At 64.8% G+C, this 115,343-nt stretch carries 97 protein-coding genes and 1 tRNA gene (1 of these 98 cut by a window edge); 25 read left to right on the forward strand and 73 right to left on the reverse strand.

Features of this window, described 5'->3' with window-relative positions; all coding sequences use genetic code 11:
- The 7 genes from ABIC75_RS06980 to ABIC75_RS07010 form a co-directional block, all read right to left on the reverse strand.
- Positions 1-1,425 carry the 5' portion of a methyl-accepting chemotaxis protein gene (locus ABIC75_RS06980; RefSeq protein WP_354013132.1) on the reverse strand. Its footprint begins 288 nt before the window's first position, so the window shows 1,425 of its 1,713 coding nt (coding positions 1-1,425); it begins with the start codon at positions 1,423-1,425; its stop codon lies beyond the left edge, outside the window.
- Between the two features lie 30 nt (positions 1,426-1,455).
- On the reverse strand, positions 1,456-1,962 hold the full coding sequence (locus ABIC75_RS06985) for a chemotaxis protein CheW (protein WP_354013133.1): 507 nt from the start codon (positions 1,960-1,962) through the stop codon (positions 1,456-1,458).
- A gap of 134 nt (positions 1,963-2,096) precedes the next feature.
- Positions 2,097-3,767 carry a methyl-accepting chemotaxis protein gene (locus ABIC75_RS06990; protein ID WP_354013134.1) on the reverse strand — a complete coding sequence of 557 codons (1,671 nt, stop codon included), beginning with the start codon at positions 3,765-3,767 and terminating at the stop codon, positions 2,097-2,099.
- Between the two features lie 204 nt (positions 3,768-3,971).
- A complete protein-coding gene (locus tag ABIC75_RS06995; RefSeq protein WP_354013135.1) occupies positions 3,972-5,645 on the reverse strand; it encodes a methyl-accepting chemotaxis protein in 1,674 nt (557 codons plus the stop codon).
- 244 nt (positions 5,646-5,889) lie between these two features.
- Positions 5,890-7,881 (reverse strand): chemotaxis protein CheA, encoded by a 1,992-nt coding sequence (locus tag ABIC75_RS07000; RefSeq protein WP_354013136.1) that lies wholly within the window; start codon positions 7,879-7,881, stop codon positions 5,890-5,892.
- Between the two features lie 172 nt (positions 7,882-8,053).
- A complete protein-coding gene (locus tag ABIC75_RS07005) occupies positions 8,054-8,416 on the reverse strand; it encodes a response regulator (protein ID WP_354013137.1) in 363 nt (120 codons plus the stop codon).
- Between the two features lie 14 nt (positions 8,417-8,430).
- Complete coding sequence (locus ABIC75_RS07010; RefSeq protein ID WP_354013138.1) at positions 8,431-8,748, reverse strand: STAS domain-containing protein; 318 nt, start codon at positions 8,746-8,748, stop codon at positions 8,431-8,433.
- 192 nt (positions 8,749-8,940) lie between these two features.
- Between ABIC75_RS07010 and ABIC75_RS07015 the strand changes: the two genes are divergently transcribed.
- From ABIC75_RS07015 to ABIC75_RS07025, 3 genes are all read left to right on the forward strand, one after another.
- Positions 8,941-10,083, forward strand: a complete 1,143-nt coding sequence (locus ABIC75_RS07015; RefSeq protein WP_354013139.1) for a flagellar hook-length control protein FliK — start codon at positions 8,941-8,943, stop codon at positions 10,081-10,083.
- Positions 10,080-10,355, forward strand: coding sequence for an EscU/YscU/HrcU family type III secretion system export apparatus switch protein (locus ABIC75_RS07020; RefSeq protein WP_354013140.1), 276 nt, complete (start codon positions 10,080-10,082; stop codon positions 10,353-10,355). The genes ABIC75_RS07015 and ABIC75_RS07020 overlap by 4 nt, the downstream gene beginning before the upstream one ends.
- A 107-nt stretch (positions 10,356-10,462) precedes the next feature.
- Positions 10,463-11,671, forward strand: a complete 1,209-nt coding sequence (locus ABIC75_RS07025) for a DUF2252 family protein (protein ID WP_354013141.1) — start codon at positions 10,463-10,465, stop codon at positions 11,669-11,671.
- Between the two features lie 13 nt (positions 11,672-11,684).
- Here ABIC75_RS07025 and ABIC75_RS07030 read toward each other — a convergent pair whose 3' ends face one another.
- From ABIC75_RS07030 to ABIC75_RS07255, 46 genes are all read right to left on the reverse strand, one after another.
- Entirely contained in the window at positions 11,685-12,722 is a 1,038-nt protein-coding gene (locus tag ABIC75_RS07030; protein WP_354013142.1) for a SphA family protein, read from the reverse strand.
- Between the two features lie 128 nt (positions 12,723-12,850).
- Complete coding sequence (locus tag ABIC75_RS07035; RefSeq protein ID WP_354013143.1) at positions 12,851-14,815, reverse strand: AI-2E family transporter; 1,965 nt, start codon at positions 14,813-14,815, stop codon at positions 12,851-12,853.
- Positions 14,816-14,902: 87 nt separating this feature from the next.
- A complete protein-coding gene (locus ABIC75_RS07040) occupies positions 14,903-15,364 on the reverse strand; it encodes a chemotaxis protein CheW (RefSeq protein ID WP_354013144.1) in 462 nt (153 codons plus the stop codon).
- A 49-nt stretch (positions 15,365-15,413) separates the two neighbouring features.
- A complete protein-coding gene (motD, locus tag ABIC75_RS07045; RefSeq protein ID WP_354013145.1) occupies positions 15,414-16,562 on the reverse strand; it encodes a flagellar motor protein MotD in 1,149 nt (382 codons plus the stop codon).
- 15 nt (positions 16,563-16,577) lie between these two features.
- The gene (locus tag ABIC75_RS07050; RefSeq protein WP_354013146.1) at positions 16,578-17,318 is read right to left on the reverse strand and encodes a flagellar motor protein; all 741 of its coding nucleotides are present in this window, start codon (positions 17,316-17,318) and stop codon (positions 16,578-16,580) included.
- Between the two features lies 1 nt (position 17,319).
- Positions 17,320-19,278, reverse strand: coding sequence for a chemotaxis protein CheA (locus ABIC75_RS07055; protein ID WP_354013147.1), 1,959 nt, complete (start codon positions 19,276-19,278; stop codon positions 17,320-17,322).
- A gap of 270 nt (positions 19,279-19,548) precedes the next feature.
- Positions 19,549-20,190, reverse strand: coding sequence for a protein phosphatase CheZ (locus tag ABIC75_RS07060; RefSeq protein WP_354013148.1), 642 nt, complete (start codon positions 20,188-20,190; stop codon positions 19,549-19,551).
- Positions 20,187-20,594 carry a chemotaxis response regulator CheY gene (gene cheY, locus ABIC75_RS07065; RefSeq protein WP_354013149.1) on the reverse strand — a complete coding sequence of 136 codons (408 nt, stop codon included), beginning with the start codon at positions 20,592-20,594 and terminating at the stop codon, positions 20,187-20,189. The genes ABIC75_RS07060 and cheY overlap by 4 nt, the downstream gene beginning before the upstream one ends.
- Before the next feature lie 128 nt (positions 20,595-20,722).
- Positions 20,723-21,496: an RNA polymerase sigma factor FliA gene (locus ABIC75_RS07070; RefSeq protein ID WP_354013150.1), complete on the reverse strand. Its 774-nt coding sequence runs from the start codon at positions 21,494-21,496 to the stop codon at positions 20,723-20,725.
- 1 nt (position 21,497) lies between these two features.
- Complete coding sequence (locus ABIC75_RS07075) at positions 21,498-22,439, reverse strand: MinD/ParA family protein (protein WP_436407889.1); 942 nt, start codon at positions 22,437-22,439, stop codon at positions 21,498-21,500.
- Positions 22,436-23,872 (reverse strand): flagellar biosynthesis protein FlhF, encoded by a 1,437-nt coding sequence (gene flhF, locus ABIC75_RS07080; RefSeq protein ID WP_354013151.1) that lies wholly within the window; start codon positions 23,870-23,872, stop codon positions 22,436-22,438. Before flhF ends, ABIC75_RS07075 begins: the two co-directional genes overlap by 4 nt.
- Entirely contained in the window at positions 23,869-23,997 is a 129-nt protein-coding gene (locus ABIC75_RS07085) for a hypothetical protein (protein WP_354013152.1), read from the reverse strand. Before ABIC75_RS07085 ends, flhF begins: the two co-directional genes overlap by 4 nt.
- Before the next feature lie 32 nt (positions 23,998-24,029).
- A complete protein-coding gene (flhA, locus tag ABIC75_RS07090; protein ID WP_354013153.1) occupies positions 24,030-26,120 on the reverse strand; it encodes a flagellar biosynthesis protein FlhA in 2,091 nt (696 codons plus the stop codon).
- A 10-nt stretch (positions 26,121-26,130) separates the two neighbouring features.
- Entirely contained in the window at positions 26,131-27,267 is a 1,137-nt protein-coding gene (gene flhB / locus ABIC75_RS07095; protein WP_354013154.1) for a flagellar biosynthesis protein FlhB, read from the reverse strand.
- A 10-nt stretch (positions 27,268-27,277) separates the two neighbouring features.
- The gene (gene fliR, locus ABIC75_RS07100; protein ID WP_354013155.1) at positions 27,278-28,048 is read right to left on the reverse strand and encodes a flagellar biosynthetic protein FliR; all 771 of its coding nucleotides are present in this window, start codon (positions 28,046-28,048) and stop codon (positions 27,278-27,280) included.
- On the reverse strand, positions 28,045-28,314 hold the full coding sequence (gene fliQ / locus ABIC75_RS07105) for a flagellar biosynthesis protein FliQ (protein ID WP_354013156.1): 270 nt from the start codon (positions 28,312-28,314) through the stop codon (positions 28,045-28,047). The genes fliR and fliQ overlap by 4 nt, the downstream gene beginning before the upstream one ends.
- Positions 28,311-29,102 (reverse strand): flagellar type III secretion system pore protein FliP, encoded by a 792-nt coding sequence (gene fliP / locus ABIC75_RS07110; RefSeq protein ID WP_354013157.1) that lies wholly within the window; start codon positions 29,100-29,102, stop codon positions 28,311-28,313. The genes fliQ and fliP overlap by 4 nt, the downstream gene beginning before the upstream one ends.
- Positions 29,102-29,473, reverse strand: a complete 372-nt coding sequence (gene fliO / locus ABIC75_RS07115; RefSeq protein WP_354013158.1) for a flagellar biosynthetic protein FliO — start codon at positions 29,471-29,473, stop codon at positions 29,102-29,104. The genes fliP and fliO overlap by 1 nt, the downstream gene beginning before the upstream one ends.
- Before the next feature lie 5 nt (positions 29,474-29,478).
- Positions 29,479-29,820, reverse strand: a complete 342-nt coding sequence (gene fliN / locus ABIC75_RS07120; protein ID WP_436407890.1) for a flagellar motor switch protein FliN — start codon at positions 29,818-29,820, stop codon at positions 29,479-29,481.
- On the reverse strand, positions 29,817-30,833 hold the full coding sequence (gene fliM, locus ABIC75_RS07125; protein ID WP_354013159.1) for a flagellar motor switch protein FliM: 1,017 nt from the start codon (positions 30,831-30,833) through the stop codon (positions 29,817-29,819). The genes fliN and fliM overlap by 4 nt, the downstream gene beginning before the upstream one ends.
- A 13-nt stretch (positions 30,834-30,846) precedes the next feature.
- A complete protein-coding gene (locus tag ABIC75_RS07130) occupies positions 30,847-31,344 on the reverse strand; it encodes a flagellar basal body-associated FliL family protein (protein ID WP_354013160.1) in 498 nt (165 codons plus the stop codon).
- Between the two features lie 1,264 nt (positions 31,345-32,608).
- Positions 32,609-33,811: a flagellar hook-length control protein FliK gene (locus ABIC75_RS07135; RefSeq protein ID WP_354013161.1), complete on the reverse strand. Its 1,203-nt coding sequence runs from the start codon at positions 33,809-33,811 to the stop codon at positions 32,609-32,611.
- A gap of 34 nt (positions 33,812-33,845) precedes the next feature.
- Complete coding sequence (gene fliJ / locus ABIC75_RS07140; RefSeq protein ID WP_354013162.1) at positions 33,846-34,280, reverse strand: flagellar export protein FliJ; 435 nt, start codon at positions 34,278-34,280, stop codon at positions 33,846-33,848.
- Complete coding sequence (gene fliI, locus ABIC75_RS07145; RefSeq protein WP_354013163.1) at positions 34,277-35,641, reverse strand: flagellar protein export ATPase FliI; 1,365 nt, start codon at positions 35,639-35,641, stop codon at positions 34,277-34,279. Before fliI ends, fliJ begins: the two co-directional genes overlap by 4 nt.
- The gene (locus ABIC75_RS07150; RefSeq protein WP_354013164.1) at positions 35,638-36,285 is read right to left on the reverse strand and encodes a flagellar assembly protein FliH; all 648 of its coding nucleotides are present in this window, start codon (positions 36,283-36,285) and stop codon (positions 35,638-35,640) included. The genes fliI and ABIC75_RS07150 overlap by 4 nt, the downstream gene beginning before the upstream one ends.
- The gene (fliG, locus tag ABIC75_RS07155) at positions 36,282-37,277 is read right to left on the reverse strand and encodes a flagellar motor switch protein FliG (RefSeq protein ID WP_354013717.1); all 996 of its coding nucleotides are present in this window, start codon (positions 37,275-37,277) and stop codon (positions 36,282-36,284) included. Before fliG ends, ABIC75_RS07150 begins: the two co-directional genes overlap by 4 nt.
- A gap of 129 nt (positions 37,278-37,406) precedes the next feature.
- Positions 37,407-39,110, reverse strand: coding sequence for a flagellar basal-body MS-ring/collar protein FliF (fliF, locus tag ABIC75_RS07160; protein WP_354013165.1), 1,704 nt, complete (start codon positions 39,108-39,110; stop codon positions 37,407-37,409).
- A 27-nt stretch (positions 39,111-39,137) separates the two neighbouring features.
- The gene (gene fliE, locus ABIC75_RS07165) at positions 39,138-39,461 is read right to left on the reverse strand and encodes a flagellar hook-basal body complex protein FliE (protein WP_354013166.1); all 324 of its coding nucleotides are present in this window, start codon (positions 39,459-39,461) and stop codon (positions 39,138-39,140) included.
- A gap of 205 nt (positions 39,462-39,666) precedes the next feature.
- Positions 39,667-41,088, reverse strand: a complete 1,422-nt coding sequence (locus ABIC75_RS07170; protein ID WP_354013167.1) for a sigma-54 dependent transcriptional regulator — start codon at positions 41,086-41,088, stop codon at positions 39,667-39,669.
- Between the two features lie 360 nt (positions 41,089-41,448).
- Positions 41,449-42,006, reverse strand: coding sequence for a PilZ domain-containing protein (locus ABIC75_RS07175; RefSeq protein WP_354013168.1), 558 nt, complete (start codon positions 42,004-42,006; stop codon positions 41,449-41,451).
- Positions 42,007-42,083: 77 nt separating this feature from the next.
- Positions 42,084-42,377 (reverse strand): flagellar protein FliT, encoded by a 294-nt coding sequence (locus ABIC75_RS07180; protein WP_354013169.1) that lies wholly within the window; start codon positions 42,375-42,377, stop codon positions 42,084-42,086.
- A 2-nt stretch (positions 42,378-42,379) separates the two neighbouring features.
- Positions 42,380-42,811: a flagellar export chaperone FliS gene (fliS, locus tag ABIC75_RS07185; protein ID WP_354013170.1), complete on the reverse strand. Its 432-nt coding sequence runs from the start codon at positions 42,809-42,811 to the stop codon at positions 42,380-42,382.
- Positions 42,812-42,827: 16 nt separating this feature from the next.
- A complete protein-coding gene (fliD, locus tag ABIC75_RS07190) occupies positions 42,828-44,327 on the reverse strand; it encodes a flagellar filament capping protein FliD (RefSeq protein ID WP_354013171.1) in 1,500 nt (499 codons plus the stop codon).
- A gap of 194 nt (positions 44,328-44,521) precedes the next feature.
- The gene (locus tag ABIC75_RS07195; protein ID WP_354013172.1) at positions 44,522-45,949 is read right to left on the reverse strand and encodes a flagellin; all 1,428 of its coding nucleotides are present in this window, start codon (positions 45,947-45,949) and stop codon (positions 44,522-44,524) included.
- A 287-nt stretch (positions 45,950-46,236) separates the two neighbouring features.
- The gene (gene flgL / locus ABIC75_RS07200) at positions 46,237-47,469 is read right to left on the reverse strand and encodes a flagellar hook-associated protein FlgL (RefSeq protein WP_354013173.1); all 1,233 of its coding nucleotides are present in this window, start codon (positions 47,467-47,469) and stop codon (positions 46,237-46,239) included.
- Positions 47,470-47,472: 3 nt separating this feature from the next.
- On the reverse strand, positions 47,473-49,347 hold the full coding sequence (flgK, locus tag ABIC75_RS07205) for a flagellar hook-associated protein FlgK (RefSeq protein ID WP_354013174.1): 1,875 nt from the start codon (positions 49,345-49,347) through the stop codon (positions 47,473-47,475).
- 18 nt (positions 49,348-49,365) lie between these two features.
- A complete protein-coding gene (flgJ, locus tag ABIC75_RS07210) occupies positions 49,366-50,352 on the reverse strand; it encodes a flagellar assembly peptidoglycan hydrolase FlgJ (protein WP_354013175.1) in 987 nt (328 codons plus the stop codon).
- Between the two features lie 13 nt (positions 50,353-50,365).
- Complete coding sequence (locus ABIC75_RS07215) at positions 50,366-51,535, reverse strand: flagellar basal body P-ring protein FlgI (protein WP_354013176.1); 1,170 nt, start codon at positions 51,533-51,535, stop codon at positions 50,366-50,368.
- Positions 51,535-52,218, reverse strand: coding sequence for a flagellar basal body L-ring protein FlgH (flgH, locus tag ABIC75_RS07220; RefSeq protein ID WP_354013177.1), 684 nt, complete (start codon positions 52,216-52,218; stop codon positions 51,535-51,537). Before flgH ends, ABIC75_RS07215 begins: the two co-directional genes overlap by 1 nt.
- A gap of 8 nt (positions 52,219-52,226) precedes the next feature.
- Entirely contained in the window at positions 52,227-53,012 is a 786-nt protein-coding gene (gene flgG / locus ABIC75_RS07225) for a flagellar basal-body rod protein FlgG (protein ID WP_354013178.1), read from the reverse strand.
- Between the two features lie 26 nt (positions 53,013-53,038).
- Positions 53,039-53,779 (reverse strand): flagellar basal-body rod protein FlgF, encoded by a 741-nt coding sequence (gene flgF, locus ABIC75_RS07230; RefSeq protein ID WP_354013179.1) that lies wholly within the window; start codon positions 53,777-53,779, stop codon positions 53,039-53,041.
- Positions 53,780-53,788: 9 nt separating this feature from the next.
- The gene (flgE, locus tag ABIC75_RS07235; protein WP_354013180.1) at positions 53,789-55,006 is read right to left on the reverse strand and encodes a flagellar hook protein FlgE; all 1,218 of its coding nucleotides are present in this window, start codon (positions 55,004-55,006) and stop codon (positions 53,789-53,791) included.
- Positions 55,007-55,040: 34 nt separating this feature from the next.
- Positions 55,041-55,739: a flagellar hook assembly protein FlgD gene (locus ABIC75_RS07240; RefSeq protein ID WP_354013181.1), complete on the reverse strand. Its 699-nt coding sequence runs from the start codon at positions 55,737-55,739 to the stop codon at positions 55,041-55,043.
- 16 nt (positions 55,740-55,755) lie between these two features.
- Positions 55,756-56,184, reverse strand: coding sequence for a flagellar basal body rod protein FlgC (gene flgC, locus ABIC75_RS07245; protein ID WP_354013182.1), 429 nt, complete (start codon positions 56,182-56,184; stop codon positions 55,756-55,758).
- On the reverse strand, positions 56,184-56,585 hold the full coding sequence (flgB, locus tag ABIC75_RS07250) for a flagellar basal body rod protein FlgB (protein ID WP_354013183.1): 402 nt from the start codon (positions 56,583-56,585) through the stop codon (positions 56,184-56,186). The genes flgC and flgB overlap by 1 nt, the downstream gene beginning before the upstream one ends.
- A 1,333-nt stretch (positions 56,586-57,918) precedes the next feature.
- Positions 57,919-58,848: a chemotaxis protein gene (locus ABIC75_RS07255; protein WP_354013184.1), complete on the reverse strand. Its 930-nt coding sequence runs from the start codon at positions 58,846-58,848 to the stop codon at positions 57,919-57,921.
- A gap of 163 nt (positions 58,849-59,011) precedes the next feature.
- On the opposite strand from ABIC75_RS07255, the gene ABIC75_RS07260 reads away from it, so the two are divergent.
- The 5 genes from ABIC75_RS07260 to ABIC75_RS07280 all read left to right on the forward strand — a co-directional run bounded on the left by ABIC75_RS07260 (position 59,012) and on the right by ABIC75_RS07280 (position 63,203).
- The gene (locus ABIC75_RS07260) at positions 59,012-60,319 is read left to right on the forward strand and encodes a methyl-accepting chemotaxis protein (RefSeq protein WP_354013185.1); all 1,308 of its coding nucleotides are present in this window, start codon (positions 59,012-59,014) and stop codon (positions 60,317-60,319) included.
- Positions 60,316-61,005: a flagellar basal body P-ring formation chaperone FlgA gene (gene flgA / locus ABIC75_RS07265; protein ID WP_354013186.1), complete on the forward strand. Its 690-nt coding sequence runs from the start codon at positions 60,316-60,318 to the stop codon at positions 61,003-61,005. Before ABIC75_RS07260 ends, flgA begins: the two co-directional genes overlap by 4 nt.
- A gap of 79 nt (positions 61,006-61,084) precedes the next feature.
- Entirely contained in the window at positions 61,085-61,408 is a 324-nt protein-coding gene (gene flgM, locus ABIC75_RS07270; protein ID WP_354013187.1) for a flagellar biosynthesis anti-sigma factor FlgM, read from the forward strand.
- Complete coding sequence (locus ABIC75_RS07275; protein ID WP_354013188.1) at positions 61,405-61,851, forward strand: flagella synthesis protein FlgN; 447 nt, start codon at positions 61,405-61,407, stop codon at positions 61,849-61,851. Before flgM ends, ABIC75_RS07275 begins: the two co-directional genes overlap by 4 nt.
- 95 nt (positions 61,852-61,946) lie before the next feature.
- The gene (locus ABIC75_RS07280) at positions 61,947-63,203 is read left to right on the forward strand and encodes an EAL and HDOD domain-containing protein (RefSeq protein ID WP_354013189.1); all 1,257 of its coding nucleotides are present in this window, start codon (positions 61,947-61,949) and stop codon (positions 63,201-63,203) included.
- A gap of 1,183 nt (positions 63,204-64,386) precedes the next feature.
- On the opposite strand, the gene ABIC75_RS07285 is transcribed toward ABIC75_RS07280, so the two are convergent.
- The 7 genes from ABIC75_RS07285 to rsmD form a co-directional block, all read right to left on the reverse strand.
- On the reverse strand, positions 64,387-65,373 hold the full coding sequence (locus ABIC75_RS07285) for a TMEM43 family protein (protein ID WP_354013190.1): 987 nt from the start codon (positions 65,371-65,373) through the stop codon (positions 64,387-64,389).
- 58 nt (positions 65,374-65,431) lie between these two features.
- Positions 65,432-66,283, reverse strand: a complete 852-nt coding sequence (locus ABIC75_RS07290) for an MBL fold metallo-hydrolase (protein WP_354013191.1) — start codon at positions 66,281-66,283, stop codon at positions 65,432-65,434.
- A 2-nt stretch (positions 66,284-66,285) separates the two neighbouring features.
- Positions 66,286-68,013, reverse strand: coding sequence for a gamma-glutamyltransferase (gene ggt / locus ABIC75_RS07295; protein WP_354013192.1), 1,728 nt, complete (start codon positions 68,011-68,013; stop codon positions 66,286-66,288).
- Positions 68,010-68,309: a YfhL family 4Fe-4S dicluster ferredoxin gene (locus ABIC75_RS07300; RefSeq protein WP_354013193.1), complete on the reverse strand. Its 300-nt coding sequence runs from the start codon at positions 68,307-68,309 to the stop codon at positions 68,010-68,012. Before ABIC75_RS07300 ends, ggt begins: the two co-directional genes overlap by 4 nt.
- Before the next feature lie 142 nt (positions 68,310-68,451).
- Positions 68,452-68,946, reverse strand: coding sequence for a hypothetical protein (locus tag ABIC75_RS07305; protein WP_354013194.1), 495 nt, complete (start codon positions 68,944-68,946; stop codon positions 68,452-68,454).
- Between the two features lie 252 nt (positions 68,947-69,198).
- Positions 69,199-69,726, reverse strand: coding sequence for a pantetheine-phosphate adenylyltransferase (gene coaD, locus ABIC75_RS07310; protein WP_354013195.1), 528 nt, complete (start codon positions 69,724-69,726; stop codon positions 69,199-69,201).
- A 94-nt stretch (positions 69,727-69,820) separates the two neighbouring features.
- Positions 69,821-70,381, reverse strand: coding sequence for a 16S rRNA (guanine(966)-N(2))-methyltransferase RsmD (gene rsmD, locus ABIC75_RS07315; protein WP_354013196.1), 561 nt, complete (start codon positions 70,379-70,381; stop codon positions 69,821-69,823).
- A gap of 74 nt (positions 70,382-70,455) precedes the next feature.
- Here rsmD and ftsY point away from each other — a divergent pair, with 74 nt between their 5' ends.
- The 6 genes from ftsY (at position 70,456) to ABIC75_RS07345 (ending at position 75,474) form a co-directional block, all read left to right on the forward strand.
- A complete protein-coding gene (ftsY, locus tag ABIC75_RS07320; protein WP_354013197.1) occupies positions 70,456-71,604 on the forward strand; it encodes a signal recognition particle-docking protein FtsY in 1,149 nt (382 codons plus the stop codon).
- 13 nt (positions 71,605-71,617) lie between these two features.
- Positions 71,618-72,712, forward strand: coding sequence for an AsmA family protein (locus tag ABIC75_RS07325; protein WP_354013198.1), 1,095 nt, complete (start codon positions 71,618-71,620; stop codon positions 72,710-72,712).
- Entirely contained in the window at positions 72,709-73,740 is a 1,032-nt protein-coding gene (gene mutY / locus ABIC75_RS07330) for an A/G-specific adenine glycosylase (RefSeq protein ID WP_354013199.1), read from the forward strand. Before ABIC75_RS07325 ends, mutY begins: the two co-directional genes overlap by 4 nt.
- A gap of 24 nt (positions 73,741-73,764) precedes the next feature.
- Positions 73,765-74,043: an oxidative damage protection protein gene (locus ABIC75_RS07335; RefSeq protein WP_354013200.1), complete on the forward strand. Its 279-nt coding sequence runs from the start codon at positions 73,765-73,767 to the stop codon at positions 74,041-74,043.
- Between the two features lie 66 nt (positions 74,044-74,109).
- Positions 74,110-74,185 (forward strand) — tRNA-Phe (locus ABIC75_RS07340).
- An 833-nt stretch (positions 74,186-75,018) separates the two neighbouring features.
- A complete protein-coding gene (locus tag ABIC75_RS07345; RefSeq protein ID WP_354013201.1) occupies positions 75,019-75,474 on the forward strand; it encodes a hypothetical protein in 456 nt (151 codons plus the stop codon).
- A gap of 32 nt (positions 75,475-75,506) precedes the next feature.
- On the opposite strand, the gene ABIC75_RS07350 is transcribed toward ABIC75_RS07345, so the two are convergent.
- From ABIC75_RS07350 to ABIC75_RS07370, 5 genes are all read right to left on the reverse strand, one after another.
- Positions 75,507-77,102: an MASE1 domain-containing protein gene (locus tag ABIC75_RS07350; RefSeq protein ID WP_354013202.1), complete on the reverse strand. Its 1,596-nt coding sequence runs from the start codon at positions 77,100-77,102 to the stop codon at positions 75,507-75,509.
- 266 nt (positions 77,103-77,368) lie between these two features.
- Positions 77,369-77,827, reverse strand: coding sequence for a host attachment protein (locus ABIC75_RS07355; RefSeq protein WP_354013203.1), 459 nt, complete (start codon positions 77,825-77,827; stop codon positions 77,369-77,371).
- A 294-nt stretch (positions 77,828-78,121) separates the two neighbouring features.
- Positions 78,122-78,871 (reverse strand): DUF1045 domain-containing protein, encoded by a 750-nt coding sequence (locus tag ABIC75_RS07360; protein ID WP_354013204.1) that lies wholly within the window; start codon positions 78,869-78,871, stop codon positions 78,122-78,124.
- 500 nt (positions 78,872-79,371) lie between these two features.
- On the reverse strand, positions 79,372-79,800 hold the full coding sequence (locus ABIC75_RS07365) for a phasin family protein (RefSeq protein WP_354013205.1): 429 nt from the start codon (positions 79,798-79,800) through the stop codon (positions 79,372-79,374).
- A 619-nt stretch (positions 79,801-80,419) separates the two neighbouring features.
- Positions 80,420-80,815, reverse strand: coding sequence for an HU family DNA-binding protein (locus tag ABIC75_RS07370; protein ID WP_019463885.1), 396 nt, complete (start codon positions 80,813-80,815; stop codon positions 80,420-80,422).
- Positions 80,816-81,108: 293 nt separating this feature from the next.
- Between ABIC75_RS07370 and ABIC75_RS07375 the strand changes: the two genes are divergently transcribed.
- Both ABIC75_RS07375 and ABIC75_RS07380 read left to right on the forward strand, forming a co-directional pair.
- Entirely contained in the window at positions 81,109-82,770 is a 1,662-nt protein-coding gene (locus ABIC75_RS07375; protein WP_354013206.1) for a M28 family metallopeptidase, read from the forward strand.
- Positions 82,771-82,808: 38 nt separating this feature from the next.
- Positions 82,809-83,252, forward strand: coding sequence for a hypothetical protein (locus tag ABIC75_RS07380; protein WP_354013207.1), 444 nt, complete (start codon positions 82,809-82,811; stop codon positions 83,250-83,252).
- A 200-nt stretch (positions 83,253-83,452) separates the two neighbouring features.
- Here the strand turns inward: ABIC75_RS07380 and recQ are convergent, their stop codons facing one another.
- Positions 83,453-85,267 carry a DNA helicase RecQ gene (gene recQ, locus ABIC75_RS07385; RefSeq protein ID WP_354013208.1) on the reverse strand — a complete coding sequence of 605 codons (1,815 nt, stop codon included), beginning with the start codon at positions 85,265-85,267 and terminating at the stop codon, positions 83,453-83,455.
- A 278-nt stretch (positions 85,268-85,545) separates the two neighbouring features.
- Between recQ and ABIC75_RS07390 the strand changes: the two genes are divergently transcribed.
- Entirely contained in the window at positions 85,546-88,422 is a 2,877-nt protein-coding gene (locus ABIC75_RS07390) for a TonB-dependent receptor plug domain-containing protein (RefSeq protein ID WP_354013209.1), read from the forward strand.
- A 154-nt stretch (positions 88,423-88,576) separates the two neighbouring features.
- Here ABIC75_RS07390 and ABIC75_RS07395 read toward each other — a convergent pair whose 3' ends face one another.
- Complete coding sequence (locus ABIC75_RS07395; RefSeq protein WP_354013210.1) at positions 88,577-88,924, reverse strand: MGMT family protein; 348 nt, start codon at positions 88,922-88,924, stop codon at positions 88,577-88,579.
- 75 nt (positions 88,925-88,999) lie between these two features.
- Here ABIC75_RS07395 and ABIC75_RS07400 point away from each other — a divergent pair, with 75 nt between their 5' ends.
- Entirely contained in the window at positions 89,000-89,404 is a 405-nt protein-coding gene (locus ABIC75_RS07400) for a hypothetical protein (RefSeq protein WP_354013211.1), read from the forward strand.
- Between the two features lie 39 nt (positions 89,405-89,443).
- On the opposite strand, the gene ABIC75_RS07405 is transcribed toward ABIC75_RS07400, so the two are convergent.
- Together ABIC75_RS07405 and ABIC75_RS07410 are read right to left on the reverse strand one after the other, a co-directional pair.
- Positions 89,444-90,565, reverse strand: a complete 1,122-nt coding sequence (locus tag ABIC75_RS07405) for an inorganic phosphate transporter (RefSeq protein WP_354013212.1) — start codon at positions 90,563-90,565, stop codon at positions 89,444-89,446.
- 79 nt (positions 90,566-90,644) lie between these two features.
- The gene (locus ABIC75_RS07410; RefSeq protein ID WP_354013213.1) at positions 90,645-91,274 is read right to left on the reverse strand and encodes a DUF47 domain-containing protein; all 630 of its coding nucleotides are present in this window, start codon (positions 91,272-91,274) and stop codon (positions 90,645-90,647) included.
- A gap of 146 nt (positions 91,275-91,420) precedes the next feature.
- Between ABIC75_RS07410 and ABIC75_RS07415 the strand changes: the two genes are divergently transcribed.
- The gene (locus ABIC75_RS07415) at positions 91,421-92,743 is read left to right on the forward strand and encodes a hemolysin family protein (protein WP_354013214.1); all 1,323 of its coding nucleotides are present in this window, start codon (positions 91,421-91,423) and stop codon (positions 92,741-92,743) included.
- Between the two features lie 23 nt (positions 92,744-92,766).
- On the opposite strand, the gene ABIC75_RS07420 is transcribed toward ABIC75_RS07415, so the two are convergent.
- Positions 92,767-93,543 (reverse strand): RNA methyltransferase, encoded by a 777-nt coding sequence (locus ABIC75_RS07420; protein ID WP_354013215.1) that lies wholly within the window; start codon positions 93,541-93,543, stop codon positions 92,767-92,769.
- A gap of 145 nt (positions 93,544-93,688) precedes the next feature.
- Here ABIC75_RS07420 and ABIC75_RS07425 point away from each other — a divergent pair, with 145 nt between their 5' ends.
- On the forward strand, positions 93,689-94,492 hold the full coding sequence (locus ABIC75_RS07425; RefSeq protein ID WP_354013216.1) for an inositol monophosphatase family protein: 804 nt from the start codon (positions 93,689-93,691) through the stop codon (positions 94,490-94,492).
- A 66-nt stretch (positions 94,493-94,558) separates the two neighbouring features.
- Here ABIC75_RS07425 and hda read toward each other — a convergent pair whose 3' ends face one another.
- From hda to ABIC75_RS07440, 3 genes are all read right to left on the reverse strand, one after another.
- On the reverse strand, positions 94,559-95,263 hold the full coding sequence (hda, locus tag ABIC75_RS07430; RefSeq protein WP_354013217.1) for a DnaA regulatory inactivator Hda: 705 nt from the start codon (positions 95,261-95,263) through the stop codon (positions 94,559-94,561).
- Complete coding sequence (locus tag ABIC75_RS07435; RefSeq protein ID WP_354013718.1) at positions 95,260-96,441, reverse strand: AI-2E family transporter; 1,182 nt, start codon at positions 96,439-96,441, stop codon at positions 95,260-95,262. The genes hda and ABIC75_RS07435 overlap by 4 nt, the downstream gene beginning before the upstream one ends.
- 86 nt (positions 96,442-96,527) lie before the next feature.
- Positions 96,528-97,508, reverse strand: coding sequence for a DUF2066 domain-containing protein (locus tag ABIC75_RS07440; RefSeq protein WP_354013218.1), 981 nt, complete (start codon positions 97,506-97,508; stop codon positions 96,528-96,530).
- A gap of 148 nt (positions 97,509-97,656) precedes the next feature.
- Between ABIC75_RS07440 and purM the strand changes: the two genes are divergently transcribed.
- The 5 genes from purM to ABIC75_RS07465 all read left to right on the forward strand — a co-directional run bounded on the left by purM (position 97,657) and on the right by ABIC75_RS07465 (position 115,041).
- The gene (gene purM / locus ABIC75_RS07445) at positions 97,657-98,685 is read left to right on the forward strand and encodes a phosphoribosylformylglycinamidine cyclo-ligase (RefSeq protein ID WP_354013219.1); all 1,029 of its coding nucleotides are present in this window, start codon (positions 97,657-97,659) and stop codon (positions 98,683-98,685) included.
- A gap of 4 nt (positions 98,686-98,689) precedes the next feature.
- Positions 98,690-99,358: a phosphoribosylglycinamide formyltransferase gene (gene purN, locus ABIC75_RS07450; protein WP_354013220.1), complete on the forward strand. Its 669-nt coding sequence runs from the start codon at positions 98,690-98,692 to the stop codon at positions 99,356-99,358.
- Between the two features lie 55 nt (positions 99,359-99,413).
- A complete protein-coding gene (locus ABIC75_RS07455; RefSeq protein ID WP_354013221.1) occupies positions 99,414-100,133 on the forward strand; it encodes a DUF3108 domain-containing protein in 720 nt (239 codons plus the stop codon).
- Positions 100,134-100,634: 501 nt separating this feature from the next.
- Entirely contained in the window at positions 100,635-102,281 is a 1,647-nt protein-coding gene (locus ABIC75_RS07460) for a ShlB/FhaC/HecB family hemolysin secretion/activation protein (RefSeq protein ID WP_354013719.1), read from the forward strand.
- Positions 102,282-102,342: 61 nt separating this feature from the next.
- Complete coding sequence (locus ABIC75_RS07465; protein WP_354013222.1) at positions 102,343-115,041, forward strand: hemagglutinin repeat-containing protein; 12,699 nt, start codon at positions 102,343-102,345, stop codon at positions 115,039-115,041.
- Positions 115,042-115,343 lie beyond the last annotated feature (302 nt).

Here is a 115,343-nt window from a genome sequence, read left to right on the forward strand (position 1 = left end):
GTTCACCTGGTCGATGCCGGCGGACTGTTCCTGCGAGGCCGCGGCAATCTCGGCCACGATGTCGGTGACCTTCTTCACGCTGTCCACGATGTCGGCCAGCGCCTTGCCGGACTGGTCCACCAGCGACGAACCCACGCGCACCTTCTCCGCGCTGTCGTTGATGAGGCCCTTGATCTCCTTGGCCGCACCCGCGCTGCGCTGGGCGAGGTTGCGCACTTCGGTGGCCACCACGGCGAAGCCGCGGCCCTGTTCGCCGGCACGCGCCGCTTCCACGGCTGCGTTGAGCGCGAGCAGGTTGGTCTGGAAGGCGATCTCGTCGATCAGGCTGACGATGTCGGAAATCTTGCGGCTGGAATCGTTGATCTCGCGCATCGCGGAGCTGGCCTGGGCGGCCACTTCGCCGCCGTGCTCGGCCTGGCGGCGCGTGGCGCTGGCAAGCTGGTTGGCGTGGCTGGCGTTCTCGGCGTTCTGCTTCACGGTGGAGGTCATTTCCTCCATCGACGAGGCGGTTTCTTCCAGGCTCGATGCCTGTTCCTGCGTGCGCTGGCTGAGGTCGTCGTTGCCGCGTGCGATCTGCTGCGCGGCCGAACTCACCGAGCCCGCGCCGTGGCGCACTTCGCCCACGATGGAGCTGAGGCGCTCGTCCATGGTGCGCAGCGCATCGAGCAGCTCGCCCAGCTCATCCTTGCGGGTGCTGGCAATGCTGTGGCCGAGCTTGCCGCCGGCGATGGCGTGGGCCACCTTCACGGCCTGGCCCAGCGTGTTGAGGATGGAGCGCATCAGCAGCAGCGCCATGATACCGGCGACCAACAGGCCGAAGATCAGCGCCGCAATGCTCACGGTACGCACGAGGTGGTAACGGCTCACCTGCGAGTCGTAGATCGCCTTGGCGTCGGCGCGCTGTGCGTCGACCAGCTTGGCCAGCGCGTCCTGGCGTTCCATCATCAGCGGGCGAACCTGCATTTCCAGCAGTTCGGAGGCGCCGGTGTCGGCCTGCTTCAGTGCATCGACCAGCGAATCCTTGGCGTCCTTGTAATCGGCGTCGGTGGAACGCCATGCGTCGAACTGCTTCTTCACCGCGGCGCTCATCGGGATGGCTTCAAACTGCTTCTTGAAGGCATCGATTTCCGTCTGCATTTTTTCGTAGTCGGCCAGCTTGGCCTTCACCTGGTCGGCCTTGCTGACCAGCGAGCTGGCCTCGCCGAGCAGGATGAAGGACATCTGCGAACGCTGCGAAATCTGCGAGATCAGCTGGGCGGGAACGATCTCTTCGTCATAGATCTTGCCCATGCCGTCGTTCTGCTGCTGCATCGAGCCGATGCCGATGACGGCACCGGCGATCAGCATCAGACCAAGCAGGCCAAGCACCGCGCGCATGCGGTTCTTGACGGAGAGTTCGGGGGCTTTCAGTGCGAACTTCTTCATGATGATGATTCCACTTTCTGCGTAGGTCGTTCAGGCCACGGCTTTGACATCGGAGGCAGCCGGCAGCGCCGCCTCAAGCATTTGTGCGTCATGGGGCTGCAGCAGCTTGTCCACGTCCAGCAGCAGCACCATGCGCTCGCCGGCGGCGGTCAACCCCTTGAGGTATTCGGTGTCCACGGTGGTGCCCATGTCGGGCACCGGGCGAATGGCGTCCGCCGTCACGTCGAGCACATCGGACACGGCGTCCACCACCACGCCGAAGTTGCGACCGGCCACGGTGATGATCACGGTGACGGTGGTGGTGCCATACGCCTCGCGTTCCAGGCCGAAGCGCAGACGCATGTCGATGACGGGCACGATGGCGCCGCGCAGGTTGAGCACGCCCAGCACGTAATGCGGCGCCTGCGGGATACGCGTCACCGGCGTCCAGCCGCGGATTTCCCGCACCGCCAGAATGTCGATGCCGTATTCCTCGTGGGCGAGGTTGACGGTGAGGTACTGCGACTGGAGCGCCTCGCTCCGGGTGTTATCGGACATGTTCGCCTCGTGGTCGGGGCCGCGTGCGAGGCCCCCTATCGGGTTCTGGATCGGCGGTGACGGGGGAAACTTGAGCGAAATGCACGTTTCCGGCATTTCGGCGGCCACCGGCGCGGTTCGGCGGCCCGATGGCCTCAGAACTCGCTCCAGCCACCGCTCGCGGCAGCCGCCGGCCGGGTTGCCGGAACACGCGACGACGCGTGCAACGGGCGCATGGACGGTTTCGGTGTCGATGCCTGCAGGCGGAAGAAGCGCACTTGCACTTCCAGCTCATCGGCCTGCTCCTGCATGGCGCGCGCAGCGGCAGCAGCCTCTTCCACCAGCGCCGCGTTCTGCTGGGTCACCTCGTCCATCTGCATCACGGCGCGGTTCACCTGGTCGATGCTCGAGGACTGCTCCTGCGACGCAGCCGCAATCTCGGCCACGATGTCGGTGACGCGCTTGACGCTGTCGACGATGCCGGTGAGCACCTGACCCGATTCGGCCACCAGCGTGGAACCGGCCTGCACCTTCTCCACCGTGTCGCCGATCAGCGCCTTGATTTCCTTCGCCGCCGACGCGCTGCGCTGCGCGAGGTTGCGCACTTCGCCGGCGACGACGGCAAAACCACGGCCCTGCTCGCCCGCACGCGCCGCTTCCACCGCGGCATTGAGCGCAAGCAGGTTGGTCTGGAAGGCGATCTCGTCGATGAGCTGCACGATGTCGGTGATCTGGCGGCTGGCGCCTTCGATTTCGTGCATGGCATGGCTGGTGCGCGTGGCCACTTCGCCACCGCGTTCGGCCTGCGTGCGGGCGCTGCGGGCGAGTTGGTCGGCATGGCTGGCGTTGTCCGCGCTCTGGCGCACGATGGAGGTCATCTCCTCCATCGAGGCCGCGGTTTCTTCCAGGCTCGACGCCTGTTCCTGCGTGCGATGCGAGAGATCGTCATTGCCGCGCGAGATCTGCTGTGCCGCCGTCGACACCACCTGCGACCCTTGCTGCACCTCGCGCACGATCTCGATCAGCTTGGACCGCATGCGCTGCAGGGCGTCGAGCATGCTGCCGGGTGCAAACGCCTGCGTGCCGTCACCCGTGACGAGGTCGCCATCGGCAATGCGCGCGGCCATGGCCAGCGCAAACGCCGGCTCGCCGCCGATGCTGCAACGGATGCTGCGCATCGACTGCCACACGGCACCGATCACCAGCAGGCCCACCAGTCCGGCTTCCAGCAGGCTCACCAGCAAGGCGTGTCGAAACTGTTCATTGATGTCGACGAAGTAGGCACCCGTGCCGATATGCATGTCCCACGGCTGGAACCATGCGCTATAGGTGATCTTGGGTTCGATCTTCTTGTCCGGCGGCATGGGCCACGAGTATTGCGTGATGCCCGAACCCTGCGCGCGATCCACCGCCGCGATCATCTGCCACAACGGCTTGCCGTCCGGGTCCTTGTCCTCGCGCACGTTCTTGCCTTCCTTCTCTGGGAAGATGGGATGCAGGTGCATGACAAAGTTGGAATCGAACGCAAAGACGTAACCGGAGCCCTGGCCCCAGCGCATCGTGCGGATGATCTCGAACGCGCGGTGCTTCGCCTCTTCCTCACTGAATTCGCCCGCCTTGGCGCGATCGTGGAAGCTCTGCGCCACGGCGGTGGCGGTGGCGACGTGGTCCTGCAATGCATGCACGCGCGCGGCCATCTGCAGGCGACGGCTGTCGATGGCCGAGAGCACGGTAAGCGTCATCAGCCCCGCCACCACAAAGGCAATGACGAGCCACACCTTGGCCGCCAGGCTCAGGCGATCGATGAACTTCAACGGAGACTTCATGAAAATAAAACCTTCAGAATGAAAGGGACGGCGCTGCGATGGCCGTGATTCATTCCCTGCACTGCCATGACGCAGGCCGCTCGCCTGCGCGCCGCGACTTCCTGTCGTGGCTGTTGTCGATGTTGCTGGCGGCGCCCCTGGAATCCTTCGCCGCCAGAACATCCTGTCGACGACGGACAACGTCGCCGACCGTGTGTGTTTTCGCTAGAACTCGGTCCAGCCGGCGTTGGCCGATGCAAGCTGCGGCGTCGCCACCGAGCGTGCGGGCTGCCGCGCAGCAACTGCGGGACGCGTCACGTCATGAGCTTCGCCCTGCAGCCGGAAGTAGCGGATCTGGCGCTCCAGCTCGTCGGCCTGCTCCTGCATGGCGCGTGCAGCAGCGGCGGCTTCTTCCACCAGCGCCGCGTTCTGCTGGGTCACTTCGTCCATCTGCATCACGGCGCGATTCACCTGGTCGATGCCCGAGGATTGTTCCTGCGAGGCAGCCGCGATCTCGGCCACGATGTCGGTCACGCGCTTGACGCTGTCGACGATGCCGGTGAGCACCTGACCCGATTCGGCCACCAGCGTGGAACCGGCCTGCACCTTCTCCACCGTGTCGCCGATCAGCGCCTTGATTTCCTTCGCCGCCGACGCGCTGCGCTGCGCGAGGTTGCGCACTTCGCCCGCGACGACGGCGAAACCGCGGCCCTGCTCGCCCGCACGCGCCGCTTCCACCGCCGCATTGAGTGCAAGCAGGTTGGTCTGGAAGGCGATCTCGTCGATCAGCTGCACGATGTCGGTGATCTGCCGGCTGGCGCCTTCGATCTCGCGCATGGCGTGGCTGGTGCGCGTGGCCACTTCGCCACCGCGTTCGGCCTGTGCGCGGGCACTGCGGGCGAGCTGATCGGCATGGCCTGCGTTGTCGGCACTCTGGCGCACGATGGAGGTCATCTCCTCCATCGATGCGGCGGTTTCTTCCAGGCTCGAGGCCTGTTCCTGCGTGCGATGGGAGAGATCGTCGTTGCCGCGCGAGATCTGCTGCGCGGCCGTCGATACCACCTGCGAGCCTTGCTGCACTTCGCGCACGATGCCCACCAGTTTGGTGCGCATGCGTTCAAGCGCGTCGAGCATGCTGTCCGGCGAGAAGCGAAGCTCATCGTGGCCAGCCAGGTCACCATCGGCGATGCGCGCGGCCATGGCCAGCGCAAACGCCGGCTCGCCGCCGATGCTGCGACGGATGCTGCGCATCGACTGCCACACCACGCCGATCACCAGCAGACCCACGAGGCTGGCTTCCAGCAGGCTCACCATCAGCGCGTGGCGAAACTGCGCGTTGATGTCGACGAAGTACGCGCCTGATGCCACGTGCAGATCCCACGGCTTGTACCAGGTGGTGTACGTGATCTTGTGCTCGTCCTGCTTGCCGCCGGGCATCGGCCACATGTACTCGGTGGCGCCGAAGCCATCGCGCTGGTCGGCCTCCATCATGTGGCGATACATGTAAGTGCCCTGGCTGTCCGCCTCGTCGCGAATGCTCATGCCCACGCGCTTGGGCATGATGGGATGCATGCGCATGATGAAGTTCGAGTCGAACGCGAACACGTAGCCGGCGCCCTTATTCCAACGCAGCGCCGCGACCGCCGCCAGCGCCTGCTTCTTCGCTTCCTCGTCGCTGAGCTGGCCGGCCGCGGCACGCGCGTGATAGCTGTCGAGCAGTGAGATGGCGGTGTTCACTTCATCGCCCAGCGCGCTCACGCGCGCGGCCATCTGCAGGCGGCGACTGTCCAGCGCGGAGACGAAGGTGAGCGTGGCAAGCCCCGCCACCACGAAGGCAATCACCAGCCACACTTTGGCGGCCAGGCTCATTCGGTCGATGGTTGTCAGTGGAGATCTCATGGAACGCTGGCCTTCAGAATGAAAAGGGCGGAATGCCGGTGCCCGGGTTCATTCCCTGCACTGCTCTGACGCGGGCCGCAGCCCAGCGCGCCGCGGCTTCCTGTCGCGGCTTGAAGTGTCTTTCGTTGTTCTTGATCGTCATCCCTGCGAAAGCAGGGATCCAGTGACTTTCGCCAGTCTGCCTAAGGCGCTGGATCCCAGCTTTCGCTGGGATGACGATCTTGTGTGACCAGGAGTGATGTGCTCAGGCCGCCTTGCGGCGACCCTGCATGCGAACCAGGCCGGCGATGTCGACGATCAGCGCCACCGAGCCATCGGCAAGAATCGTCGCGCCCGACACACCTTGCACACGGCGATAGTTGGCTTCGAGCGATTTCACCACCGCCTGTTGCTGACCGATCAGGCCATCGACGAACAAGCCCACGCGCGAACCGTCGCCTTCCACTACCACCATCAGGCCTTCATCGATGGCATGCACGGCGTTCTCACAGCCGAATGCATCGTGCAGGCGGATCACCGGCAGGTATTCGCCGCGGAAGCGGAACAGCTCGCCACCGCCCACCACGCTGCGCACTGCATCCGCCTTCAGCTGCACCGATTCCACGATGGACACCAGCGGCACGATGTAACGCTCCTCGCCCACCGCGGCGGTAAGGCCATCGATGATCGCCAGCGTCAGCGGCAAGGTGATGGTGAACACGCTGCCCTTGCCCTGCGTGCTGCGGATGGTGACGGTGCCGCCCAGATCGGACACGTTGCGGCGGACCACGTCCATGCCCACGCCACGACCGGAAAGATCGGTGGTGACGGCAGCGGTGGAGAAGCCCGGCTGGAAGATGAGTTCCGCCACGGCATCGTCGCTCATGCCTTCGCCAGTGCTGATGATGCCGCGCTGGATCGCCTTGGCCACGATGGCGTCGCGGTTGAGACCCGCGCCATCGTCGGACACTTCCACCACGATGTTGCCGCCGCGATGCGAAGCCTGCAGCGTGAGCGTGCCGGTATCGCCCTTGCCGGAAGCGCGACGCTTGTCGGGCGTTTCCAGGCCGTGGTCGATGGCATTGCGCACCAGGTGCACCATCGGGTCGCCGATCTTCTCCAGCACCGTCTTGTCCAGCTCGGTCTGTTCGCCGATCAGCTCCAGCTTCACCTGCTTGCCCAGCTTCTGGCTGATGTCGCGCACCATGCGCGGGAAGCGGTTGAACACGGATGCGATGGGCAGCATGCGAATGCCCATCACACTTTCCTGCAACTCGCGCGTGTGGCGCGCGAGCTGGGCCAGCCCTTGTTCGAGCACGGCCAGGCGCGAGGCATCGATGTCGCCTTCGCGGAAGGTGTCGAGCATGGACTGGGTAATCACCAGCTCGCCCACCAGGTTGATCAGTCCATCGATCTTGTCGATCGATACGCGCACCGAGCTGGATTCGGCACTGGTCTCGCGCTGTGCACGCGCAGCGCCGGCATCGGCCACCGTGGGCGCTGCCGACGGCGCAGCGACTGGTGCTGCCGGCGCGGCGGCCACCTCGGCCACCACGTGCTTCGCCTCGATCGCCAGATCGCATTCGCCTTCGACCCAGTCGAACACGCCGGTGATGTCGGCGCGCTTCACCGGGCCGGTCAGTTCGATGGTCCAGCCGACATGGCACTCCGTCGGTTCCAGCGCAGCGAAGGCCGGCAACTTGTCGAACTCGGGCGTGACCTGCAGCTTGCCGAGCCCGGCCAGTTCGCGGATCAGGCGCAACGGCTCGTTGCCGCCCGCGAGCATGCCCGCATGCGGACGGAAGCGGATGGTCCAGGCATCGGCCTGGTCCACGTCGCGACGCGCCTGCACGGCAGTGGCCGGCACGCCGCGTCCCATCGCGGCGGCCAGTTCGTTGCGCAGCCCTTCGGCCACGGCATCGTTGAGCGCCTCGCCGGCCTGTGCGCGGGCAAACATGCCGCGCAGGCAATCCACCGTGCGCAGCAGCAGTTCGATGATGGCGCCGTCGATGGCGCGCTTGCCGCTGCGCACTTCATCGAGCAGCGACTCGGCCTCGTGGGTGAACGAGGACATCTCCGGAAAACCGAAGGTGGCCGCACCACCCTTGATGGAATGCGCGGCGCGGAAGATGGTGTGCACCAGCTCCGCGTCGCCGCCTTCGTCCAGCGCGAGCAGCGACGACTCCATCGTGTCGAGTCCTTCCAGACTCTCTTCGATGAACACCTGTTGGAACTGCGCCAGACCGGCCTTGCTCATGGGGATCTCTACTTTTCGGGAATAGCTATAGCTACGCGCTGCCCTATCCGTCATCCCCGCGAAGGCGGGGATCCAGCGTCTTCAGCTCTCGCCGTGAAAAAGGCGCTGGATGACCGGCCCTTCGGCCGTTGAATAGCGCCTCCCGCCTGCGCGGGAATGACGATCAAGGGCATCAACCCAGTACGCGCTTGACGGTAGCCAGCAACTGCTCGGGATCGAACGGCTTCACCAGCCAGCCGGTTGCGCCGGCCGCCTTGCCTTCCATCTTCTTGTCCGTATGCGACTCGGTGGTCAGCATCAGGATGGGCACGCCCTTGTAGGCAGGCAGCGTGCGCAGTTCGCGCACCATGCTGATGCCGTCCATCACGGGCATGTTCACGTCCGCCAGCACCAGGTCGAAGTTGCCGCCCTTGGCCGCATCGAGCGCCAACTGGCCGTTCTCCGCCTCGCTCACATCGTGGCCGGCGTTGCGCAAGGTGAAAGCCACCATGCCGCGCATCGAAGCCGAATCGTCAACCGCAAGAATCTTCGCCATCTTCCACCTCAGTTTCAGGCCGGCATGGTTGCCGGCAATTCCAGAGCCTGTGCGAGGCCGAGCACGCCGGCCGCGTCACGCATCACTTCGCTCACACCCAGCCACGTGGGCGACTGGCCGCGTGCCGTCGCCTCGCGACGGAACGCCACCAGCAGCTGCAGCGCAGCGGTATCCACGCGCTCCACGCCTGCGCCATCGAGTTGCGCGCCGGGAGCGTCGAACGCTTCGATCAGTTCGGCCTTCACGTCGGCCACGCTGCCGAGCCGGAAGTCGGCGGGCAGCGCGATTACGCGCGCCTCACTCCTGGCATCACCCGTTCTCTTGCTGCCCATCGCGCTGATCCTCTGCCCCAACGAAGGGCGTCTACGGGTGGTTTATCGGCCATGCCGTTGTTCGCTTTAGCGATCTTTGTCCCTGTCGGGGCGATCCGGTCCGCGCAAAATGGCCCTCAAGTTTTCCAAAAGGCCGCCGATGCCTAGGGCACGGACGGGCGCGCGCTGCGTTTCGTTCGCAAGGAGCTACGATTGATCATCCAACCCACCAGCCTCGCAGCCCTCGCCTGGGCTGGCGCTGCCTCCGGCAGTGCCGCCGAGAGCTGGCGTATCGGTACCGTGTTGTCCGCGCGCCCGCTGGGGATCAATCAGGACGGCATGATGGTGTTGCAGATCGGTGCGCTCGCGGTGGAAACCGAAGCACCGAGTGGCCAGCAGCTGCCTTCGCAGTTCCAGGTGCGCGTGCTGACGCTGGGCGCGCAGCCGCAACTGGAAGTGATCATGCCGAAGATGCCCGAGCCGGCCACCCAGCTGGCCATGCGCGAACGCCTGCCGCAGCAGAACGGCTACGCGCCGCTGCTCGCCACGCTCGATGCGCTGGCGCAGCGCCCGGCCCTGCGCCAGTTGCCGGCCTACCTGCGCCCCGCGCTAGCGCTGCTGGAACACGTGGTGCGCACGCCGGCCGAAATCACGCGCGGCGAAGGCCTGGAAGAAGCGATCAAGCGCAGCGGCCTGTTCCTCGAAGCCCAGCTCGCGCAACCCCATCTCGACATGGCCGGCCTGAGCCAGGAAGACTGGAAGGGCGCGCTGCTGCGCCTGGCCAGCCTGCTCGACGACTACCTGCCTGCGCGACGCGCCACCAGCTCCACCAGCGAAACGCCGCCGCCGCTGCAACAACGTGGCCTGCAGGCGCAGCCGCGCGCCATGCTGCCGGTGTCGCTGCTGGACGACGACGTCGACGCCCTGCTCAATCAATTGCATGGCGAAGTACATGCAGCGCTGGCGCGCGTGGAAGTGGCGCAGCTCGAAGCAACCACCGCGTCCGCCTGGATGATCGAAATTCCGCTGCAGGGCGAAGACGGCCGCGACATCCTGCAGATCCAGCTGCAGCAGAACACCGAAAGCGACACGGGTTCGTCGTGGACGTTCGGTTTCGCCATCGACCTGCCGGCGCTGGGCCCCATCCAGGGCGAGCTGCAATTGCGCGACCTGCGCCTTGCGGTGCGTCTGTGGGCCGAACGCTCGGACACGGTGCATCGGCTGGAGCAACAGTTCGGCGCATTGCGTCACGCGCTGTCGGCCACGGGCCTGATCCTCGACCAATTGTCGTGCCAGCAAGGCTTGCCGCATTCAACCAGCCAGCACAGCGCGATCCTGCTGAGGACGACGGCATGAGCAACGCCCTTCCTCCGGCACGCCGTCGCGTGACCTTGCGTCTTTCCGGCGGCCCGAACGATGCGGCGGCGACACCGGTCAGTCTTCCGCCGGAATCGCTGGAAACGCTGCTTGCACGCGCACGCGCGCTGGGCATTCCGCTGCACCACGATCCACAGATGGCCGCCCTGCTCGCCTCGTTGCGCCTGCGGCAGGAAGTGCCTGCCACGCTGTATGCCGCTGCTGCCGCAGTGATGGCCTGCATCTACGACGCGGCCGACGCGCAGCACTGAGCGCAGGTTCCTGCGAAGCGTGAATAGGCCCACGCGACGTGCGTGGAAACGCGACGCACTCTTCATGTTTCGTCGGCAAAAGTGATCCGCCACAGACAGGATCACCCATGGCCCGTTCCAGCAAATCCGCCGTTCCGCCGGCGCAGCGGCAACACGCGCTGATCGAACGCCGCAACACCAAGATGGCCCGCTCGGCGCACGCCTATGTGCGCGGCAACACGGCGCAGTTCTACGAATGGCTGGATTCGCGCGCGGCGCCGCATCTTCCCGACGGACCCGCCATCTGGATCTGCGGCGACTGCCATATCGGCAACATCGGACCGGTGGCCGACGAGCAGGGCAAGCTGCATATCCAGATCCGCGATTTCGACCAGAGCGTGATCGGCAACCCCGCGCATGACCTGGTGCGCCTGGCGCTCTCGCTCGCCATGGCGGCACGCGGCTCGGACCTTCCCGGCATCACCACCGCCAACATGATGGAGGCGATGCTCGACGGTTACGAATCCGCGTTCCCGGAAACGGATGATCCCGAACCGGGCATGCCAGGCGCCATCAAACTGGTGATGAAGCAGGCCGCGCGGCGCAGCTGGAAATCGCTGGCCAACGAACGCACGAATGGCGCCGCGCTGGAGCTGCCGCTGGGCAAGGAGTTCTGGCCCATCCTCGCGAAAGAGCGCAAGGCCATCCAGGCGATATTCCGCCAACCCGAACTGGATGCGCTCGCCAAGCAATGGCGGCAGCGCGATCCCACCGGCGAGGTGAACGTGCTGGATGCCGCGTACTGGCGCAAGGGTTGCAGTTCGCTCGGCAAGCTGCGCTACGCCGCACTGCTGGACGTGGATGGCAATGCGGTGGAAGGCGATGACCTTTGCCTGATCGACATCAAGGAAGCCGCCGCGCCCATCGCACCGCGTGCGAAACATGCGCGCATGCCGCGCGATCCCGCGCAGCGCGCGGTGCTCGCGGCGCAACACCTTTCACCGGCGCTGGGCAATCGCATGAAACCGGCGCGACTGCTCGACAAGTCCGTCTTCGTGCGGGAATTGTTGCCGCAGGATCTGAAGATCGACATCGCGCGCCTGCGCCGCAAGCAGGCACGCCGCGTCGCGGCCTTCCTCGCCCACGTGGTGGGATACGCTCATTCGCGCCAGATGGATGCCGCCACGCGCACCTCATGGTGCCGCGAGCTGCAACGCAATCATTCGCGCACGCTCGATGCGCCGTCATGGCTGTGGTCCGCCGTCACCGGCTTGCTGTCGATGCACGAGCGCGACTATCTCGATCATTGCCGACGCTACGTCGGCGGCAAGGCATGACGTCGCGGGAAACTCAGAGCGAGATCGTTGCGGACAACATCGCCGAGTTGCCTTCCGTGCGGTTCTTCACGTCGAATTCGTGCAGATAGCGCAACGAAAACTCCACCTGTCCGCCCTGCCATTTCTTCAAATAATTCACCATCGGCCCCAACGCCAGCGAGTGACCCTTGAAGCCATTGAGCCGATCGGCGACGGGGCCGGAGTCGTCCTCCAGCTGATAGATCCAGCCACCCACGCCGCCGATGCCCCAACCGGTGGGAAAGCGTTTCATCAACAGCGTGTCGATGCGGAACACCGCGCCATTCTGGTAATCGGTGGCGTTGTCCCTGGTGTAGAAATCCACCGCCGTGGTGGTGCTCCACTCCAGCGAGCCCTTGTCGAACAGCTGCGTGTAACCCACCGTGGGCGAGAAGGTCCACGTGTTGAGGCTGGTGTTGGCCAGGTCGCCCTTGGTGTAGTCGCCGGTGGGCGCATAGATGTACAGCGCCAGCGACATGTGCTGCGTCTGGCTGAAGTGGTGGCTGGCGATCACCGGCACGAACGTCATGTCGTAGAGACCCGTGGCGCTGTCGCTTTTGCCGCCGCTGAAAGCCCCGAGGCGCGCGTTGACGTTCACGTTTACATAGGCAATGGGAACAATGACCATCGAGGCGAAGTTCCACGACGACGGCTTGGTGTTCCAGATGTACAAGCCCGCCGCATTGAACAACTGGAACTCCGCCTTGATGCCGAGCGCCGTGCCGCCACCGGTGATGGGCACCTGCTTGCTGCCACCGATGTCGCCGCTGTAGTACGCGTAGGCCAGGCTCCAGCTCCAGCCGGGTGTGGGAGGAATCAGCCCGGAATACGACGCGGCCTGCAGGCCGGTGATGGAACGCCCCACCGCGCCTTCCGTCGCAAACGCGGGCGCGGCCACGACGGCAGCAAGCAGGATGGCAACGGATACGAATCGTTTCATGGCGTCACGCAGGCAGGTCGATGGGCGGGGCAGCACGACCGTTTCAGCCGTGATGACGAGCCTCAGCGTGGCCGCGCGATCGATGGCGGACAAGCGAAAATCCACGTAACCGAACTAGGTAGAAATACGGGGGAAAATACCGTCGATGCGAGGCTCGCGCCGCGCTGGAATCGCGCGTCGATGCGCAGCCGCCGTGCGCGATGCGGATTCCGACCATCCGTTCACGCACTGATCGGCGGCGACCTTCCCGGCACATCGGGAAGACTGCCGCCTTCCGGAAAACGTGCGATCGCCTGCTGCGCGGCCTGTTCGAGCGAATTGACGATCTCGTTGACTTCGGCGTTGACGGGCAGCGGTGTGTCCGTGGTGGCCAGGGGCTCGGGAAAGCACACGCCGACGATGCACGCCTGCGGTATGCGGCTGTGCGCCAGTGTCACCGCATCGTCGAAGGCGCCGCGTTCCTTGGTGGGATCGGTGCTCACCACGTACACCATGGATACGGCGTTCGGTGTCAGCTCCGGATGTTGCTGGGCGTCGAAGGCCAGGAAATCTTCCACCGAAAGATGACGCGCATCGATGTGCAGGTCGCGCAGGATGCGCGTGAGCAGTTCGGTGGCGAGGTCGTTGGCGACGGAGCCCAGGCCGATGCAAAGCACCACCGAACACGGTTGCACGGCGAGCGGTCCCTGCCAGCGGCCGAAGGCGTCTTCGCGATGCTGGCGCAGGCTGCGGCCGATGCTCACGCTCTCCAGCACCGAGGTGCGACGACGCCAGCGCGTCCATTTGCTTTCATGGCTGTCGAGTGTTTCCACCACGGTCACGATGGCGCGCTTGACCAACATCTGTTGCTCGCTGCTGATGGCGCCGCCGGCAAGATCGATGCGGGCCAATTGCAAGGCCGGCAGCAGCACGCCGTCGCAGTACGCCGCAAAACTCTTGCGCTTGAGGAAGTCGCGCGCCTCGCTGAGGATTTCGCCCGCATCGCCCGACAAGGCACGTTGGTACACGCGCTGCGGTATGGTGAGCGCAGGCGTGTCGCCGAGCAGGATGTTGAGCAGGTCGAGCGCCTTCACGTGACGGCCGGCGACCACCAGGCACAGCGTGAGCGGCGTGGACATGAGCAGGCCGATCGGTCCCCACAGCCCGCTCCAGAAGATCGCGGCAACGACGACGGCCAGCGGCGAGAGCCCCGTCGTATGTCCGTAGAGAAACGGCTCGATCAATTGCGACACGATGATCTCCACCACCAGGTAGAGCACCACCGTCATCAGCAACAACGACCAGCCCGGCGCCACCGCCGCGGCGAACAGGCTCACCACCGCGGCCACCAGCCACACGCCCACGTAAGGCACGAAACGCATGGCGGCGGTGAGCAGGCCCCACAGCAGCGCGCTGGGCACGCCGATGACGGTGAGGCCCAGCCAGATCGCCACGCCCACGCCAAAGTTCACCGAGAAGGTGGAGATGAAGAAGCGCGAAAGCCGCTCGCCCGCGTCGTTGATCGCAGCCGTGGTCGCGCGCAGATCCGCGCCGCCTGCGAGACGGATGAAGCGATCGCGCAGCGACTCGTGTTCCAGCAGCACGAAGATCAGCACCACCAGCACGATGCCTGCCGTTTCCAGCGGCACCCAGGCCGTGGACAGCACGCGCGTGATCACGCCCACTGGTGCCGACGTCGACTTGGTTGCCGCTTGTGCGGGTTTGGGCGCAACGGGCGCATTGGTCAGGTAAGGCGGCGTCCCGAACGATGCTGCCGTGCCTGCGGAAGCAGGCGCCGTGCCCTGCCCGGATTCATCGATGACCTTGCCCAGCTCGCCCTGCAGCATGTCCAGCCGCCCCAGCGTTTCCGCGCGCAGCGACTGCACCTTGGTGTGGATGGTGGCTTCGTATTGCGGCAGGCTGCGCGCCACGTGCACCACCTGCGAACCGAGCATGCCCGTCATGCCGGTGACGACGACCACCAGCGCCACCACCGCAATCATCACCGATGCGCCATGGCCGAAACCGATGCGGCGATACAGGCGCACCCAAGGCGCCATCAACAGGCTGAGGAACAACGCCAGGATGATCGGCACCAGCACTTCGCGCCCGAAGTACAGCAAAGCCAGCACGCACGCCAGCGCGATGATGACCATCGCGCGCTGGCTCGCCGACGCGGCAGGCAAAGTGGGGTCTTGCGACGACATGGACACGCTCCTCTCCACCGCAGCCGGGCCCGGGCCCCATGATGTCGCCCGGATGCTGCAAGGATAGCGTTGCCCGTCGCCGATAGGTCAGGCCGCTTCGCTTTCCAGCGGCAGGCGGCACAAACGGCGCACGTCCAGCAGCGCCACGAAACTGCCTTGCGAGGGCAACACGCCGTGCACGGGATCATCCTCGCGCGAGGTGCCGCCCGGCAGCGGCGGTGCGATGTCGGCGGCGCTGGCTTCGAGCAGATCGCCGATGGCGTCCACGCGGATGCCGACCAGGTGCGGGCCATGCGAGAGCATCACCTGGCGTACCTGGAACGGGTCCACGCGCTTTTCGTCGGGCAGCCCCAGGCGACGGCGGCCATCGAGCACCGGCACGATGCGACCGCGCAGATGACGAATGCCCAGCACGTCGGATGCCGAACCCGGCACGGGCGTCAGCTCGCCATCGCGCAGCACTTCGCTCACCTGCGTGAGCGGCGCGGCGTACAGCTGCCCGCCAATGCGGAAGGACAGCCAGTGATCGACGTTCTGGGATTGTTTCATGGCAGCGACTCCTCTGCGGTGACCTTGGTCTGCACGACGGACTTGCAAATCACGGGCCATGCTCCGGCGCGGCCACGTGGGCCGATCCCACGGTGATGGCGCCCGCGGCGACGTTGGGCAAAGTGGCGCGTGGCGTCACTTCCGGCCTGGATTCGCCATCCGCCTGCGCGGCGCGCCCGGGCCTGGCGAGGATCACCTTGTTCACCGGCACCTCGTCGACCGGCCGCGAGGCCACCACTTCCACCGTGGGCACCGATGCACCGGGCTTGGCGGAGGACACTTCCACCGGCGCAGCCGCCGGTGCGACGGAGGTGGCCGACGCCGGGCTCTGGTTTTCCGCCGTGAGCTGGCCGGCGCCCGGCGCGCTGTTCTCCAGGCGCTTGGGTTCACCTTCTTCGCTGAGCACCACGATCAGCACGCGGCGATTGTGGTTGCGGCCGTCTTCGGTGGCGTTGTCTGCACTGGGGTGGAATTCGCCCCAGCCCATGATGCCCAGCCGCGTGGGGTCCACGCCCTGCTCGCTGAACAGGCGCGCCACGCTCGCCGCGCGGGCCGCGGACAGTTCCCAGTTGGAGGGATACAGCGCGGTGTTGATCGGGCGATCGTCGGTGTAGCCCTCGATGCGCACGGGATTGGGAAACGGCTTGAGGATCGAGGCCATGCTGTTGAGCACCTCGTTCGCCTCCGGCGAGAGCCGCGCGACGCCGCTGGGGAAAAGAATGTCGGTGCGCAGTTCCACTTCCAGCCACGAAGTGGTCTTGCGCACGATCACCATCTGCTTGTCGATCAGCGGCTGTAGCGCCTTCACCACCTGGTCGCGGATCACTTCCAGGTTGCGCTTCTCGTTCATCGGCGAGGCGGCGCGCACGTCCATCGCGCGCACCATTTGCGGGCGACCTGGAATGGGCACGTTCACCGGCACGGTGGCGCCGCCCGGCTGGCTGGCCGGCGAGGCAATGGCGGGATCGACGTTGTGTGGCTGCACGCGCGTCTGCGGCATCGGCGCAATCACGTGGCTGGAGCCATTGAATGCCTCGATGATGGAGTTGGACATCACGCGGTACTTGCCTTCGTTCACCACCGACACCGCGTACATCACCACGAAGAAGGCGAGCAGCAGCGTCATCAGGTCGGCATAGGGAATCGCCCATGCCTCATGGTTCACGTGATCCTCGTGGTGCTTTTTCTTCCTGGCCACGACGTTGCGCTCCGCTTACCCCAGGTAACCCTGGAGCTTGGCCTCGATCTGGCGAGGGTTGGCACCCTCGGCGATGGAGACGAGTCCTTCGATCAGGATTTCGCGCATCTGCGTCTGCTTGTGGATCAGCGCCTTCAGTCGCGCGGCCATCGGCAGCATCCACAGGTTGGCCAGCGCCACGCCGTAGATGGTGGCGACGAACGCGGCAGCGATACCGTGGCCGAGCTTGCTCGGGTCGGCGAGGTTCTGCATCACCGCCATCAAGCCCATCACGGCGCCGATGATGCCCATGGTCGGCGAGAAGATGCCGGCGTTCTCGAACACTTTGGCGCCGGCAAGATCGTGGTGCTCGCGCGCGCCCACTTCCACTTCCAGCACGCCGCGAATGGCCTCGGGCTCGCTGCCGTCCACCAGCAGTTGCAGGCCCTTGCGCACGAAGGTGTCGCTTTCCGAATCGATCTGCGGCTCCAGGCCCAGCAGGCCCTGGCGGCGGGAGATTTCGCTCCAGCCCACGATGCGGCTGATCAGGTCGGACGGCTGATGCTGCGGCGGCTTGTACACCAGCGGAAACAGCGACATCGCGTGCTTGAGCACCTTGCCGGAGTTCTGCACCAGCAGCGCGGCGATGGTGCCCATGAACACGATCACGAAAGCCGCCGGATTCCACAGCGCTTCCACGCTGGAACCCTTGAGGATGGTGCCGACGATCACGACCACGAAGGCCAGGATCGTGCCGATGAGACTAACCAGATCCATGTCAGCTGCTCACTCGGAGAGAGGGAAGGAGTTGTCCGTCGCTGCCGGAAAGACCGGCAAGATCCATCACCAGCGCAAGACGGCCGTCGCCGGTCACGGTGGCGCCTGCCACGGCAGGCACGCCCTCGAACAGAGGCCCAAGCGGTTTCACCATCACGTCTTCGCGACCAAGCACTTCATGCACCAGGCAACCCAGTCGCATGTGGCCGATATGCAGCACCACCACATGGCGTCCCGGCGCACCTTCCACGCCGATCCAGCCACCGAGGTCGGCCAACGCGAGCGCACGGCCGCGATGCGATGCCACGGCACGTCCGTCGAGTTGTTGCTGCTGACCGGCCGCCAGTTCGAAGACTTCGTCCACATTGCTCAGCGGCAAGGCGAGCAGACGCGCGCCCACGCGCACCATCAGCACGCGCTGGATCGCCAGCGTCAGCGGCACGGCCAGTTCCAGCGTGCTGCCACGGCCAAGCTGCGAGCGCACCGACAAGGTGCCGCCCAGCTCCACCACGCGCGTCTTCACCACGTCCATGCCCACGCCGCGACCGGAGATGTCGGAGACGGTGGCCGCCGTGCTGAAGCCGGGGCGGAAGATGATTTCGTAGCACTCGTTCTCGGTGAGGCGCGATGCCTGCGCCTCGTCCATCAAGCCTTTTTCCACTGCCTTGCGACGCAGGACTTCCGGATTCATGCCGCGCCCGTCGTCGGACACGGTGATGACGATGCGCTCGCCGCGCTGGCTTGCGCCCAGCGTCACCTTGCCCTTGCGCGGCTTGCCGGCGCGTTCGCGTTCCTCCGGCATTTCCAGGCCGTGGTCGAGCGCGTTGCGGATCAAATGCACCATCGGATCGGCAAGCGCTTCGACCAGGCTGCGATCGAGATCGGTGCCCTCGCCTTCCTGCACCAGTTCCACATCCTTGCCGAGCTGGCGCGACAGATCGCGCACGATGCGCGGGAAGCGCTGGAACAGACGGCCCACCGGCTGCATGCGCATGCCGAGCACGGCGTTCTGCAAGGCATCGGCCACGCGGTCAAGTTCGGTGGCGGCCAGGTCCAGCGTTTCGTCGCCCGTTTTCGCCGCCAGGCTCAACAGGCGATTGCGCACCAGCACCAGTTCACCGGCACGATGCACCAACGCGTCGAGACGCGCGATGTCCACGCGCACAGTGTTTTCCGGCGCGGGCACCGCCTGCTTGGCGGGCGCGGCAGGCGCAGCGACGGGCGCAGGTGCAGGCGCGGATGCCATCGCACCCGGCGCGCTGCCCTTGCCGTGGAGATTGTCCAGCAGCGATTCGAACTCGTCGTCCGAGATCGTGCCGGAAGCGGTCGAAGGCGCGGGCGCGCTTTCCGCCGCACCCGGCGTACCGCCCTTGCCGTGCAGGTTGTCCAGCAAGGCTTCGAATTCGTCGTCGGAAATGCTGCCCGATTCGGAGGAAGCCGCCGGTGCACCGGGCGCGCCGCCCGTGCCGTACAGGCTGTCGAGCAGGGCTTCGAATTCCGAATCGTCGATGCTGCCGTCGCTCGGCGGCGGCGCGACAGGTGGCGCGACCGGTTTGGGTTTCGGCACCGGAGCCGCAGCCGCACCCGGCGTCAGCCGTTGCAGGAGGCTCGGTGGCGGCATGGCCATCGCATCGCCACTGGCCAACGCGGCCATCATGTCGTTGAGCAGATCCAGGGCTTCGAGCAACGCATCCATGCGCTCGGCATCGAGCAACAACTGCCCGTTGCGCGCCACGTTGAGCAGATCCTCGGCGTGATGGCACAGCTGCACCATCGGCTCGATGGCCAGAAAACCCGCGCCGCCCTTCACCGTGTGGAACGCACGGAACACGGCGTTCAACAGGTCGGCGTCGCGCGGCGAGGTTTCCAGCCCGATCAACTGCTCACCCAGGCGCTGCACCAGTTCCCCGGCTTCCACCAGGAAATCGTTGCGCAGCTCGGCGTCCAGCGTGGGATCCATCTTAGGGCGCGCCCCATGTCTTCCCGTCACCCACGCCGGGAGCTGTTTGCCCGTCAGCCGAGGAAGAACGAAGGAATGTATGTCGATACATGACTGAGTGATGACGAAGGATGGCGGGCAAACAGACCCGGCCCGAAGGGTTGGTCACAGCAGCCCGGCAGGCAGCGGCCCGCGGCTTGACCTGACGGCCAGTCAGGCGCTGCGCCACGGCCCACTGCCTGCCGGGCTGCTGTGACCAACGTGGGTGATGGGAAGACATGGGGCGCGCCCTCAAAATCCGAATTCGCTCAGGAGGCGATCGGCCTCGTCCTGGCTGGTGACCTTCACCGGACCAGCGGAGGCTTCGCCAGACGCGAGTGCGCCCGTAAGGCTCACCAGTTCCAGCAGCGAGTTCTCCACGCTGCCGATGAAGTTCACCACCTTCTTGATGCGCTGGCCGGAGAGATCCTGCCACGACTGCGCCACCACGAAATCGGCCAGGCCATCGCGGCAGGCGTTGGCGAACGACTGCGACTGCTTGGCCAACACGTGGGCGACGTCGCTTTCCGAAGTGCCGTCGATCACCGCGCCGGCGTTCTCGGCCAGCGCCTCGGCCTGCGGGCGCATGCGCTCGACGAAATCGAGCGAGCGATGCGCGGCCTGCGAGCTCATTTCCAGCACGTCTTCCAGGTGCTTGCGCGCATCGGCCACGCTGCCCGGCACGCCTTCTTGCGCGAGGTCGCCGCCGAGGCGGCGCACGGCATCGTGCAGGTCGCGCGCCAGCAGGCCCAGCGCGCGGAACACGCGCTGTTCGCGCTCGCGCACCAGCACGTCCAAGGCCTGCTCGAAAGCGGCGCCGTCGGCGCTGTTGAGCAGGTCGTGCAATTCCTTCGGCATCGTTTCGCCGGCCATCAGGGAGAGTTGTGCGTTCATGCGTTGGCTCCGCTGGCGGCCAGGCGTTCGAAGATCTTGCTCAGCTTTTCCTGCAGGGTGACGGCGGTGAACGGCTTGACGATGTAGCCGTTCACGCCCGCCTGCGCAGCGGCAATGATCTGGTCGCGGTTGTTCTCGGCAGTCACCATGAGCACCGGCATGCCCTTCAGCGAGGGCTCGGCGCGGATGGCGCGCAGCAGGTCGATGCCCGTCATGTTGGGCATGTTCCAGTCGGTGACGACCATGTCGAAGGCGTTGTTGCGCAACATGGTGAGCGCGTTCTCACCATCGTCGGCTTCCTGGATCAGCCCGTTGCTGAAACCCAGTTCGACCAGCAGGTTGCGAACGATGCGCCGCATGGTGGAGAAGTCGTCCACCACGAGGATCTTCATATTCTTGTCCAAACGCTTTCTCCGCTGCGCGTAGATATGACTTGTGTTGAACAGGAACGAGCGACGAGTGGCGAGAGCGCAACGACCGAACGTCGGTTCGACCCCAGCCGGCGCAGCGACCGTCCGGGATCGCGCCCTTACTAATCGCCCCTCGTCCCTTTACGTTTCCTGCCTTCCTTCTCCTGCCCCTCATGCCAGCCGCTCATCCGCGCCCGCAAGCGCACGATGGCCTGGCCGTGGATCTGGCACACGCGCGATTCGGTCACGCCAAGCACGGCACCAATCTCCTTGAGGTTCAGTTCTTCCTCGTAGTACAGGGACATCACCAGCTGCTCGCGTTCGGGCAGGCCGCCGATGGCTTCCACCAACGCCTCGCGCATGCCTTCGTGCTCGACGCTGTCCGCCGGGCTCAGGCTGTCGCCGTCGGCCACGTCGAACGCCGCGCCACCGTCCGCATCGTCCGGTGCGGAGAGGCTGAGCAGGCGCGCACTCGCCGCGTCGGCCAGCACCTGGTGATATTCCTCGGCGCCCATGCCCAGCCGCCGCATCACTTCGGCGTCATCGGCATCAGAACCGGTTTCGATTTCAATCTGACGAACGACCTCCGCCATTTCGCGCACTTTTCGATGCACCGACCGTGGGGTCCAGTCGGTGCGCCGCAATTCATCGAGCATCGCGCCACGGATGCGGATACCCGCAAACGTCTCGAAGCTCGCGTTCTTGCCGGTGGTGAAATTGCGCGCGGCCTCCAGCAAACCGATCATGCCGGCCTGAATCAGGTCGCTCACGTCCACGCTGGGCGGCAATCGACCCATCAGGTGATAGGCGATCCTTCGCACGAGGGGAGCGTGCTGGCGAACCAGTTCGTCGGCACTCTGCCGTTGCAGCTGCAGATATTCGGAAGCCACACTCATTTCACCACCCCGTTGCTACTGCGGCCTGCCTGCTGAAAAAGGCGATGCGATCCAGGCCCAGTCGCTCGGGTTCACCCCATGTATCGACCGCAACTGCCAATTGCTTGAATGCCAATCCCGATCGGCTGGACGGCCACAGGTCCACCACCGCGCTCTGGCGGCGGATGGCCTGCTTGAGCCGTTCATCGCTCGGCACGTGGCCCATGAATTCCAGCGCCACGTCGAGGAAGCGATCGCAAACTCGTGCGAGTTTCTGATGCAGCTGCCTCGCCTCGCCCACGTTGCGCACCATGTTCGCCACCATGCGGAAGCGGCGCACGCCGAAGTCGCGGCTCAGCACCTTGAGCAGCGCGTACGCATCGGTCAGCGAGGCCGGCTCGTCGCACACCACCAGCACCACGTCGTCCGCCGCGGCGGCGAACATCGCCACGTTGTCGGAAAGTCCTGCGGCGGTATCCACCACCAGGTAATCGGGCGGTGACACCAGATCGTCAAATGCGCGGATCACCGCGGCGTGCTCGCCCGCGCCCAGCTGCGAGAGTCGGCGCGTGCCGGAGCCGGCGGGCACCACCTTCAGGCCATGCGGCGCGGTCATCAGCAAGTCCTCGATGGAGCAGACGCCGTCGAGCAGGTGGCCGATGTGGCGCGTGGGCGTGAGGCCCAGCAGCACGTCGATGTTGGCGAGGCTCATGTCCGCATCGAGCAGCATCACCTCGTGCCCGCCCATGGCGAGTGCCATGCCGAGATTCACCGACACCGTGGTCTTGCCCACGCCACCCTTGCCGCCGGCCACCGCGATGGCGCGGCAACGCTTGCGCGGCGCGCTGCCGCTCAAGCCATAGGCCTGGTCCTGCACCGGGGCCTGGCGGCTGTGTCGCTCGGTCAACGCACGCAGCATGCTTTCCAACCCCATCGCCTGGTTCATTGCGAAGACACCGTTCATGCGTTTGCCACCGCTAGTCCGAAACGATCCGCCATCAGTAAGTCATCGGCCGGCGCGTTGCTCTTGAGCACTTGTGCGGCACGGCACACCAGCACCCGGGCATCGGCTGTGGCGATGTCTTCGGGCACGCGCTGGCCGTCGGTGACGTAATCGAGCGCGAGCCGGTGACGGATCAGCACCGACAGCGCGCCGCCGAGGCTGGGTGCCTCGTCGAGTTTGGTGAGAATGCAGGCGTGCGGCTTCACCGGAAGGTAGGCACGCACCGCCTCGTCGAGCGACGACGCATGCGCGTTCGCCGCCATGACCAGGCAGGCGCGCAAGTCGCCGCCGTTGCCCAGCACGTCGAGTTGTTCGGCAAGACGCGGATCGCCACCGGCCAGGCCGGCGGTATCCACCAGCACAGTGTGATGGCCGCGCAGCAATTCCAGCACGTGGCGCAGGCTGTCGGCGTCATAGGCGGGATACACGCGTACGCCGAGCAGGCGGCCGTAGTGTTCCAGCTGCGCCGCGGCGCCGATGCGGTAGTGATCGGTGCTCACCAGCGCCACCTGCGATGCGCCATTGCGCATCACCGCACGCGCGGCGAGCTTGGCGATGGTGGTGGTCTTGCCCACGCCGGTGGGACCGACCAGCGCGGTCACGCCGCGACGCTCCGAGTGATCGCGCGGGCTGATCGACAGGCTGCGGCTGAGCACGCCCAGCGGCAGATAGCGCGCCTGTTCGGCATTGATCTCCACCGGCAGCTCGCCCACCAGCTGGCGCGCGACATCGGGCTCGATGCCAAGGCGCGTCATCTCGCGCAACACGCGGGCGCGCATCGGCTGGCGGCGCTCCATGTCGTTCCAGATCAGGCTCGACAGCTGCGTTTCCAGCAGATCGCGCAGGCTGCCCAGTTCGGCGCGAACGCGTGCGGTGTCCTGCATGGCGCGTTCGAGCAGCGGATGGATGGACGCCGCGGAGATGTCGGCGGCTGCCGCAGCCTGCGCGCTTTCCAGCGCCGCGTTCTTTTCTTCCAGCGCCTTGACCAGCGTGGCCGCCTGCGCTTCGGGCATGCGGGCAACGGGCGGCTCGATGGCCGGTTCGTCACGCAACGGCAGCGCACGGCGCGAGAGCGACACGGAAACGCCATCGTCGTCGCGACGGTTCGTCGTCGGCAGCGGCGGCGGCGTAACGTCGGCCCGACGCGACGCGATGGGCTTCACTTCGGCCCTCGGCGCGGACGCAGCGGCCGGCGCGCGGTTTTCCACTTCCAGCGGTGCGCCGTGACGCGCGGCTTCGCGCACCAGGGCTTCGTCGAAATCCACGGCCGCGATGATCTCGATGCCGTCGTCCATCCGGCGCGTGGAAAGGATGACCGCATCCGGCCCCTGGTCCTCGCGCACTTCACGCATGGCCTGACGCATGTCCGGGGCCACGAAACGCTTGATCTTCATGCCTTGCTGCTCCAGCGGCGACGGACGGGCGACGAGAGTTCCACGCGTGCGGCGACGTGCGGCGCGGCGCCATCACGGTGTGCTGCCGATGTCGACTTCTCGTTGATCACGCTTGCGCTCGTCATGTCCCGTCCTTTCCTCGTTGCTCGCCTTGTTTTCAGCGACCCAATGCCTGCACCAAACGCACTCGGCGGTTGTCCGGCACCTCGTTGTAAGCGAGTACGTGCAGGTTCTGTGCCACATGGCGAGTGAAGCGCGCGAGCCACGGACGCAGCTGCGGCGCGACCAGCAAAACGGCCGGTTCGCCGCTCATTTCCTGCTTGCGCGCGGCGTCGGCAACGCCTTGTTGCAGGCGGTCGGCAAGGCCCGGTTCCACCGCGGCGCCCGCCACACCGCCATTTGCGAGCGATCCCAGCAGGATCTGCTCCAGTTCCGGCGCCAAGGTGATGACGGGAATCTCGGTGCCCAGCCCCGAGATCTCCTGCACGATCTGGCGACCCAGCGCCACGCGTACGGCGGCGGTGAGCGCGCCGGGATCCTGACTCTGGCTCGCGTGCTCCGCCAAGGATTCGACAATGGAACGCATGTTGCGGATCGGCACGCGCTCGGCCAGCAGGTTCTGCATGACCTTGACCACCACGCCCAGCGACAGGCGCTTGGGCACCAGGTCTTCCACCAGCTTGGGCGTGGTCTGCGCGAGGCGGTCCAGCAGCTGCTGCACGTCCTGGTGGCCGAGCAGTTCGTGCGCGTGGCTCTGCAGGATGTGCGACAGATGCGTGGCCACCACCGTCGCCGGATCGACCACGGTGTAGCCCAGGCTCTGCGCCATTTCGCGCTGGCCCGGCTCGATCCACAGCGCTTCGAGGCCGAACGCCGGATCGCGCGTGGCGATGCCCTGCAGGCCTTCCTGCACGCGACCGGGATTGATGGCGAGCAGGCGATCATTGTGCACTTCGGATTCGCCCATCGGCACGCCCATCAGGGTGATGCGATAGGTGTTGGGGCCCAGGTCCAGGTTGTCGCGGATATGCACCGCCGGCACCAGGAAGCCCAGCTCCTGCGAAAGCTTGCGACGCACCGACTTGATGCGGCCCATCAGCTCGCCGCCCTGGTGCGTGTCCACCAGCGGAATCAGGCGATAACCCACTTCCAGGCCCAGCGGATCGACGCTGGCCACGTCTTCCCAACCGAGTTCCAGACGTTCCACCGGCGCGGCCGGCGCCGGCAATTCGGCGGCAGCCTTCGCCACCTGTTCCTTCGCCTCGCGCTCGCGCTTGATCATCAGCCACGCCGCGCCACCGCAGGTGCCGCCGAGCAGCAGGAAAGCGATGTTCGGCATGCCAGGAATCAAGCCCATCACGCCGAGCACCACGCCGGCCACGGCCAGTGCGCGCGGCTGCCCGAACAACTGGCCAACGAGCTGCTTGCCCATGTCGGTGGACTTGGACACGCGCGTCACGATCACCGCCGTGGCGATGGACAGCATCAGCGACGGCACCTGCGCCACGAGGCCGTCACCGATGGTGAGCAGCGTGTACGTCTTGGCTGCTTCGCCCGCGGAAAGCCCGTGCTGGAAGATGCCGACGAAGAAGCCGCCGACGATGTTGATGATCAGGATGAGGATGCCGGCCGTGGCGTCGCCGCGCACAAACTTCGAGGCACCGTCCATCGAGCCGTAGAAATCCGCTTCCTCGCGAACTTCCTGGCGACGGTCGCGCGCCTGTTCCTGGTTGAGCAAGCCGGCGTTGAGATCGGCGTCGATGGCCATCTGCTTGCCGGGCATGGCATCGAGGGTGAAGCGCGCCGTCACTTCGGACACGCGCGTGGCGCCCTTGGTTACCACCACGAAGTTGATGATGGTGAGGATGGCGAACACCACCAGGCCCACGGCAAAGTTACCGCCGATGACGAATTCGCCGAATGCCTCGATCACCTTGCCCGCCGCGCCAGGACCGTCGTGGCCGTGCAGCAGCACCACGCGCGTGGAAGCGATGTTGAGCGCCAGGCGCAACAACGTGGCCATCAGCACCACGGTGGGGAACGCGGCGAATTCCAGCGGACGCATCACGTAGATCACTGCCAGCAGGATCACCAGCGACAACGCGATGTTGAAGCTGAAGAGCATGTCCAGCAGGAACGGCGGCAGCGGCAACATCATCATCGCCAGCGCGGCGAGCATGATCACCGGCGCGCCGAGGCCGCGGCGTCCGAGCGACTTGAGATTGCCTAGGGCGGTAGCGTTTGCCATCACTGTTCCATCAGAACTTGTAGGGACCCATCAGGTCCGGATCGACGTCGGGTTGCGGTGCCTTCGGCGGCGCATCGCCGCGCGATACCGCCTGCTTGAGCTGGAACACATACGCGAGCACCTGCGCCACGGCGACGTAGAGCGCCGAGGGAATCTCGCGATCGATCTGGGTGGTGGCGTACAGCGCGCGCGCCAGCGGCGGCGCTTCCACCGTGGGAATGCGATGGCTGGAGGCGACCAGGCGTATCTGCAACGCCAGCTCGTCCATGCCTTTGGCGATCACGCGCGGCGCACCCATGCGGCCTTCGTCGTAGCGCAGCGCCACGGCGAAGTGCGACGGGTTGGTGATCAGCACGTCGGCCTTGGGCAGCTCCTGCATCATGCGCTTGCGCGCCATCTGGAACTGCAGCTGGCGAATGCGGCCCTTGAGTTCCGGGTTGCCGTCGCTTTCCTTCGATTCGTCCTTCAGCTCCTGGCGCGTCATGCGCAGGCGCTTGGTGTGGTCGAACTTCTGGTACAGCGCATCCGCGCCGCCGATCAGCGCGAGTATCGAGCCAAACAGCAGCGCGCCGTGGCCGAGCAGGCTCATTGCCTTGAAGGTGCCTGCGCCCACTTCGCCGCGGCCGGTGGCCATCAGGTCGTCCTGCCAGTTCTTCAGCACCATCACCAGCACGGCGCCGATCAACAACAGCTTGAGCAGCGACTTGGCCAGCTCCACCAGGCCGCGCATGGCGAAGATGCGACCCAAGCCTTCGATGGGATCGAGCCGCTCGAACTTCGGCTGCAGCGCTTCGGCGCTGAAATTGAGACCACCGAGCAGCAACGGCGCCGCCAGTGCGGCAAGCATCGTCGCCAGCGCCACCGGCGCGAACAGCGACATCGCCTCGTGCATGGCCAGCGACAACACGCGGCCGGGCAGCTGATCGGAGAACAAGGCATCGCGCCCGTAGCTCAGGCCAAGCCCATAGATGCGGTGCACATGCACCATCGCCGCTTCGCCACCGCTCATCAATGCGGATACGCCGGCCAGCACCACCACCGCACCCGACAGGTCGCGCGAGCGCGGTACGTCGCCCTTCTCGCGCGATTCGCGCAGGCGTTTTTCGGAAGGTTGTTCGGTGCGTTCCTGATCGTCGTTCTCGGCCATGGCGCTGTCCTCAACCGCCTGCCAGTTCGCGCATCAAGGTCCATGCGCTGTTCTGCAGTGATTGGAACGCACCCGGCACGGCATGCAGCGATAGCCACAGCGCGACGAAGCCCAATGTCACCGTGATGGGAAAGCCCACCGCGAAAAGATTCATGGACGGCGCCGCGCGACTGATCGCGGCGAAGCCGATATTGACCATCAGCAGCGACGTCATCGCCGGGAGTGCCACGCGCACCGCGCCGCCGAACAGATGCGTGGCGAATCCGAGCACGGCATACAGGCCGTTCGTGCCGATTACCGACTGCCCCGGCGGCAGCGTGTGGAAACTGTCGGCCAGCAAGGAGATCAATTGCAGATGGCCGTTCATGGCCAGGAACAGCAGGGTCACCATCAGCAGATAGAACTGGCTGAGCACCGGCGAACTGCCGCCGCCGCGCGGGTCCACCGTTTCGGCGAAGCCAAGGCTCATGCTCTGGCCCACCAGTTGCCCGCCCAGCGACACCGCCTCGAAGGCGAGCTTGAGCACGAAGCCGATGGCGGCGCCCATCAACAACTGGCTCGCCATGGTGGCGATGCCCTCGGCCGACATCGGATTGATGGTGGTCGGCGCCAGCGGCGCCAGCACCATCGCGAGCATCAGCATGATGCCGAGGCGAATGCGTTGCGGCAGCACGGCATCGCCGAACACGGGCGCGATCAGGCACAGCCCACCGACGCGGGCCATGGCCCACAGCAAGGAGCCGATCAGGCCCTGCATCTCGGCGAGCTGCACCGTGGTCATTTCACTGCCCCGGGCAAGCTCTCGATCAACTGGCGCGTGAACTGCACCAGCGTGCGCAGCATCCACGGGCCGGCGATCAATGCCACCAGGGCCATGGCCACCACCTTCGGGATGAAGCTCAAGGTCATCTCGTTGATCTGCGTGGCGGCCTGCACCACGCCAATGACCAGGCCCACGAACAGCGCGGTGAGCAGCAGTGGCGCGGCCACCATCATGGCGACGTAGAGCGCGTGCTGGCCGAATTCGATGACGGATTCGGGCGTCATGTGTAGAAGCTCCCCGCCAACGTGCCCAGCAGCAGCGTCCACCCGTCCACCAGCACGAACAGCATGATCTTGAACGGCAACGAGATGATGGTGGGCGACACCATCATCATGCCCATCGACATCAGCACGCTGGCCACCACCAGGTCGATGATCAGGAAGGGAATGAACAGCAGGAAGCCCATCTGGAACGCGGTCTTCAACTCGCTGGTGACGAAGGCCGGCATCGCCACGCGGAACGGCACGTCGTCCTTGCTCGCATAAGGCTGCTCGTTGGCCAGATGCGTGAAGAGCTGCAGGTCCGCATCGCGCGTCTGGTCCAGCATGAAACGCTTGAACGGTGCGGCGGCGGCAGGCACAGCCTGCTCGGCCGCCATCTGGCCGTCCATGTACGGCTTCACGCCGTCGGTGTACGCATGGTTGAGCACCGGCGACATCACGAACAGCGTGAGGAACAGCGACAGGCCAAGCAGGATCTGGTTCGACGGCGTGGACTGCGTGCCCAGCGCCTGACGCAGGAAGCTCAGCACGATCATGATGCGCGTGAACGACGTCATCATCAGCAGCACGGCCGGCAGCAGCGTCAGCACCGTCATCAGCGCGAGCAGCTGCAGCGACAGCGTCCAGTTCTGCGCACCGCCCGGAGCGTTCTGCACGGTCAGCACGGGAATGCCCGCGGGCGAACCCGGCATCTGCGGCATCGAAGGCATGGCGGGCATGGCCGCTGCGGCGCACGCCAGCATCGGGCACACCAGCAGCAGTACCAGGAGCATCCAGCGGAACGACTTCATCACTTGCGCTTCCAGCGGGCCAACACGTCGCCGAACGGCGCCATCGGCGGTTGCGGTCCGGCTTCCGGCGCGGGCGCCACGCCTTCGTAAACGTGCAGCGTGCGCATGCCGCCCTGGCCCATGCCGATGAGCAGGCGCTTGCCGTCCGCATCGATCAGCATCAGGCGATCGCGCGCGCCCACTGCCATGGTCTCCACGCAGCGTAGTCGACGCCCACCCGGCGTAGTGCGCGCCTGCAGGCGGCGGCTGAGCCAGCCGGCCACGAAGATCAGCGCGACGATGGCGGCGAGGCTCAACATCACGCGCACCAGTTCGCCGCCGACGTTGATCTCGGGCGCCGCGGCTACCGGCATGACAAGGGCAAGCATCATCGAACTCACCGCAGCTTGCGCACGCGTTCGGCCGGGCTGATCACGTCGGTGAGACGGATACCGAAGCGATCGTTGATCACCACCACTTCGCCATGCGCCACCAGCGTGCCGTTGACGAACACGTCCAGCGGTTCGCCGGCGGAGCGGTCGAGTTCCACCACGGAACCCTGGTTGAGCTGCAGCAGGTTGCGGATGCTGATGCGCGTACGGCCCACTTCCATGGCAAGCGTGACCGGTACGTCGAGGATCATGTCGAGATTGACTTCGGCGCCCTCGCCCATCGGGGCGCTGAGCTGGTCGAACTCCACGCGCTGGGTAGCGCTGGCGGCGTCATTGGGCGTGGTCATGCGAGGTCAATCTCCAGGGTGGTTTCGGTCGACAGGCGAATCTCGCGCCGGCCGGTCGGGGCATGGAAGCGCACGGCGTTGCGGCCGTTGTTCTGGCCATAGCGGCCGCGGAACACGGGCACGTCTTCGGCGAAGACGGTGCTGAATTCGGGCAATTGGATCGGCAGTACGTCGCCGGGACGAAGACGCAGGAATTCGCCAATGCTCAGGCGCGTTTCCAGCAGCAGCGAGCTCAGCTCCACTTCCGCGTCCAGCACTTCGTCCTGCAGCGTTTCGGCCCAGCGATGATCGCGATCCACGCGATCGCTCTGCACGCCCGCATCGAGCAGCGTGCGGATCGGCTCGACCATCGCGTACGGCAAGGTCAGGTGCACTTCGCCGCCACCGCCGTCGAGTTCGATATGGAACTTCGACACCACCACCGTCTCGGTGGGGCTCACGATGTTGGCGAACTGCGGATTGATTTCGGAATTGAGGTATTCGAAGTTCAGCGGCAACACCGGTGCCCACGCTTCCACCATCGAGGCGAACAGCTCGGTGAGCATGATCTGGATGACGCGGTTCTCGGTGGGCGTGAAATCGCGGCCTTCGATGCGCGCGTGGAAACGGCCGTCGCCACCGAAGAAATTGTCGATCACGGTGAACACCAGGCGCGGCTCCATCACTACCAGCGCGGTGCCGCGCAGCGGCTTGATGCGCACCAGGTTCAGGTTGCTCGGCACCGCCAGCGCGTGCACATACTCGGCGAACTTCATCATCTTCACGCCGAGCACCGACACTTCGCAGGTCTTGCGCAGCACGCCGAACACCGCCGTGCGGAAGAAGCGCGCAAAACGGTCGTTGACCATTTCCAGCGTGGGCAGGCGGCCGCGCACGATGCGGTCCTGCTGGGTGAAGTCGTACGAGATCACCGCATCGGGCGGCAACGGTTCGTCATTGCCCGTTTCGACGGCGCCGCCTTCCACGCCGTCGAGCAGGGCGTCGATTTCTTCCTGTGAAAGCAGGTCGCTCATCGCTGCGTTCCCGTCACTGCATCACGAAGCTGGTGAAGTACAGCGCTTCCACGCCCGGGCGACCCAGGCGCTTCTCGAGGATCTTGCGCACGGCGTCCAACGCCTGCGCCTGCAGCTTCTGCTTGCCGGCGGCGTCGCTGAGGATGGAGTAGTCCTGGCTGCTGAACAGCATGACCAGCGCGTTGCGGATCACCGGATCGGCTTCCTTCGCGGCGGCCAGTGCGGCCGCATCGTGCGACATCAGGCTCACGCCCACCTGCAGGAAGCGCATGGACTGGTCGTCCTTGAAATTGACCACGAACGGCGGATCCATCGTGAGGTACTGCTCCTGCTTGGATAGCACCACCTTCGGCTCGTCCGCTCCCTCGCCGCCATGCGCACGCGCGCCCATCACCAGATAGCCCGTCACGCCGGCCATGGCGAGCAAGGCCACGCCCATGATCATCACGACCTTGTTCGATCCCTTCTTCGGCGCCGCTGCCGTGCTTTCTGCTTGCTCGTTCTGAGCCATGCGAACTCGATCCCTATCAGTGTCTGGTCGTCGGCCACCCGCCACGGGCGGCACATGCCCATTGGTTGCAAACGGCATGCCATCGACGGGATGCGTTGGTGTGCTTGGGTTTGCGAGGTGTCGCGACGGAAACGCGGCGCTTTCTTGACGCGTGTCGGGGATTGGGCGCGACGGGGTGGTGGCGGTTGTCGGAAGGTTGTCGCGGGGGGTGTGGGTGTTTCTTGGCGAGTTGTCCTGGGCCTCTAGGGGAGCCGTGGACGTGAGCCTGATCTTTCGCTCGTCATTCCTGCGAAGGCAGGAGGCGCTTTTCAACAGCCGAAGGCTGGTCATCCAGTGACTTTGCGCTTGGTTATCGCGAGTCCGTTGCTCGCTCTTATGCGGCGCTACCGCGATCAGGCCGCCTACGCGGCGGGCGTTTCGATCGGCTGCCGCCGCTCGAGTCACTTTTCTTTTGCTGGCCCAAAAGAAAAGTAACCCAAAGAAAATGGCCTTCAGAGCAAAGGCTCGCAGCATCGTGCTGGGATAAGCCCGAACGCTTGAGGATGGTTGTGGCGGGACACCCATGGGAGGCTCCACAGCGGGCACTCCGTAGCACCGCGCAACGCGCCCGAATCGCAGAGGACTTAAGGCGGAGCCTCGCTTCGCATCGGCCTTTGCTTTGGCTTCGCTTTTTAAGTTGATCCGCGATGCATCGCACTTCTCCCTCTCCCCTTGCGGGAGAGGGTTGGGGAGAGGGGGCGGGTGCTCGCGAAAGCATCCCTACTTCGCGCTTTGCTCTTTGCTCTTTGCTCTTGGCTCTTTGCTCTTGGCTCTTGGCTCTTGGCTCTTGGCTCTTGGCTCTTCGGGGTCCCCGTATGACAGCGGCGGGCGGGTGGAGGAAAGCCCGTAGGGTGGCCGCATGGATGCGGCCAGTTTTTCGACAGGACATGGATGTCCTGTCGAAAAACCCCGTAACCCGACCGCGTACCTTCCGTCCAAAGGACGGAAGGCGCGTCATCCGGGGTGCCTTTCTCTTTGGTTACTTTCTCTTGGGCAAGCAAGAGAAAGTGACCCGGCCTCCGGCAGGAGGTCGGAAGCCCGCGGCAGGCGAGCCAGATCGCGACCACGCGAAAACCAGACGCAAAGTCACTGGATGACCAGCCATTCGGCTGTTGAAAAGCGCCTCCTGCCTTCGCAGGAATGACGAGCTAAAAAGCCCGACGATCTTCACCGACGACGCAAGATCATTGCCCACACTCCCTTCACAAGCGAGAGCGAGAAAAAACTAGGCAAACATATCCACCAATCCCACCGCCTTCACCACCGGCGCCGCGATCGAAGCCAACTCACCCACACCCTCCGCCAACCCACTCTCACTACCCGACGAAGAACTACCAGGCGAACCCGCCTGCCCCGAACCCTGCCCTGTATTCCCCTGCCCCACCATCGCCTGACCCAACGACAAGCCATGGTGAGCGAGCATCGAGTCGAGCTGGCTCAGTGTCTGCTGCACCGCATGCACAGCCTGCGGGTGCTGTGCGATGAAGGCCACGTCCACGTGGTCCTGTTTCACGCTGACCTTCACATCGAGTTCGCCGAGGTCTTCGGGGTGCAGGCGGATGCGCGCTTCTTTCACGTCCTGGCCGCCAAGCCACGTCACCTGCTGGCTCAGCTCCTGCCCGAACGCCGGCGATCCCACGCTGGACTGCATGGTGAGTGCATGCGGGGCCGGTGCGGTGATGGCGCCGGAGGGCGCCTGCGGTTGCTGCGACATGGCCTGGGCGGCGAGATTCTTCAGCGCCTCCAGCGAATCGCTGTGATCGCTCTGAGCTGATGGCGTTGCCAAAGCCTGCAGCGCCGTGGTGAATGCATCGCCCTTCGCGCCCTGCGTGGCATCGGAAGCCGTCGTGTCGACGGTCTCATCGCCGTCATTGGCATCCTCTCCAAGCATGGAAAGGCTCTTGTCCTTGACGCCATCCATGGCCTTGGTGAAATCGCCTGCGTTGCCAGCCTTCGCCTGCCCCACTGCCTGCGTGGCAACCTGCGCTGCGCCCAGCAAGGCAACGTTGGCCGAGGTCACGTTGGAGGTGGCAGCTGCCGTCACCGCGTCGGTTGCATCGTCGCCATCCGCAGCGGCGGGCACCGCGCTGGCGGCCGCGGAAGCCGGCACGCTCTGTCCCAGCAGGGCGAGCATCGCTGCAGCGACGTCGGGCGTGGCAGTGTCGGACTTGTCGTCGTCCTTGTGATCCTGCTTGCCCGTCGATGAAGACGCCGACGCTGACGAGTCAGACGGTGCGTCCTTCGATGCCGCAGGCCTTCCCTGCGCCGGACGCGACGGTTCCGTTTGCCGCGCCAGCTGCTGGTGTGCCTGCTGCAACGGCTTGCTGAAATGGTTGTTGGGATCGGTGGACGAAGGATTCGTCGCGTCGTTCGCGGACGAATTCGTCGGCGGCGCCACGTTCACCACCGGGGCAATGGACGGCGTCATGGGTTGATCTCCTGCAATGCGTTCATGGATGTCGTCACGAGAAGCCCCTGGACGGACGCCGATGCTGCATGCGCTCGTCGATCTCGGCCTGTTCGCGACGGTCCTCGCTCTTTCGTTCCTGCTCGCGATAGCGGTCGATCACGCTTCCCAGTGCCTGTTCGCGGGCGTGTGCTTCGCGCCACTGGTTGCGTACGCCATCGAGAAGCCGGCGCTGGCGTGCCACTTCGTTGACCTGTTGCGCAATCACCTGGTCGATGCGTTCGACGAACTGGCGACGGTTGAGCAAGGCGCTCACGCTCACGCCGCCCTGCGCATCGGCATATTCGGCGCGGTATTTCCGCAGTTCTTCCAACTGGTGTTCGGCCTTGGCGAGCTTCTGCTGTTGCTCGGCCAGGCGCTGCATGGCCGCTTCCTGGCGATCGTGCGCGAGGTCGGCAGCGGGTTGCAGGCGGTTGGCGCGGGATGTCACGGCGTACCTCCGGCGGTGAGCGCTTCAAGGCCGCCAATCGCGTCGGCGAGTGTGGTGGGCGCATCCACTTCCTGCTGCAGGAAGTCGCGCAGCTTTGGCCACATGGCAATGGCGTGATCCACCTGCGGGTCCGAACCTTTTTGATACGCGCCCACGGCAATCAGGTCGCGCTGCTGGCGATAGGCCGAATACACCTGGCGAAAACGCTGGGCGGAACGCAGATGCTCGCGCTTCACCACGGCCGGCATCACGCGGCTGATCGATGCTTCGATGTCGATGGCCGGATAGTGACCCGCTTCGGCCAGGTCGCGCGACAGCACGATATGACCGTCGAGAATGGCGCGCGAGGCATCGGCGATGGGATCGTGGCGATAGTCATCGCCCTCGGTCAGCACCGTGTAGAACGCGGTGATGGAACCACGCCCTTCGGCATCGTTGCCGGCGCGCTCCACCAGCGCGGGGAGCATGGCAAACACCGACGGCGGATAACCCTTGGTGGCCGGCGGCTCGCCGATGGCGAGCGCGATCTCTCGCTGCGCCTGCGCATAGCGCGTGATCGAATCCATCAGCAACAGCACGCGCTGGCCGCGGTCGCGGAACCACTCGGCAATCGCGGTGGCGTACTGCGCGCCGCGCAATCGCTTGAGCGGCGGCGCATCGGCCGGCGCGGCGACGATCACGGCGCGCGCGCGACCTTCGACGCCCAGCGTGTGCTCCACGAATTCCTTCACTTCGCGGCCGCGCTCGCCGATCAGGCCCACCACCACCACGTCGGCGTCGGTGTAGCGCGTCATCATGCCCAGCAGCGTCGACTTGCCCACGCCCGAACCAGCGAACAGGCCCAGGCGCTGGCCACGACCCACGGTGAGCAGCGAGTTGATGGCGCGCACGCCGGTGTCCAGCGGCGTGTCGATGGGCTTGCGCGCCATCGGGTTGATCGGTTCGTTCTTGAGCAGCGCGTGCTCGTCCACATCGAGCGGACCGAGGCCATCGAGCGGCACGCCATCGGCGCCGATCACGCGACCGAGCAAGGCCATGCCCACCGGCAGGCCGCTGGTGTGCGCGCAAGGGCGCACGCGCGCATTCGGCAATACACCGTGCATTTCCGTCACCGGCATCAGCAGGAGGCGTTCGTCGGCGAAACCGACCACTTCGGTATCCAGTTCGCTGCCATCGGCCGTGGTGACCAGGCAACGCGCGCCCAACGGCGCCTCGCAACCTTCCGCTTCCAGCGTGAGGCCCACCACGCGACGCAGGCGGCCTTCCACGGTGAGCGTGCGTGCGCCGATGGCACGCTGGCGACGACGCGCCAGCCGTTCCTGCCACAACGCGGTGCGCGAAGGGCTCGGCTGCGCGTTCATCCACGCACCTCGTCAGCGTCTTCGTCGGTTTCTTCGGCTTCGGCGCCGAGCACCGCATCCACTACGGCGGCAAGCCGGGTTTCCACGCGTGCATCGAGGCGCGAGCGTTCGCTTTCCAGCATGCAGTCGCCGCGCTGCAGGCTGCTGTCGGGCATCAGCTGCCAGTGCGATTCGACCATGTCCAATGAGCGGAGCAGCGCAAGATCCTCAGGATGCAGGCGCACGCGCAGGTTGCCGCTGGCCGACGGCAGCGCGAGCGCCGCCTGGCGCACGGCTTCCACCACCAGATCGGGCGCGGTGCGCAGCTCATGCGCGAGCACCTGGCGCGCCACCGTCATGGCCAGGCGCGTGAGTTCGAGTTCGACCAGTTCGTCCATGCTGCGCAGCGGACGCGCGGCGGATTCGAGCAAGGCATCAAGGCGTTGCATGCGTGCCTGCAACACCTCGCGCGCTTCCGCCATACCCTGCGCGTGGCCGGCCGCATAACCTTCTTCGCGCGCCTGCTGCTCGATCGCTTCGAGATCGCGCACCGTCGGCTGCTGCGCCGGTTCCGGCGTCGGCTCGGCGGCCACCGGTTCGCCCATCTCGGGCAGAAGCCAGCGTTCGAAGGCGGGCAGCTTGTCGCGGTTCATGACGGCATTCATGCGACCAGCTCGTCACCCGTGCCGGAGAGATTGATGGCACCGGAATCGGCCAGCTTGCGCGCGATGGCGAGCACTTCCTTCTGCGCCGAATCGACTTCGCTGAGGCGCACGGGGCCGGACACTTCCAGGTCGTCACGCAGCATGTCGGCCGCGCGCTTGGACATGTTGGCGAAGATCTTTTCGCGCACGCCCGGCTCGGCGCCCTTGAGCGCGGTGACCAGGCGGGCGGTGGGCACTTCGCGCAGCAGCGTCTGCATGCTGCGGTCGTCCAGGTCGCCCAGGTCTTCGAACACGAACATCAGTTCTTCGATGCGGCCGCTGAGGCCCGAGTCGTGCGTGCGGATGGCCGCCATCAATTCGTTCTCGCGACTGGTTTCCATCGCGTTGAGGATGTTGGCTGCCGCCTTCAGGCCGCCCACGCTGGCGGACTTGAGTTTCTTGGTGTTGCCGCCGGTGAACTGGCGCTCCATGATTTCGTCGAGTTCGTTCAGTGCATGCGGTTGCACGCCGTCGAGCGTGGCAATGCGCATCACCGCATCGCTGCGCACGCGCGGCGGCAGGTAGCCGATCACTTCGGCGGCCTGGTCCGGTTCGAGATGCGCCAGCACCAGCGCGATGATCTGCGGATGTTCCTGGCCGATCATTTCGGCGATGGCGCGGCTCTCCATCCACTTGAGCGATTCCAGGCCCTTGCTGGTACGGCCGAGCAGGATGCGGTCGATAAGGCCGCCGGCCTTGTTCTCGCCCAGTGCGTTGACCAGGATCTTGCGGATGTATTCCTCGGTGCCCACGCCCAGCGAGGTGTGGCGGCCCATGTCTTCGTTGAGACGGCCAAGCACCATTTCCACTTGTTCGCGCGTGACGTTGGTGAGCCCGGCCATGGCCGAGCCGACCGCCTGCACGTCGCGTGCGCTGAGATGCTTGAGCACCTCGGCCGCGTCCTGCTCGCCCAGCGTGAGCAGCAGGATGGCCGCGCGCTGCGCGCCGCCGATGGGTGTTTCTGCCTTCATGATTCGGTCCGCCCGCTAGCCGTGGTCGGTTGTGCCGCGCGTGCAAGCGCGCGATATCGATGCGTGGTCAGCAATCGATGCTGACGGAAAGGGCTCGGAGCGAGCATGCGATCAGCCGCCATCTTCGCCCACCCAACTCTTCACCACCTGCGCCACCTGCTTGGGGTTCTCGCCCACCATGCGGCGCGCGATGCCGATGCGCTGTTCGTACGCGAGCTGCGGCGGTACGCCGAGCTTGAGCACGTCGTCGGTATCGTCCTTGTCGTCCACGCGTACCGAGAGGGTCGGCGTGTTCATCGACGTCACGTCGGCCAGCGCAAGCTCGCGGCTGGACGACGGACCGCGTGACAAACCGCGCAGCAACGGACGCAGCAGGCCGAACGCCACCAGCAACGCCACCACGATGCCTGCCGCCTGCTTGATCAGGTCGAGCATGCCCGGGCGTTCCCAGAACGGTTGCGCCGGTGCGGCCACGTCGGTGCCGGGGTCCTGGTGGAACGGCTGGTTGATCACGCTGACGCTGTCGCCGCGCGCTTCGTTGTAACCGACGGCGTTGCGCGCGAGCGTGGTGAGGTGTTCCAGTTCCTGCGGCGTGAACGGCACGCTCTTGGTGCCGCCCTTGTCGCCCGTCACGCTCTTGTTGTCCACCACCACCGCCACGGTGAGTCGCGCAAGGCGGCCCGCCGGATCGCTGACGTGGCTGATGGTGCGATCGAGTTCGTAGTTGCGCGTGGCGCTGCTCGTGCTTGCGCTCGGGCCGCTGCTTTGCGCCGTCGCGGCCGTCTTGCCCGCAGCGCCCTTGCCTGCCGCAGGTTTGGCGGCGGTAGGTTGGGCCACCGTGTTCGGCGGCTGGTTGCTCAGCGCACCGGGAATCGACGCGTCGTTCGCTTCGCCGGTGTGTTGCTCGCTATTGGTCTGTTCGCTGCGCAACGCGGGATGTTCGTGATCGAACGTCTCGGTGGCTTTTTCGGTTTCGCTGAAATCCAGATCCGCATACACCTGCGCGCGCACCTTGCCCGGACCGACCAGCGGCGTCAGCAGTTCTTCGATGCGTTGCGCGTAGGTGTTCTCGATGCGCGTGGCCAGGCGCAGACGCGTGTCGCCGATGGCGCTTGCACTGCCCGGATCGGTGGTGGTGAGCAGCTGGCCCGCCTGATCGACCACCGACACCTGCTTGGGATCGAGGCTGGGCACGCTCGACGCCACCAGGTGCACGATCGCCGCCACCTGGCTCGCATCGAGCTGACGGCCCGGATACAGCGTGACGAGCACCGAGGCGCTCGCTTCCTTGTTGTCGCGAATGAAGGCCGACGGCTTGGGCAACGCCAGATGCACGCGCGCCGCGCGCACCGACTGCAGGCCGGCGATGGTGCTGCCAAGATCGGTTTCCAGCATCTGCTGGTAGCGCGTGCGCTCGGCCAGATCGCTCATGCCGAACGGCGAATCAGCGCCCGGCGCCGTGGTGGTGGCCGCGCTTCCTTGGGGCAAGCCTTGCGATGCAAGTTTCAGGCGGATGGCCGCCAGATCGGACGCAGGCACCATGATGGAATTGCCATCGGCACCCAGCGTGTACGGCGTATTGGACGCCTGCAGCGCCTGCGTGACCGCGGCGGCATCCTTCTGTTCGAGACCGGCGTAAAGCAGGCCGTAGTTGGGGCCGCGTGACCACAGCACCACGGCAACACCAAGAGCAACAGCCGCGGCGACGCCCACCAAGAGCAACAACTGACGTGTTGCCGGCGTGCGCGCAAGCTGCTTGAGGTCCAGGCGAGAACCGGGTTTTTCGTCGGTGGTCGCGAGGGCGTTATCGGCCATGAAGACTCTTCTTCTTCAAAGAACCGGTCAGACCGGCATGTTCATGATGTTGTTGTACGCGTCGACCAGCTTGTTCCTCACCTGGGTCAACGTGTTCAAGGAAAGGTCGGCCTTGTTGATGGCCACCATGGTGCGGCCGAGGTCCGCGCCTTCATCGCCACGTTCGAAGCTCGCCGCCTGGTTGCCGGCATCCATCTGCGCATCGGCCACCGAGGAAATGGATTTCTTGAGCAAGCTGGAGAAATCCGTCTGCCCTGGCGCGGCCGCCGTGAACGATTGCTCGGCCGGCTTCGTCTGAAGCGAGAGCTGGCGCATCTGCGACAGCAGGTTGTTGACGTCGATCTGACTCATGACGGAATTCCAACGCGTGAAGAGTTATCGGGGGTGTTACTGCACGACGTGTGCCATGAGGCGAGATGTGAGTGGGGAGGATCGAGTAGTGAGACAAAGCGTGACGCAGTTCCGCTTTTGAGACGTGAGTGAAGAGGCGTGCGTCGCGCGGGAAAGGCAAGCTGCGCCCCTCTCACGTCCCACTCCTCTCAACTCACTCCTGCTCTTACGCCTGCAGGCTGGGTTGCAAGCCGTACTTGCGCAGCTTTTCCACCAAGGTCGTGCGCTGCATGCGCAGCAGCTTCGCCGCATGCGCGACCACGCCACCGGTAACGTCAAGCGCTTGACGGATGAGACCCACCTCGATGTCGGCCAGGTGATCCTTAAGATCCAGGCCACCTTCGGGCAGCATCACCAGCGAGTCGGTGGAAACCACGGCCATCGGCTCGGGCAGTACGGTGGAGTGCCCGGTCATCAGCGACAACAGCGCCGCGCCGCGCACTTCTTCCACGATCTGCTGGCCGCGATATTTTTCCGGCAGGTCGCTCACGCGCACTTCGCTGTGCGGATAGAGAATGGAAAGACGCTCGACCAGGTTGTACAGCTCGCGCACGTTGCCCGGCCATGCATAGTTGTGCAGCGCGTTCATTGCGCCGGCGCTGAAGCGCACGCCACCCAGGCCGCGACGCGACAGGCGCTGGTTGAACTCGGCCACCAGCTCCGGCAGATCGTCCAGGTGCTCGCGCAACGCGGGCATTTCCAGCGGGAACACGCTCAGGCGGTAATAGAGGTCTTCACGGAACTGGCCGTTGTTGATGGCCTCTTCAAGGTTGCGGTGCGTGGCGGCGATGATGCGCACGTCGCAGCGCTGCGTACGGTTGCTGCCCACGCGTTCGAACACGCGCTCCTGCAGCACGCGCAACAGCTTCACCTGCATCGGCAGGCTCATGTCGCCGATTTCGTCCAGGAACAGCGTGCCGCCTTCGGCCAGTTCGAAGCGACCCTTGCGGGTGCTGATGGCGCCGGTGAATGCGCCCTTTTCATGGCCGAACAGTTCGCTTTCCAGCAACTCGGCCGGAATCGCGCCGCAGTTGATGGCCACGAACGGCTTGTCGCGACGCGAGGAACATTCGTGGATGCTGCGCGCGACCATTTCCTTGCCGGTGCCCGATTCACCCAGCACCAGCACGCTCGAATCGAACGGTGCCACCTGGCGAACCAGTGCATTGACGCGCCCCATCGGGCCGGAGCTGCCAACGAGCTTCAGTTCGGGGCGACGCGCTGCCTGGGCCTGCGGTCCACGCAAGGTCTCTGACAGTTGGTCATAGCGCAGCGGGAATTCGATGATGCCCACGCGGCTCGTGGTCGCTGCACTGTCGTTGCCCAGGCGAGGAAGCCACTGCGAATCGGCGGCCATCAACACCATCGCCTGATTCGAGGCCGTGCCCAGTCGAGCAAACTGCCGCTCGGCTTCGGCGTCGTCCCACACATTGCCCACATACACGGCACGCCATGCGTGCGTCGCCTCGTCCACCGCTTCGCATTCTTCGCCGCGTTGCGGCCGATAGCCGAGAAACTCCAGCGCCGAAACGACTGACTCCGCCCTGCGGTGATCGGATTCGATCACCAGTACGTCGAACTTGCCCATGTGATGCTCTCGTGCGTGCTGCTTCATTGGTGTCCCCCTGGATTGCACCTGCCGCGTGACGACAATCCGTCGCTGTCCGCGAGAGGGAATGAGCAAGAAGAAGGCCAGCCGATCACAACTTTTCGACGCGACGCTGGCACGCACGCCTGCCGGTGAGCGTCACCTCATGTAAACGTTGCCAAAAAGCGCCGCAGCCGTGCGCCACAGATCACTGAATTCGCTCAAAAAAAATCCCGAGTCGAAATGCTCGGGAAGGTGACCCTGTACGACACCCTTTCGAGATGTGCGTCAAAGAACTTTCGTGTCGGCTTTCCGTAGCGTGATAGCGATCACATTACGATTGTGAACCCAGTCCGCGCGCTATGAGACGTTCGAACGGCGCTCTGCCACTTTACGTCGGTGATGGCGGAACACGAGTCGCTCAATCGCGTCACATGTCGCCTCGTCCATCGATTCGAACGAAACGAAAACGTGATCTGCATCACGTTCTTCCACGCGGCGTGCCGTGAGTTCCAGCGGCAATGCCAGGCATCCGTCGAAATGCAGTCGCACCAAAGCGTGCTCCTGGCCGACGGGCCACAACGACAGCGGCAATAACGCGCCAAGCGCGTTGAAGCTGACACGAATGCGCGGCGGCAATTGGGCATCGCGCTGAAGCAGCTGGTCGAGCATGGCCATCATGACGTTGAGCTTGCTGTCCAGGCGCTGCATGTCCTGGGCTAGCGGACTTTCTTCGTCCATCGCTTCGCTGCGACGCTCGTTGAAGACGGCAAGCGTGCCAAGCACGCTGAGATTGCGATCGCGCATGGCGGCACGCTGCAGTTCGCCCAAGCCCTCGGGCAGCGCCACGCAACTGGCGTGAAGGCCGTCGTCGTAGGTGACTCGCTCTGAAAATTCCTGCCAGGAAGCGTCTTGCATGGGTCCCTCGTTGCGCTGGGCCGCACCATGTCACGGCCGCGAGGGATTATGCGCGCTCCCGGCCAGGTGTCACCGGGTTATTCGAAGCCGGCGTGAAGATAGGCGCTGAGTGCGCGATGGCGATGCTGGTGTTGCCCAAGATCTTCACCAAGGCGTTCACGCTGTTGACGAGCCAGCTCACGGACTTCCTCCGTATGGGCCAGCAAGGTCTTGAGCAGCGGCAGTGCTTCCGGATCGGTCGTCGGCAGCGTGCTGATGTGGAGGCCTCGATCGGCTTCCAGTTCCGCCACGGCATCCCAATCGCCCACGCGGGCGGCGGCGAGCATGCGTTCGCTGAGGTCCAGCAGATCGGCGTGCGTGATCCCGGCCATGCTCAGGCCACCGCGGTGGGCTTGGCGCCCTGGGTGGCCAGGAACTGGTCGCGGATCTGGCGCCAGCCGTCGCGCACCGGCGTGAGCAGATCCACCACTTCGTCGATGGCGCGCTCGTCGTTGTTGAGCTGCGCGTGCAGGAGCCGGCGGCTCACGTAGTCGTAAAGCGCATCGAGGCGGCTTGCCAGCGGGCCGCCCTGCGCGTGGTCGAGGCTGCCGCGCAACTCGCTGATGATGGCGTGCGCGCGACTGAAGTGCATGCCCTTGGCGGGCACGTCGCCGCGACGGATCGCGCCGCGTGCCTGGTTGATGCGATCGATCGCGCCGTCGAACAGCATGCTGGTGAGCTGGTGACGGTCGGCGCCTTCCACGCTGCCGCGCGCGCTGGTGTCCTGATAGAGCGCACTGGCGTTGCGCATGTAGCCGTAGGTCATGGTCGCTTCCCCGCGTTCAGTTCTTCGAGTTGTTGGAACCGTTGAGCTGCGCAAGCGCCGTGGTGAGATAGGTGCTGGTGTTGTTGAGCGAGGACATCAGCGTATCGAGCGCGGTGTACTGCTGCTGCAGCTGGTTCTGGTAGGTCGCCATGCGGCTGTCCAGCGCCGTCTGCTGCTGGCCCAGCTGGGTCAGCGTGTTGTTCAGGCTGTCCATCCGCGTGCCGATGATGCCGCCGGTCTGCGTGTACGCGTTGATGGTGGTGTTGAGGTTCGTCGCGTAACCGTTGGTGCCGACCAGCAGGTCCTTCACCGCCGACGGGTTGCTCTGGAACGCGGAAGCGAGCTTGTCCGTGTCCAGCGCCAGCGTGCCGTCCGCGTTGCGCGTGATGCCGATGTTGGTCAGCGTGCCGAGGCTGTTGCCCTTTACCGCACCACTCAGCACCGACGAGATGCCGCGCTGCACCGAGGTGAGCGTGGTATCGCCCAGCAGCACGCCCGCCGTGCCCGAGGTCTGGTCGAAGCTGGACAGCGAGGAAACGGTGCTGACGTAGCTGTTGTACGCGCTGACCAGTCCCTGGATCGCGTTGGTGGCGGCGGTGTTGTCCTGCGCCACGGTCAGCGTGTTAGTGCCGGTGCCGGTGAGGTTGAGCGTGACACCGTCCATCATGCCGGTGACGGTGTTGGTGGGACTGGTGACGGCGATGCCGTCCAGCGTGAGCTTGGCGTCCTGCGCTTCGTTCGCGCCTGGCGTGTTCAGCGTGTTGGCGAGGCTGGTGAGCCCGCTGCTGCTGGTGGCGTTGGCGCTGATGGTGAACGCGTTGGCCACGCCCGTCTTGCTCGAGCTCAGCATCAGCTGCTGACCATTCGTGCCGTTGACGATGGTGGCCGTGACGCCGGGGTTCGAGGTGGAATTGTTGATCGCGGTGGCGATGGTCGACAGCGTGTCGGTGGCCGACACCGCCAGGTTCATCGTGGTGGAGCCCACCGTGATGTTGAGCGTGCCCGCGCCCACCGGCGTGCCCGAGGCCACCGCGTCGCTCGCGCGCTTCTGCGCCGTGGCAAGCTGGCTCACCGCAATGGTGTAGGTGCCGGCGTGCGCGCTCGGCATCGTCGTCGCGGTGCCGATGCTGCTACTGCTGCCCTGCGGGGTCAGCGTGGCGTTGTAGCTGCTGAAGGTGCTGGCGGACGTGAGCGTGGCCAGTGCGGTCTGGATGCCGCCCAGCGCCGAGTTCAACGACGACAGGCCGTTGAGCAGGTTGTTCGTCTGGTTGGTGCGCGTGGTGATCTGCTGCTGCGACGCCGCCTTGCGCGCGTTCACCAGCGCCGTGACGATGGAGTTGACGTCGAGGCCCGAGCCAAGACCCGCGGCGCTCAAGGTGCCACTGCCACCGCTGGATGACGAACTGCTGGAGCTGGAGGACGAGCTGCTCGAGCTGCTCGAACCGCCAGTTGCCGAGTTGAGCGCGTTGAGCAGCGAGCTGAGGCTGCTACCGCTGGTGCTGCTGGTGGTGGTCATCGCACTGCCTTGTCCGTTTCCCGAAGTTGTTCCGCCTCGGCGGAAAAGTTCGAGCCTCCGGCAAAAACCTCACGCATGAGGGCTTTGCCGGAAGCTCCCGAAACACCGGGCGGGCTGCGAATGCAACCCGCCTGGTGGTAGATCCGGCCGCGGTGGATGCGACTCGGGAGGAGTCGCATCCGGGCCTGCGTCCGTTACTGCAACAGCTTGAGAACCTGCTGCGGGTTGGAGTTGGCCTGGGCCAACACCGAGATACCCGCCTGCTGAAGCACCTGCGCCTTGCTGAGGTTGGCCGTCTCGGCCGCGAAATCCGCGTCCTGGATGGTCGACTGCGAAGCCTGCAGGTTGGTGGTCTGAGCGGCCACCGTGGAGATGGTCGACTGGAAGCGGTTCTGCACCGCACCCAGCTGGGCAGCGAAATCGCTGACCGTCTTCAGGGCGACGTCGACGCGCGAGATCAGGTCGTTGGCCGAATCCACCGTGCCCACGCTACCCGTGGCCAGCGAACCGCCGGTGGCGGCCGTGGTGCCCTGGGTGTACGTGGCGCCGGCGTTCGCGTCCGTAGCGGACGCGCCGACGATCTGACCCTTGGTGTCGCCAACCGTCAGCGCACCGGCCGAGTAGAAGTTGATGCCGTTGCCCGCACCGTTCACCGCAGCGCTAACGCCCGTGATGCCGGCCGCGTTGATGGCGTCGGACACGTCCTGCAGACTCTTGGCGCTGCTCAGGTCGATGGCCGTGCCATTGATGGTCAGGCCTTCCTTCGACAGGTCGCCCGTGGCGGCCACGACGCCGGTCGAGGCACCGGTGCCGGCAGCGGCGGTCGACGCCGGCAGGCCGAGCGTGGTGGCAGCTGCACCACCAAAGGTCAGTGCAGCGGCACCGCCGTTGTTGATCTTCAGTTCGCCGGTGGTGGCATCGACCGATGCCACGGTGGAGCCGGCAGCCGTGTTGATGGCGGAAGCCAGGTCGCCCGCGCTGTGGTACGTGCCGGCAGCGACGGAGACGTTGGTGGTGCCACCGTCGGTGGAGACGGTCAGCGCGCCAGCGGCGAGCGTGTAGCCCTTGAAGGCTGCACTGATGTCGCCCGAGTTCACTTCGGCGACCTGGCCCATGGCGCTCGACTTCACGCTGGTGCCCAGGCTCACCGAAATCGTCTGGCCGACGTCGGCACCGATCTGGAAGCTCTTCGTCTTCATCGAACCGTCGAGCACGTTCGAACCGTTGAACGTGGTCTGGTTGGCGATACGGGTGATTTCAGCCAGGCGCTGCTGCACTTCCTGGTCGATCGAGGCGCGGTCGGAATCGGTGTAGGTACCGTTGGCCGACTGCACGGCCAGATCGCGGATCGCCTGCAGGTTGGCGGTGACCTGGTCCAGCGCGGAGCCGGCGGTCTGCGCCAGGTTGATGGCGTCCGATGCGTTGGCGCTGGCCTGGCCGAGGCCGCCGATCTGCGTGGTGTAGCGCTGCGAGATGGCGAAGCCGGCGGCGTTGTCGGCGGCGCTGTTGATCTTCAGGCCCGACGACAGACGCTGCGTGGCGGTCGAGAGCGCGCTCTGCGACTTGGTCAGGTTGTTCTGCGCGTTCAGCGACGAGATGTTGGTGTTGATAACGAGAGACATGAATTTCTCCTACGTAACCGGTGACCGGTTGGATTGGCTTTGTTCGTGCCGGCGGCCAGGTTCCGCGTGGGATGCCATCCGCCTCAGTGAACTTTTCGGCTCGTCTTGCGATTACTTGAGCCGACTTTCGTGCCAATTCGTGATGGAGCGCACTGGATAAGGCCTTGTTGCCCCGACGTCGTGCCGCTCGATTACGCCAACCTGTACCGCGTAGACCTCCTCTCGTTCCTGCGAGTGCTTCGTGCTCGTGCGCGCGGCGTCGATGCGATGCACGCACGAACCTGCGATTACTTCAGATAGTTGAACAGGCTCATCGACTTCACCTGCGCAAACATCTGCTGCGATGCCTGCAATGCCGTCTGCTGCAGCGACAGATTGCTGATGGCCGTATAGGCATCCGCGCCCTGCACATCGGACAGCGCGCTCTTGTAGGTCACGCTGAGATCCTGGTACGCGCCCTGCTGCTGTTGCAGCGTGTCGAGCCGACCACCGATGGACACCTGCACGGAGCTGATGGCGGATTGCGTCTGGTCGATGGATTCGATCTGGCGGCTCATCACGTTGGTGAGCTGCGTGTCGGTGGTGCCGCCGTTCTGCAGCGCGCTGATCATGTTGTTCAACGTGCTGAAGACGTCCTGCTGGCCGCCCGTGGCCACCGACACCGAGTCGCCCGCGGCAGGCGTGCCGCTCATGGCGATGGTCATGCCGTTGAAGCTGATCGAACCGCCATCCGTGTACGTGCCGCCGACGGGATTGCCGCTGCTGTCGAGCACCGCGTTGCCGTTCGCATCGGTGGCCGTCCATGCACCGCCTGCGGCGAAGGTGATGGTGTAACCACCACCGCTTGCCGCCGATGTGCTGTTCCACGCGGAAAGATCGGTAACGCTGTTGCTGCCCACTACCAGCGTGCCGGTGTTGGCGCTGCCCGCACTCGCTTCAAACGTACCGTTGCCCGCGGGAATGTTCATGAACAGTCCCGAGCCCGGATCGCTGGTCGGCACCTGCAGGCCCGAACCCACCGACGAACGCTGCTGCGCATCGTTGCCGCTGTAGCTCACGGCGCCGTTCACGCCCACCTGGAACGGCGTCTTGGTGGTGCTGGTGCCGGCGAACAGCGCATTGCCGTTGCTGTCGGTGGTGTTGGCCAGCTGCATGAGCTGGTCGCGAATCTGGGTGAGCTGGCTGGCGAGACTGTTGCGGTCGCTGCTGGACAGCGTGCCGTTCACCGCCTGCAGTGCCAGCGTGCGGGCGCTGTCGAGCGCGCTGTTCACCGAGGTGAGCGTGCTCGCCTCGGTGTTGAGTCGCGTGGTCGCCGAATCGATGGTGCTGGAATACTGCGCGTTCGACGCAAGCACGTGATTGAGGCTCACCACCTGGCCGGCGCCGGCCGGATCGTCGGACGCCACGTTGATGCGGTTGCCCGTGTCGACCTGGTTCTGGGTCGCGGCCAGCGCACTCTGCTGGCTGATCATGGTGTTGAGCGACTGCTGGTACATCCAGCTCGTTGAGAGACGCATCATTGGTTATCCCTGCATCGCCGTGATCAGGCTGCTGAAAATGGTCTGCGCGGTGGAAATCACCTGCGCCGAAGCCTGGTATGCCTGCTGATAGCGCACCATGTTGGCGGCCTCTTCATCGAGGTTCACGCCGGACACGCTCTGCTGTGCGGACATCGCCTGGTTGAACAGGCTGGTCTGCGTGGTGAGGTTGCTCGAAGCCTGGCTGCCCACCGTGCCGATGGTGGTGGTGAGCGTGCCGTAGGAGTCGATCACCGACTGCGTGCCACCGGCCAGCACGCCCTTGTCGGCGAGCCCCGCCAGAGCCAGCGCATTGCTGGTGTCATTGAGGCCATTGGTATTGGCGCCAATGGCGAAGCTGTCGTTGGCGGCAGGCGTGCCCGAAGGCGTCACGCTCCAGCCGTTCGCGCTGATGGTCTGGCCCGGCGCGTAGCTGCCGCTGGCCAGCACGTTGCCTGTGCTGTCCGTGACCTGATAGCTGCTGGCCGACGGAAAACTGACGGTGGCGCCGTTGAGCAGCGCCGCATTGGTGGGATCGTCCACCGTCACCGAACCGATGGCGCCATTGCCGGTGTTGGCCTTGGCCGCCGTTGCGTTCAACGCCGCAGCCGCCGCGATGTTGTTCGGATCGGTCATGGTGAGCGCCAGACCCGTCGAGGCCTGGCGCGTGGGCTGGATCTGGAAACTGTCGCCCGCCTGCGCCGTACCCGAAAGCGAGAACGTCAGACCGTTGGCGGAATACGTGCCGTCCGGATTGGCCGTCATCGGCACGGCCTGGCCCGCGGTGGTGGCCAGGTTCCAGTTGCTGCCGTCGTAGCTCAATACGTAGTCCGAGCTGGTGAGCTGGGAGACGTCGGTGATGCTCGCCGACACGGCGCCCGTGCCCTTGTTGAGATTGCTCGGCAACACGTTCGGCGTCGGCACGCTGAACATCGGGCCGCCCTGCTTGCCGTAGAGATCCAGGCCCTTGGACTGCTGCTCGTTCACGCTGGTGGACAGCGCCACCGCTGCCTGGCCGAGCTGGTTCTGCACGTTGTCCAGCACGTTGCCGCGGTAATCGAGCAAGGCGCCCAGCGTGCCGCCGCTCAGCTTGCCGCTGACCACGGTGCCGGTGTTGTCCAGCACTTCCGTGCGCGAGGGGTCGTACTGGTTGTTGCCGGTCTGCATGGCGAACGACTTGTCGCCGCTCACCAGCGCCTGTCCGCTCGATGCGTACACGCTGATGGTGCCGTCGCTCTCGGTGTACGCCGAAATGCCCACGTAGCCCGACAGCGTCTGCACCAGGTTGTCGCGCTGGTCGAGCAAGTCGTTGGGAACGTTGTTGCCGGCGGCGTGGATCTTCGCGTTGACGTCGGCAAGGTTCGACGACACGTTGTTGATGCTGTCCACCGTGGTCTTGATCTGCGCATTCACCTGGCTTTGCTGTGCGGCGAACTGCTGGCCCAGCGTGTTGAACACGGTGACCGCCTGGCTCGCGCTGCCGAGCGCCGACTGGCGGCTCGATGCCACGCCGGGTGTATTCGCCACGGTACTGAAGGAGCCGTAGAAACTGTCCAGCGCACTCTGCAGGTTGCCGCTGGCCGACAGCGAACTGTTGAGCGTGGTGGCCAGGCTGTTGTACGCGGTGGCGCGCGACGTGCTCGAGGTCGCCGTCCACAGTGCCGAGGTGAGGAAGTCGCTATACGCACGCTGCACGGACTGCACATCGACGCCGCTGCCGATGGTGTAGTTGCCGGCGGATTGCGAAATGGCCTCGGTCTGCACCACCGTCTGGCGGCTGTAGCCCGTCGTGTTGACGTTGCTGATGTTGTTGCCGACGGTGGACAGCGCCGTCTGCGCGGCGCTAAGCCCTGAGGCACCAATGCTGAGGAGGTTAGACATGTGTCATTCCGGGGCAAATTACTCAGAGGGATTCGGCGAGGCGGCCACTTTCTTGAGGGCGCCCTGCCCGATGGCGTGCAGTGCGTCACGCATCTGGGGACTGTTGGCGATCGCCACGATTTTTTGCGCATACGAGGGATCGGTGGCGTAACCGCCGTTGACCAATCCCCTGGCGAAGCCCACCACGTCCTCGCCGTGGTTGAGCGCCTTGGCGTAGCGCGGGTTGTCGGCAATCAACTGGGCGTAGTCGTCGAACGACTCGCCCGGGTTGTCGTAAGAACGGAATTGCGCGCGACGATGCACCGCCACGCCGCCTTCGAATTCCAGCGTGGGTACGCTCACCTTCTCGCCGCCCCAGCTCTGCCCGGCCTTCATGCCGAACAGGTTGTTGCTGGTGTTGCCGTTGGAATGCGTGGGCAGGTGCTGGCCCCACTGTGTTTCCAGCGCGGCCTGCGCAAGCACGGCGCGTACCGACACGCCGAGCTTTTCCGCGGCCTTCTGCGCGTACGGCGCGAGCTGTCGCACGAAGTCTTCCGCATCGGTGGGCAACAGCTTGAGCACCTTCTCGCCCACTTGCCGTGCACTGCCGGCGACATCGCTCAGGCGTTTCTGCCAGCTGTCGTCCAGGCTCGCCGCGCCAGCGGACTTGCTGGCGCCCGCATCGCCTGAGGCGCCATCGCCCTTGCCACCGAGCGCACCACCGAGCTGACGCACCAGCATCTGCGCGATGCCGATGCCGTTGCCGCCTTGCGAGAGCTGCACCGACAACTGCTGATCGAACATGTCGCGCCACTGGTTGCCGGCGTCGCTGTCGAACAGACCGTCGCCGCTGCTCGCGTCGCGCATCGACTTGAGCATCATCTGCGTGAAGATCGACTCGAACTGCTTGGCCACCGCGGGCAACGCGGCCTTGGCGTCGCTCTGCGCGGTCTGGCGCAACGCCGCGAACCCGGACAGGTCGGTCCAGGTATTGAGGCTGCTGGCAGCGTCGCCCGAAATCGCCATCAGGTCATCTCCATCAGATCACCACCAGCTCCGCATGCAGCGCGCCGGCCTGCTTGAGCGCCTGCAGGATGGAAATGAGATCGCTCGGCGACGCGCCCACCTGATTCACCGCGCGCACGATGGTGTCGAGGTTGGTGCCCGGGCCAAACTTGAACATGTGGCCGCCGTCTTCGCTGACCTGCACGTCGCTCTGAGGCACCACCACCGTCTGCCCACCCTTGCTGAAGGGCGCCGGTTGCGACACTTGTGGATTCTCCGAAATCGTCACCTGGATGGCGCCATGCGCCACGGCTGCCGGCGTCACGCGTACATCCGCACCGATCACCACGGTGCCGGTGCGTGAATTGACCACCACGCGCGCCGGCGCATCGCCGGGCGTCACTTCGATCGCCTGGATTGCCCCCATCCATGCCACGCGCTGTGAGGCGTCGACGGGGCCGCGTACCGCCACCGAACCGCCATCGACGGCACTGGCCGTGCCGGCGCCGTAGGTGCGGTTCACCGCTTCGGCGATGCGCGTGGCCGTGGTGAAGTCGGCCGTGTTGAGGTTGAGCATCAGGTCGCCGCCACTGGTGAACGTGGACGCCACCGCGCGCTCGACCGTGGCGCCGTTGGGCACGCGACCGCTGGCGGAAATATTCACCTGCACGCTGGAACCGCTCTTGCCCTGCGCGCTGATGCCGCCGACCACCACGCTGCCCTGCGCCATGGCATACACGTTGCCGTCGGCACCCCGCAGCGGCGTCATTAGCAGTTCACCACCGCGAATGCTCTTGGCGTTGCCGATGGAAGCCACCGTGATGTCGATCACCTGGCCCGGCTTGGCGAACGGCGGCAACTGCGCCGTCACCGTCACGGCCGCCGCATTCTTCAACTGCGGACGCACGTTGGCCGGCACCGTGATGCCGAACTGCACCAGCATGTTTTCCAGGCTTTGCGTGGTGAACGGCGCCTGCGTGGTCTGGTCGCCGCTGCCATCGAGGCCGACGACCAGGCCATAGCCGATCAACTGGTTGCTGCGCACGCCGCCCACCTGCGCAAGATCGCGGATCTTGTCGGCGTGCAGCGGCTGGTTCACCGAGAGAACCGCGCACACCACGATGCCGGCGCTGCTCAGCGCGGAGATCAGGCGTTCGCGAACGCGAATGAGGGTGGCACGCGACGGAAAGAGAGAGGCCTTCATCAGAACGGCATCCATTTGGAGCTGAAGAAGCGCGACAGCCAGCCCTGCGTGTTTGCATCGGCCAGCGCGCCCTTGCCGGTGTAGCCGATCTGCGCATCGGCCACGCGCGTCGACGGCACGCTGTTGTCCTGCAGGATGTCCTGTGGACGCACGATGCCCGAGATGCGGATGCGCTCCTGGCCCTGATTGATCGTGACCATCTTCTCGCCGCGCACGAGCAGGTTGCCGTTGGACAGGCGCTGCGCGACGGTCACCGTGATCGAACCCGACAACTGGTTGCTCTGGCTGCTGTCGCCGCTGCCGTCGAACGCGCGGTCGCCGCTGAGTGTGGTATCCGCCGTTTGTCCCGCGATCTTCAACGTGTGGCCGAGAATGCTCGGCGCGGCAATGTTGGTGGTGTCCTTCTTGCTGGTGCTGGTGCTCGCCTTCTTCGACGCCTGCGTGCTTTCCACCAGCGAGATGGTGAGGATGTCGCCCACGCGATGCGCGCGCGCATCGTTGAACAACTCCATGCCCTGCTCGGCGTGGTAGATCGAGCCATCGGTCGGCGGTGGCGCCACCTGCTCGGCCGGCATGGTGGCCGCCCACTGGTGGTCGTCGCGCGACTGCGGCGTGACGCAGCCCGCCAGCGTGGCCACCGCCAGCGCAATACCGATTCGAGGAAGGGAGCGAAAGCACGGCATGGCAGTTCTCACATCTTGTCGGTCAGGTCTTGCAGCATCTGGTCGGTGCTGCTGATCGCCTTGGAATTCATTTCGTACGTGCGCTGCGTTTCGATCATGTTGACCATCTCGGCCACCACGTTGACGTTGGAGGATTCGAGCGAACCCTGCAGCAGCGAACCCATGCCGTTGAGCGCGGGCTGGCCGGTCTGCGGCGCACCGCTGGAAGCGGTTTCCACGTAGAGGTTCTGACCCGTCGGCTGCAGGCCGGCGGGGTTGATGAAGTCGGCCAGTTGCAGCGTGCCCAGCGTCTGCGGCGTTGCCGACGACGTGGTGGTGGCGGACACGGTGCCATCCGAACCGATGCTGATGTTCTGCCAGCCCGGCGGCACCGTGATGGCAGGTTCGAGCGGATAGCCGTCCGCCGTCACCAGCTGACCGTTGGGATCGGTATGCAGCGAACCGTCGCGCGTATACGCCACAGTGCCATCGGGCATGCTCACCTGCAGGAAGCCGCGACCCTGGATGGCCACGTCCAGCGAGCCACCGGTCTGCGTGATGTTGCCTTCGGTGAACAGCTTTTCGTTGCCGACCACCTTCACGCCGGTACCCAGCATCAGGCCCGACGGATTGAGCGTCTGCTCGGTGGTCTGCGAACCGGGCTGGCCCTTGTTCTGGTACATCAAGTCCTGGAACGCCGCGCGCGAACTCTTGAACGCGGTGGTGTTGGCGTTGGCCAGGTTGTTGGAGATCACGTCCATGCGCGTCTGCTGCGCATCGAGGCCGGTCTTGGCAATCCACAGGGAAGAAAACATCGGTTACTCCGTGTAAGTCAGCGGGCTCAGTTGGCCTGCAGCAGCTTGAGGCTGGAATCGGCGTTGTCCTCGGAGGTCTTGATGGACTTCACCTGCATGTCGTACTGGCGCGAAAGCGCGATCATCTTCACCAGCTCGGCCGATGGATTGACGTTGCTGCCTTCGAGTTCGCCCGAAGAAATAGTCACGTTCTCGTCGGCCGCGGCCGTGCTGCCGTCGCCCATGTGCATGAGGCCATCCTGGCCTTGCGTCATCTGGGCCACGTCGGGATTGACCAGCTTGATGCGATCGATCTGCGAGACGGAGTTGGGCCCCTGCCCCTGTGGCACCGTGGAGATGGTGCCGTCGGAACCGACGCTGATGTCCGTGGCCGGCGGAATGGTGATGGGCCCGGAACCGCCCATCACCGGATTGCCGCGCGAGTCGGTCAGCCCACCATCGGCGGTGAGCTGGAGATCGCCTGCACGCGTATAGCCTTCCGAACCGTCCGGCGCCTGCACGGCGATGAAGCCGGCGCCGCGCACCGAGATATCGAGCTGACGACCGGTGTTCACCGGCGAACCCTGCGCGCTGCTCTGGCCAATGCCATGCGCCACCGCGTTGATGCGCGCCGGCGTGCCATCGCCAAGCACCGGCACGCTCTGGAACGCGGAGAGCTGGCTCTTGAAGCCGACCGTGGACGCGTTCGCCAGGTTGTGGCTCACCGCTTCCTGGGCGCGCATGATCTGCGTCGCCCCGGTCATCGCTACGTAGACGGAACGGTCCATGGCGGTCTATTAACGTGAGATCGCGTTGAACAGCGACGAGGCCAGCGTGTTGTCGGTAGACAGCACCTGCGCATTCGCCTGGTAGTCGCGCTGCGCCTGGATCATGTCCACCAGCTGCGCGGTGGTGTCGGCCGTGTTGGAACTTTCCAGTTCGCCGGACTTGATGGTGCCGAACTCGCCCGAGTTCGCCGTGCCCATCGTCGCCGGGCCCGAATCGGTGCTTGCCGCCCAGGTCGTGTTGCCGAGCTGGCGCAGGCCCTGCACGTTGGCGAAGTTGGCGATGGCCACCTGGCCGATCTGCGTGCTCTGGTTGTTCGAATAGGTCGCCGTGATCACGCCCTGGTCGTCGATGTCGATACCCGACAAGGTGCCCGCCTCGAAGCCGTTCTGGATGATGGGCGCCGCCGAGTAGGCCGTGCCGAACTGGGTGATGTTGGTCACGTTGAGCGACAGCGTGAGCGGCGAGGAACCATTGCCCAGGTTGACCGGGTTGAACGCGAGCGTGCCGCTGGTGGGCGTGGTGAGCTTGCCGGTGCTGTCGAACGTCATCGGCTGCGTGCCGGCGCTCTGGCCGTCCACGTAAAGGTTGGCGTTCCAGGTGTTGGTGCCGGTCTTCACGTAATAGATCGTGGCCTGGTGCGAACCGCCCTGCGAGTCGTACACGGTCACCGGCGCGGCGTTGTTGTAGCTGGTGGAATCGGTGGTGCTGAAGGGGTTGGTCGGCACGGTGGCGCTGGCCGGCAGGTTCGACGACAGCGTGATGGACGTGGTGGCCGTGGCGCTGCTCTGCGCGGCCTGCCAGCTGAAGTCGCTCAACGTGCTCATGTCGAAGCCGCCGTTGCCGTTGGGCGGATAGATCTGCAGGCGCGAACCGTCCGGCGCGGTGATGAAGCCGTTGGAGTTCTTCTCGAAATCGCCGGCGCGCGTGTACTGCACGCCGCTGCCGTTGTTCACCGCGAAGAAGCCGTTGCCGTTGATGGCCAGGTCCAGGCTGTTGCCGGTGGTCTGCAGGTCGCCCTGGTTGAACTGCTGCGCCACTTTCTGCAGCGTCACGCCGCTGCCCACCGCGGTGGAATTGAGGTTGAGGCCGGTCACCGCGAAGATGTCCGCGAACTCCGCACGCGAACCCTTGAAGCCGGTGGTGTTGGCGTTGGCGATGTTGTTGGCGATGACGTTGAGATCGGACTGGGCGGCATTGATGCCGCTGAGCGCCGTGTTGAGTGCCATGTTCTATTCCTCGTGTAAGTGAACGCGCGAAGCGTCAGAGAATCTGCGCCACCTGGCTGAGCGGCACGCCGCCCACGCCCGATACCTGCAAGTACGTGCCCAGCGTGCTGCCGCCGTAGCCCACGCCCGTCACCGTGCCGGACACGTAGGTATCCAGCGAGGTGCTGCCGCTGCCCGAGCCACTGCTCGCCTGCAACGTGTACGTGCCCGCAGGCACGGTATTGCCGCTGTCGTCCTTGCCGTCCCAGCTGAACTGCGCAAGACCCGCGCTTTGTGCGCCGAGCGAAATCGTGCGTATCACGTTGCCGCTGCCATCGAGCACCTGCACCGTGGGGCTGCTCGCGGCAGTCACATTAATGGCGCCCTTCACCGCATCGGTGCCGTCATAGGTGGCCGAAGTGGCCGGCACCAGCACGTCGCGATTCACCAGGTTCGCCGAGCTGAGCACCTGCGAGGTCTGCATGTTCGACGTCACGGTGCTGCTCATCGTCTGCAGGTCGGTATCGAGCTGCTGCGTGGCCGAGAGCTGGCTGAACTGCGCCATCTGCGACACGAACTGCGAGTTGTCGACCGGGTTGGTCGGGTCCTGTGCCTGCAGCTGGGCCGTCATCAGCTTGAGGAAGTCGGCCTGCGTCATCGTGCTCGACAGCGCCGAGTTCACGTTCGAAGAACTGCTCGAACTGGAATTGTTCGTGCTGCTCGTATTGCTGGTGCTGCCTGGAATGGTGGACATGGGGTTTCCTGCCGGCTTACTTGCCGAGGTCGAGTGTCTTGAGCATCAGCTGCTTGGTGGTATTCATCGCCTCGACGTTGTTCTGGTACGAGCGCGATGCCGTGATCATGTTCACCAGTTCGTCGATGGGATTGACGTTGCTGCCGTAGACGTAGCCGGTGTCGTCCGCCATCGGGTTGCCGGGCTCGTAACGTGCCTGCACGTCGGCCTGGCTTTCGGTCACGCCCTTCACCTGCACGCCCACGGTGCTGTCGGCGTCGGCATTCTTCGCGCCGCCCATCGCGCGCTGCACCGCGGAGAACAGCGGTTCCTTCGCGCGGTACGCGCCTTCTGGCGTGCTCGACACGCTGTCGGCATTGGCGAGGTTGGACGCCACGGTGTTGAGCCGCAGCGATTGCGCCGCCATGCCCGAACCCGAGACATCGAAAATCTTGAACATGGACATCAGCTCTGGCCTCCGGTGATGGCCGTGCGCAGCATGTGGATCTGCGCCGTGATGAAGGAAAGGCTGGCCTGGTAGTGCACGCCGTTGGCGGCGAAATTCGCCTGCTCCACCTGCGTATCCACCGTGTTGCCGTCCATCGACGGCTGCGTGGGCGCGCGATACGCAAGTTGTTGCGCCGATTGCGCCTGCGGATTGATCTGCCCGGGCTGCGTGATCGTCATGGCCAACGTGTTGCCGTTGCCACTCGCACTGGCCAGCGCCTTCTTGAAGTCGACATCGCGCGCGAGGTAACCGGGCGTATCGGCGTTGGCCAGGTTGCTCGCCAACACTTCGCTGCGCCGCTGCCACGTATCGAGCGCCTGCGTGTGCAAACCGAACAGGTTGTCGTTGATCGAACTCATCGCTCACTCCTGCGGCGGAGGCCGCGGGACGGTTTGAGCAATTTGCGTGCCACGGTTCAGGTTGTGCTTCGCAACCCGCATGGTTGATGGGTTTGCGAGGTTTCGTGGCTGGGGTTCGACGCGGGTGTTTGGGGGTTCGTCGGAATTTCGACGCGGGTGGTAGCGGGTTACTGACGCGGGGTTAGACGGGGTAGGTTTTGTTTTTTTGGCTCGTCGTTGTGGCGGCCTCCCCTCAAAGGGGTGAGGGCCGAAGGTACTCTTCGACAGCCAGCGCCTGTTCTTGGCTTTGCTCGTCATTCCGGCGAAGGCCGGAGGCGCTTTTCAACAGCCGAATGGCTGGTCATCCAGCGCCTCGGTTTTGGGTTGTCGGGTTAGCGTGTGATCGCGCTTTTGTAGTGCTACGGCGACCGGGCCGCTTACGCAGCGGGCGTTTCGATCGGCTGCCGCCGCTCGAGTCACTTTTCTTTTGCTGGCCCAAAAGAAAAGTAACCCAAAGAAAATGGCCTCTAGAGCTAAAGGCTCATAGCGTTCTTTGGGATACGAGCCTTGAAGGTTTTGGAGCCCGGAACGTCACGATCTCTCTAATCAGCGGTACGGCTACACCGCCACGCGCCGAGGCGAAGAGGGCTTAAAGCAGGACATCACTGCGCTACTTCATGGCTGCGACCGTCTTCGCCAAGCACCGCACTTCTCCCTCTCCCCTTGCGGGAGAGGGCCGGGGAGAGGGGCGGGTGCTCGCAAATGCGTTTCTACCCCGAGCCTTCGCTCCCGCTCTTCGGGGTCCCCGTATGACAGCGGCGGGCGGGTGGAGGAAAGCCCGCAGGGTGGCCGCACGGATGCGGCCAGTTTTTCGACAGGACAAGGATGTCCTGTCGAAAAACCCCGTAACCCGACCGCGTACCTTCCGTCCTAAGGACGAAAGGCGCGTCATCCGGGGTGCCGTTTCTTTTGGCATTGCCACCATCTCGGTGGTTACTTTTCTTTACTCCGGGCGTCCTGCCCTCCGCCCTTCGGGCCGGCTTCGCCGTTCGCACGCGCTCCTGTGCGTGCGTGGGCAAGCAAAGAAAAGTGACCCGGGCCGCGGCAGCGGCTCGGAAGCCCGCCGCAGGCGAGCCAGATCACCGCAGCGCGACAACCGAATGCAAAGTCACTGGATGACCAGCCATTCGGCTGTTGAAAAAGCGCCTCCTGCTTCCGCAGGAATGACGAGCAAAAACAAAGCGGCGCCCCATGGGAGCGCTTCGCAAGACTGCTCGTTCACCACCATAAGGTGGCAATGCCCCCGCCAAAGATAGAGGGAACAAAAGCAGCGCAACCAGCGCCCAGCAAAACCTCAAAACTCCTCAAACCTCTCCGGCATCAACTCCAGCACCGTCTGCGCCAGCAGATCCGGCTGAAACTTCGCCACGAAGCGATCGGCGTTCACCTCGCGCACCATCGCCTCGTTGAAGATGCCGCTGATCGAACTGTGCAGCACCACCTTCAGCGAGCGCAGCGAGGCCGTCTCGCGGATGGCGCGCGTCAACGCGTAGCCGTCCATGCGTGGCATCTCGATGTCCGACACCACCAGGGTCACGCTCTCTTCGCTATCGGTTTCCGCGAGCGCTTCCAATCGCTCCAGCGCTTCGCGGCCATCCTGGGCGACCACGCATTCCACATCCATCTGGCGGAACAGGTTCACCAGTTGGTTGCGGGCGACCAGCGAGTCGTCCACCACCATCACGCGGCGCGGCTGCAGGTCGTGCACGCGGGCGATGCGCTGCATGGGTGCGGACAACTCGGTGGTGGTGCCGTTGAGCGTGGCCAGCACGTGCTCCACGTCGACCACGGCGACCAAGGCACCGTCCACGCGCGTCACTGCATTGACGCGGCTGCCGAAACCCAGCGCTGCCGCAGGTGCCGCCAGCGATTCGCCGTCGCAGTGCACCAGCCGCTGCGGCTCGGCCACCAGGAAGCCCTGCACGCTGCGACTGAATTCGGTGACCATCAGGTGCGCCGAGGCCACGTCCCGCAGCGACGGATAGCCCAGCGCCACGGCCATGTCGATCACGGGAATGGTGGTGCCGCGATAATCGCAACTGCCGGCTACCAGCGGATGCGCGTCGGGCATGCGCTCCATGGGTGGGCGGCGCATCACTTCGCGCACCTTGAATACGTTGATGCCGAACAACCGCTCGTCGCCCATCCGGAACAGCAGCATGGCCACGCGGTTGTGGCCGGCCAGCCGGGTTTGCTGTTCCACCTTGTCCATCCACGCACTCATGCGTCTTCCTCGTTGCGGCCCTGCCGCTTTGCTCTCCCGCGTATCGGCCGGCCGCGCGTCGGCTTGAGCGGCACGACAGGCCATGGCACGTCGTTTGCTTCTCAAGTTCCAGCGTTCGCCGCCGATGCCGGAAGCGACCCTTATAGGAAGGAAAGATCCACCCATGAGTCTCATCTGGAGCCAGCATCTCGCCGAACTTGCCCGAGCTGCCGCCGCGGGTGACCGCGCGAAGGTCGCGCAGTTGTCGGCACGCCATCCGCGCGCAGCACAGGCGTTGGCACCGCTGCTGGCCGCCGTTTTCACCAGCAAGCCGCCCGTGGCCGTGGCCATGCAGACCATGGAACAGCTGGGCCTGGTACTGGGTTCGGCGCAGCAGCTGGCCCGCGAGCAGGCCTCCATGCACCAGTCGGCGCAGGAGAGCCGCGATGACGTCGGTCGTTTGACGGATGGCAGCGCCGGAATCTCGACATCACTGCAGCAGGTTGCCACGGGGCTGGACTACGCACGCCAGACCGGCGCCACCGGCGAACGCAGCGTGAGCGAGCTCGACGGTCAATTGCGCCTGCTGCGCACGGCGCTGTCGGCCATGAATCGCAACCAGAGCAAGCTGGCCGAACAAGTGGCGCAGATCCGCAAGCTCACCAGCGTGGTGCAGGAGATCGCGCACCAGACCAATCTGGTGGCGCTCAATGCCGCCATCGAAGCGGCGCGCGCAGGCGAGGCCGGCCGCGGCTTTGCCGTGGTGGCCGATGAGGTGAAGCAACTGGCCGAGAAGACCAGCCAGGCCACCAACGAGATCGAAGGCGTCACCGGTTCCATCGGCGAGTTCTCGCAGCAGCTCGACGGCGACGTGCAGCAAGGCCTGCAGCGGCTGGACCGCGCGCAGGCCGGCCTCACCCAGACCGAAACCTCGCTGCAGGACAGCAGCGAAGCCTTGCGCCAGATCGGCGAGCGCATCGGCACCATGCACAAGAACCAGGATGCCCAGCACGCGCGTGCTGTCGCCGCGCAGGCCGCGCTTGGCGCCTGGCACCGTCGCTCGGCGGAAGCCACGCGCCAGTCCGAGGCGTTGAGCCGCGGCGCGCTGCTCGGCCACCGCCTCGCACTGGATTGGCTGGAAACCGAAACCGGCGAAGATCCGGCCAGCCTCAGCCTCACCGTGCGCGAAGCCGCTCAGGGGCTGCGCCAGGCGATGGAACTGGCCTTGCAGGAACCGGCCGCGCTCGATCGGCGCTGGTTCGATACGCAGGCACTCAGCCGCACGCTCGATCGCCTGACCGCCGGCCGCCATGACAACGCGGCCGCTGGCGCGCTCTCCGCGGCCGGCGCACGCATGCGCGAACAAGGCAGCACCTTCGCCACCCTGCTGTGCGACGGCAACCTCGATCAGGCCAGCCAGTTGATGCAACAGCTGGAAGGCGAACGCGAAACGCTGCTGTCCCAACTGAACGTGCTGCTGGCCGATCTATGACGCGACGCCTGGCCGCCCTGCTGCTCGCCGCCATCGTGCTGCCCGCCCATGCCGCGGAGCCGGCACAGGCGGCGCGTGCCGCGGCCGAACAGTGGCTGCGCGGCCAGTACGAAACACCCGGCAGCCGCGTCGTGGCGCAGGCGGCCGAACTGGATACGCGTTCGCTGCAGCTCTCGCCCTGCCCGGCCGCCCTCAGCGCGGGCCTGCAGGCGGGCGCGCGGCTGATGCCGCGTATGAACGTGCTGGTGCGCTGCCCCGGTCCGGATGGGTGGACCTTGCACGTGCCTGTTCAATTGCAGGTGTTCCGCCAGGTGCTGGTGCTGGTGCACCCGCTGCAGCGCGGCGACGGCGTGCGCGCCGACGACGTGCACAGCGAGGAGCGCGACATCACGCGCCTGGGTTACGGCTATATCAATGACATGGCGGAGCTGGAAGGACGTACCCTGTCGCGCGCCATGGGCGCCGGCACAGTGGTCACGCCGGCCGCCCTGGGCGGACGCAGCGCAGTGAAGGCGGGCGACCAGGTACAGCTGGTGTCCCGTCTGAGCGGCATCGAGGTACGCGCCAGCGGCGTTGCGCTGGGCAGCGGGGACAGCGGTTCGCGCCTAAAGGTGCGCAACGGCAGCTCCGGCAAGGTGATCGACGCCATGGTGATGGCGCCGGGCGAGGTCCTCGCCCTCCCCTGAACCCATGAGCCATTAAAGTTTGCGGCCCGCCGGCCGATCCTGTAAGCAACAGGGCCAGAAATCCAAGAGAACGGACCCCATGAATACCACGATCTCCAACAACGGCTTGCCCAAGCTTCCCCAGCCCGCCACGGGCCAGGGCAGCGGCTCAACGCAGGGCACCTCCAGCACGACGTCCAGCGACGCCGTCGGCAGCAGCACGGGCACCAACGACCGCGTGCAGATCACCGACTCCGCACGCGCCCTGCAGGAAGCAGCTCGCACGAACAGCGGTGCCACCATGGACACGAAGAAAGTCGAGCAGATCCGCCAGCAGCTGGCGAACGGCACGTACAAGGTCGACGCCGGCAAAATCGCCGACCGCATGATGTCCCTCGAAAACCAGCTCAACGGCAAGTCATGAGCCCGTCCCTGCAAGCCGAACTGGACCATGCGCTCACGGCGGCGGTCGACGAGATGCGGCTGGCAGTGGGTCAACTGATGGACGCGCTCACCACCGAGCGCACCGCCCTGGAAACGGCCGACGTCGACACGCTCAACAAGGCCGGGGCCAGCAAGCACGAACTGATGGTGCGGCTGGAACAGCTCGACAGCGAGCGCGTGCAGCTCAGCCAGGGCGCACCGGAAGCCAGCCGCGTGCTGGCACCGAAGTGGCAAGAGATCCTGCAGTCGCTGCGCGCCTGCCAGCAGCTCAACCAGCGCAACGGCACCCTCGTGGGTATCCGCCTGCAGCAGGTACGCAAGGCGCTGGCAGTGCTGACCGGCAATGAAGCGGAAGCAAGCGTGTACGGCCGCGCGGGTGACCTGCGCACGAGCCTGCGCTCGCAATCGTTGGCCGAGGCCTGAACAGTTATGACGCACGTGCTGTCTTCATGCACGTGCGTTTGTTGGCAGGCGGCAGTTGCCGCTCCTCTCCACCATCGTCACCACATCGACTGATCATGAGCGAAGCTGCGGCCATCCCCTCCGCCTCGGACGCGTCCACCGCCAGCGAGCAAGCGCTGCCGGTGATCCGTCTGCCTATGCTGGACAGCAAGCGCGAATTGTTCGCCTACGAAATCGTCTTCCAGGACGATGCGGAGGACGAGGCCACGCTGATGCGCCGCGCGCTTGCCACCATCACCGACGGCGCGCTTGCACGCCTGGTGCGCGGCAACCGCACCTTCCTGCGGCTCACGCACGAGCTGCTGATGGAAGAGACCGACGTGCTGCAGCACCAACCCCGCTTTGGCGTGATGCTGCAGCCGGAAGCCGCCGCCGATGCCGCGCTGGTGGAACGCCTCACGCGCATGGCGCAGCGCGGCTGCCCGCTGATGCTCGATGCCGGCGACACCACGCTCGAATTCAATCCCGCTGTAGAGCCGCTGCTCAAGATCGTGCAGTTCGTGCGCCTGGATGCCAGCAAGCTCGATCCGGCCACGCTGCGCTCGCGCAGCGAGTACCTGCATGCGCGCGGCACGCACGTGGTCGCCGGGCATGTGGACGATCACGACACCTACCATCGCTGCGAATCGCTGCCGCTGCAGGCGATCCAGGGCCAGTTCCTGCTCAAGCCCGAACCCGTCGCCGTGCCCGTGCTCGCTGCCAGCCGCCTGAGCCTGCTGCGTCTGATGAAGGCCCTGCAGGAAGGCAACCCCGGTCCGGTGGAACTGGGCCAGATCGTGCGCGACGACGCCATTCTCAGCTACAAGCTGCTGGGCTGCGTGAACTCCGCGTACTTCGCGTTGCCGCGTCAGCTCAAGTCGGTACAACAGGCTGCCATCTTCTTCGGTGCCGCACGCCTGCGTAACTGGATCTACACCATGGCACTCAGCGGCACGGGTGACCGTCCGCCGGAACTGCTGCGCGCCGCGCTCATCCGCGCGCACATGTGCGAAAAACTGGCGCAGCACATGCCCAACGAACAGCGCGAAATGGCCTTCACCGCCGGCCTGTTCTCCCTGCTCGACGCCATGATGGAAGCGCCGATGGATTTCGTGCTGTGGCATCTGCCACTCGCCAAGGAAATCAGCGGCGCCCTGCTGGAGAACAAGGGTCCGTTTGCGCCGCTGCTTGAGCAGATCCGCGCGTGGGAAGCGGGCAACTTGCGCGGTGGCGAAGTGCAGCCTCAGGTGATTCGTCGCATGGCGGCGATTTATCTTGAGGCGACGCAGTGGGCGGATCACGTTTATGCGTTTGCGGATCAGCGGCCGAATTGAGGTTGCTGGTTCTGCGTCTTCGCGCTGGGGTTGGCGTTGAGGTTGGTGGGTATTCTTCGCTTCTAGCCTGGTTTACGTCGGCGTAGCGATGCACGCTACTCCGCGTGCGGCGTGTGGACCGCTTTGCATATCGGCCTTTGCTTTTGATCGTCATTCCGGCGCACGCCGGAGGCGCTTTACAACAGCCGAATGGCTGGTCATCCAGCGCCTCGGTGTTGGGCTGTCGCGTTAGCGTCTGATCGCGCTTTTATGGCGCTACCGCGACCTGGCCGCCTGCGCAGCGGGCGTTTCGATCGGCTGCCGCCGCTCGAGTCACTTTTCTTTTGCTGGCCCAAAAGAAAAGTAACCCAAAGAAAATGGCCTTCAGAGCAAAGGCTCGCAGCATTGTGCTGGGATAAGCCCGAACGCTCGAGGATGGTTGTGGCGGGACACCCATGGGAGGCCACACAGCGGGCACTCCGTAGCGCTGCGCAACGCGCCCGAATCGCAGAGGACTTAAAGCGGAGCCTCGCTCCGCATCGGCTTTTGCTTTGGCTTCGCTCTTCAAGCCGTCTCCGTGCACCGCACTTCTCCCTCTCCCCTCGTGGGAGAGGGTTGGGGAGAGGGGGCGGGTGCTCGCGAAATCGGTGCTACTCGAGCTTTGGTTGTGGCTCTTCGGGGTCCCCGTATGACAGCGGCGGGCGGGTGGAGGAAAGCCCGCAGGGTGGCCGCAGGGATGCGGCCAGTTTTTCGACAGGACACGGATGTCCTGTCGAAAAACCCCGCAACCCGCACGCGGACCTTCCTTCCTAAAGGACGGAAGGCGCGTCATCCAAGGTGCCGTTTCTTTTGGCATTGCCACCATCTCGGTGGTTACTTTTCTTTACTCCGGGCGTCCTGCCCTCCGCCCTTCGGGCCGGCTTCGCCGTTCGCACGCGCTCCTGCGCGTGCGTGGGCAAGCAAAGAAAAGTGACCCGGACCGCGGCAGCGGTTCGGAAGCCCGCGGCAGGCGAGCCCGATCGCGGGAACGCGACAACCGAATGCAAAGTCACTGGATGACCAGCCATTCGGCTGTTGAAAAAGCGCCTCCTGCCTTCGCAGGAATGACGAGCGAAACAAGGCGACGCCTCTTCAGCGCGACGACGCAAGGCTGGCATCTCCCCACCGTGAAGGCGGCACGCCCAGCCGCTCACTGCGAAAAACCTCAGGCAGCGGTCGCCCGCAACCTCCACACCGCCAATCCCATCCCCACCAACGCCATCCCAAACCACATACCGCCCACGGCAATATCCGTCCCCAACCACATCACACACGCCACCGCGGAAATCAGCAGCGCACCACTGCCTACCGCAAGCAGCGCGTCGTGATGCGTGCGGGGACGCTCGGGAAGCAGCAGCAGCGCGCCGAGCATGGCCAGCAGCAGTGCGCCGATGCGGCGTGCCCACACGAACGATGGTGGCGCGGGAACATCGGGCACCACGTCGACCAGCGAACGCTCGCCCACCTGCACGTCGAAGCCCTTGCCATCGGCAGCGCTCGCCGATGGCACCAGCTGATCGCCGCTGACCTGGGCGAACACGGTGACCACCTGTGCGGGAACCGCTTCCCAGCTCACGCGCAAATCGCCGAGCTGCGGGTGGTCGGGGTGCTCGCTGGTGGTGAAGTAATTGCCGTTCGGGGCGAAGCTCGCCGCCAGGTTCGTCGGCAGCGTTTTGATATCCGGCGAAATGAGTTCGCCACCCAGCAAGGCATGCAGCAACGGCGCCGACAGAATGTAATTGCCGACGCGTGCCTGCCCAGAGTCGAACTGCTTGCCCTCCAGCGGAAAACGCTCGGGGTTCGCATGGCCCGAAGGCTGTGCGAAACGCCGCGAATCGACCGGACGATCGACCCAATCCTGCTCGTAGTGCACGTCGCCGCCCACGCGGATTTCCCGCCACTGGAACATTTCCACGTGACGAATCAGTACGGGCGCATGCGCGCGCTGGCCGAACTCGGCATCGAAGGGTTCCTCGACCACGCGCACGGGGCCGGAGACGCGCACCAGGTTGCCGTGATGGCCCTGGCTTTGCGAGCCGCCATCACCGATATCGAGAATCTGCCCGCCGTGGCGATCGGAAGCATGGCGATTGTCGAGCAACCCCTGCTCGGTCATCGCGACCAGCCCCGCGCCGGCCAACAAAAGCAACACACCTAATACGCGTCGCAACCAAGGCTGCATGGTGCTCCCCTCCCCTGTGGACGACCGGTCAGGCCGCCTGTCCCCGCATCGCTGCTTGTTCGTCTGCCGTACCGTAGCGGCCCTTCTCGTCCCGCACCACGCGCGCCACGGCGCAGTCGTGATCGTGGGTAAAGAACAGTCGCACGTCGCGCGCCAGCTTGTCGTCCAGGAAGGCGCGCTTCTCTTCGATCAGCTTTTCCGGATAGCGGTCGTAACCCATGGTAATGGGCAGGTGCACCCAGAAGCGGCCGGGAATGAGATCGGCGCAGAACACCACGCCGCCTACTTCCGCGAGCATCAGTCCGGGCGTATGGCCGTCCGAATAACTGAAGCGCACCGCATCACCCAGCGCCTTCGAATGCTCGCCCTCGACCAGCTCCAGCCGTCCGCTTGCCTCCAGCAGCGGCTGCAGTTCCGGTACAAACGACGCGCGATCGCGCGGATGCGGCTGCAGCGCGCGGCGCCAATGTTCGGCACCGACGATATAGTTAGCCTTCGGAAACAGCAGTCGCGGCGACTGCCCTTCTTTCCACGCGGCAAGCAAGCCGCCGGCGTGGTCGAAGTGCAGATGCGACAACACCACCGCGTCGATGTCTTCGTGCGTAAGCCCGGCTTCCGCCAGCGAATCGAGCAGCACGTGGCGATCTTCCACCACGCCGTAGCGCTCACGCAGCGTCGGTTCGAAGAATGCGCCGATGCCGGTTTCGAACAACACGTTCTTGCCGTCGAGATCCTTCACCAGCAGGCAGCGGCAGGCGAGCGGAATGCGGTTCTCCGCATCCGGCTTGATCCAGCGCGACCACAGCGCCTTCGGCGCGTTGCCGAACATGGCGCCGCCGTCGAGCTGCTGCGAGTTACCGGTGAGTGACCACATGTGCATCGTTACTGCACCTTGCCCAGGCCCGACTCGCGACGCGGATCGCTGGCCGCGTCGAGCTTGTTCGTTTTCAGATCCCACGTGACCACGTTCATGTAGCCCCAGGGGCTGCGTTCCTTCAACTCGTGGCCCATGCGCTTGAGCGCGTCGGCGGTGGCCGGATCGAAGGTGCCCGGCTCCACGTCCACGCGATCGGGCATGTACTGGTGGTGGTAGCGTTTCTGCGCGGCGATGCCTTCGGCGTTCTTGCCGTCCATGAAGGCAAGGATGCCTTCCAGCACCTGCGTGATGATGGTGGAGCCGCCCGGCGAACCGATCACGCCAACGCGATCGGCGCCGAACACGATGCTTGGCGTCATCGACGACAGCATGCGCTTACCCGGCGCGGGCGCATTCGCCTCGCTGCCCAGCAGTCCATAGACGTTGGGCTTGTTGGGCACCAGCGCGAAGTCGTCCATCTCGTCGTTGAGCAGCACGCCGGTGCCTGCGGCCACGAAGGTGGAACCCATGGTGTAGTTCACGGTGAGCGTGATGGAGGCGATGTTGCCGTCCTTGTCGATCACCGAGAAATGCGTGGTGTGCATGCCCGGATCGATGCCCGTGCTGCCCGGCAGCATCGACGACGGCGTTGCCTTGTCGGGCAGGATGGTCATGCGCAGGCCGGCCGCGTAGTAAGGCGACAGCAGCATGTCCAGCGGCATCTTCACGAAGTCCGGGTCGCCCAGGTAGTCGTTGTGATCGCGGAACGCGCGACGCATGGCTTCGATGACCAGATGCGTGCGATGGGCCTCATCGAGCTTGGTGAGGTCGTAGCCGGAGAGGATGTTGAGGATCTCCGCCACCGCCACGCCACCGGATGACGACGGCGGCGCGGTGACCACGCGATAGCCGCGATAGTCCACCACGATGGGCGTGCGTTCCTTCACCTGGTAGCTCTCCAGATCCTTCGCGGTCCAGTTGCCGCCAGCCGCACGCACGGCGTCAACGAGCTTCTTGCCGATCTCGCCGCGATAGAAACCATCGGCGCCCTGCTCGCCCAGCACTTCCAGCGTGCGGGCCTGGTCGGGATCGCGCCACACCTGACCGGCCACCGGCGGCTTGCCGTTCGGCAGGTACTTGGTGACGGAAGCCGGCCAGCGCTGGATATCCTGCTCGCGCTCAGTAATGGCATTGATCAGGCGGGCATCTGGCTGGAAACCGTCACGCGCCAGGCGGATGGCGGGTGTCAGCGAGTCCTTCAGCGGCAGCTTGCCGTAGTGCTTGGCCAGCCACGCAAGGCCGGCGGGTTCGCCGGGAATGCCGGCGGAGAGCGGCCCATTCAAGGCGGTGTCGCGATTGGGCGAGCCGTCCTTGTTGAGATAGTCCTTGGTGTTCACCGCCGCCGGCGCGGTTTCGCGCGCGTCGATGAAGATGTCCTTGCCGTCGGAGGCGCGATGAAGCACCGCCATGAAACCGCCGCCGATGCCGGAGCTTTCCGGCTCCACGATGGACAGCGTGGACGCCACCGCAATGGCCGCATCGAACGCATTGCCGCCCTTGGCCAGCACGTCGAGGCCGGCGTCGGTGGCATGGAAGTTCGCGCTGGCGATGCCGGCGTGACCGGGACGCTGGGCAATGAGGTGCGACGAAGGTGCGGCGGCAGGAGCAACAGCGGGGCGGCTGTCGGCGTATGCAACGCTGGAGGAAATGAGCAGGGCCAGCAGCGTCAGGCGCCAGTTCAACGGGTGCTTCATGCGTCGTCCTTTGTGGAACCATGGCCCGACGATGCCGCGGCGTTGTCGCCCAGCCCCATCAGGTGTCGGTATTTGAGGTCGAGTTGATCGTGGGTTTCGGTGTGCTCGGGGTCGATGATGATGCATTCGACCGGGCACACATCCACGCATTGCGGCTCGTCGTAGTGACCGATGCATTCGGTGCACAGCGACGGATCGATCACGTAGTACTCCTCGCCCAGCGAGATGGCCTTGTTCGGACAAACCGGTTCGCAGACGTCGCAATTGACGCAGGTATCGAGGATTTTCAGGGACATTCGTTGAGTTTACATGCTGGGCGCGAATGGTGCGCCGCAAGATCTGGCGGGTCGAACCATCAACATGGATGCGCGGGAAGAAAAACAAAAGCCCGCGGCACTTTCGCACCGCGGGCTTCGAAACCGCTCCGGAAACCGGAACTTACATGTTCACGTAACGGATGGTGGCGCCAGTCGGCTGCAACGCCGCGGTCACCTTGTCCTTGTCGCCGGCATCGCCGATCACCAGCACGATCACGTCCTTGAAGGAACCGGCCTTGGCGTCCTTGAAGGCATCGGTCACGAACTGCGAGGTCTTGGCCGAATCCGGGCCGGCGAACACCAGCATGTTGCCCGGCAGCACGCCGCGGGCGACGGTGTCCTGCACCTGCTCGAGCTGGCGCTGGCGCAGCGCGTTGGCGTCGTCGTTGTCGCCGGCCGGCACCAGGTACGGGAACGGACGGTCAGCCGTCATGCCCTGCATGTTCTTCTGCACGATCTGGCCGAGGTAGGCGTTCCACGCCTTCGAATCGTTCGGATCGGTCGGCTTGGCAACGGCGGCGACCTGCTCGGTCGGCTGCTGGGCGGACTCGTCCTGCTGGCTGCAGGCGGTGATGCCGGTGATCGCGATGGCGGCGAGGAGAGCGTACTTGTACATGGTGGTCACCCTGGAATGTGGAAGCTGGTCATGGGATCCGTTGGATAACCGACCTTTCGGCCGTCATGCGACAGAGCCTTGTTGGACCAGGGGAGTGAACCGGTTCCATGGCAGCGTTGCCACCACACAAACCTTGTGTACCCCTGGCCCGCGGCGAGCGACTGTCCTGTCCGCAGGATGCGGGCGAGGATACACGACGGCGGCCCGGCCCGACACCGTCAAACGTGCTGCACTGCGGGTTACGGGCTGTGGTCAGTCTTCCGATGCGGCGCGGTCCCGGTGCCAGCGCTGGCGCATGGCCTGCTGCACGGCGGGGTGCACGAAGCCGGAAATATCGCCGCCCAGACGTCCGATCTCGCGCACCAGCGTGGACGAGATGAAGCTGTACTGCTCGGCCGGCGTGAGGAACAGCGTCTCGGCCTGCGGAATCAGGTGGCGATTCATGCTGGCCAGCTGGAATTCGTATTCGAAATCCGAAACGGCGCGCAGGCCACGGATGATCACGCCCGCGCCCACTTCATCGACGAAATGCGCCAGCAGGCCATCGAAGCCGCGCACTTCCACGTTCCTGAGATCGGCCAGCGCCAAGCGAGCCAGCGCAATGCGCTCGTTGAGGCTGAAGCCCGGGCCCCGGCCTTTGTTGGGGCTCTCGGCCACCGCCACGATGATGCGTTCAAAGAGTGGCGCGGCGCGCGCCACCAGATCGGCATGGCCATTGGTGATCGGGTCGAACGTACCCGGGTAAACGGCGAGACGCTGGTTGACCGGCGGCTTGTTCACGTGACGAGTCACTGTCAGCGGAGGGGCGGCTAGCTTAGGCCCGTTCGAAGCGGTCGCCTAGCCCGTTTTTACCGATGCATTCCATACGCGACGGTCAAGTGACGCGCCGATACAGCGCATAGCGCACGTCGCCCGCCGTGCCCTCGCGGTGAGGCATCCAGTTCGCCGGCAACGAAGGCGCCGTTTGCCGGGGCGATTCCACGTAGATCCACGCTGAGGGTGTCAGCCAGCTGCCCTGCTCCAGCCGCTGGGCCAGCGGCGTCCACAGGTCATGGGCAAACGGAGGGTCGAGGAAGACCAGCCCGAACGGCTGCGCCGGCGCCAGCAGGTACTGTTGCGCGTCGACGGCGGCGACCTGCCCGCCCTGCGCCTTCAGGCGAACCAGGTTCTCGCGCAAGGCCTGCGCGGCCCTGGCATCCCGCTCCACGAACTGCACGCTGGCGGCCCCGCGCGAGAGTGCCTCGATACCCAGCGCGCCGGTGCCGGCACACAGGTCCAGGCAACGCGCACCGGAAATCACCGGCGCCAACCAGTTGAACAGCGTTTCGCGAACACGCTCGGCCGTGGGCCGCAGCCCCGGCAGATCGGGCACATCGAGGCGTGAATTGCGCAAGTGTCCGCCAATGATGCGGATGCGCCCGGCGGCGCCCTTCATGGACGCCCCGACTCAGCAGTGAGTTTGGAAGGGGGTGGTAGCATGCCGTTCATTGTCTTTGAATCGCTGCCGCAATGCTCAAGTTCTGGAAGAAGAAACCCGCAGACGCCGAACCGGGCCAGCCGACCGCACCTGCGGCGGAAAGCGCGCCGGCGACCGGGTTCGCGCACGACACGGATGCCACTTCGCTCGATCACGCCAGCCCCGCGCTCGACGAGGCCCTGGCCGAGACGCCGCCCGCGCCCGACGCGTCGGTGGAAGACGAAGCCACCGAGCTTGCGGCGGTAGTCGAAGCGGCCACTCCTGCCAAGCGCAGCTGGCGCGAACGTCTTTCCGGCAGTTCGTTCGCGCGCGGCCTGTCCTCGCTGTTCATCCGTCATCCGAAGCTCGACGACGACCTGCTCGACGAGCTGGAAACCACGCTCATCACCGCCGATGTCGGTGTCGAAGCGAGCACGGCCCTGGTGGAAGACCTGCGCAAGCGCATGCACAAGCGCGAGTTCGCCGATGCCGGCGCACTGCTGGCCGCGCTGCGCCAGTCGCTGATCGCCATGCTGCGCCCGGTGGAAAAGCCACTGGACGTCGGTGGCCTCAAGCCGTACGTGATCCTTACCGTGGGCATCAACGGCGTGGGCAAGACCACCACCATCGGCAAGCTTGCGCGGCGCTACCGTGATGACGGCCGCCAGGTAATGCTCGCCGCTGGCGACACCTTCCGCGCCGCCGCCGTGGAGCAGCTCAAGACCTGGGGTGCGCGCAACAACGTGCCGGTGATCTCGCAGGGTCAGGATGCCGACGCCGCCAGCGTGATCTTCGATGCACTGCAGGCCGCGCGTTCGCGCAACGCCGACGTGCTGATCGCCGACACCGCCGGCCGCCTGCATACGCAAGGCGGCCTGATGGACGAACTGGGCAAGATCGCCCGCGTGCTCAAGAAGATCGACACCAACGCGCCGCATGAAGTGTTGATGGTGATCGACGGCACCACCGGCCAGAACGCCGTGAGCCAGGTGCGTCAGTTCCGTCAGATCGTCGGCGTGAGCGGCCTGGTCGTAACCAAGCTCGACGGCACGGCCAAGGGTGGCGTCGTGTTTGCGCTGGCGCGCGAATTCGGCCTGCCGATTCGCTACGTGGGCCTGGGTGAAACCGCGACCGACCTGCGCGTCTTCGATGCCGAGGCCTATGTCGACGGCCTGCTTCCCGCCAGCCTGGGCCAAGGCTGAGGAGTGCTGACGGATGCCGCGCTGGCTCCGCCTCACACTCATCATCCTCAGCAGCGGCACGCTGTTGCTGGTGGCGGTTGCGCTGATTGCCGTGCACCTGTTGCTGCAACCCGAACGCATCACCGCCATGCTGCAACAGCAGGCGCACGACGCCGGCCTTGAGCTGAGCCTGGCAAGCCCGGCGACGCCGGCGTTGTTTCCCCGTCCCGCGCTCGAGCTCGAAGGCATCACGCTCAGCGCGCAGAACGCGAACATGCCGATCCTGCTCGCCGCCCGCGGCACGCTGGCACTGCCATGGCGCACGCTGGTGCGCGGCGAGACGGTGATCTCGCAGATGCGCATCGATTCGCCGCGCGTCGACCTCGATGCCCTGCAATCGTGGCTGGACGACCTGCCCTCCGGTCCCACCGCCGTACCGACCACCATTCCCAGCATCGATGCCGGCGTGCACATCACGCGCGGCAGTCTCGTGCGCGGCAATCAGCTCTTGCTGGGCGATGTCGAGCTGGATGCGGGACGCCTCGCGGCCGATCACGCGTTTCCGCTCACCATCACCGCGAAGGACGCCGCAGGCATTCCCACGCAGATGCGCCTTTCGGTGACGCCAAGCGTCAAGGGCGGTTCGCTGTTGCTGGAAAACATCAGCCTCTATCTCGCGCACAGCACCACGCTCACGCTGCATCTGGCCGGCAACGCGCGCTGGCGCGGCGCAGCTGATGCAGCCGCGCATCTGTCCGGCAAACTGGATCATGCGAACGCCGGCCAGTACGACGCGGTGATCGAGCTGACGCCGGCGGACCAGAGCGATCCGCTCATGCTCGCGTTGAAACTCGATGGGCCGGACAACCACGCCGACCTGCACATCCCTCCGCTGGCGCTGGCCAGCTGGTGGTCGCAGCTCGACCACGACGACGGCCCGCGCCTCACTGTGCCGCCCGGCAATGGCCACGCGGAAGTCGCCAGCATCGACACCGGCGACATCAGCATCGAAGGCCTCACCATCCAGGCCGGCAGCGACGTGCCCGCGCCTGCGACGACCGCAGCACCGCCGCCGAAACCCGCTGCCGCGAAATCCGCGCCGGCCAAGCCCGCGCATCAATCGCCATGAATCCTTTCGCCGCCGCACTACTGGCCTGGTTCGACGAACACGGCCGCAAGGACCTGCCCTGGCAACATCCGCGCGATGCGTATCGCGTATGGCTGTCGGAAGTGATGCTGCAGCAGACGCAAGTCGTGACGGTCATTCCGTACTTCCAACGCTTTGTCACCGCGTTGCCGACATTGCGCGACCTTGCGTCTGCGGATGAAGACACGGTGCTCGCGCTGTGGTCAGGCCTCGGCTATTACCGTCGCGCTCGTTTCCTGCAGCGTGCTGCGCAGATCTGCGTGGAAAAGCATAACGGCGAGCTGCCGCGCGATTTCGATGCATTGGCCGATCTTCCCGGCATTGGCCGTTCCACCGCAGGCGCGATCCTCGCGCAAGCCCATGGCCTGCGATTTCCCATACTCGATGGCAACGTCAAGCGCGTGCTGACGCGGCATCTGGGCATCCATGGAAACCCCGGCCAAAGCGCTGTCGAAAAGCTGCTTTGGCAACACGCCGATGCGCTCACGCCCGCACAACGCACGGCCGACTACACGCAAGCCATCATGGACCTGGGCGCCACCGTATGCGTGCGCTCAAAGCCACTGTGCGAAAGCTGTCCGTTGGGTGGCGATTGCGTGGCCAAGCGCGACGACCTCACCGCGCAACTGCCCAGCGCCAAGCCCGGCAAGGCCGTGCCAACGCGCGACACCGTGATGCTGATCCTGCGCGACGCTGAAGGTCGCGTGCTGCTCGAGCGTCGCGGCGCGCAAGGCGTGTGGTCTGGGTTGTGGAGCCTGCCGGAAGCAGGTGATCACGATCAGGCGTGGCGCGCGGCGCAATCATTCGCGAACATCGATGACGCGCAGGCGCTGCCATCGTTCGTCCATGTTTTCAGCCACTATCGCCTGAAGGTGGAGCCGCTGTTGTTCGACGAGGCGACAGCGCACCAGCGCATCGCGGATAATCCTAGCCTGCGCTGGTGCAACCCTGGCGAGCGAGCCGCACTTGGTTTGCCCGCTCCCGTGCGCACCCTGCTGCAGAACCTCTGAATCACTACCGATGAGTCACATCGCATGAGTCGTATCGTTCACTGCGCCAAGCTCGGCCATGACGCCGAAGGCCTGGACTTCGCGCCCTGGCCCGGGCCGCTGGGACAGCGCATTTACGCCGAGATTTCCAAGGAAGCGTGGCAGCAGTGGCTGGCCCACCAGACCATGCTGCTCAACGAATACCGCCTCAATCCGCTGGACCCCAAGTCGCGGCAGTTCCTGAGCGCCGAAATGGAGAAATTCCTCTTCGGCGGCGACGTGAAGCAGCCCGAGGGCTTTGTCGCCCCTGGCACAGAGTCTTGACGAGCCGGCCCGCTTCGGATTTAATGCACGGCTCCACGCGACGTCTTCGACGTTCGCGGGCATTCTGGCCGGGTAGCTCAGTTGGTAGAGCAGGGGATTGAAAATCCCCGTGTCGGCGGTTCGATTCCGTCCCCGGCCACCATGATTCCGAAAGCCCGCTTCGCAAGAAGCGGGCTTTCTTTTTGGCCTGCGAACACGGCGCCCTGCCCTCGCGCCACCTCTTAATGTCCGGCGATCGTGCCATCGAGCAGCCTTCGATGTTGGCATGTTCTGTTAGCGCATGACGTCAGAAACATTGAACGACTGAACGCGTGTGCGTGCTCGACAACAGGCATCGAGCATGTCGAAAGAGCGAAGCGCCATGAAGCAAGATCGAATGCGTGCACCGCCTTTCGGCAGGCACGGTTTTTTTTTGAATCGCGCGTCTCGATGATCTGCGAATAGTTCGAACCAATCCCGATCGATATTCGAATCAGTCGACCATATTCACGCGCCCAAAAAACCTGACATGTGCCTGACCCTTCCGATGAAATCGGCACAGCGGTTTCTCGACAGCACTTTGCGCGTCAATGCCTCCATCTGTGCATTTTCAGATCACGCAGCCATGGGCCATGACCCGGTGCACTGAATCTGCCCGCGGACCTCGGAAGCGCCAATGCCGGCTCGAGGTCTTACCCAATGGGCTCCATGAGACATAAATGTGATTCACATCACATTTTTCATGGGACAACCATTCGCTTTGGGGCTCGCGCCCTGCCAACCGATGATCCTTTCGGAAATCTCCTGGCGAGACATTAATTGGCACGAGCAGTTTGTGTCGCAGCGACTGACTGGCATAAAGAGCCGGTTTTGTTTGCGCGTTTCCGGCAAATGTTGTGCAACATACACCTTTAGTCACGGGGTATAGGCCAAAGGTGGTGCTACATTCGCCCCGTTGCTCAATGTCTGAGCACATCACCAACAAAGGGGTCCGTTATGTTGAAAGCCCTCTCGCGTCGCGCATGCCTCTTTGGCGTGCTGGCTCTTGCTACCTCTGGAGCCGCCTTCGCCGACCAGCCGCCCGCTTCCGGCCTTGGCCAGTCCTGGCCCAACGCGTCCGACGTCAGCCGCAATCCGAACTTCCATGCCTACGTGTTCACGCTCGGCGGCATCCAGTTCGTGCAAATCAATGATGCGAACGGCAACGTGCTGGGCGCGGTAGGCACATCGGGCGGCCAGTTCATCACGCTGCCGGTGGGCCGCTTCTCGCAGCTGGTCACCACGCCGCAACAGGGTCCGGCCGTGCCGACCACGGCAACGCCGACTACAGCACCCACGACGGTGTACCAGGACACTGCGACGACCGTGACTGCTACGACGCTCAGCGACGGCACCATGCAGCTGAGAGCGGCGGCGTGCGATCCGCTCGCCTGCAACACGCACGTACAGTAAGAAAAGCGGAAAGCAACGGGATCAGCGGTGCATCATGCGCCGCTGATCGTGATGGGATCGAGCAGCAGCAGGCTGACGCGGCGACCGCTGGCGATCGGATGTTCGCGCGCATCGCCTTCGAACGTCATCGCGCGATCGCGGATACCCGACCAGCCCATGCCGCTGGTCGAACGCATGACACGCGGCAGCAACTCGTCCCAGCGCACAGTGCCGGCGTGTTCAGTGGGATCACGGAAAATGATGCTCACCAACGCCCAGCGGCGACCGTGCTTTTCGCCGCAACGCACGCGAACGATCACTTCGCTGAGGTTGCGCTTTGCACAAGCGTCGGCCACCACCTCGACCACGAGGCGATAGATGGCCAGATGCAGTGTCTGCGATAGACGGCTCAACGGGCCGCGAAGATCGCACCAGTAACCGATGCCCGTTTCATCGAGCGCACGAGGAATGGCGCCCTCGCGCAAGGCCGCAGGCAAGCCGCGCTCGCGCCATGAAACCGGATAGAGGCTGTCGGCCAGGCGGAACAGCTGATCCTGCGCCACCAGCGCCTGACGGTGATAGCTGCGGTCTTCGATGGTCGGCTGCAGGTGACGCAGGCGGCCCATCATCATGGAGAAGCTGGCCTGCACCGTCTCGCGGATCTGTTCGAGCGCCAGCGAGGTCGTGCGCAGCTGCATCTCGCCGATGTGCACATTGCGCTGGGCCAGTGCCAGGGCCGTGCGGACATCCATCCGCTCCTGCTCCGCATGCTGATGCAGGGCACCGATGCGCGCGCCCAGCAACAGCATCGACGAAATGGCGAAGGCGACGATCGCTTCCGCCTGCAAGGTCTGCTGGTCGTTGATGGCCGGCATCAACGCCATGACCGCAAGGCTCGACGCCGTGCCGCCGATGGCAGCTCCTTGCCAGCCATGACGCATGGCCAGCCAGACGATCGGCAGGAACATAGCCACCTGGGCGATCTGACGAACCTGGGCGGACTCGATGCCAATCCAGACCAGCAGCAACAGCGCGGGCACCACCAGGAAAATGCTGTCGAGCACGGCGCGGTTGTCCAGCAGGCGCGTGCCCAGTTCGCGCCAGCGCGCGCCGCTAAACAACTGGTGGATGAAAAGCGTCGTCGGCACGACCGCGAGGATGCCCAGGTAGTTGCCCAGCACCCATTCGGTAGCCGCCTTGTCCACGTGCAGCTGGTAGCCCGGCGGCAACTTCGTGATGAACACGCAGCCGAGGTTGTACGCCGTCATCAGGAACGAGAAGAACAAGGCACTGCCGAGCAGCGCGCCCATGTTGACGGTGTGGCGCGGCGTCACGATCGGCCAGCGCTCCCGAATCAGATAGACGAAGGGCGCCATGATCACGATGCCGGGAATGATGTACCCGACGGCCCACGGCAGACCAAATTGCCCCACGCACTCCAGGGCGGTGGGAAGCAACACGACCATCTCACCGGCAACCAGCGCCGGCCAGTCGCGGTAACGGGTAAGCAACAGCACAACCAGGTGGACGCCGCCAACCAGCACGAAATGGGTGATCGTGATCTGACGAACGAGCGCGATCAGCAGCCCATACGAGACGGCAATGCCGATGCGGCGGAACCACGGCTTGGCCCACGGAGCGTCCAGCATTGCATCCCCCTGATCAGTGTTCCCTCGCTTACGCCGGGCTTCCGCGTAAGCGGCCGATAACATCGGTTAGGGCGTGAAAGGATCGTGAAACGCCCCCGCGTTTTAACCGCACTATCCTAGCGCACCCAGTTGTTGCAAATGTGCGCCACGTCAAACATTTCGGCATCGAGTCATGAAAGTCGCGGCGCTCGCGCGGGGCGGGCTGGAAGCGGAGCATGTAGCGGCCAACGCACTTTTTTGCCTCCCCGTCCGGCAACAACAGAGGGTCAGGCACCCACGGCGGAATAGAGCCGGTCCGGCAGGTAATTGCGCACGGCGGCGGCATCCAGATGCACCAGGTTCTTGGCCACTTCGAGCATGATCCTGCCTCGCGTGGGGCCGTCCAACCGATCCCGCAGCGAACCCAGGAATGCGGGGGCGGCGATCAGCATCAGGCCGTCGAACCGGCCATCCGTGCGGCCTTTCAGCAGAAACCGGGAAAGCTCCAGGGCAAAGTTGCCGGTTTCCTGCTCGACCATGGTGGTGTCGGGCTCCTCGGCGTGGCCTCCGGGACCGACCCGGTCAAAGCCCCGCCCCGGGCGATCGGAGACCAGGTCCTGCTCATGAAGCCTCGCCTCGGGATGGATGAAGGCATCCAGTTCCTCCAACGGACCCGTGGGTTGCCGAGCCTGGAACAACCGGGCTACGCCGCGATTGGCGACCACAATCCACACCGTCTTGTTCATGACGCGCTCCCAGGAGATTTCACCAGGAATGCCGGACGGCCGAAGCCGTGCCCTTGGCGAGGGTACCGAGCGTCGTCGACACCGTCGTGGGACTTGCAGAATCCCCTCGTACGCGTCAAGCCAACGTGAGCCCTGGCAATGGCTGCGCATCGTCATCGCCATGGCAACGGCACGTGGCAATCGCGGCGTGGCGCAGGCAGGGCGAACAGCGCTGGAGCACGTCCCACCCACCGAAGGATGGATGGGCAAAGCACCGCCCGCCGGCGTGCATTTATGGAGACGGACATGTCGCGATCAGGCAACCGATGCCTTGTGCAGGGCGATGCGTTCGAGCGGTTCGAAGGCGGCGCCAGGCGACTGCTCGACGCACAAGGTCAACGCATCGATACGGGCCGTGGGCAGCATCGATGCGCGCAGCGAGAGCCAGCGCTGCAGCGCCCGCTCTTCCTCGACGGAAGCCGGCGCCGATAGCGTCATGTGGAAACGGTAGCGTTCAAACACGTAGGGGTATCCGTAACGTCCGAGATAGTGGGTTTCAATGGCGTCGAGCCCGGGGGCGCGGCGCTGGAAATCGTGCTCTGCCAGCGGCAAGCGCAAGGGTTCGATGGCTTCGACGCAGGCGGCCGCCAGGGCATTCACCGCCTTGCAGTCGCCCAGTGGGCGCAGCGCGGGAAAACCGGCCAGCCGCGCACAACGCAGGGTGAGGTTGATCGGTGCATGCGACCTGGCGACGAGAGCCAGCGCCTGACGCAGATCGCCAAGGTCGACGTCTGGCGACAGCGTGAACGGCGATCGCAGCGTGGCGTGCCAGCCATAGCGGCGGACATCGGCCAACATCGCATTCCAACGACTGAGCCCAATGCCGGGAATGCCATTGGCAGCGAGGTCAGTGCTCAGCCAATCGCGGCCCAGCGAAGCGAGCGCACTCGCGGGCGCTGGGCAGAAGTAGATCGCGTAGCGCATCAGTGCAGGGCCGTCGATGTCCGTGGCGGGCGCACCGGCCACCGCGCCGGCGCGCACCCTGCAAGCGCAAGGAATCGGCATGCCGCGGACAGGGCCTGCAAATACGCACTACGCCACGCGCGATATCCATCGCGCATGAAACGCACATCGACTCTGTCGTTCGCCGGCACATGGCCGGCCCGGCCCCGAAGAGCCATGCCCAGTCCTCGCTCCACCCATCCCCCTGCGCTGAACCTTGTCCTGGCGGTAGGGATTCACCGCCAGCAGGCGGCGCCCCGAGGACGCCGCGCTCTCTAGCTAACTAAACCTATGTGACAAGACGGGGAAGCTGGGCGGTCCATCCAATCGCGCGGCCTGCCGCTTGCCCTTGCCGACGAGGTTGGCCGGCATCGCGCATCCCCACGCGCCACGCCCCGACACCGCCGGCAGCGGCGAAGTTGATCACGAGCGCCGCCTCGGTAACGCGATGGAGTCGGCAGAACGAGGCGGCTTGTACACGGGAGGGGATACGGGCGACGCCACGGCGAGCAAGCGACCTGACGACACTCGGGCCCGTTCACCGGGTGTCGCTGGCGCTGGCGTCAGGTCGTCGGATGAAACTTGCCCCAGGGCGACAGAATGTCCTTCCATGGTTCGGACAGGCTCATGTCACCCACACCGCCCAGTGCGCGGGCGGTGTCCTGCTGCCACGTCTGCACCGCATCCTGAAGGCCCTTGGCGAAATGCGCCTGCACATTCGCGGCGATCTGGTTGGTGACACTGGCGTCGCCCATACGCTGCTGCAGCTGACGCCAGAACGTGTCGGCCGGCATGGAGGCGAGCGCTGCCCAATCCTGTGCCTTGATCAGGTGCTCCACGCGCGCCTGCTGTTCGGCGATGCCGTCATCCATCGCGCGCGTGGACAGCTCAAGCCACTTCTTCCAGTTTTCCATCACCAGCTTGTTCACGCGCAGCTGAAACTCGGTGTTGGCCTTGTAGAGGCTCAACGGGAGATCGCTCGGGGTAGCCATGTCATGCCCTCAGTGGGTGATCTTCTTGGTCGCGCCGCAGCGCCCTCCGGCAGCGGCGATGCGCAGGTGCCGCCACGGCACCTGCATCCACTATGGACCAGGCGCACGACGGGAGCATGAACCCCACCGCCTCAACGAAATGTATGAACCCGCTTTCCTTGATCGGCTGCTCAACCACTGCCATTCCACTTCAACCGTCGGCTCGCCCTGTGCTCACCGCAAGTTGTTTTGGATGCAACCCCACCGTCAAGGCGCATCCATGAAGAAGGTGGCCTTGATGATCACGATGGCCACGGATTGTTCCGCCGCTCCAGACAAACAGGTGCCTCGAATGAGCGAGGCCGGCATTCGCGCGGCAATCCACGCAGGGTTATACCCACCTGCATGACGCGGATTTCAAGGAAGGCGTGGAGATGGTCAACACGGACAACCCCGCCGGCAAGAACATGAGCTTGCCGCGTTGGATCCGCAGATAGATCGGGTGATCGATACCGACAAGCAGGAGTGCAGTCGGCGGGAAGTGGCCGGCGACAGGGCGCGGGCGATGCATCACTTCCGAAGATGTCAGGTGCGACGCGAACGCCGCACCTGACGAGAATGCTCTACTGAAGCGCTACGCTCAGAGAGCGGCGTCCTTGAGCTTCTTCAGCGCGCGGATCTTCAGCTTCACCGTGGCCGGCTTGGCAGCGAACCACTGCTCTTCCTTGGTGAAGGGATTGATGCCCTTGCGCTTCGGCTTGGCCGGCACGTTGACGGCGGTGATCTTCAGCAGGCCCGGCATGGTGAAGTGGCCAGCGCCCTTCTTGTGCACCGAACCGGTCACGGCAGCCTCGAGGGAGGCCAGCACCGCGCGCACGTCCTTGGCCACCACGCCGCTGGCTTCAGCGATGTGGGCGACCAGGCCCGACTTGCCCAGTGCTTCCTTGATCGGCTTATGAACAACCGCCTTGGCGGCCTTCGGAGCTGCCTTCGGAGCGGCCTTCTTCTTTGCTGCTGCTTTTTGCGCCTTCGCCATACATTTCCCCGTGGTGATCAATAGAGATGGTGTTTGAATGCCTCTCGGCATGCGGAATGTATGGCATGCCAGCCCATCACGCCAAGCTGCAGGACGGAAAAAATGCGGTTTTTTTTCGATATCGGCCTCGCGGGGGTGAAGAAAGTCACGTTCGCACCCTCGGGAAGCCTGTTTTTCAGGGCTTTTCCTGACCTGCCCGCGCTACTCGCCGACGGCGCCACGTCAGGCGGCTATGGACCGGCAACGGCGGCCGTCTCTACTATCGAGGTTCGTTTCCACGCTAGGTGCTGTCCATGAAGCGATTGGCCTTATCCCTGCTCGCCCTGTCCGTGACGTCGGCGCTGTTCGCTGCCGATGCGCCCTCCACACCGACCATCGATCCACACCGTCTGTCGGAGGACGTCAAGACGCTTTCTTCCGACACCTTCGAGGGCCGCGGCCCCGCCACGCCGGCCGAAACCAAGACCATCGATTACGTGGTCGCCCAGTTCAAGGCTGCCGGCGTGCAGCCCGGCGGCGACCTCAAGAACGGCAAGCGCGAATGGACGCAGGCCGTACCGCTGTTGCAGTCCGACATCGCCGGCACGCCGTCGCTGTCCTTCAACGTCAACGGCAAGAACGAGCCGCTGACGCAGGGCAAGGAAATCGCCGTGCGTTCCGCGCTCGACGGCTCCAAGGCCGTGTCGATCAAGGATGCGCCGCTGGTGTTCGTGGGCTACGGCGTAAAGGCTCCGGAGCGCAACTGGGACGACTTCAAGGGCGTCGACCTGAAGGGCAAGATCGCCGTGGTGCTGATCAACGACCCGGACTTCGAAACCGGCGTGGGCGACTTCGGCGGCAAGGCCATGACCTATTACGGCCGCTGGACCTACAAGTACGAAGAAGCCGCGCGCCAGGGTGCCGCCGGCATGCTGATCGTCCATGAAACCGCACCGGCCTCCTATGGCTGGGCGACCGTGGCCAACTCCAATACCAACACCCAGTTCGACGTGGTGCGCGACCATCCCGCCAGCTCGCATACGCCGGTGGAGGCATGGATCCAGCGTGATGTCGCGGTCGATCTGTTCAAATCCGCCGGGCTCGATTTCGAAGCGTTGAAGAAGCAGGCGCAGACGCGCGACTTCAAGCCGGTCGTGCTGAAGGACGAGACGTTCTCGGCCAACTACAAGATCAACTCCAAGGTGATCACCTCCCACAACATCGTGGGCCGCATCGAGGGCAGCAAGCGCCCGAACGAAACGGTGATCTACAGCGCGCACTGGGACCACCTGGGCGTGGGCGCGCCCGACGCGAAGGGCGACAAGATCTACAATGGCGCCGTGGACAACGCCACCGGTACCGCTGCGCTGATCGAACTCGCACGCGCCTTCGCGAGCGAGCCGAAGCCGGAACGCTCCGTGGTGTTCCTCAACGTCACGGCCGAAGAAAAGGGTCTGCTGGGCTCGGAGTACTACGCCTCCAAGCCGCTCTACCCGCTGGCCACCACCGTGGCCGACATCAACATGGACGCGCTCGATCCGCACGGTCCGTCGCGCAACTTCACCATCTCCGGCAGTGCCAAGCTCGACCTGCTCGATGAACTGACCACCACGGCCAAGCAGTGGAACCTCGTCTACTCGGCCGATCCGAAGCCGGAAGCGGGTCACTTCTTCCGCTCCGATCACTTCTCGTTCGCCAAGCGTGGCGTGCCGGCGGTGTCGTTCGGTTCGGGCAATGACTGGGTGGACGGCGGCGTCGCTGCCGGTAAGGCCGCCGAGGACGAGTACGTGGCCAAGCACTATCACCAGCCGTCGGATGAATGGCAGGCCGACTGGCCGTTCACCGGCATGGCGCGTGACCTACAGATCCTCTACAAGCTCGGCAGCGATCTGGCCAACTCCGATACCTGGCCGAACTGGAGCAAGGATTCGGAATTCCGCGCCGCTCGCGACACCACGGCAGCACAGCGCAAGTAATCACTGTTCCAAGAAGATCCACGAAGAGGCCCGCAGCGATGCGGGCCTTTTTCGTGAACCGATCCCATCACCGGCTACAGGTTTTTCACGCCTCGCTGATTCAGATGACGGCAAAACACAACAGCAACATGGCAGTCACAACCGCGCCAGACGGGAATCACAGGGAAGTCATCGTCGGCAGGCAAGCTGCGCACCATCCGCCGTCCTCACCAACGTCGAATCCTATGCTGGCGCAATACGTCTACCCGTCAAAATCCGGCCTGTTCCGCATCATCCGTCACGGTCGCCAATGGCGCGTGCTGTGCGAGGACGACGAAATCGGCCGCCACGAAACGGCCGAAGCCGCGCTCATCGCCATCCGCATCGCTTGCCCGCAAGCGCGACTTCCTGGTGAGTTGGCCGAATGGCGCTATATCCCCGAACTTGCGCTTGCGCACTCGCGCGTGTCCAGCGATGGCACGCGCTGGCGCCTGGCTGGCTGAAGCCTATTCACGATCTCTCGGCACCCCTACCCCTCACCGTCATTCCCGCGAAAGCGGGAATCCAGTGCCTTTCTAATGGTGCATAAGGGTGGTGCATAAAGGTGCTGGATTTCCGCTTTCGCGGGAATGACGATGAGGGAAGTGAAGCTTGGCGAGCCATCTTGAGCAGGCTCCCTGGCCGCCACACTCTTGCCTCCATCTCACTCCTGCGCATTGATCACCGCAAGAAAATCGCGCCCGTAGCGTTTGAGCTTTGCCTCGCCCACACCGCTGATCGAGGCCAGCTCCGTTTCATTCGACGGCAAGGCGCGCAGCATGGCCAGCAGGGTCGCGTCGTGGAAGATCACGTACGGCGGCACGCCATGCTGTTTCGCCAACTGCGTGCGCAACTTGCGCAACTCGTCCCATAGCGGCTGCTCGTAGGCCTCCACGCCAAGACTGCCGCCCGTCACCAACTGGCTGTCGCGACGACGACGCGACGCGCGTGCCGGCGTGGCGTCTTCGCGCAGACGAACCGAGCGATTACCCACCAGCACCTCGCGACTGGCCTTGCTCAGACGCAGCGTGCCGAAACCTTCGGCGTCGGCTTCCAGCAGGCCCATCGCCAGCAACTGGCGGAAGACGGAGCGCCACTGCTTTTCATCCATGTCGGCGCCAATGCCGAAGGTGGAAAGACGATCGTGGCCCAGGTCCGTCATGCGCGTGCTGTCCTCACCGCGCAAGATGCTGATGACATGCCCGGAACCGAAGCGCTGGCCACTGCGATACACGGCAGAAAGCGCCTTCTGCGCGGGCACTGTGGCGTCCCAGGTCTTGGGCGGCTCGATACAGTTGTCGCAGTGGCCGCATGGCCCATGGAACGTTTCGCCGAACGCGGCAAGCAACAGCTCGCGACGGCATTGCGTGGCCTCCGCATACGCCAGTTGCGATTCCAGCTTCTGGCGTTCGACGCGTTTGCGCTCATCGGCCGATTCCGATTGCGCAATCATCTGACTCATCGTCACCACGTCCGACAGGCCATAAATCATCCAGGCATCGGAAGGCAGGCCGTCGCGACCCGCGCGACCCGTCTCCTGGTAATAACCTTCCATGCTGCGCGGCAGATCGAGATGCGCCACGAAGCGCACGTCGGGTTTGTCGATACCCATTCCAAACGCCACCGTGGCCACCATCACCACGCCATCCTCGCGCAGGAAACGGCGCTGGTTCGCATTGCGCGTGGCGGCATCCAGCCCTGCGTGATAGGGCAGCGCCTCGATGCCGGCTTCCGTCAGCCAGGTTGCCGTTTCGTCCACTTTCCGCCGGCTGAGCGCGTAGACGATGCCTGTTTCGCCGCGATGCCGCTCCAGGAATTCCATCAACTGCCGACGCGCATTGTGACGAAGGCCAACCTGGTAGCGGATGTTCGGCCGGTCAAAGCTCGACACGAACTGACGCGCGTCCTGCAGCGCAAGCCGCTCGACGATTTCATCGCGCGTACGCTGATCCGCCGTGGCGGTGAGCGCGATACGCGGAATCTGCGGAAAGCGCTGGTGCAGCACCGCCAGCTCGCGATACTCGGGGCGGAAATCGTGGCCCCATTGCGACACGCAGTGCGCTTCGTCGATGGCAAACAGCGCCACTTCGGTACTCTCGAGCAACCCGAGAAAACGCGGCGTCAACAATCGTTCCGGCGCGACGTAAAGAAGGTTCAGCTCGCCGGCAAGCAAGCGGCGCTCCACCTCGCGCTGATCTTCTGCACCCAGGCTGGAATTGAGATAGGCCGCGGAAACGTCGGCTTCGCGCAGCGCGTCCACCTGATCCTGCATCAACGCAATCAACGGCGACACCACGATGCCGGTGCCCTGCCTCACCAAGGCGGGAATCTGATAGCAGAGCGACTTGCCGCCGCCGGTAGGCATCAGCACCAGCGCGTCCCCCCCTTCGATCAACTGATCGACGATCGCCTGCTGCGGGCCGCGGAATTCGGTGTAGCCGAAAACACTGTGAAGGATGTCGAGGGGCGAGGGAGGCATCGGGAAATGCTAGCAAATGACTGCGCATGGTGATGCGCCTGAGCAAGCTTGTCGAATCCACTTGCACGGACACGCACTAACCCATCGACCTACTCACTGGCAGGGAAAAAGCCCACACGGAAATAGCAGCCGGAACGATGGGCTCCCCGAAGTAAAAAAAACATTATCGAAAAACCTCACGACTGGAGTGTTGCCAGGGCAAAAACCTGCACACGCGGGAGACCAGTCAGGGCCAGCGGGGCTCGAGGTATCTGATAACTACGACAACGGGGAAGATCATGAAATCACTCAATCAACGCGGGCTAGCGTTGGCTATTCGCTTGACCATCGCCACCGGCGCGCTGGCGGCAACCGGTACGGCCTTCGCGCAGGAGTCGTCTCCCGCCAAACCAGACCAGACGTCAGCCAAGAACCTGGAAACCGTTACCGTGACGGGCTCGCGCATTCCGCGCGTGGACGTCGAAACAGCGCAGCCCGTCCTCACCATCAGCCGTACGCAACTCGAAAATCAGGGTTTCACGTCGGTCGCCGACATCATGCAGAACCTGACTGAGGTCGGCTCGCCGCCCATTAGTCGCGCTAGTGCATTGGCGTCGGGCGAGGACGTCGGCGGCTATTATGTCGATCTGCGCAACATCGGTCCCAATCGCACGCTGGTCCTGGTGAACGGCAAGCGTCTTGGTGCGAATACCACGGGCCTGCAGGACCTTGATCAGATCCCCGTTTCGGCCATCGATCGCATCGAAGTGCTGAAGGATGGCGGCTCATCCATCTACGGCTCGGACGCGATCGCAGGCGTGGTAAACGTCATTACCCGCAGCAACTTCACCGGCGCCGAGGCCAGTGCCTACGCTGGCCAGTACGACCAAGGCGACGGAAAGAAGCAGATTTACGATTTCACGCTAGGCACCGCCAACGACCGTGGATCGATCATGTTGAGCGCGCAGTACACCAAGGAAGATCCGGTGTGGGCGAAGGATCGCGATTTCAGTGCCTACCCGTCAGGCCCGTTCCACCCCACCGCAGGCTGGAGCGGCATCAGCCAGAACGGCTCTTTCAGCGGCCCTTGCGGACCAGGTGGCACCAAGGCCACCTGCACGCTCAATCGCGGTGCCGATCCGCGTTATATCGCCAACTACCATCCGATCACGCCGGCCGAATATTCAAATTCGAATCAAGAAATGATGGTTCAAACCGGCTCACAGCGCACCTCGCTGTTCGTAGCAGGCAAGTACAACTTGCTGGATAACATCGCGTTCAAGTCGGACTTCCTCTACAACAAGCGGAGCACGACCCAGCAGATCGCAGGTTATCCGTACCAGGCGGCGGCATTTGACACGCCGATGGATGCAAACAGCTACTTCAACCCGCTGGGCAAGACGTTCAACTTCACGCGTCGCGGCTGGGAAGTCCCCCGCACCACGGACAATGAACTGGAAACCTATCGCTGGACGGGTGGCTTCGAAGGGTTCTTCGAACTGGGCGGTCACACCTGGAACTGGGACGTTGGTGCGATGACCAATCGCAACAATATGCTCAAGACCGGCCATGGCGACTTCAACCTGCTCAACGTCGCTCAAGCCGTTGGTCCTTCGTATAAGGGCTCCGATGGAAAGATCCATTGCGGCACTCCTGCCAACCCGATTGCCGGTTGCGTACCGTGGAATCCGTTGTTGCCTTATGGCCAGGCCGGTGCAGGCTCGCTGGCCGATCCGGACCTGCAAGCCTTTCTGTTCCCGGAATTCCACGACACCGGCAAGACCACGACGACTGATTACACCGCGAACATTGCCGGCACCGTCGCAGGTCTGCCGGCGGGTGACATCGGCATCGCTGCAGGCTTGGAGCATCGCCAGGAAAACGGCCGCTTCGTGCCGGACGCCTTCAACCAGGCGGGCCTGAGCTCGGGCCTGGCAGCGACCACGACCCAGGGCAAGTACTCAGTGAACGAGGCCTACCTGGAATTTGACGTGCCGCTTTTGAAAGACATGACAATGGCACGCGAGCTCTCCCTTGACGTCGCCACGCGCTATTCGGACTACGACAACTTCGGCTCCACGACCAACAGCAAGGCCAGCATCAAGTGGAAGCCGATCGACGACCTGCTCGTCCGAGGCAGTTGGGCGCAGGGCTTCCGCGCACCGACCATCTCTGATCTTTACGGCGGCACCGGCAGCAGCTTCGAGAACTACACCGATCCCTGCGATACCCATGCAGGCTCCTCCAGCAAGAACCCAGCTGTTGCTGCTCGCTGTACTTCCGGTTTCGGTGGTCAGGCGCCCACCCCGGCAAACTACGTGCAGTTGGGTCAGGCGTCGCAGCCATGCACCACCTACCCGTGCCCTACAAACTACGTTTTCACCAACGGCTCCAATCCCGGCCTGACGCCGGAAACCGCCACTACCCGCACGCTGGGGCTCATATACAGCCCGCATTACATCGAAGGCTTCGATGTTTCGCTCGACTGGTACAAGATCGACATCAAGAACGTTGTCGCTCAGGACGAAGTGCAGGACATCCTCGATGATTGCTATGTCGCAGGCATCTCATCGCGTTGCTTGGGTTTCAAGCGTGATCCGAGCACTGGCGTGATCACCAACATGTTCTATGGCCTGACTAACAAAGGTTGGCAGAAGACCGCTGGCTACGACTTTGGCGTGAACTATCGCTTCAGTATCGGTTCGCTCGACAAATTCGCGGTGCGTTGGAACACCACTTATGTCGACTACAACAACATCAAGGCCGACGACAACCCCGCGACCATCGTCCAGCCCCTCACCGGTTACGGCGGTAACTTCCGCACGCGTTCCAATCTTACGCTGGACTGGACGCGCGGCATCTTCGGCATGACGTGGACCATGCGTTACTACTCCGGCATGACGGAGCGTTGCTCATGGGCGGATGAGTGCAACGATCCCGACCACGTCGATCCGTTCAATGGCGCGCAGGCACAGCGTCACACGGGGTCCACCACCTTCAACGACGTGCAGTTCCGCTGGACCATGCCGTGGAAGGGCGTCATTTCAGTGGGTGCGAACAATGTGTTCGCCAAGGAAGGCCCCATCATGTATTCGAAGCCGAACAGCAGCTTCGCGTACTACGGTGGCTTCGATATCGGGCGTTTCTACTATCTGAAGTACACGCAGCGATTCTGACGTCTGGAAGAGCTGGAACCGCGCGCTCGTGCGCGCGGTTCTTTTTTTTGCGGCAAGCCCGCCTGTGGCTGAAAGCGATCCAGCTCTCGCACACATACCGGCAAATTCGCCCGATCAGCCAAGCCGAAAACTTCCTATCGGATTTGCATTCTTCTCAGGGCATACCCCACAACGCCCGATCGAGATCCGCATCAAGACCGAACGTCGCCAGCGGCACGCGACCGTTCTTCACTTCTACGCCTTCCGCCTTCAATCGCTTGCTCTGTTCGCGAAATCCCCTGCTGCCCGGTGGAAAGGCAATCTGCCCGCTAGAGCGCAGCACGCGGAACCAGGGCAGCTCCATGCCATCGGGCACTTCGCCCAACGCGCGTCCTACCAGCCTTGCCCTACCCGGCAGCCCTGCCCTGGCGGCGATGGCGCCGTAGCTCGCCACACGCCCGCGCGGAATAGCTGCGATGGCAGCAAAGATGCGTGCGTGCGCCTCGTTCTTGGGCTTGTCCATGATCTTCAACAGGCTCTTTACACCGGGTCGTGGCACAGTACCGAGGCCGCTTCAGCCTGCCAAGGAGATCGCACCATGCGCCATTTCGAAGCCGTGCGTTCCCACATCGGCAGCATGCACGAGCTGCGCCACAACGATCCCTATCTCATCAGCTTCGATCTGACGTTGCCGCACGAGCGCCACCAGGGGATCTATCTCGCCGAGCTGGAAGACGAATCCGGCCGCCGTTACCTGCGCATATCCACGCCTGTGGGGCCGCTCGCGGGCGCCGATCCGCGTCGTTGCCTGCGCTTCAACTGGGAGCAGCGCAAGGGTTTCCTGGCCGTGGCCGATTTGGACGGCTCGCCGTATCTGCATCTGTGTGAGAACCGCCCCTATGAATTGCTCGATGCGGTCGAACTCAAGCGGCTGATCGAAGAATTGGGTGAGCTGGGCGATCAGCTGGAGCGGATCGTCGCCGCGGGTGGCGACGATCTCTGATCCAGCGGGAGCGCGCAAACGGCGCTCCCACGCGATGCGTCAAAAAAGCGCGGTGAGACGCACGAAGCCGTAGGCGAGCAGCGCGGTGATCGGCAGCGTGAGAATCCACGCCCACACCATGCGTTCCACCACCGACCAGCGAATGGCATTCCAGCGTTTGGCCGCGCCCACACCCATGATGGATGCCGAGACGTTGTGCGTGGTCGACACGGGAATGCCAAACGCCGACGCGGTAAGAATCACCGCCGCCGAACTGCCTTCCGCGGCAAAGCCATTGATGGGATGCAGCTTCACCATCTTGTGGCCCAGCGTCTTGATGATGCGCCAGCCGCCGCCAGCCGTACCGCCGGCCATGGTGAGCGCACAGACCACCGCCACCCACGCCGGCACGTTGAAGCCGCCGTCAGCTCCGCCGTGGATGCGCAGGAAACCCAGCCACTGAGGCAGGCCGTCGAACTGACCGGCCGTGGTGGCACCGGCAAGAGCGAGCGCGATGATGCCCATGCTCTTCTGCGCATCGTTCATGCCGTGGGCGAGGCCCATCGCGCTTGCCGACACGATCTGCGCTTTGCCGAAAAATGCGTTGACGAACGGCGTGCGGCCAAAACGCCTCAGGAAACCGGTGCGACTGGAGAACCAGCTGAGCAACGCGTAGAGCGCTCCCATCAGCAGGAAGCCGATGACGAAACCCAGCAAGGGCGAAATGACCATGGGCACGATGACCTTGGGAACCACACCCTTGCCATCCCACCAGTGGGCGCCGCCCTGCATCCAGATCACCGATGCGAAGTTGTTGCCGGAGGCCGCAATGGCCGAGCCCACCAGCGCGCCCACCAGCGCATGGCTGGAACTGGACGGCAAACCCCACCACCAGGTGATGAGATTCCACACGGTCGCCGCCAGCAGCGCGCAGATGAGCAGCTGCGGCCCCGCATCGATCACGTGCGTGTCGATCAGGCCGGAGGCGATGGTCTTGGCCACCGCCGTTCCCCACAGCGCGCCGATCAGGTTGGTGATCGCCGCCATCATCACCGCCTGTCCCGGCGTCAGCACCTTGGTTGCGACCACAGTGGCGATGGAGTTGGCGGTGTCGTGGAAACCGTTGATGTACGTGAAAGCCAGGGCGATGAGCACCACGGCAATAGCAAGCCCGATGCTCATGCACGCACCTCGCGCACAACGCCAAGGGCCCGGAACGTGACCGGGCGGCTCAGAGAAAGGGAAGTCATCAGGTCGTGCCTCAGGAATTCTTCAGCACGATCGAATACACGGTGTTGCCCACGTCGCGGCACTTGTCGATGGCCTTCTCCAGCAGCTCGAACAAGTCCTTCGCCAGCATGGCGCGCATGGCGTCGTTGCCTTCCACGTAAAGCGTGCGGTACGGCAAGAGCAGCATGCGGTCGCCTTCCGACTCCAGCGTCTGCAGGCGGTCCTGCAGCTTCTTCACCGGGTCGATGCGCAGGCCGCGGCGCAGCTCGCCGATCATTTCCGACACCACGGCCGTGGCGCGTTCGAGCACGAGCGCGCGAGCGGCGAAATCCACCTCGGTCACGCGGCTGGCCACGATCTCGTAGCGTTCGGCGAACTTCTCGATGGTCTTGGGAATCTTGTAGAGCGCCGAGTTGAGCGCCTCGATGTCCTCGCGGTCAAGCGCGGTGACGAAGGTATTCACCAGCTCCTCGCTGATCTTCCCCGCCAGCGCCTTCTCGCGCTGGCGCGCAGCGGCAAAGGCGGCCATCACGGGAGCGTGATCCTTGCGCGTGACAAGTTCATGCAGGGCCTTGGCACTTTCGTGCGCAGCCTCGGCACTCTGCTCGAGCAGACCGTAGAACTTGTCGCCTTTACCGAAAATCGTTTGCAATGAAAACATGCGGTTATTGCCTGGGGTGCGGGGCGGAAAATGACGTTTATGTTACAGGAGCCTTCTAGCAAGCCGCATCAGGCCCCTACAGGGCCCTTAGGCCTTACACTGCGTCTCATGTCCAAACGCGACCTTCCCCCCGGCCGGCGGCCCTCATGCTGACCGACATCCTCATCGTCGTTCTGCTGTCCCTCTTCAACGGCTTTTTCGCCTTGTCGGAAATGGCCCTGGTGGCCTCCCGCAAGAGCCGCCTGAAGGGGATGGCCCGCGACAGCCGCCGCGCGCGGATGGCCCTGCGCAATGTCGAGGCGCCGGAGCGGTTCCTGTCCACCGTCCAGGTCGGCATGACCATGGTCATCCTGGTCACCGGCGCGCTCGCCGGCGACGCGCTGGGAGACCACATTGCCAGCGACCTCCATGGCGGGTGGGCGGCCTGGATGGAGCCCTATGCCAAGGGCATCGGCCTGGTGTTGGGTTTCGTGCTGATTTCCTTCATCAACATCGTCATCGGCGAACTGGTGCCCAAGCGCCTGGCGCTTTCCGCGCCCGAGCTGATCTCCGGCTACGTCTCGATGCCGATGATGGTGCTGTCCCGCGTGACGGCGCCGTTCGTATGGCTGCTCAACCTCTCCAGCGGATTCCTGCTGCGCCTGCTTCGCGTCAAGGGACGCGGCAGCGACGTGGCGACGGAAGAGGAAATCCGCCTGCTGGTGGCGGAAAGCGCCGAACACGGCGTGCTGGACCGCGACGAACACAACATGGTCAATCGCGTGCTGCGCCTGGGCGACCGCACGGTGGACAGCGTGATGACGCCGCGCACGCGCATCGTCTGGATGGACTCGGCGGCAGGTTACGAAGAGAACGCGGAAATCCTTCGCACCACGCCGTATTCGCGTTACCCGGTGTATCGCGGGGACGAGAGCGACATCCTCGGCGTGGTCGAAGTGAAGCGCTTGCTCCGCGGTTTTGCCGAAGGCAAGCCCGACATCTTCGGGCAGCTGTCCAAACCGCTCTACGTGCCGGCCACCGCGCGCGCGCTCGACTTGCTGGAGGAATTCCGCGACGCCGAAACGCAGCTGGCGCTGGTCGTCGACGAATACGGCGACATCGTGGGCCTGGTGACGCTCAACGACCTGCTGGCCGCCATCGTGGGCGCCACCCAGCTGGGCAGCAGCGACACGAAGGAAAGCCCGCTCATCACGCCGCGCGGCGACGACAGCTGGCTGGTCGATGGCTCGCTCTCCACCGACGACCTGCGCGAGCTGCTGCAGGTCGATGCGCTGCCCGGCGAAGAGGAACACGAATACCGCACCGCGGCCGGCATGGTGATGGCCGTGCTGGGGCACATTCCGGTCACCGCGGAAACTTTCGAATGGCGCGGTTTCCGCGTGGAAGTGGTGGACCTGGATGGTGCGCGCATCGACAAATTGATGATCACGCGACTGCCGAAGATCGACGTGGACGAAGACGGCTTCTGACCGAACCGTTTCTCCGCAATACGTCAATCGTTCTTCGATGCCTTGATCTTGCCGCTGGCGATCTGCGCCATGCGCTGGGCGTCGGCAAAGATGCCGTGCATCACGCGCAGCTCGCGCTCGTCCGGCTGGGCGCGCTGGAACAGCTTGCGCAGGCGCAACATGATCGTGGTGGGTGCGCGGCCCTTGTGGAAATCGATGTCGTCCAGCATCTGCGAGAGGTGCTCGAAGAAGCGCTCCATCTGCGCCGCATCGGCCGGTGGCTCGGCGTCCGCGCGCACCGGTGCGCTGACTTCGCCCAGCGAGGCCACGCGCAGCTCATAGGCCATCACCTGCACGGCCTGCGAGAGGTTCAGCGAGCTGAAATCGTCCACGCTGGGAATGCGCACCATGGCATGGCAGCGCGCCAGCTCTTCGTTTTCCAGGCCCGTCCGCTCGTTGCCGAACACCAAGGCCACCTGCTCGCCCCGGGCGGCGGCGGCCAGCGCGCGGGCGGCGGCTTCGCGTGGGGTGATCTCCTCCAGGTCCACACCGCGGCGTCGGGCCGACAGGCCCAGCGCCAGGCTGGTGCCGGCCAGGGCATCGACCAGGCCGTCGCTCACGAGGGCGTTTTCCAGCACGTCATCGGCGCCGGCCGCCAGCGCCGAGGCCTCCCGGTCCGGGAACTTCTGCGGCGCCACCAGGGCCATCCGGTCGAAGCCCATGGTGCGGATGGCGCGGGCCGCGCTGCCGATATTGCCGGGGTGCGAGGTGCGCACCAGCACATAGCGGATGCGGGCGGCGAGGTCGGATTCAGCGCTCATCGGGGCAGGATTTCATGCAAATGGGCGCAAAGCTTGGAAATGTCCGGCCGCCATGTCAAACCCCGCAGGCCCGGCTGGCCTGACCCGAGGCCATGTCTCTGCTAGACTTCGCGGCCGAAACCCCGCTCTTTTGAAAGCCGAAGCCATGCCAAGACCCGCCGTCAACGTCGCGGTGCGCGCCGCGCGCTCCGCAGGAAACATCATCCTGCGTTACATGAATCGCATCGACGGACTCAACGTCGTCGAAAAGCAACGCATGGACTTCGCCTCGGAAGTCGATCGCCTGGCCGAAGCCGAGATCGTCAAGGAACTCAAGCGCGCCTACCCCACGCATGCCTTCCTCGCCGAGGAAAGCGGCACCATCGGCAAGGGTCCGCTGGTGTGGGTGATCGATCCGCTCGACGGCACGCACAACTACCTGCGCGGCATCCCGCATTTCTCCGTCTCCATTGCCCTGCTCGACAAGGGCGAGCCGGTGTATGCGGTGGTGTTCGATCCGCTGCGCGATGAACTGTTCACCGCCAGCAAGGGCGACGGCGCTTACCTCAACGACCGCCGCATTCGCGTCACCAAGCGCGACAACCTTGGCGGCGCGATGATCGCCACCGGCTTCCCGTATCGCCAGCGCTCGCACCTGGACGCCCAGCTCGACATGACCCGCGCCCTGCTCGGCCAGGCCGAGGACATCCGTCGCTCGGGCTCGGCCGCGCTGGATCTGGCCTATGTCGCCGCCGGTCGCTACGACGGTTTCTTCGAGATCGGCCTGAAGCCGTGGGACATGGCCGCCGGCGCCCTGCTGGTGCGCGAGGCAGGTGGCCGCTATTGCGATTTCGCCGGCCGTGAAGGCATTCCGGAGAGCGGCAACATCGTCGCCGGCAACCTCAATGTGGCGCAGGCGATGGTCGATGCCATCGGCGCGAATGCCACACCGCGTTTGTTGATGGCTTGATCGGCCTTCTCCCGGTACGAAAAAGGCGCCTCATGGGCGCCTTTTTTTATGCCTCTGCCTGGTGCTTCAGGCGCCCGGCTCGGTCTCGCGCAGAAACCCGCGCAGGAAGGGCACGGTGATACGCCGCTGCGCCGCGAGCGAGGCCTGGTCGAGGCGGTCGAGCAGGTCGAGCAGCGCGCCAAGGTCGCGGGCATAGCGGTTGAAAAGCCAGTCGAGCACGGTGTCGTCCAGCTCGATGCCGCGTTCGGCAGCCTGCTTGCGCAGCACGTCGCGGCGCTCGGCATCATCCAGCGGCTTGAGCAAGGCCTGCTGGCAGGCACCGAGGCGCGAGCGCAGATCCGGCAGACCAAGACCCAGCTGCACCGGCAGAACGTCGGCCGCGAACAACAGCACCGCGCCTTCGGCCTTGGCCTGGTTGTACACATCGAACAAGGCGTGTTCGGCCTCGTGGTCGCCGGCAATGGCGCCCAGGTCGTCCAGCGCCAGGAATTCGCTGCCCACCACGCCACGAATGGCCGCCGCCTGGTTGCCGATGCTCGCCAGCGGCAGGTACTGCACCGTACGACCGCCCTGGATGGCCGCCTGGCACGCCGCCATCAGCAGGTGGCTTTTGCCGCTGCCGGTGGGTCCGGCCAGATAGAGCCACGGCATATGCGGTGCATACGCCAACTGCTCCACGGCAGACAGCGTCACGACGTTGCTGCCGGGATGGAAGTGTTCGAAGCGCTGGCGACGGGGCCAACGCAGGGCAAGCGGCAACTGCGGAATCATGGGGGTGGTACTGCGTCCTTCTTGTTGCCTTTCTCGTCGACGACCGTGCGGGTTTCCACTTCACCTTGCGGTGTGTCGACGACCACGTCCACTTCAGTGAGCACAGGATCGCCCTGGCCCTCTTCCATGTACAGATCGCTTTGCCGGTATCGCTCCGCCAGGTAGCGCAGCAGCACCAGGATCACCGAGGCCGCCGGCAGCGCCAGCAGCACGCCGAGGAAACCGAACAGGTAACCGCCCGCCAGCACGGCAAAGATCACCGCTACCGGATGCAGACCGATCTTGTCCCCCACCAGCTGCGGCACCAGCACGTAGCCTTCCAGCAGCTGGCCGACCAGGAAAATGCCGCCGACGAGCAGCACGTGGGTCCAGTCGCCGTACTGTACCAACGCCGCGATCAGGGCCGAGCCGAAGCCCACGATGAAGCCCAAGTACGGCACGAAGCTGAGCAAGCCGGCGATCATACCGATCAGCGGGCCCACCGACAGCCCCATCAGGGTCAGCGCCACGCCGTAGAAGATGCCCAGTGCCAGCATCACCAGCAGCTGGCCGCGCACGAAGGCACCGAGCACGCTGTCCGCCTCGCGGGCCAGATGCGCAACAGTGGGCTCGATGGAACGCGGCAGCATGCGGTCGATCCAGGCCACCAGGCGGTCCCAGTCACGCAGCAGGTAGAACGCCACCACCGGTACCAGCACCATGTTGGTGAGCCACAGGATCACGCCCACGCTGGAGCGGGAAATCTTGCCCAGCACCACCGAGGCCGCGTTGCCGATCGAGCCAAGGTGATCCTTGATCTGCTGGATCAGGCGATCGCTGTCGAACGCGCTCGGATCCAGATGCAGCTTGGCCTGCACCCAGGGCAAGGCCGTATTGCGCGCCCAGTCCACGTAACGGGGCATGTTTTCCACCAGGTTGTCGATCTGGCGGGAAATCAGCGGAATCAGCAGGATCAGCGCGCCGACGGTCACCAGCAACAGCACGATGAAGACGATGCTCACCGCCAGCGTGCGGCCCATGCCCAGCCGCTGCAGCCGGTCGGCCAGCGGGTCGCCCAGGTAAGCCAGCATGGCAGCGACCGCGAACGGCATCAGCACCGGCGCCAGCAGCCAGAACACGTAAAGGATGGCCGCGGTGATCGCGAGCATTTGCCAGCGGCGAGAGGTGTCAGGCGTCATCGACATGGCTCATCCCATGAGTTGGGCGGTAGGGCCCACGCGCCAGATCCTGGCGAGTAGGCGGCGTGGCTTTCGCCGTGACGCGATCAGTGCACCCAGCGCAGGCTGGCGTCCGCATCGCTGTGCGAATCGCCACGCAGGACGCGACCACCCGCGGCAAGACTGTTGGCCAACGCATCCATGGGCAGGCCCGACTTCACCGAGAACAGCATGCCGTCGCCCTGTGCGCTCAAGGTGGTCACCTGGCGCACGTTCGGATCGGCGCGCAACACGGCCACCAGGTTGGCGTAATCCATGGCCGAGTTGATCTGTGACACCCACAGCTTGCCGTCGACCGTCGCCGACCCGATCACATTGAGCTGCTTGCCGAGGCGATCGGCCAGGCCGCTGCCGGCATCGGTCAGCACGGCCGCACTGTTGGCGCCCTGCGTGCTCCATTTCTGCTGGGCACCGCCCGAGACGAGCACCCAGTCGGCGGCGTTGCCATGGATCTGGCCCAGCAGCATCAGACCGGTCTTGTACTGTCGCGCCATGGCGGCCACCTGGTCGGGTTCGGCGCTGGTGAGGTTGGGTGTATCGCCCGTCTTCGCCGGGTCAGCCAACACCGTGCTGTAGCCCTTGGCGGCCACGGTCTGGGTGAGCGCGGCCAGCGCGTCGCGCGTGAGCACGCTGCCATCTTCGTCGCGCACCACCAGCAGCACGGGCGGGCGCGAACCGCCGCCGGAGATGCCCATCTGGGACACCGCGCGCTGCACGGCCGCCTGATCGAAGGTGACCTGCAACGCCATGCCGGTGGCAACCCGCTGGTACTGGTACTGCTGCACGATGCCCGAGGCGCCCTTCAGCACATCGGCATAGCCCGGCTTGGTGCTCAAGTCCTGCCCGCCCGAGGTACGCGCCAGCACCTGCGCCAACGCGTCGCCGAAGGCGTTGTCACGGGCGGCTTCGCTGGTATCGGCCACGGAAACGACCACGGTGTACGGCGATACCTGCCCCTGCGCGTGGACGGACAGCAGCGGGGCAAGGCCCAGCATGAGACAAACGAGCAGCAGGCGGGACAGGCGCATGGGGAGGAATATCCGGAGGGGGACGCCCGGAAGTCTGCCCAATCCGCCCCTTAGCGTCCATCGAAGCGGTCCCGCTTCGCCGTCATCGCTCAGGCAACCATGGCCTTACGCTGCTACAATTTGTCGTTTCCCACGCCGGGTTGCCCCCATGTCCGACGCTCTCACCTACCGCGCCGCTGGCGTCGATATCGACGCAGGCAATGCCGTTGTCGAACGCATCAAGCCGCTGGTCAAGCGCACCTCCCGCCCTGAAGTGATGGGTGGCCTGGGTGGTTTCGGCGGCCTGTTCGACCTCTCGGGCAAGTACAAGGAGCCGGTGCTGGTCTCCGGCACCGACGGCGTGGGCACCAAGCTCAAGCTGGCCCAGCAGCTGGGTCGCCACGACACCATCGGCATCGATCTGGTCGGCATGTGCGTGAACGACGTGCTGGTGCAGGGCGCCGAGCCGCTGTTCTTCCTCGACTACTTCGCCACCGGCAAGCTGGACGTGGACACCACCGTCGCCGTGGTCGGCGGCATCGCCAAGGGCTGCGAGCTGGCCGGCTGCGCGCTGATCGGCGGCGAAACGGCCGAAATGCCCGACATGTATCCGCCGGGCGAATACGACCTCGGCGGCTTCACCGTCGGCGCGGTCGAGAAGTCGCAACTGCTCAGCGGCGAGAAGATCGTGGCTGGCGATGTGATCCTCGGCGTGGCCTCCTCTGGCCCGCATTCGAACGGCTACTCGCTGATCCGCAAGATTCTCGAGCGCGCGGGCAGTCCGCTCGATCTCGATGTCGGCGGCGTCACGCTTGCCGACGCGCTGATGGCGCCCACCACCATCTACGTCAAGCCGATGCTGGACCTGATGAAGCAGGTGACCGTGCACGGCATGGCGCACATCACCGGTGGCGGCCTGAAGGAAAACATCATCCGCGTGGTGCCGGAAAACCTCGGCATCCGCATCGATGCCGCCGCCATCGTGTTGCCGCCGGTGTTCGAGTGGCTGATGCGCGAAGGCAACGTGGCGCGCGAGGAAATGTGGCGCACGTTCAACTGCGGCGTGGGCTTCACCGTGATCCTGCCGCGCGACGCCGTCCACGCTGCCAGCGAGCTGCTGGCCAAGCATGGCCTCAAGAGCTCGGTGATCGGCGAGATCGTGCCCGCCCAGGGCGACGAGCGCGTCCACATCGGCTGAACCCGTGAGCGCTCCGCGTCTTCGCGTTGCCGTGCTCGCATCCGGGCGCGGCAGCAACCTGCAAGCCTTGATCGTCGCCCGCGATGCCGGCGCGCTGCCGGTCGACTTCGTGGTGGTCGGCAGCGACAAGGCGAACGCCGGCGCGCTGCAGCTGGCGAAAGATGCGGGCATTCCCACCTTCACGCTCAGCGCGAAGGACTTCGCCAGTCGCCGCGACTTCGACCTGGAACTGTTCCGCCGGCTCGACGCCAGCGGCGCGCAAGTCCTCGTGCTAGCCGGTTTCATGCGCATCATCGACGGCGAGGCGTTGTCACCGTGGGTCGGCCGCATGATCAACATCCATCCGTCGCTGCTGCCGAAATACCGCGGCCTGCACACGCACCGCCGAGCACTGGAAGCCGGCGATACGGAACATGGCGCCAGCGTGCACTACGTGACGGCCGAGCTGGATGGCGGCCCGGTGATCGCGCAGGCACGCATCGGCATCCAGCCGGGCGACGACGAAGCACAGCTCGCCCATCGCCTGCTCACCTTCGAGCACCAGTTGCTTCCCGCCGTGCTGACGCTGATGGCCGAGCAACGCCTGGACCTGATCGCGCCCAACCGCGTGGCCCTGGACGGCAAACTGCTCGATGCGCCGCTGCAACTGCGCAACAGCGCTTTGGTTGACTGAGCGGTCATCGCGTCTCTACAAGTCGTTCAGGAACGGCCCGTAGACTGAGGTCCCCATGACCTCATCCCACTCCCTCCGCACGTTCGCCGCCGGTCTCGCGCTGGCCTTTTCAACGACCGTCGCCGTTGCCGCCACGCCCGCGCCGACACCGTTCACCGCGACCTACCAGGTCTCGCAAGGTGGACAGATCATTGGCGAAGCGGTGATCACGCTCAAATCCTCGGGCAATGGCCAGTGGGAATACAGCAACCGGATCAAGGGAACCGGCGGCATCGCGGCGGCGCTCGGCGCCAACTCGAATGAAACCACCACGTTCCGCTGGACCAACGGCGCGCCGGAAACGGTCAGCTATGACTACAAGATGGACGCCGGCTTCAAGAACAAGCAGCGCCATACCGACGTGAACTGGACCAGCGGCCAGGTGACGGTGGACGACGGCAAGGGCCCGATGACCTACGCCAGCGCGCCCGGCCTGGTCGATCGCAACACCACCTCCTACGCCATCGGCCTCGCCCTGCGCGCCGGCAAGCAAGCGGTGTCGCTGCCGGTGGCCGTCAAGCGCAACGTGGAAACGCAGGAATTCAAGGTCACCGGCAAGGACACGGTGAAGGTGCCGGCCGGCAGCTTCCAGACCGAACGCGTGGTGCGCAGCGGCGACGAGAACACCTTCAGCGCGTGGTACGCACCGCAGAAATACCCGGTTCCCGTGAAGCTTTCGCAGAGCGACGGCGGCAATCTGGAATTGCAGTTGGTCAGTTACAAGGGCGGCAACTGACCCCTGGCCCGGTGAGCGCGACGAGCGCTCACGTCGCCGATCTGGCCGCATGGCTCGCCAGTTTTTCTCGCGAAACCGGCTGAGCGACTGCCCACTCGACTTCCTCCTGAAGTGCTCCGGCCCAGGAAAGTTTCCCTCTCGGACTGAGATCAGGGGGGGCCGTCAACCCATCTAAAAGTTGACGCACGTCACATTTCATGAAGAACGTCATGAAAATCAGATTTCCCTGATGTTCAGCGGCACCCCGACCACATAGCTTTCGCCGTTTATGGCACCCGCGGGCCTCAAGCCCTGCATTGGCCGAACCCACGTGATAAGTGGCGGCCGTACCTGACAGGGTACGAGTTGAGTTTCCTCGGGGCGCCCCTTCTCGGTTTTGATTCGTGACGCGAGGGCAGCGCCAGAGGCGCGGGCTCGTCGTGTCCGTGGTGAGGTGAGTGTGTGATTCAGGGAACGAAGACGATCCGGCCATGGCTGGCCTTGGCGCTCGGCTGCCTTCCGATGGCCAGCGTCGTGGCGCAATCGGCCGACACGGCAACCCAGGAACTCTTGCGACAGCAGGAACGCGAACGCGCCTTGCGGGAGCAACAGCAGAGCACGCCGGACGTACGCCTGCCCACGCCCGTGCAGGCGCAGGTCGAACGCATTCCCGCCGACGAAACGCCGTGCGTTCCCATACGCACCATCCGCCTGGACGGCGATGACGCGTCTGCGTTTGCGTGGGCGATCAAGGCCGCCGACCTACCGCACGATCCGGCGACCGGCCGTTGCCTGGGTACGCGCGGCGTCAACGTCGCGATGAAGCGCGTCCAGAACGCCATCGTCGCCCGCGGCTATGTCACGACGCGAGTGGTGGCCAAGCCACAGGACCTCAACACCGGCATCCTGACGCTCACGCTCATTCCCGGCCGCATTCGCGCGATCCGGTTTGCGCCGGGCGTGGATGCACGCGCCACCTCGTGGCGTGACGCCCTGCCCGCGCGGCCCGGCGACCTGCTCAACCTGCGCGACATCGAACAGGCGCTGGAAAACTTCAAGCGCGTGCCCACGGCAGATGCGGACATCAAGATCGTGCCCGCCGACGGCGATGCGCAGGCCGGCGAGAGCGATCTGCTGATCGTGTGGAAGCAATCCACGCGCATGCGCCTGGCCTTCTCGCTCGACGATTCGGGCAGCGATGGCACCGGCAAGGTGCAAGGCGGCACCACCCTCTCGCTGGACAATCTGCTGACGTGGAACGACCTCTTCTACGCGAACGTGGGGCAAGACGCGTTCGACGGCGATCGCAAGGGCACGCGCAATTACACGCTGCACTACGACGTGCCCTACGGCTACTGGCAGCTCGGCGCCACGGCCAGCAGCTACGCCTATCACCAGACTGTGGCGGGCTACGAGCAGAACTACGTTTACAGCGGCACCAGCCACAACGCCGATGTACGGCTCAGCCGCATGCTTTATCGCAACGCCACCATCAAGCTGAGCGCTTACGCACGCGCCTGGGAGCGCGACTCCAACAACTTCGTCGATGACACGGAAGTGCTGGTGCAGCGCCGTCGCCAGGGCGGCTGGGAAGCGGGCTTTACCTATAAGCAATTCATTGGCGCAGCCACGCTCGACGCCGATGCCGCGTACCGCCGAGGTACCGGTGCATTCAATGCGCTGCACGCGCCGGAGGAAGCCTTCAACGAAGGCACGTCGCGCTCGGAAATCATCACCGCCGATGCGCAACTCACCGTGCCGTTCCAACTGGGCAACCAACGCTTCCGCTACATCGGCAGCTGGCGTGCGCAATGGAACCAGACACCGCTGGTGCCGCAGGACCGCTTCGCGATCGGCGGTCGCTACACCGTGCGCGGCTTCGACGGCGAACTGCAACTCACCGGCGATCACGGCTGGCTGATCCGCAACGACCTCGGCTGGACGCTTGGCGGCGGTCAAGAATTGTACGTCGGTGCCGATATCGGCCATGTCGGCGGCCCGCCAACCGCATCGGAACTCGGCCAAACCCTGGCGGGCGCCGCACTCGGATTGCGCGGCGGCTGGCATGGCTGGTCGTGGGATGTCTTTGTCGGCGCACCGATCAGCAAGCCACATGGCTACCCCACGGACAACCCCACCACCGGTTTCAGCCTGAACTGGTCGTTCTGATCGCACGTACGCCGATGGTGGGCGTCGTCTGCCCGCTGATTCGTCTTCAAGGAAGAGTTCGATGAACAAGCACCTTTACCGCATCGTCTTCAATCACGCGCTTGGCCTGTTTCAGGTCGTGTCGGAATTGGTCCGTCGACCCGGGCGCGGCGCTTCCCAGAGCGAGGGTGTCGTTGCGGCGACAGTGCGGCCGGTAAGCCTGAGTCTATGGCTGGCCTTTGGCTGGATCGGCCTGGCTTCGATTGCTACCGCCGGCCAGATCGCCACCGATCCGAATGCCCCAGGCAGCCAGCGCCCGACGGTGATGGGCGCGCCGAATGTCGCACCGGTGATCAATATCACCACGCCGAGCAAGGCCGGCGTGAGCCGCAACACCTACAGCGACTTCAATGTCGATACCACTGGCGCGGTGCTCAACAACTCGCGCACCAACACCACCACGCAACTTGCGGGCAGTGTCGCCGGCAATCCTTGGCTGGCCACCGGTACCGCCAAGATCATCCTCAACGAAGTCACTGGCCCCAATCCCAGTGCGTTGAACGGTTATATCGAAGTCGCGGGTGATCGTGCGCAGGTGATTGTGGCCAATCCCGCAGGCATCAGCTGCGATGGTTGCGGCGTGATCAACGCCAATCGCTTCACGCTGACTACCGGCACGCCGATGCTCACGGGCGGCGCATTGGACGGCTATCGCGTCACCGGTGGCGTTATTCAAATCAACGGCAAAGGCATGGATGCGAGCCGCGCCGATTACGCCGACATCATCGCGCGCGCCGTGCAGGTGAACGGCGGCATCTGGGCACCGCAACTGCAGGTCACCACGGGCACCAACCAGGTCAACGTGGATCAGTCGCAGGTCACCGCCATCACGGGGTCGGGCGACAAGCCCACGCTCGCGCTGGACGTCAGCGCACTGGGCGGCATGTACGCCAACAAGATCGTGCTGCTCGGCACCGAAAACGGCGTCGGCGCACGCAATGCGGGCACCATCGGCGCGTCCGTGGGCGACCTCGTCGTTACGCAGGACGGGCGACTGGAAAACACCGGCAGCCTGCAGTCGCAGGCCAATACGCAAATCGCCGCCACCGGCGGCGTGGCGAACGCGGGAACGATCAGCGCAACGCGCGAACTCACCATTACCACGCCTGCCGATGTGGACAACAGCAACGGCAACATGAATGCCGCGCGCATCGCGGTGGACGCGGCATCGCTGCGCAACGGGGGCGGCACCATCGCGCAGACTGGCTCCCAGGGCATGACGCTCGATGCGGGTGCACTCTCCAACCGCAACGGTGGTCGCATCGGCGCGACGGAACCGGCGACGAGCGATGGCGGATCGACGAGCACACCGACGGATGGTGCGAGCGGAGGCAACAGCGGCGGCGACAGCAACAGCTCTGCGGGCAACACCGGTGGCGCAACGTCCGGTGGAACAGGCACGCCCGTCACGCCCATCGCCCCGCTGGCCGACGGCGTGCTGCACATCAGCGGCCTGCTCGACAACGATGGCGGCCACATCAACGCGGCGGCCGGATTCTCGGCCACCGTGGGTGGCGATCTTGCCAGCAGCACCGGCTTGGCGAACGACGGCGGTCAACTGGAACTGCGCCAGCTCAACTTGAGCAGCGGCGACTTGAGCAATCGCGGCGGTACGCTGGCCATCGATGGCACGTCCACCATCCACGCCAACCAGATCACCAACGACAACGGCACGCTGAGCTTCGCCCAGGCCGCGGCAATCGATGCGCAAAGCCTGTCCAACCGCAGCGGCACCGTCACCCTGGCCGACACCGCGCCGATGACGCTGAGCGTGGCCGGCACACTCGACAACACCAGTGGCACGTTGGCCACCAATACCGCGTCGTTCGCGCTCAATGCGGGAACCATCGTCAATCAGACCGGCACCATCGAGCACGCCGGAACCGCTGGATTGACCGTTCGTACCGACGCGCTCTACGGTGCCGGCGGCAAGATCGCCACGGCCGGAGCGGTATGGCTTACCGCTGGCGCGGTGGACCATCAGAACGCCACGCTGAGCGCCACGCAGGTGACGCTCGACACCACCAGTCTCGACAACCGCGGCGGCACCATCAGCGCCTCCGGTGCCAATGCCAACGCATGGCATGTGACAGGCACGTTCGATAACAGCGACGGTGGCACCATCCAGACCAACGGCGACCTCGCCATCACCGCCGGGACGTTCGGCAACGCTCACGGCGCGGTGCAGCAGGCGGGCGCAGGCACGTTGAACGTTCACGCCGACACGCTCAACGGTGCGGGCGGCACGCTTGCGAGCAATGGCGCGCTGACGCTCACCGGCAACGCCATCGATCTGAGCCAGGGCACCACGGTCGCCAATACGCTGGCGATCGATGCTGGCACGCTCAGCACCGCGGGCGGCACGTTGCAGGCCGCCGCACCCGACGCGATGAGCGTGCATGCCACCGGCACCTGGGACAATACCGGCGGCACCGTACTCAGCAATGGCGCCTTGGATATCCAGGCAGCGACGCTCAACAACACCCAAGGCACGCTGAGTGCGGCGAGTGCCGATGCCACGCGCATCACCGTCACCAACGCTTTCACCAACAGCCACGGCATGCTCGCCGCCAACGGCGCCACGACCGTGCACGCCGGTTCGCTGCTCAATCAGGGCGGCACCGTACAGACCGCAAGTGCACAGGCCAGCACGGGTGGTACTCCGCTCACGCTCAGCGTGGATGGACTGCTCGACAACAGCCAGCAAGGCCTGATCGCCAGCGATGGCGACCTCTCGCTCAGCGCCACCACGTTGGACAACACGCAGGGCACGATCCAGCACGCGGGCCAAGGCAACGCCACCATCCAGGCCGCAACCTTGAACGGCCACGGCGGCACGATCGTCAGCAACGGCACGCTCACGCTGACCGGTGACAACACCGACCTCAGCGGCGGCACCACGCAAGCGCAGCACATCAGCGTCGATACCGGCAATCTCAGCACGGCCGGTGGCAGTCTGGTGGCGCTGAGCGCTGATCCTTTGCACCTCACGGCGCGAGGCAGCTTCGACAACACCGGCGGCACGGTCGCCACCAACGGCGCACTGCAACTGACGGCGCAGTCGCTGAGCAACACGAGCGCCACCATCACCGCCGCTGGCACCAGTGCCTCGACACTCAGCGTGGCTCAACGTTTCGACAACACGCACGGCACGCTGGCCGCCATGGGCGCCACCACCGTCCAAGCCGGTGATCTGATCAATCAAGGCGGCACGCTGCAAGTTTCCGGCGCGGCATTGTCGGTGACCGCGAACGGCCTGCTCGACAACAGCCAGCAAGGCGTCATCGCCAGCGATGGCGATCTCACGCTCTCCGCCACCACGCTCGACAACACCCAAGGCAGTATCCAGCAGACCGGCAATGGCAGGTTGAGCGTCGATGCCGCTACGTTCAACGGCCACGGCGGCACGCTGGTCAGCAACGGCACCTTGACGCTCACCGGCAACGCCATCGATCTTGGCGGCGGCACCACGCAAGCCCAGCACATCAGCGTGGATGCCGGCTCGCTCGTCACGGCGGGTGGCTCGCTGGTCGCACTAAGCAGCGATGCGTTGCAGATGAACGTGCGCGGCGCTTTCGACAACACCGGCGGCACCGTCGCCACCAACGGCGCGCTGCAACTCACCGCGCAATCGCTCACCAACATCGGCGGCACGCTCACCGCTGCGGGCCACAACGCCACGTCTCTCAACGTCACCCAGCGCTTCGACAACACGCACGGCACGCTGGCGACGATGAGCGCCACCACGGTGCAAGCGGGTGACCTGATCAACCAGGGGGGCACGCTGCAAGCTTCGGGCGCGGCATTGTCGGTATCCGCCAGCGGCTTGCTCGACAACAGCCAGCAAGGCCTGATCGCCAGCGACGGCGACCTCTCGCTCGGCGCCACCACGCTGGACAATACGCAGGGCACCATCCAGCACGCGGGGCAAGGCAACGCCACCATCCAGGCCGCGACCTTGAACGGCCACGGCGGCACCATCGTCAGCAACGGCGCGCTCACGCTGACCGGTAACAACACCGACCTCAGCGGCGGCACCACGCAGGCGCAGCACATCAGCGTCGATACCGGCAATCTCAGCACGGCCGGTGGCAGTCTGGTGGCGCTGAGCGCTGATCCTTTGCACCTGACCGCACGCGGCACCTTCGACAATACCGCCGGCACCCTTGCCACCAACGGCGCACTGCAACTGACGGTGCAGTCGCTGACCAACACGGGCGGCACGATCACGGCTGCCGGCACCGACGCTACGGCGCTCACCATCGCACAGCGCTTCGAGAACACGCACGGCACACTGGCCGCCATGGGCGCCACCACCGTGCAAGCGGGCGACCTGATCAACCAGGGCGGCACGCTGCAGGCTTCCGGCGCTGCATTGACGGTGACCGCGAACGGCCTGCTCGACAACAGCCAGCAAGGCGTCATCGCCAGCAATGGCGATCTCACGCTCTCCGCCGCCACGCTCGACAATACGCAAGGCAGCATCTCCCAGGCGGGAACCAGTTCCGCATCGCTGCTCGCCGCACAAAGCAATACGACCATTCATGCCACCACGTTGAATGGCCACGGCGGCACGCTGGTCAGCAACGGCACCCTCACGGTCACCGGCGACACCACCGACCTCAGCGCGGGCACCATCCAGGCGCAGCGCATCAGCATCGACACCGGCAACCTCTCGACGGCCGGCGGCAACCTGATCGCGCTGAGCGGCGATTCCCAAGAGGGGACTAGCTTCGCGTCGCCGCTGCAGCTGACGGCGCGCGGCACCTTCGACAACACCGCCGGCAATGTCGTGAGTAACGGCGCGCTCGCGCTTACCGCCGGCGCATGGAGCAACCGCGGCGGCACACTGATCGCCGCAGGCACCGACGCATCCGATCTGCAGGTCACCGGCCTGCTCGACAACACGAGCGGCACGGTGACGACGGCAGGCGCCACCATCCTGCACGCCGGCACCTTCGACAACACCAGCGGCAAACTCCAGGCCGCAAGCAATGCGACGCTGGCCGTCACCGTGGACGGCCAACTCACCAACGATAGCGGCAGCGTGCAGAGCAATGGCGCACTTGCGATCACCGCCGGTGGACTGAGCAATCGCGCCGGCACCGTGCAAGCCCAGCAAGCCATCACCGCCACTATTGGCAACACGCTGGACAACACCGCTGGCAGCATCATCGCCACCGGCGACCTCACCGTGCAGGCACAAACCCTGCTCAATCGCCAAACGCTTGCCAGCAACCCGACGCAGACCACGGGCCTGTATGGGCAACGCGTCACGCTCGGCGCCACGACACTCGACAACACCCAGGGCCAGGTGCAGGCGCGCGATGCGCTCACCATCAATGGCGGTACGGTCACCAATGCCGGTGGCGTGCTCGATGGCACGGGAGCGGTCAACATCACCGGCACCTCGCTGGACAATACCGGCGGCCAGTTGATCCAGCGCGGCGACAGCGGCGCACTCAACGTCAACCTTACCCAGGCGCTGGGCAACACCAACGGTGGCCTGATCGGCGCCGAAGGTGCCGCGTCGATTCACGCCGGCGCCATCGACAACAGCGGCGGCACCACTTTTGCCCGCCATGACCTGACGCTCACCAGCAACGGTAACCTGCTCAACCGCAACGGTGGCCAGCTGCAAACCAGCGGCGCGTTGACGCTCACCGCGCAAGGCACGCTCGATAACAGCGCCGGCAGCATCGATGCCACCGGTGCGGCCACGCTCAACGCGGGCGCAGTCAGCAACGTCGCAGGGCAAATCCTCGCTGGCAGCAACAGCAACGCTGCGGCGGGTTTGCATGTCACCACGGCAGGCACGCTCGACAACCGCGGCGGCACGCTCGGCAGTCGCGGCGGCGATCTCGTTCTCAGCACCAGCGGCGTCAACAACAGCGCAGGCGGCACCATCGTCGCCCAACGCGATCTCAACCTGGACGCACTCGGCTCCCTCAACAACGCGGGTGGCACCGTCTACGCCACCGGCAACCTCAGCTTCCAGAACGGCAACGCCACGCTCGACAATACCGGTGGCCAATTCGGCTCGGGCAACACCGCTACGCTGAATCTCGCCGCGATCACCAACGCCAACGGCGGTCATATCCAGGCCAATACGGTGTGGCTCACCACGCCCACGCTCAATAACAACGGCGGCGAAGTGGATGGCACCAACGTGCATGCCACGCTGAGCGGTTTGAACGGCATCGGCCGCATCTATGGCAGCCAACTGCTGGATGCCCATATCACCGGCGACTACACCCATCTTGCCGGCCAGCGCCTGGAAAGCGATGGCGTGCTCAGCCTTACCGTGGATGGCACGCTGACCAACCAGGGCACCCTGCAAACGTCCGGCGAACTCGATGTCACGGCCGCCAACGTCATCAACACCAATGGTGCCGTGATCAACGCCAGCGCAGACAATGGCAGCGCGGTTGCACACATCACCACCAGTGGCGGCATCAACAACCAAACCGGTGGCTCGCTCGAAGGCGACACGCTCACGCTGCAAGCCCACGACGTCAACAACACCGGCAACATCACGGGCGATGCCATACGCATCGATGCGGCCACCCTCACCAACGGGGCGGACCTTGGTTCGGCAACCGACAACGCCGCTTATCAAAGCGGCATGATCGCTGCGGCGAATACCCTGGCGCTGTACATGAGCGACTCGCTGCTCAATCGCGACGCCACGCTGTTCTCCCAAGGCGACCTGATCATTGCCGGCAACGTCAGCGGCGCGCGCAGTGGATCGGTCACCAATCTCTCTGGCGACATCGAGGCCGGCGGCAATCTGTCGCTCAGCGCGCAACAGTTCACCAACGCGCGGCGTGTCATCGAAACGGGAACCTTCACGCTCTCTGCGGCGGAGCAAGCGGCGAACTCGCAGAGCTCGACCTCGCCGATGTATGTCTACGACGATCCGACGGCCTCCCATCAGGTGCCCAATATCGATCCCAGCCAGGTAGTGAGCGCGGCCGAAATCGCCAAGGCGCAAAGCTACTGCGCAGCCCACGAGACCGGCAGCACGCGCTGCGTGTTCTTCCAGTCGGGCAACCACAACGGTGCGCCGTCCAACTATCAGGGCACCAGCACCGATACATTGTTGTCCGTCACCACCATCACCGCGGCCAGCGCACAGAGTCGCCTGCAAGCCGGTGGCGACATCACGCTCGAAGGCTCGGTACTCAACAGTGCCTCCGCCATCGCGGCCGGACGCAACCTCACCATCAACGGCCAGGGCGGCAGCGCCAGCAGCGACAACGTGCAGAACGTCGCCTGGGTGCCCACTGGGCTGGTGCAAACCACGCAAGCCGATCAAGTGCAGTCGCAAAACCTCGTCGGCAGTCCGCGTACATGGCTGTTGGGCGCCTGGTGGACCTACGACAGCACCAGCAGCACCCAAAGCGTGGTGCTCGCGCCGGGCAGCGTGCCGAGCTGGATCACCTACGCCGTGGGTAACGGTCTCGCTTCCACCATCACCGCCGGCGGCAGCCTGAACATCAACGGCGGTGACATCACCAATACCGTGGTGGGTCGCAATGGCAATGGCGCAACCATCACCGTGGGCAACATGACCGGCCCCGGTAGCCATACGACGGATCAGGCGCACACCGCCCAAGCCGCCAGCACCGGATCGGTGAACGGTGTGCAGGCCGATGCCGTGCAGGGCGCGGGTGGCGTCAATCGTGCGCAGGGTGATGCCGTCGACGCCACGGGTTCCATCGACGGTGCCCAAGGCCAGAGCATTCATGGCGCCAACGGCCCAGGCACAGCGCAGGGCCAGATGGTGCACGGTGGCGGCAACGCGACGGGCGCCACCTCGCAAACGGTTGGCACCGCCAACGCTCCGCTGCCCGGTTATGTGGCTCCCAACAACGCTATCTATGCGCAACACGGCGATCCCAGCGCGCCGTTCCTGATCACCACCGCCCCGCGCTTTGCCAATGGCCCGGTCACCAGCTCCGATTACCTGCTGCGCGCGTTGGGCGACTCGCCGGACAGCACCCAGAAGCGCCTGGGCGATGGTTACTACGAACAAAGCCTGGTGATGGACCAGATCCTGCAGCTCACCGGTCGCAAGACGCTCAACGGTGGCGATGGTCTGTCGCAGTACACCGCCCTGATGAACGACGCCGCCAACCAAGCCTCGCAGCTCGGCCTGCAACTGGGCACCCCGCTCACCAGCGCGCAGATTGCGTCGTTGTCTTCGGACATCGTGTGGCTGGTCGATCAAGTGGTCGATGGCCAGCATGTGCTGGTACCGGTGGTGTATCTCTCCAAGGCCACCGCCGATGCGCTGCAAAGCAATGGCGCGTTGATCGCCGGCAACGACGTGAACATCCAGTCGTCGGGCACCGTGCGCAACGACGGCACCATCACCGGCACGCAGGGCACATCCATCAGTGCCGACACGCTGATCAACCAGGGCGCGCTCAACGGCGGCCAGCAGCTCGCCATCGCCACGCGCGGCGACACCGTCAACGCGGGCACGATCAGCGGAGGTGCCGTCAGCGTGCAGGCAGGGCGTGACCTGATCAACACGGGTTCGGTCACTTCCACCGGCAACATGGCGTTGGTCGCCGGCCGTGATCTGACCATCGGCGCGGCACCCGTCCAATCCGGCGGCAACCTCGCCATGGTTGCCGGCCGCGACCTTACCGCCACGGCATCCACCATCACCGCCGTCGGCGATGCATCGCTGATCGCCGGCAACAACCTCACCCTCGACGCCACCGGCCGCACCACGCGCACGCAAAGCGGCCAGACCGTGCAGGAAAACCTCACCCATAGCGTCACCAGTATCAGCGCGGGCGGCAACCTGGCGATGGCGGCGGGCAACGACCTGGTGAGTCAAGGTGCACAGCTCAAAGCAGGCAATCAGCTGGGCGTGGCTGCCGGCCACGACATCACGCTGAACGCGGTGACGGATAGTCAAAGCGTGACCAGCAAGACCGCGTCGGGCCACACGGTGACCAACACGGCGACGTACGACGAGACCGTGCACGGCACCACGCTCAGCGGCAGCAACGGTGTGGCCGCCACGGCCGGCCACGACCTCACCGCCACCGCCGCCACGCTCACCAGCGCCAACGGCAACGTGGCCCTGGGCGCAGGCAACGACCTCACGCTCAACGCCGGCAGCGAAACCCACACCAGCACCGTCGACACCAAGACCACCGGTGGCAACTGGAACACGCACAGCACCACGCGTACCCACGACAGCGTCAGTGATACCTACGCCGTAGGCACCGCCATCAGCGGCAACAACGTGGCGCTGACCGCCGGCCACGACCTCACCGCACAAGCGGCCCAGGTGCAGGCTCAGGGCGCGATTTATGTCGCCGCCGCTCACGACATCAACCTCACCGACGCCCATGACGTGCACAGCGAAGAGCATGACGTCAGCAAAACCACGTCGCGCACCTTCAACACCAACGTGCTCGACCCGCGCTTCGGTAACGTCGACCCGGACAAGCGCAGCAGCAACAGCAGCCAGAGCCTGTCGCAATCCACCAGCGTCGGCACTCTGCTCTCCGGCGACAGCGTCACCGTTGCCGCCGGCCACGACTTCACTGGTACCAACGCGCAAGTAGTGGGCACCCACGACGTGGTGATAGCGGCCGGCAACAACCTCACCCTCAACGCGGGCCAGAACACCTACACCGAAGCCGACAGCGCCGGTAAAAGCCATACCGGCGTGATGAATGGTGGCGGCCTGAGTGTGATGGCGGGCAAGCGCACCACCACGACCACTACCAGCATCAACGATGTGAGCTATAGCGGCAGCACTGTCGGCAGCACCGATGGCAGCGTTACGTTGAGTGCCGGCAACAACGTGCATATCACCGGCAGCGACGTGCTCAGCCAGACCAGCACCACCATCGTCGGCAAGAACGTCACCATCGATGCGGCGGTGGGCACTACCGACATCACGCACACCCAGAAGCAAAGCAGCGCAGGCATCCACCTCGGCCTCACCGGCGGCGCAGCCACCGTCGCCAACACCGTCATCGGCGACGCGCAAGGTGCCACCCACACCACCGACAAGCGCTTGCAGGCGCTGTACGCGGCACAGGCCGCTCAAACGCTGTTCTCGCCGGGCGCTGGCAATGCCATGGGCCTGGGTGGCCAAACGGGCGCGCAGTCCGTCAGTCAGGCCGCACAAGGCAATACTCAGGGCATGTCCTTGCGTATCGGCCTGGGTGCGAGCAGCGCGACGAATACCGAGACGACCCGCGACGAAACCGCCTACGGCAGCACCATTCACAGCAACGGTAACGTTACCATCGCCGCCACGGGCGGTGACCTCAATGTCATCGGCAGTCAGGTCAGTGGCAACAACGTCGCCCTAGCGGCCGCCAACAACATCAACCTGCTCAGCCAGGCCGAACAGCACACCGACAAGAGCGACAGCCACAACAGCAGCGGCGAAGTGGGCGTAAGCGTTGGTCAAACCACCGGCATCTATCTCACTGTCGCCGCTGGGCAGGCTCAAGGGCACGGCAACGGCACCACGCACGCCGATACCACTATCAACGCCAACGACACCTTGAGCTTGATCAGCGGCGGCGACACCAACATCATCGGCGCGCAAGCCAAGGGCAACACGGTGCTCGGCAACATTGGCGGCAATCTCAATATCGCCAGTGAGCAGGACACCAACGACTACGCCAACCATAGCGTGCAGGCCGGCCTCACGCTGGTGTACGGCTGGAGCACCGGTGGCGTGGGTGTCAGTGGCTCACTGGCAGCCAGCCAAGCCAAGAGCAACTACGCCAGCGTCAACGACATCAGCGGCATCGGCGCGGGCAGCGGCGGCTTCGACATTCACGTCAATGGCAACACCGACCTGAAAGGTGGCGTGATCGCCAGCACGGCCGATGCCTCGAAGAACCTGCTCGATACGGGCTCACTGACGTTTAGCGATATCCAGAACAAAGCCAGCTATAGCAGCGAAAGCATCAGCATTGGCGGCGGCATGGGCACATCGGGCGGCGGTATCAACGGTGGCATCGGTATCCCCCAACACGACAACGAAAGCAGCACCACCCAAGCCGGCATCGCCAACGGCACCATCATCACTCGCAACGGCGACACCGATCTGAGTGGCTTGAATCGCAATCCCACACTGGACAATCAAGCGATCAAGACGATCTTTGATGCGCAGAAGGTGCAGGACAACCAGCAGGTCGGCATGCTGGCCGGACAGGTGGGCATGACTGCCGTGGGCGATCTCGCCAGTTACATGGCCAATCACGCCGCGACCGAGCAAGAAAAACAATCGTGGAGTGACGGCGGTACCAACAAGGTGATCCTGCACGGCCTGGTCGGTGCCGCGACGGCTGCACTGGGTGGCGGCGATGCGCTGGGTGGCGCGATGGGCGCAACCGCAAGTGAGGCGGCCAGCGCAAGAATGCAGCAATACTTGGATGACCAGCACATCACGGATCCAGCGCAACGAAGTATGTTGATGAATCTGGCTAGTGCGGCGATTGGTGGTGCAGTCGGTGGTGGTGCGGGTGCGGCGACCGCACTTAATGGGGAGCAGTACAACCGGCAATTGCACAGTTGGGAGCACGACCTTGCCAAGCAGTTGGCAGATAAGAGTGACGGACAGTACACCCAGGCGCAGATTGAAGATGCCATGCGAAACAGCAGCTATGGCAGTTCCAATGCGCCAATGCTAAACCCGGGTATGGGCGATAGCACTATCAACACCAATGCCTATGTTCCTGCCGGAGCCGGTGAAACGATTCTGAGTTGGTCGTTCTATGGCCAGGGCAACAGTACGTCCGATCCGGGTTCCAGCTTCAGCTTCTCACCCTCCCAGAATCCCGGCCGATTCGGCTACACGAGTGATGTGGTTGCCACTCAGAACATGCCATCACTGGACTATGGTGCTGCATCGTTCATCGCCCAGCATATGGGTGATGCCGACATCCAAAAGAGCTACGGATCGAACTTCAACTCCGACTATGGCAATTGGCAGTACACGTGGCAGTCGCCATCGGTACCGGGTACAGCAGTGGACCAGGGATACGTGCCAGAGCAGCAAGGTGTGCGTGGTAACTCGATGAGCTTTAGCGACACCCTCACGGGCAAGAGCTACAGCATCGGCGTGTTGGGCGTGTGCGGCACAGCAGAGTGCGTCATGAATGGGGCGAATTACGATCTGAGTGATCCACGTACGCAGGCTTATCTCAGTGACGTTGGCAAAGCGCAGGCAGTGGCGGGTATCAAGATTGCCGCGGCCGCTGCAACACTGGGATGGAGCCTGGCAGCTGATGCAGCTCTTATTCCATCATGGGCTGCCTATGGTGGAGCGGGTACTACATCGATGATGAGCAATGCAGGCGCTCAGTATATTTCGACAGGAGAAGTTCGCCCCACTGAGGTCGTGATCGCTGGCGTGACCGGAACGTTTAGCGGCTGGGCGGTTCGACTGCCAGGCGTCCAAGCGCCGCTCGCGATACTGACGGCCAATACAGGGGCCGCCATCGGCAACACGGCGCTCAGCAACTATCTCTATGAGGAAAACGAAAGTATCTACCAGAACGCCATCTCGGCTGCCATCGGAACAGGGACCAGCTACTACCTAACCACAAAGGTCGACGGCAGCTTGGATCCTGTGCTGATCAATGCGATGGGTGGGATTTTTAATGAGGCCGTAACCCGCTACTCAAATAGCATCCAGAAGAACGCCAATGCCCCCGAAAAATGAGCTTTCCCTCTATTTCTTCGTAACCCGTAAACCTGGCCAGGTTGCAGCAAAGTTTCTATACATTTTGATAGGGACCAGCTTGATAGGGTCCCTGGTAATTTGTGGCGGCGCCATTCTTGCCGCCTCCGTCACATCCGTTAATAGCATTAATGGATTTTGGCCATTTTTGCGCATATCCATAACTACTTTGCAAAATGGCGCGTGGAACATAGTCGCGCTCTCACTCTTTGCGGGAGTTATTCGCGCATCGATCACTACCTACAGAGATTGGCAGGCGTTTATTCCAAGCAAGCACGACTAAT

Origin of the sequence: Dyella japonica (genome assembly GCF_040545895.1) — a bacterium.
Taxonomy (GTDB): Bacteria; Pseudomonadota; Gammaproteobacteria; order Xanthomonadales; family Rhodanobacteraceae; genus Dyella; species Dyella japonica_D.

Bases quoted from the DNA above. Each gene is read 5' to 3' on its own strand.
- fliM (WP_354013159.1), bottom strand. From the start codon at position 30,833: ATGAGCGACCTGCTTTCACAGGAAGAAATCGACGCCCTGCTCGACGGC.
- ABIC75_RS07410 (WP_354013213.1), bottom strand. From the start codon at position 91,274: ATGTTTTCATTGCAAACGATTTTCGGTAAAGGCGACAAGTTCTACGGT.
- flgM (WP_354013187.1), top strand. From the start codon at position 61,085: ATGAATACCACGATCTCCAACAACGGCTTGCCCAAGCTTCCCCAGCCC.
- flgL (WP_354013173.1), bottom strand. From the start codon at position 47,469: ATGATGCGTCTCTCAACGAGCTGGATGTACCAGCAGTCGCTCAACACC.
- ABIC75_RS07275 (WP_354013188.1), top strand. From the start codon at position 61,405: ATGAGCCCGTCCCTGCAAGCCGAACTGGACCATGCGCTCACGGCGGCG.
- ABIC75_RS07400 (WP_354013211.1), top strand. From the start codon at position 89,000: ATGCGCCATTTCGAAGCCGTGCGTTCCCACATCGGCAGCATGCACGAG.
- mutY (WP_354013199.1), top strand. From the start codon at position 72,709: ATGAATCCTTTCGCCGCCGCACTACTGGCCTGGTTCGACGAACACGGC.
- ABIC75_RS07240 (WP_354013181.1), bottom strand. From the start codon at position 55,739: ATGTCCACCATTCCAGGCAGCACCAGCAATACGAGCAGCACGAACAAT.
- ABIC75_RS07055 (WP_354013147.1), bottom strand. From the start codon at position 19,278: ATGGATCCCACGCTGGACGCCGAGCTGCGCAACGATTTCCTGGTGGAA.
- ABIC75_RS07375 (WP_354013206.1), top strand. From the start codon at position 81,109: ATGAAGCGATTGGCCTTATCCCTGCTCGCCCTGTCCGTGACGTCGGCG.
- ABIC75_RS07280 (WP_354013189.1), top strand. From the start codon at position 61,947: ATGAGCGAAGCTGCGGCCATCCCCTCCGCCTCGGACGCGTCCACCGCC.
- ABIC75_RS07395 (WP_354013210.1), bottom strand. From the start codon at position 88,924: ATGGACAAGCCCAAGAACGAGGCGCACGCACGCATCTTTGCTGCCATC.
- ABIC75_RS07290 (WP_354013191.1), bottom strand. From the start codon at position 66,283: ATGCACATGTGGTCACTCACCGGTAACTCGCAGCAGCTCGACGGCGGC.
- ABIC75_RS07420 (WP_354013215.1), bottom strand. From the start codon at position 93,543: ATGAGCGCTGAATCCGACCTCGCCGCCCGCATCCGCTATGTGCTGGTG.
- ABIC75_RS07305 (WP_354013194.1), bottom strand. From the start codon at position 68,946: ATGTACAAGTACGCTCTCCTCGCCGCCATCGCGATCACCGGCATCACC.
- fliF (WP_354013165.1), bottom strand. From the start codon at position 39,110: ATGGCCGATAACGCCCTCGCGACCACCGACGAAAAACCCGGTTCTCGC.
- ABIC75_RS07350 (WP_354013202.1), bottom strand. From the start codon at position 77,102: ATGCTGGACGCTCCGTGGGCCAAGCCGTGGTTCCGCCGCATCGGCATT.
- fliD (WP_354013171.1), bottom strand. From the start codon at position 44,327: ATGACCACCACCAGCAGCACCAGCGGTAGCAGCCTCAGCTCGCTGCTC.
- fliS (WP_354013170.1), bottom strand. From the start codon at position 42,811: ATGACCTACGGCTACATGCGCAACGCCAGTGCGCTCTATCAGGACACC.
- ABIC75_RS07075 (WP_436407889.1), bottom strand. From the start codon at position 22,439: ATGAACGGTGTCTTCGCAATGAACCAGGCGATGGGGTTGGAAAGCATG.
- fliP (WP_354013157.1), bottom strand. From the start codon at position 29,102: ATGAAGTCGTTCCGCTGGATGCTCCTGGTACTGCTGCTGGTGTGCCCG.
- ABIC75_RS06990 (WP_354013134.1), bottom strand. From the start codon at position 3,767: ATGAAGTCTCCGTTGAAGTTCATCGATCGCCTGAGCCTGGCGGCCAAG.
- flgB (WP_354013183.1), bottom strand. From the start codon at position 56,585: ATGAGTTCGATCAACGACAACCTGTTCGGTTTGCACACGCAGGCGCTC.
- ABIC75_RS07060 (WP_354013148.1), bottom strand. From the start codon at position 20,190: ATGAACGCACAACTCTCCCTGATGGCCGGCGAAACGATGCCGAAGGAA.
- ABIC75_RS07415 (WP_354013214.1), top strand. From the start codon at position 91,421: ATGCTGACCGACATCCTCATCGTCGTTCTGCTGTCCCTCTTCAACGGC.
- fliI (WP_354013163.1), bottom strand. From the start codon at position 35,641: ATGAACGCGCAGCCGAGCCCTTCGCGCACCGCGTTGTGGCAGGAACGG.
- ABIC75_RS07135 (WP_354013161.1), bottom strand. From the start codon at position 33,811: ATGACGCCGTCCATTGCCCCGGTGGTGAACGTGGCGCCGCCGACGAAT.
- ABIC75_RS07460 (WP_354013719.1), top strand. From the start codon at position 100,635: ATGGCCAGCGTCGTGGCGCAATCGGCCGACACGGCAACCCAGGAACTC.
- ABIC75_RS07405 (WP_354013212.1), bottom strand. From the start codon at position 90,565: ATGAGCATCGGGCTTGCTATTGCCGTGGTGCTCATCGCCCTGGCTTTC.
- fliQ (WP_354013156.1), bottom strand. From the start codon at position 28,314: ATGACGCCCGAATCCGTCATCGAATTCGGCCAGCACGCGCTCTACGTC.
- ABIC75_RS07260 (WP_354013185.1), top strand. From the start codon at position 59,012: ATGAGTCTCATCTGGAGCCAGCATCTCGCCGAACTTGCCCGAGCTGCC.
- flgG (WP_354013178.1), bottom strand. From the start codon at position 53,012: ATGTTTTCTTCCCTGTGGATTGCCAAGACCGGCCTCGATGCGCAGCAG.
- ABIC75_RS07360 (WP_354013204.1), bottom strand. From the start codon at position 78,871: ATGCCGATTCCTTGCGCTTGCAGGGTGCGCGCCGGCGCGGTGGCCGGT.
- recQ (WP_354013208.1), bottom strand. From the start codon at position 85,267: ATGCCTCCCTCGCCCCTCGACATCCTTCACAGTGTTTTCGGCTACACC.
- ABIC75_RS07300 (WP_354013193.1), bottom strand. From the start codon at position 68,309: ATGTCCCTGAAAATCCTCGATACCTGCGTCAATTGCGACGTCTGCGAA.
- hda (WP_354013217.1), bottom strand. From the start codon at position 95,263: ATGATTCCGCAGTTGCCGCTTGCCCTGCGTTGGCCCCGTCGCCAGCGC.
- ABIC75_RS07390 (WP_354013209.1), top strand. From the start codon at position 85,546: ATGAAATCACTCAATCAACGCGGGCTAGCGTTGGCTATTCGCTTGACC.
- ABIC75_RS07425 (WP_354013216.1), top strand. From the start codon at position 93,689: ATGCCAAGACCCGCCGTCAACGTCGCGGTGCGCGCCGCGCGCTCCGCA.
- ftsY (WP_354013197.1), top strand. From the start codon at position 70,456: ATGCTCAAGTTCTGGAAGAAGAAACCCGCAGACGCCGAACCGGGCCAG.
- ABIC75_RS07440 (WP_354013218.1), bottom strand. From the start codon at position 97,508: ATGCGCCTGTCCCGCCTGCTGCTCGTTTGTCTCATGCTGGGCCTTGCC.
- ABIC75_RS07215 (WP_354013176.1), bottom strand. From the start codon at position 51,535: ATGAAGGCCTCTCTCTTTCCGTCGCGTGCCACCCTCATTCGCGTTCGC.
- ABIC75_RS07180 (WP_354013169.1), bottom strand. From the start codon at position 42,377: ATGGCCGGGATCACGCACGCCGATCTGCTGGACCTCAGCGAACGCATG.
- ABIC75_RS07455 (WP_354013221.1), top strand. From the start codon at position 99,414: ATGACCTCATCCCACTCCCTCCGCACGTTCGCCGCCGGTCTCGCGCTG.
- ABIC75_RS07195 (WP_354013172.1), bottom strand. From the start codon at position 45,949: ATGTCTCTCGTTATCAACACCAACATCTCGTCGCTGAACGCGCAGAAC.
- ABIC75_RS07325 (WP_354013198.1), top strand. From the start codon at position 71,618: ATGCCGCGCTGGCTCCGCCTCACACTCATCATCCTCAGCAGCGGCACG.
- ABIC75_RS07175 (WP_354013168.1), bottom strand. From the start codon at position 42,006: ATGCAAGACGCTTCCTGGCAGGAATTTTCAGAGCGAGTCACCTACGAC.
- ABIC75_RS07380 (WP_354013207.1), top strand. From the start codon at position 82,809: ATGCGGGCCTTTTTCGTGAACCGATCCCATCACCGGCTACAGGTTTTT.
- ABIC75_RS07370 (WP_019463885.1), bottom strand. From the start codon at position 80,815: ATGGCGAAGGCGCAAAAAGCAGCAGCAAAGAAGAAGGCCGCTCCGAAG.
- fliO (WP_354013158.1), bottom strand. From the start codon at position 29,473: ATGATGCTTGCCCTTGTCATGCCGGTAGCCGCGGCGCCCGAGATCAAC.
- ABIC75_RS07255 (WP_354013184.1), bottom strand. From the start codon at position 58,848: ATGAGTGCGTGGATGGACAAGGTGGAACAGCAAACCCGGCTGGCCGGC.
- ABIC75_RS07070 (WP_354013150.1), bottom strand. From the start codon at position 21,496: ATGAGTGTGGCTTCCGAATATCTGCAGCTGCAACGGCAGAGTGCCGAC.
- flgH (WP_354013177.1), bottom strand. From the start codon at position 52,218: ATGCCGTGCTTTCGCTCCCTTCCTCGAATCGGTATTGCGCTGGCGGTG.
- ABIC75_RS07465 (WP_354013222.1), top strand. From the start codon at position 102,343: ATGAACAAGCACCTTTACCGCATCGTCTTCAATCACGCGCTTGGCCTG.
- ABIC75_RS07040 (WP_354013144.1), bottom strand. From the start codon at position 15,364: ATGAAACAATCCCAGAACGTCGATCACTGGCTGTCCTTCCGCATTGGC.
- ABIC75_RS07345 (WP_354013201.1), top strand. From the start codon at position 75,019: ATGTTGAAAGCCCTCTCGCGTCGCGCATGCCTCTTTGGCGTGCTGGCT.
- flgK (WP_354013174.1), bottom strand. From the start codon at position 49,347: ATGTCTAACCTCCTCAGCATTGGTGCCTCAGGGCTTAGCGCCGCGCAG.
- flgJ (WP_354013175.1), bottom strand. From the start codon at position 50,352: ATGGCGATTTCGGGCGACGCTGCCAGCAGCCTCAATACCTGGACCGAC.
- ABIC75_RS07365 (WP_354013205.1), bottom strand. From the start codon at position 79,800: ATGGCTACCCCGAGCGATCTCCCGTTGAGCCTCTACAAGGCCAACACC.
- flgA (WP_354013186.1), top strand. From the start codon at position 60,316: ATGACGCGACGCCTGGCCGCCCTGCTGCTCGCCGCCATCGTGCTGCCC.
- ABIC75_RS07025 (WP_354013141.1), top strand. From the start codon at position 10,463: ATGGCCCGTTCCAGCAAATCCGCCGTTCCGCCGGCGCAGCGGCAACAC.
- ggt (WP_354013192.1), bottom strand. From the start codon at position 68,013: ATGAAGCACCCGTTGAACTGGCGCCTGACGCTGCTGGCCCTGCTCATT.
- rsmD (WP_354013196.1), bottom strand. From the start codon at position 70,381: ATGAAGGGCGCCGCCGGGCGCATCCGCATCATTGGCGGACACTTGCGC.
- ABIC75_RS07050 (WP_354013146.1), bottom strand. From the start codon at position 17,318: ATGGATCTGGTTAGTCTCATCGGCACGATCCTGGCCTTCGTGGTCGTG.
- ABIC75_RS07035 (WP_354013143.1), bottom strand. From the start codon at position 14,815: ATGTCGTCGCAAGACCCCACTTTGCCTGCCGCGTCGGCGAGCCAGCGC.
- ABIC75_RS07150 (WP_354013164.1), bottom strand. From the start codon at position 36,285: ATGAATGCCGTCATGAACCGCGACAAGCTGCCCGCCTTCGAACGCTGG.
- ABIC75_RS07085 (WP_354013152.1), bottom strand. From the start codon at position 23,997: ATGACGAGCGCAAGCGTGATCAACGAGAAGTCGACATCGGCAGCACAC.
- fliE (WP_354013166.1), bottom strand. From the start codon at position 39,461: ATGAGTCAGATCGACGTCAACAACCTGCTGTCGCAGATGCGCCAGCTC.
- ABIC75_RS07130 (WP_354013160.1), bottom strand. From the start codon at position 31,344: ATGGCTCAGAACGAGCAAGCAGAAAGCACGGCAGCGGCGCCGAAGAAG.
- ABIC75_RS07010 (WP_354013138.1), bottom strand. From the start codon at position 8,748: ATGGGCAGCAAGAGAACGGGTGATGCCAGGAGTGAGGCGCGCGTAATC.
- flgC (WP_354013182.1), bottom strand. From the start codon at position 56,184: ATGTCCATGTTCAAGATTTTCGATGTCTCGGGTTCGGGCATGGCGGCG.
- flhF (WP_354013151.1), bottom strand. From the start codon at position 23,872: ATGAAGATCAAGCGTTTCGTGGCCCCGGACATGCGTCAGGCCATGCGT.
- ABIC75_RS06985 (WP_354013133.1), bottom strand. From the start codon at position 1,962: ATGTCCGATAACACCCGGAGCGAGGCGCTCCAGTCGCAGTACCTCACC.
- flgF (WP_354013179.1), bottom strand. From the start codon at position 53,779: ATGGACCGTTCCGTCTACGTAGCGATGACCGGGGCGACGCAGATCATG.
- ABIC75_RS06995 (WP_354013135.1), bottom strand. From the start codon at position 5,645: ATGAGATCTCCACTGACAACCATCGACCGAATGAGCCTGGCCGCCAAA.
- flhA (WP_354013153.1), bottom strand. From the start codon at position 26,120: ATGGCAAACGCTACCGCCCTAGGCAATCTCAAGTCGCTCGGACGCCGC.
- ABIC75_RS07355 (WP_354013203.1), bottom strand. From the start codon at position 77,827: ATGAACAAGACGGTGTGGATTGTGGTCGCCAATCGCGGCGTAGCCCGG.
- ABIC75_RS07005 (WP_354013137.1), bottom strand. From the start codon at position 8,416: ATGGCGAAGATTCTTGCGGTTGACGATTCGGCTTCGATGCGCGGCATG.
- flgE (WP_354013180.1), bottom strand. From the start codon at position 55,006: ATGGCACTCAACACGGCGCTCAGCGGCATCAATGCCGCCCAGTCCGAT.
- ABIC75_RS07020 (WP_354013140.1), top strand. From the start codon at position 10,080: ATGAGCAACGCCCTTCCTCCGGCACGCCGTCGCGTGACCTTGCGTCTT.
- purM (WP_354013219.1), top strand. From the start codon at position 97,657: ATGTCCGACGCTCTCACCTACCGCGCCGCTGGCGTCGATATCGACGCA.
- ABIC75_RS07435 (WP_354013718.1), bottom strand. From the start codon at position 96,441: ATGACGCCTGACACCTCTCGCCGCTGGCAAATGCTCGCGATCACCGCG.
- ABIC75_RS07000 (WP_354013136.1), bottom strand. From the start codon at position 7,881: ATGAGCAAGGCCGGTCTGGCGCAGTTCCAACAGGTGTTCATCGAAGAG.
- ABIC75_RS07170 (WP_354013167.1), bottom strand. From the start codon at position 41,088: ATGGGCAAGTTCGACGTACTGGTGATCGAATCCGATCACCGCAGGGCG.
- fliR (WP_354013155.1), bottom strand. From the start codon at position 28,048: ATGACCACGGTGCAGCTCGCCGAGATGCAGGGCCTGATCGGCTCCTTG.
- fliN (WP_436407890.1), bottom strand. From the start codon at position 29,820: ATGACCACGCCCAATGACGCCGCCAGCGCTACCCAGCGCGTGGAGTTC.
- ABIC75_RS07335 (WP_354013200.1), top strand. From the start codon at position 73,765: ATGAGTCGTATCGTTCACTGCGCCAAGCTCGGCCATGACGCCGAAGGC.
- flhB (WP_354013154.1), bottom strand. From the start codon at position 27,267: ATGGCCGAGAACGACGATCAGGAACGCACCGAACAACCTTCCGAAAAA.